Genomic DNA, 88,549 nt, shown 5'->3' with positions numbered 1-88,549 from the left:
GTGTCCAACAACTCTATCAGCTCCACAAAAACCCCCCCCTCATCGTCACACCCCCCCCCCCCCGGGGGGGGGCCGGGGCGGGGCGGAGGCGCTGGACCCCTCAGACCAGCGCGATCAGGGTCAGCCGATGTCGCGGCGCCGGAACGTCGCGAAGCCGGCAACGGTGAGCGCCGCGGCGATCGCGGTCAGCCAGATGACCGGAGCGGCGGAGAAGTCACCACCGGGCAGCCGAGGCGTGTGGCCGTACGGGCTGAGGTCGATCATCCACTGCGGCAGATTGAAGATCTCCCCGAACTGACCGATCAGCAGGAACACGCCGTAGAGGACCCAGCCCCCGGAGACGAGCTTCGGAGCCATGCCGAACAGGATCACGACCAGCGCGGTCACGAGCCAGATCGCCGGCAGCTGTACGGCGGCCGCCGCGAGCATCCGCGGTACCTGACGACCCATGTTGCCGAGTGACGCACCGCTCGAGACACCCGAACCCAGTCCGGCCACCAGGATGAGCGCAGCCGTACCTAGTAGTGCCATCAGCACGTGACTGGCGAGCCACTGCGCCCGTGAGACACCTGTCGCGAGCAGAGGCTCGGCGCGGAGCGCAGTCTCCTCCGAGCGCAGCCGCAGCGCGGCCTGGATGCCGAACGCCGACGCGAGCAGACCAACCATGCCCATCTCGGTCGCCAGGAACGCGTCGGTGATGCCCTCGACACCACCGAGCTTCTGCACCATCTCCTTGGCGCTCTGGCTGCTGACGAACCCGTCCACGTTGCTGGCGATGTTGCCGACCAGCAGACCGAGCAGCAGGAACGCGAAACCCCAGCCGTACAAGGAGCCTCGGTGCAACCGCCACGCCAGCGCCAGCGGTGACCGCAGCCCCGCCGACGCCCGCGCCGAACCGGGACGTGGACGCACCAGACCGGCACCGACGTCACGCCGACGGATCAGTGCGATCGCGGCAGCAACCATTACGCCGAGGAACGCCAGCGGCACCAGCAGTACGACGAACCGGTCGCCCGCGTACGCACGGACCTGCTGCGACCACCCGACCGGCGACAGCCACGACACCCATTGGGTGCTCCCGTCTGCGGACGAGTCGCCGATTGCCCGCAGTACGTACGCCACGCCCAGCACGACCGCTGTGAGCCCGTTGGCAGCCCGTGCGCTCTCGGTGACCTGTGCAGTCACCGCACCGACGCCTGCGAAGGCCAGACCGGTCGCGGCCCACATCAGTCCAAAGGCGAACGAGCCTGTCGTGTCCAGTCCGCTCCCGATCAGGGCCAGTGCCGTCACCAGGCCGAGCACGATGACAGTCCCCGCCGAGACGATCAGTGCGGCCGCCAGAGCGGCGTACCGACCGAGCACTCCGGCGCTCAGCAACTCCAGACGGCCGTTCTCCTCCTCCGTCCGGGTGTGGCGCACCACGAGGATCCCGGCGAGCAGGCCGACCAGTACCGCACCGAACGCAGTGAGCTTGAACAGCGAGACCTCCCCGAGCGAGGACTCGTCGAAGATCCGGCCGTACAGCGAGACCAGGGCGGGTGACGCGTTCGACGTCTTCGCCGCTTCGGCCAGCGACTTCGGATCGGAGTACAGGCTGATGGACGCCTTGGCCGATCCGGCCGCCGACATCACGAACACGAGGATCCAGACCGGGATCAGGAGCCGGTCCCGGCGCAGCGCGAGCCGCACCAGCGTCCCGGTGCCGACGAAGTCGTTCATCGCACAGCCGCCTCGGGCTCAGCCGGTACGTCGTCCTCGTAGTGCCGCAGGAACAGCTCTTCCAGCGTGGGCGGCTGCGCGACCAGACTCTTGATGCCACTCGCGGACAGCTGCCGCATCACCGCATCGAGCTGTGCGGTGTCCACCTCGCACCGCACCCGGTTGCCTTCGACATCGAGATCGTGAACTCCGGGCAGCTGCGCCAGACCGTTCACCGCACCGGACAGCTCCGCGTGGATCGACGTACGGGTCAGGTGGCGCAGGTCGGACAGTGTGCCCGTCTCGACCACCTTGCCGCGGCGGATGATGCTGACGCGGTCACACAGCGCCTCGACCTCGGAGAGGATGTGGCTGGACAGCAGCACGGTGCGGTCGCGCTGGCGCTCCTCCTCGATGCACTGCCGGAACACTTCCTCCATCAGCGGGTCCAGGCCGGAGGTCGGCTCGTCCAGGATCAGCAGCTCGACGTCCGACGCCAGCGCCGCGACCAGTGCGACCTTCTGGCGGTTGCCCTTGGAGTACGTCCGGCCCTTCTTGGTCGGGTCGAGGTCGAACCGGCGCAGCAGCTCGTCACGCTTCTTCTCGTCCAGCCCACCGCGGAGCCGGCCGAGCAGGTCGATCACCTCGCCACCGGTCAGGTTCGGCCACAGGTTCACGTCACCCGGCACGTAGGCCAGCCGCCGGTGCAGCTTGGCCGCGTCGTGCCACGGGTCACCGCCGAGCAGCGAGACATCACCGGCGTCACCGCGCAGCAGTCCGAGCAGGACGCGGATGGTGGTGGACTTCCCGGCACCGTTCGGGCCGAGAAAGCCATGCACCTCACCGGTCGCGACGTCGAGGTCGAGGCCGTCGAGGGCGTGCGTACTTCCGTACGACTTGTGCAGTCCAGAGACCACGATGGCTGATGTCATGATTCATAACGTACACTTCATTCAGAAGATTGTGAATCTTGCTAACACGTTTCTCACCTGTCAGGTAACCGAGCGACCCAGAGGGGATGATGGGGCGGTGAGTGCACATCGAGACGACGACGCCGTGAAGCGGTACACCGAGCAGTTCGGCAACCTGCTCGCCGACACCGGCTGGCCGCGGATGGCGGGCCGGACGTTCGCCGCGATCCTGTCGAGCGTGTCGGGCCGGATGACCGCCGCCGAACTCTCCGAGCAGCTGCAAGCCAGCCCCGCCGCCGTCTCCGGCGCGGTCAACTACCTGCTCCAGCTGCGCCTCGCGACCCGCGAACGCGAGCCCGGCAGCCGCCGCGATGTGTACGTCGTCCAGGACGACGCCTGGTACCAGACGATGATGACCGAGGACGCGTCCCTCGGCCGCTGGTCCGAATCCCTCCGCAAGGTCCTTGACGCCTCCGGCGAAGGCACCGACGCCCACCGCCGGATCCGCGTCTCCCTCGGCTTCATCGACTTCATCAACGAAGAGGTCAAAGGCCTCAGCGAACGCTGGATCAAACGCAAAGCCGAACTCGACGCCGAAATAGACGCAGAGCTCAACGCCGGCTGACCGAGCGCCCGGTCGCGCGCGGGACACCAGCGGCGTACTGCGGCGCACACGGGATCAGCGGCGTACCGCGGGGGCCTTGGACAGGATCTCGTGGGGGGACACAGGTTATTTCCTGTTCAACGCCACCGTAGGCAGGCGTCAGCCCCGGGTTCTGGCTGTCCACAGGTGGAAATTCATCCGTCGGCGAGCTTCGCGACGACTGCATCTTGTCGGTATGAATCCGAAGTTGAGCGTGCTCGCCGGCGCCCGCGGCGGCTGGTTCTGCCGTGCGGACGCGACCGAGTCCGGATACAGCGACAGTGAGCTTCGGCGAAGACTGCGGTCCGGGCAGTGGTCGCGGCTGTCCCGCGACGTGTACGTCGAGGACGCGCCGCGGCCCGATGGAGAGGAGCCTTGGGAGAGGGCCAGACGACTACATCTAATGAAGACCCGCGCCGTGATCGGGAGGATGGGGCCTGGGGTGATCGTCAGCCATCAGTCCGCCGTCCTGCTGCACGGGCTGCCGAGCTGGGGGCTCGATCTCGCGAAGGTGCACGTGACCAAGGCGAGCGGCCGAACGCGATCCGATGCCGTCGCCGCGGTGCACCGCTCGCACTTCTCCCCAGGCGAGATCACCGTGGTGAACGGCATCCCGGTCACCAGTGCCGCCCGCGCAATCGCCGAGACAGCCTGCGCCTCGTCGTACGAAGTCGGCGTCGTACTGGGAGACGCGGCGCTGCACCAGAAGCTGGTGACGGTCGACGCACTCACGACAACCGCCGACCGGCACGAGTGCTGGCGTGGTTCCCCGGCCGCGCGAGCTGCGGCGCGATTCGCCAACGGCCTCAGTGAATCGGTCGGCGAGTCACGGCTCCGGGTCCTGATGGCGAACCAGGGTCTACCGACGCCGGAGCTGCAGGTCGAGATCCGTGACCACCAAGGCCGATTCGTCGCCCGAGTCGACTTCCTGGTGGCACCCCGTGGTGTAGTCGAGTTCGACGGAGCAGCGAAGTACGGCGACAACTCGGACGCCATCGTCGCCGAGAAGTGGCGCGAGGACCGCCTCCGCGCCTGCGGATATCACGTCGCCCGCGTGAGCTGGGCCGACCTAGACCAACCCCACACGACCGCCAACCGCATCCGCAACTGCGGCAGGAATTGGGGCTGAGCCCAGGCAGCAGGTGGCTTGAACAGGTTATTTCGGGTGGTGTGGCACCGGTTCCTGTTCACGGCCCCGGGACCAGGCAGGGGCGGATGCTCCGGAGGGCGGAGCGCGGGCGACTGGAGCGCGGGCGCGCGGAGCGGAGGCGGTGCGGGGCCGCAGCGGCGCCGGCGCGGGGTTGCGGCAGCGCGGAAGGTCGTGCGGGGCGTAGTTGCGGCAAGAACTGGGGGTGAGCCCAACGGGCGGGGGGCTTGAACAGGTTATTTCGGGTGCTGTGGCACCGGTTCCTGTTCACGGCCCCGGGTTAGGGCTCGTAGATGGTGAAGATGGTGCAGTAGAGCGGGGGTGACTCCAGGCCGGGGTAGTACAAGCGGCCGGCTTCGTCGGTGATTTTGAAGTAGGCGGTGGAGGCGCCTACTTGGGACGGGGACTGCAGGGTCATCGCGACCGTGACGATCTCGCCGGGTTCGGCGTCGGGGACGCGTTCGCGGGCCGGAGAGCGGAGCCAGCCGGGGGTGCCGGCGGCGCCTTGGCGGGTGAGCCAGCGGTCGTGCCAGGAGGCGTCGCCGCTGTTGCGGAGTACCCAGGTCTTCTCGAAGGTCTCGTCGCGGCGTACCTGCATGCCGTCCGGGACCGTCTCGCCGACCAGCTCGGCGCGGTCGTCGGGGTGGTGGTCGATCGGTACGGATCCGCCGAGCAGGACCGGTTGGACGTGCCGGCGGAAGTCGCGCTGGGACATGTCGCGGCCGGCGCGGACGGCGGCGTCGAGTTCCATCAGCTGGTTGACCAGCGCCTGGTTCGCGCCGAACGAGTCGTCGTACCACTCGATGAGTTCGCGGCTGGGCTTGGTGTGGCCGCGTTCGACGCGGGACAGGTGGCCCTTGTCCCAGCCGGAGTCGGTGGCGGCGCGGGTCAACGGCACCCCGGCGGCCTCGCGCAGCTCGCGCATGCGAGCTCCGATCACGTACCGAGCCTGGGCTGGCCGCACGGCGCACTCTCCGCTCTCGCCGTCACTTATCTACACAAACTACCAAATATCCGTGATTCGGTTCCGTTGCCCACTGCGACAATCCAGTCACGCTCTGATTGTCTGCACAAAGTAGCTGATTCTCCAAGAGAACAGGCCCTGACCATCGCAGTTCAGAGCGAAAGGCAACCATCATGAGGTCCCTCCTTTCCCGTTCGTTCATGCGTCTGACCGCCACCGCCGCCCTGGGCGTACTGGCTCTCGGAGGCGCCGCCCTCCCCGCTACGACCGCAGCAGCCGCACCGGCAGAGACAGCGCCGGCGGCAACGAGCACCGCATCGACCTTCAGCCCACAGTCCCGCGCCGATGACGCGATCGCCTGGTTCTCCTCCCGCAACGGGTCCACGGCGTACCAGGGGTACTGCGAGAAGGCCGTCGAGAACGCGTACGGCACGACCGGCGTGTACGCGTCCGCCATCGCCAACTGGAACGACGCAGTGAACCGTGGCGCCGCGCACAAGGGTGACCTGAACCCGCCGAAGGGCGCACTGGTGTTCTGGAACATCAGCGCCTACGGACACGTCGGCGTGGCCACCGGTGACGGCAACTTCTGGGCCACCAGCGTCAACAGCGCGATCGGCAAGCAGAAGCTGCCGTACTTCAACAACTACCTCGGCTGGGCGCAGCCGAACTTCTGACCGGCCCGACGGCGGCGCCCGACCGCCCCGCGGGCGCCGCCACCAGCCGCCACCAGCCACCACCGCCACTCAGCCACCCCGGCTGCCCCACCAGTGGCTCACCACCTTGTTGCCCACTGCGACAACACCGTCACGGTTTGGTTCCCTGCGAGTACAACTTCACGAAAGGGAACACACCATGCGTACCGCCCTCATGCGCATCACCGCCCGTGTTGCCGTCACCACCCTGCTCGCCGGCGCCACCGCCTTCGGCACCGGCACCCTCACCGCCAGTGCCGCCACCGGCACCGTCGTCACCGACAGCGGAACCGGCGTCGCCATCCGCTCCGGGAACGCGACCAGCTTCGGCACGGTCGGCACCCAACCCAACGGCACCGTAGAGATCGACTGTCAGATCTACGGCGAGCCCGTCACCGGCAAGTACGGCCGCAGCCTCGTCTGGGACCACATCCCCGGCAAGGGCTTCATCACCGACTCCTACGTCAACACCGGCAGCAGCGGCCTGATCGCACCGCTCTGCACCAGCAACCCCCGCGCCGACAAGGCCATCGCCTGGTACGCCGCCCGCAACGGCTCGACCGCCTTCCAGGGGTACTGCGAGATGGCCGCGGAGAACTCGTACGGAAAGACCGCGATCTGGGCCTCCGCCAAGGCCGACTGGAACGATGCCGTGGCCCGCGGCGTGGCACACCGCGGTGATCTGAATCCGCCGAAAGGCGCGCTGGTCTTCTGGGACCTCGCCGCACCGTACGGGCACGTCGGGGTTGCCCGTGGTGACGGGTACTTCTGGGCCACCAGTGTGAACGGGAAGATCGGGCTCGCGAAGCTGCCGTACTTCAACAGCTACCTCGGCTGGGCCTGGCCGAACTTCTGACCTTCCCGAACACGAGCACCCGGACGCGCGTTCCGCCCCTCACGCGTCCGGGTGCTCGACCCTGTCCAGCCAGTCCGCGACCAGCGAGCGGTACGCCGCGACTCCGGGCCCGGGCAGGAAGTGATCCTCCTGATCCAGTACGGCGAACGTCGCGCGCGGGTAGTCGTCGAGGATCGCCCACGCGTCGGCGTACCCGGCGATCACATCCTGGCGGCCGGTCACGATCAGCGTCGGTCGCTCGAAGCGGATCGACGGATCCTCACGCAGCCCGTAGCTGGAGACGTTGCCCTGGATCCGGCCGAGGAACGCGAGGTCGGCAAGCGCTTCGGCCCTGTCGTAGAACAAATGCTGGCGATCGCGCTCCGCCGATGGATCGAGGTGTTCGTCGGTCGGGAGGGTGCGCCGGGAGCGGTCGATGACGATACCCGGTGCCCTGAGCAACAATCCGAGAACGCGCGCGGGGTCGCGCTTGACGAGGCCGCGGGCGTGCAGGGCGCCGGCCGACGTACCGGCGAGGGCGAAGGGCTCGGCACCGATCACCGACGTGATCAGGTCGGCGATCGCGGAGACCATGCCGTCCTGGTCGGTGATCGACGGGACGGCCGGCGACTTGCCGGTGCCGGGCGGGTCGACGTAGATCCGGCGCCAGCCTGAACGGTGCTCGAAGATCGGTTCGTGGACGGCGCGGCCCTCGCCGCCGTCGCCACCCCAGCTGGGCAGGAAGAAGAGCGGCCGGCCTTCGCCCACGGATTCGTAGTGCACGCCCCGACCCTAACCAGCGGCGCGCGAGCTCACCGAGCCTTTCTCTTGGCAGCAGAATCCGGCGGCCGCTCTCCCGAACCGCGCTCGATCAGCGCGCAGGGAAGCACGATCCGCTGCGGCGGCCGGGTGTCAGCACCGGACGCTCGGGCGAGAAGCAACCGCGCCGCGCTGCGTCCGAGTTCGGCGATGTCGGAGGCAACGACCGTGACCGGTGTCGGCAGCATGTCGGCGAGCCGGAAGTCGTCGAACCCGACCACCGCGGGCTCACGACCGAGCTCACCGAGGGCCCGCAGTACACCCTCGGTCAGGAAGTTCGTCGACGCGAAGATCGCGGTCGGCGGATCGGGGCGCAGCATCGCCTCACGGGTCGCCTTCTCGGCGGCTTCAGCGTTGCCCTCGGGCAGCTGGATCACCAGCGACTCGTCGACGTCGATCCCCGCGGCCCGGTGCGCCCGCCGGTACCCGCGCAGCCGGCGGCCGGTCGTGTAGTACGACGGGGCGAGCAGGATCGCGATCCGTTCGTGCCCCTGCGCCAGCAGGTGCTCGGTCGCGAGCCGGCCACCGCCCTCGTTGTCGACCATCGCGATGTCGGCGTCGATCCCGGTCGCGGGCCGGTCGAGGAACACCACCGGGATGCCGGCGCCCTCGAGGAACGAGTGGTCGCCCTGGTCCGGGACGATCATCAGCCCGGCGACCTGCCGGCTCACCAGTTCCTGGATCGCCCGCTTCTCCCCTTCGGGATCCTCGTCGACGGATCCGAGTACGACGGCGTACCCGGACTGCCCGGCGACTTCGAGCGCGGCCTTGGCGATACTCGCGTAGAACGGGTTGGTCAGGTCACCCAGAACGAGTGCGAGACTGGTCGACTTCTTGCCCGGACGGAGCGCGCGAGCGACCTCGTTGCGCTGGAAACCGAGCTCGTCGATCGCCGCCCGGACGCGTTGCGCGGTCTCGTCACGGACGCCGTGGCCACCGTTCACCACACGCGACACCGTGCCGAGGCCGACGCCGGCCCGCCGGGCAACGTCGATCATCGTCGGCCGGATGATCTCCGGCTTGCTTGGAAACGTTTCGGACACGGGGTTGACTTCCTTTTCACGACACGGCATCGTCACCCAACAGTAAAACGTTGGAAACGTTACCGTCCAGGAGGCCGGATGAGTAGTTCTCCTCTAGGCGGATCCACCACCAGAAAGCGCACCCGCGTCCGTGGTGGGATGAGCCGCAACGCCGGCTCCGACGTGAAGGCGGCGTACCTGTTCATCGCGCCCGCGATGATCGGATTCCTCGCCTTCGTGGGTTATCCGCTGATCCGATCGTTCTATCTCGCGCTGACGAAGTACAACGGGTTGACCGACCCGGTCTTCGTTGGTCTCGGCAACTTTCGCCGGCTGTTCACGACCGACCCGGCGTTCTGGCCGGCGATCCGGGCGACGGGCTACCTGGTGTTGCTGTACGTCCCGTTGTCGCTGATCATCGGGCTCGCACTGGCGATGTTCTGCAACCAGCGCTTCGCCGGGGTCCGGGTGGTCCGGACGCTGGCGTACCTGCCGGTGGTGCTGCCGGCGGTCGCGACGATCACGTTGTGGAAGTTCATCCTCGACCCCCAGGTCGGACTGATGAACACGATCCTCGACCGGCTCGGACTGCCGACCAGCCTGTGGCTGCAGAGTCCGAAGATGGCGATGCCCGCAGTGGTTCTGGTGATGCTGTGGGGCGTCGGCGGCACGATGATCATCTTCCTGGCCGCGCTGCAGTCGGTGCCGACCGAGTTGTACGAGGCCGCCAAGGTGGACGGTGCCGGTCCGTGGTCGGTGTTCTTCCGGATCACGCTGCCGATGATCAGCCCGATCATGTTGCTGCAGGTGATCCTGCAGACCACGGCCGCACTGCAGACGTTCAACCAGCCGAAGATCCTCACCGGCGGTGGCCCTGGGTTCAGCACCAACGTGCTGATGCTGGGGATCTACAACAACGGTTTCCCGACCCTGGGCAAGATCCCGCAGCTCGGGTACGCCTCGGCGCAGGTGTGGGTGCTGTTCGTGATCATCATCGCCGTGATCGCCCTGACCGCGAAGTTCTCCTCACTCTGGACGTACAGTGACAGCACTTCCGACTGAAGCTCCCCCGGTGACGCCCACGGCCACTCCGGCCGTCCCGCCACCGAAGAAGAACCCGCGAGTCGTCGGTACGACGACGTGGTACGTCGTCGCGCTGTTCATCTGCGCGGTGATGGTCGTCCCGCTGCTGTGGATGATCACGATCGGGCTGAAGAGCCGGACCGCCGTGTTCGACATCCCGCCGAAGCTGCTGCCGCACGAGTGGACGTGGAGCAACTTCATCGACGGGCCGAAGGCGATCCACTTCCCGAAGCTGTTCCTGAACTCGATGATCATCACCGCGCTCAGCGTGCTCGGCGGGGTGATGACGGCGATGATGGCCGGCTACGCGCTGGCCCGATTGCGGTTCCCCGGGCGGAAGGTGTGGTTCTACCTGTTCGTCGGCAGCATGCTGCTCCCGGGTGTGGTCGGGCTGATCCCGCTGTTCCAGATGTACAAGAGCATCGGCTGGTACGACACCTGGCTGCCGCTGATCGTGCCGGCCTTCCTCGGCGGGAACCCGCTGTTCATCTTCCTGGCCCGGCAGTACTTCCTGGCCATCCCGTACTCGATCGACGAGGCCGCCAAGATCGACGGTGCCGGGCACCTGCGGATCTTCACGCAGGTGATGCTGCCGCTGACCCGGCCGGCCTGGCTGACGATGGCGATCCTCGCGTTCCAGGCGTCCTGGAACGACTACCTGAACCCGCTGGTCTACCTGTACTCGTCCGGCAAGTGGCCGTTGTCGGTGGGTATGGCGGCGTTCGTCTCCCCGTTCGCCGGGAAGACGCCGGACTGGAGCTACTACATGGCCACCAACCTGCTGTACATGCTGCCGCCGCTGATCATCTTCTTCGCCGCGCAGCGCTACTTCATCCAGGGCCTCGGCGCTCTCGGCAGCACGAACCAGAAATAGAGGAGATTCCTTGTGAAGAGGACATTGGGTGTCACCGCGCTGGCGTGCGCGGGGTTGCTGGCGGCGACGGCGTGCGGCGGCGGCTCGGACTCCGGCGGCTCGAGCGGCGGGCCGGTCACCGTCACGGTGATGACGTGGGAGTCGGCGGAGACCAACGCCGCGATCAAGAAGGCGCTGGCGGACTTCAAGGACGACAACATCACGGTCCAGCTGCTCGACTCCCCGAGCGGTCAGTACGGCGACAAGCTCGCCTCGCTGACCCAGGCGAAGAAGCTCCCGGACCTGTTCTGGTGCGGTAACGACACCGAGCAGCAGTACACGTCGCAGGGTCTGCTCGTCGACTGGGCGGACAAGATCAAGGAGGGCGACGGCGACTTCAAGGCCGACAAGTTCGTCCCGTCCGCGATCGAGAACTGGAAGACCGCCGACGGCCAGATGGGCGGCCTCCCGTCACTGATGAACACGTACGGCGTCTGGTACAACGCCGACGCGTTCACCGCCGCGGGCATCCCGCTGCCGAAGGCCGGCTGGTCGTGGGACGACATGTACTCGGCCGCCGCGAAACTCGCCAACAAGAACGGGGCGAAATACGGCCTGGTCGCGGACCAGCTGACGTCGGCCGACGGTCCGTTCACGATGAGCCTGTACTCCACCTCGGCGGGCGGCGCACCGTTCACCGACAACGTGAACCACCCGACCAAGGCCGAGGCGGACGACAAGTACAAGGAGGGTGTGGAGAAGTTGGTCGCGGCGATCAAGAACGGCTCCGTCGCACCGCCCGGGTACGACGCCGCGAACGTGCAGTCGCTGTTCGCGGCCGGCAAGGTGCCGATGACGTTCGGCGGGCAGTGGCTGGCCGCCGGGTTCCAGACCGACAAGCCGAAGATCAAGTACGGGTTCGCGCCGTTCCCGCAGGTGCAGACGGCGACCACGCTGTACGACTCGGTCGGCATCTGCACGCCGCAGTACACCAAGGACCAGGACGCGACGTTCAAGGTGCTGTCGTACATCAACACCAAGGTGTGGGACGCCGTCCTGCCGGCATCCCCCGTCGCGCCGCCGGCGTACACCCCGGCGCAGGCGAGCTACTTCGACGCGCTCACCAAGGCTCAGCAGCCGACCGTCGTCGACACGGTGAAGGCCGACCTGGGTGCGGAGAAGACGGTCGGGGTTCGCTTCACGACTCAGTGGGCCCAGCAGGTGGGTGACCTGACCACGGCCAACTACCAGCCGATCCTGAGTGGCAAGAAGCCGGTCAGCGAACTCCCGACGTACGTCGACAAGATCAACGGATTGATCAAGCAGGGTGGGTAATTTCTAGACTGCTTCCCACAGTGACAGGGCGAAGCGGGCTTCAGTGTCGGTCCACCATGCGGCCGACGTGAAGCCCGCTTTGCTGAGTTCGGCTTCTACTCCGGGGCGGTGGAACTTGGCGGAGATCTCGGTGCTGATCTCCTCCCCCGCCTCGAATCCGACCTCCAGGTGGATCTCCGGGATCAGCACCCGCATCGCCCGGGTGGCGCGCAGGTGCATCTCGATCCACTCGTTGTCCGCGTCCCAGACCGCGACGTGCTCGAACGCGTCCACGTCGAAGTCCGCGCCGAGCTGCCGGTTGATCACCCGGAGCACGTTCTTGTCGAACTCGGCGGTCACGCCGGCCGCGTCGTCGTACGCCGCGACCAGCGTCGCGGGATCCTTCACGAGATCGGTGCCGAGCAGCAGAAACTCGCCGGACTCGAGGACGTCGCGGATCGCGGTGTAGAACGCCTCCCGCTCGGCCGGGATCAGGTTGCCGATCGTGCCGCCGAGGAACGCGACCACCCGCGGCGGATCACCCGGCAACTTGTCCAGGTGCGCGGTGAAGTCACCGACGACACCGTGGACGTCGAGCTTCGGGTAGTCGGTGTTGATGGCGTCGGCCGCCTCGCGCAGCGCGGACTCCGAGACGTCCAACGGCACGAACGACGTCAACGTGCCGTGGTCGCGCAGCCCGTCGAGCAGCAGCCGGGTCTTCTCCGACGACCCCGAACCGAGCTCGACCAGCGTGTGCGCGTTGGTGATCGCCGCGATCTCACCGGCCCGGGCCAGCAGGATCTCCCGCTCGGCCCGCGTCGGGTAGTACTCCGGCAGCCGCGTGATCTCCTCGAACAGCTCGCTCCCCCGCGCGTCGTAGAACCACTTCGGCGGCAACCACTTCGGCGTCGCCGTCAGCCCCGCCCGAACGTCCTCCCGCAGCGCCTTAGCCGCGTAGTCCGGAGTCAGATGTACGTCGATGAGGGTCACGCTGGTCCTTCCATCGGGGTGATGTGGAGGGTGGTGGCGGTGGCCACGAGCAGGGAACGATCGGGTACTTCGGTCCAGTCGCCGCTCGATGGTTCGGAGGCGGCCGTGATGGAGTCGTCGGTCCGGCGGACGTGCAGCGAGTGGGTCCAGGTGGTCGCGATCAGTTGCTCGCCGTCGGTCAGCAGGACGTTGAGGCGCGAGCCCGGTGCGGCGGCCTCGACGTCTCGCACCACCGACGCGACCGCGTCCTGTGCGGAATGGGTGGCGAAACGGGCGGTGATGAGGGCGAACAGGAGGGCCGAGTCGACCGGGGCGTCGAGTTGGAGCAGGTCGGCGACGGGGAGCTGTTCGGCGAGTTTGACGGTCGAGTCGGGCCAGCCGGTGATGCGGCCGTTGTGGCTGAACGCCCAGTTGCCACGCGTGAACGGCGCGACCGCCGCCTCGGTGTGCGGCATCCGGTCGGTCCCGTTACGCACCGCGGCGACGACCGCGCTGGAACGAATCGAGCCGGCCAAGCCGGGCAGGTTGTCATCCGTCCAGATCGGAACGTTGCGCCGGTACCTCACGAGCTGGTGGTCGACGTACCAGGCGAGGCCGTAGGCGTCGGCGTTGACTGTGCCGCCGCCGCGCATGTCGGTGGGGGCCCAGCTTTGCTCGTAGAGGGAGTGGTCCGGTTCGAGCACCAGGGCGGCGAGGGTGACCGGAGGACCTAGGTACGCCAGGTGGCGGCACATCAGGACTGCAGCTCCTCGGGGCGGGGGTCGCGGGCGCAGCGGAAGCCGGCGAAGATCTGCCGGCGGATCGGGTAGTCCCAGTTCCGGAAGGTGCCGCGGGCAACGACCTCGTCGGTGCCGAAGGAGCCGCCGCGGAGGATCTTGTAGTCCGGCCCGAAGAACACCAGTGAGTACTCGTCGTACGGCCACGCGCGGAACCCGGGGTACGGCGTGAAGTCGCTCGACGTCCACTCCCAGAGGTCGCCGATCAACTGCTCCACGCCCAGCGGCGACGCCCCCGCCGGGTACGCCCCGACCGGCGCCGGGCGCAGGTGCCGCTGCCCGAGGTTCGCGTGTTGCGGACCCGGCGACTCGTCACCCCACGGGAACCGCCGCGTCCGCCCCGAGGCCGGGTCGAACCGCGCCGCGAACTCCCACTCCGCCTCGGTCGGCAGCCGCTTGCCGGCCCACTTCGCGTACGCCTCGGCCTCGTAGAAGCAGACGTGCATCACCGGCTCGTCCAGCGGCAACCGCTCCTGGTGACCGAACCGCAACCGCCACCACTCGCCGTCGACGGTCGACCAGAACCGTGGCGCGACCAACGATGCCTTCTGAACGTGCGCCCATCCGGCCTCGGACCACCACTGCGGATCGTCGTACCCACCCGAGAGCACGAAGCTCAGGTAGTCCCCGTTCGTCACCGGCACCGTGTCGATCACGTACGCCGCGACGTGGACGGCGTGCGCCGGTCGCTCGTTGTCCAGCGCCCACGGCTCGATCGACGTACCCATCTCGAACACACCGCCCGGCACGAACACCTCGGCCGACGGCACCGCGCGACCCGGAGGCGGCGGAGGCGCGTCCAGCACGGGCGCACCGGCCCGCAACTGGTGGGTCGCCAGCATCGTCTCGTCGTGCTGCTGCTCGTGCTGCGCGATCATGCCGAACGCGAACGCGTTGTCCACCAGCTCACGCCCGGCCCCGGATTTCACAGGACCGAACTTCACATGATCGAGTACGTCGAGAACCTTGTCCCGCACCTCGGTCACATACGCGCGGGTCTCCCCCGGCCCGAGCAGCGGCAGCGACGGCCGGTCCGCGCGCGCGTGCTGGAAGGCGTCGTACAACTCGTCGATGTCTTGCCGCAGCGGCTCGCGGCCGCCGACGTCGCGGACCAGCCAGAGCTCCTCCTGGTTGCCGACGTGCGCGTAGTCCCAGACGAGTGGTGACATCAGCTTCGAGTGCTGCTTGACCAGGTCGTCGGTGTCGACCGCGTCGGTCAGCTGAACGGTCCGCGCCCGGGACCGCTCGAGCTGCTCCGCGACAAACGTACGCAAGCCCTCCGGCGAGAGTTCGGAGAGTTGGTGATTCATGAGGCTCGCCTTCCTTGGGTGTTGTCGACGATGCGCTGCAGCCGGGTCGCGACCGCAGCGACGAGTTCGGAGTCCGCACCGGTCCGGTCCAGCAGCTCGGTCCCCAGGGCCACCACGTCGCGGGCGGCCCGCAGTACCAAGGTGTCCTTCAGCCCTTCGCGGGCCGCGGGGAACCAGCGCCCGGCGGCCGGCTCGGCCGCGGCCAGCACCCGGTCGAGCGGACTGGACATCAGTGCGGTGAGCAGCAGGGTCGGGGCGATCCACCCGTCCCCCGGCTGCGCGTCGAGGTAGCGCACCTCGAGGTATCCGCGCGGTCGCACCGGCGGGAAGAGCGTGGACAGGTGGTACTCCAGGTCGTCGTACGTCGGTCTGTCGCCGGGCAGCTGTCCGTCCGCCCAGGCGCCGAAGGTCAGTCCGACGGGCGCGTTCCAGCTGTCGCCCCGGCGCAGGCACAGCACCGGCGCCTCCATCGCCATCCGGGCCCAGGCCGCGGCCGGGTCGCCGTCGAGCGGCGGCGGCTCGGTGAACGGGGCGCAGGTCCCGAAGGTCGCCTCGGTCCGCGCCGACGCCCAGCCGGTGTCCGAACCGGCGCGGCGGCGGGAGTTCGCGAACAGGCCGACCAGGGTGGGGCCGAGATCGTGCAGGGCCCGCCAGCGCAGCGCGGTCTGGTCGGCCTCGCCGGCGTCGAGGCAGACCTGCAGGCCGGCGGTGCTGCACATCATCCGTGGTCCGTGTGGTCCGACGCGCTGGAAGGCGTGTTCCATGGCCGCGTAGCGCGGGACGGTGAGGATGCGGCGGGGTGCGCGGAAGGGGTCCAGGCCGTAGGCCCCCGGGACCAGGTCCGCGTCGAGAAGAAGAGCGGTGAGCTCGGCGGCATCGGCGGCGGTGTCGTCGATCAGCCGGGGGACCGAGTCCGATGCCGGGAGAGAGATCTCGACCTGGCCACCCGGCTCAACGGTGACCAGGGCGCCCCGGCCCAGTGGCAGCTGCGGACTGCCTCTCACCAGGGTCGCCGGGGCGTGCACGCCCAGGGCTTTGCTCAGTCGGCCGGCGTCGAGGGGCCGGTGCGGATCCTCCGCGTGATGCACGGTCCATTCGAGTTCGACGCCGTACAGCCGGGGTGGACCGTGCTTGAAACAGACCATCGCGACGTACCCCTCCGCCTCGGCGCGGGAGCCGATCGGAGTCGTCGCCGGAGAACCACCGGGCGAGGTCACGTCAGCGAACCTAGCTCCGGGTCGGGGACTGGACAACCGACCAGGAAATTACCGGTCGGTGACGCCTGGGCAGCGGGTCGACTCATGCCCGCCATGTTCCCCGGCGCCACCGACAGATTCCGGCCGGATCAGGACATCTACGGTTGGTTCCGCTGTGAGCGAACTACTGGTGCCCGTACGCCTCGATCTCGTCCAGGAACATCCCGGTGTTGCGGTCGTTCGTGCGCAACTTGTCGAACGTCACGCGCACCCACCGCGCGGACACCGGCGCGAAACCGACGTCGTACCAGATGTTCGACGAACCGTTCACGGAACTCTGTTGCGCCCGCTGGGTGAAGTTCGTTCCGTCCGTACTGGTCGAGACCGTGACTTGATCTGGCCGGTAGTCCGGATACTCCTCGTAGGCGTGCACGCGGACCTTGGCGACCGGCTTGGCCCGGCCGAGGTCGACGGTGACCACCGGCTGCACGCTGTCGCCGACGTTCAGCAGTTCGTACCCGAAGCTCTTCCCGTCACCCCAGTCGTCGCCGAGCACACCGTCGGTCGCCTCGGTCTTCGCGGCGTCCGGGAACCGCGCGGACGGCTCGGTCCGCTCGTATGCCTTCCCGCCCGCGATGTTCGGCTGCACCAGATGACTCCCCGCCACCTCGAAGTCGCGGAGCTGGTACGGCGTCGCGCCGCCACCGGAGCTGGTGGCCTCGACCCGGATGTACCTCGCCTTCGCGTTCAACCCGACGAAGTCGTCCGCACCGTCACCGGTCCCCTGACCCGCCTCGGCCCACTTGGCGCCGTCGTACGAGATCAGGACGCGGTACTTGTTCGCGTAGGTGCTCCCCCAGCGCAGCCGTACGCCGTCCACCTGCGCCTGCCGACCCAGATCGACCTGCACCCAGTTGGTACCTGTACCGCTCGCCGGCTGCCACGCGGTGGAGCTGTTGTGGTCCACTGCCTTCGCAGCGTCGCCACTGGACGCCGAAGCGGTGCGCACCAGGTTGTTCGGGGCCACGGGCAGCCCAGCAGCTGCGTCCAGTGCGATCGCACGGATCCGCTGCATGTAGTTCACGTCCGGCGAGTACTTGTCGCTTCGCTGCACCAGACTGGTCGCCAGGTCGTGTGCGAGACCCGGATTGGTCTTGCCGAGGTGGTTGAGGACCTCCCAGTCCTCCATGCCGTCCCGCAGCGATTCGTACCGCGGTGATGCCTCGACGGTGTTGTGCGCAGCGTCCGGTCTGACGATGTAGCCGTCGCCCTTCACGTCCTGGTTGTCCATCTTGTACTGCCAGTTGCCGTACGCCCAGTGCAGATACCCGGTGGCGCCGCGCCCGTACGCGAGCCACATCGTCTGCCGCTGACTCCACTCCGGCTGGTCGATGAACCTGTTCAGGTGATTGCCGACCGGGATGTTGCAGTTGTAGAACCACAGCGGCTTGCCCTTGGCCCGCTCGGCGTCGAACGGCGCCGGGTTCAAGGTGTAGGTGAACAGGTTCGGGATCACGATGTCCTCGGACTGCGCCACGCGCGCGGCCAGGTCGTTCACCACCGCGTCACCGATCTTGACGTCCGGCCAGTACTGCCGCAGCTTGTTCGCGACACCGAACCAGCCCGGGTCACCACCGGCCCCCGGCTCGTCGCCGACATGCATCCAGAACATGCTCAGCCAGCCCTTGTCGGCCAGGTGCTGCCGCAGCGCCGGATAGAACTGCTTGTACCAGTTCTCCGCCTCAGGCGTGTCCCACCAGACGTAGTCCGGCACCTGCTTGCCTGTCTCCTTCGGTGTCACCTCGACCAGGTACCGCGGGTACTGGCTGTTGTGGTCCTTGTTCTGCGGACCGGCGCCGGTGAAACCCTCGAGACGGTTCACCACGCCCTTGTCGACGAACCGCTGCACGACCTCGTCGAAGCGGCTGAAGCTGAACGTATAGTTGCCGTCCGCATCGACCTTGCTGCCGCCGTCGGTGAGCAGGTTCAGCAACGGCAGCTGCAGGTTGTTCTGCCGGTACTTCTTCATGGTGTCGGCCCAGTTGTCGATCAGCTGCCACCAGCGCGGTGAGTACCGGTCGTGCCCGTAGAACAGCTTCACGGTGTCGCCGTCGCCCGGGTCGTACGACGTCAGGCCGAGGAAGTTGGTCCACATCACGTTCGTGAACTGACTCTGGTTCGCCGGCGGGATCACCACGTTGCGTGCGTTCACGGTGATCGGGACGTTCAGGTTCCCGTTCGTCGTACGGACCGTGGCGCGGCCGCGGTAGACGCCGCCCTTCGCCGTCGCCGGGACGTGCACCCGAACCCACAGCGACTGCGTCTGATTCGCCGGTACGTCGATACTCGGCTGGTTCAGCAACCGGTCCGGGAAGTCGCCCGGCGCGGTCCGCGTGGTCGGGTACACCGCCTGGTTCCCGCCGAACACCGAGTTGTGGTTCAGGTACTCGTACCCGACCGGGTTGTAGCTCAGCTCGCTCACCGGGATCGCGTCGCCCGGCCCGGTCAGCGGGCTGAAGTCGACCGTCTTCACGGTGAACGCAGCCGGCCCGCGGAGCACGATCTGCGCCGCCTCGTAGTCGTTCTTGGCGGTATCGAGCCGGATCTCGTCACGGGCGTCCGCCGACCGCCCGCTGTCCTTGAAGACCGAGCTGTACGACGTCTCGGTCCACATGCCCGGTGTCGCGCCGGCTGCTCGCGCCACAGGCGCCAGTCCGGCCGTCGTCACCATCAGTCCACTCGCCACCACTACTCGTGTCCAGCGCATGCCGACCAGCCTTCGCGGCTCGACAGGACCCGGCAATCCTTTCGGCGCAGCCCGGATAGACCAATCAGCGGAAACGCGGGCAGGTGGTGCAGGCCGTCACCTTCGGCAGCACGTAGAAGTAGCAGCACGACGTCCGGAGCTTCTGCTCCAGAGAGACACCGAACGCGGCCGCAGCCTGTTCCGCGTACGGCGCTTCCTCGGGCAATCGGATCGCCGCTCGCACTTCGTCGTCGACGGCACCGAAGCGCTGCAACGACCCGAGCTTCACACCGGGCTGGTAGCTGTCCAGGAACGCGGTGGTGTGGGCCTTCAGCTGTTGAGCCGCTGTGTCCAGCGGCACGACCGCATCGGACAGCAACGCGACGTCGGTCGGGTAGTGCGCCGTCGGGTGCCGCTTGAACGCCAACGCGGACGGGGAAACGTCGGGCGACATCCCAGTGGCCGCAGTGGTGACAGCCGCGACCAATGCGGGGACCTGGACGTACCACATGAGCGTGAACATCGCCGCGACGTGGACAGGCGCCGCAATGTCGTAGTCCCGCGCGTAATCCGCTGCCGCGGCAGTGCGCCACCCGAGAGTCGGATCGCCGCCCGCCTGCTGTTCCGCGAGCAGGTCCGCGCAGGACACCCAGTCCGGTCCGGGCACCGCAGGCGCCGTACGCACGGACATCCAGCTGACCGAGTCGGCCAGCACGTCCGCCAGACGGCTCACGGTGTACGTCACCCAGTCAGCCTACGGTCAGGTACGACGACCGGCGCCCCGCCGACTTCCACGACGGTCGCCTTCAACCCGAAGACGTCGGCCAGCAGATCAGCCGTCAGTACGTCGACCGGACGGCCCGCTGCTGCGATCTTCCCGTCCCCCATGACCACCAGGTGATCGGCGTACTGCGCCGCCAGCGTCAGGTCGTGCAGCACTGCCACCACAGTCCGCCCGGTGACCGCGGCCGCGTGGACCACGTTCATCACATCCACCGCGTGCGCCAGGTCCAGGTACGTCGTCGGCTCGTCGAGCAGCAGGTGCTGAGTCCCCTGGGCCAGCACCATCGCGATCCACACCCGCTGGCGCTGACCACCGGACAGCTGGTCGACAGGTCGCTCACGAAGCTCTGTCAGCTCAACGGCCTTCAGCGCCTCCTCGATCGCCGCGTCGTCGTCAGACGTCAGCCGCCCGAACAGACCGCGATGCGGATGGCGTCCCCGCGACACCAGCTCCGCCGCAGTGATCCCTTCCGGTGTTACCGGTCCTTGCGGCAGCACACCGAGCTTCCGGGCCAGCTCACGTGCCGGCAGCTGGTGGATGTCCTTGCCGTCCAACAGCACCTGCCCACTCCGTGGCGTCAGCAGTCTGCTCATCCCCCGGAGCAGCGTGGACTTGCCGGACCCGTTAGGACCGACGATCGCCGTCAGCTGACCGGACGGCACCTCCAGCGTCAGCCCTTCGACGACAGGTACATCGGCGTCGTACGCGAGGGTCAGGTTCTCGATGTGCACTAGCGTCCCTTCTGCTGACGACCGATGAGGTGAAGCAGGTACGGCGCTCCGCACGCGGCCGTGACGACACCAACAGGGAACTCGTACGGACCGACCTGCGCCCACTGCAACCCGTTCCGAGCCAGAAGGTCAGCCAGTACGACGAACAGCGCGCCGAGCATCGCAGTGGTCAGCAAGGGCGGCCGCTCCATCCGCGTCAACCGCTGTGCGATCTGTGGGGCCACCAACGCGACGAACGCGATCGGACCGGCGCCTGCGGTCGCCAGGGCAGCCAGCACAGTCGCGATCACCAGCAGCGCCAGCCGGATCCGAGCGACGGGGACGCCAAGGGACGACGCCACGTCGTCGCCGAGCACCAGCGCGGAAAGGTCCCGGTTGAACATCATTGCGACCGGCAACAACAGCACGACCGCTATCAGCACCGGGACCGCATCGCTCCAGGCCCGGGCGTTCAGCGAACCGGCCAGCCAGGCAGCCGCCCGGCCCGCGTCGTTCACGTCGCCGACCACCAGCAGCCAGGCGACCAGCGAGTTGGCGGCGGCCGCGATCCCGACGCCGATCAGCACCACCTTGCCCGCGTCGACCACACCACGCTGGATCGACAGCACCCCGACGATCAGCGTCGCGATCAGCCCGCCGAGCACCGCGGCCAGCGGGATCCCGACCTTCGCCGCGACTCCGGAGATGTTGCCGCCGCCGCTGCCCGCGAGCACGATCACCGCGACGGCACCCGCGGACGCACCCGAGTTCACGCCGACGATGTCCGGACTGGCGAGCGGATTGCGCGACAGTGTCTGCAACAGCGCACCAGACACTGCGAACGCGATGCCGACCAGCAGACCGGTGGCAACCCGCGGCAGGCGCAGCTCGAGGACGACCAGCCGGGTACCGCGACGGCCACCACCGAGCAGTACTTCGACCACGTCCGCGATCGGGAGTTTCGTCGTACCGACGCTCAGGGAGACGATGGCGACGACGAGCGCGAGGGCGGCGAAGACGATGCTGAGGACAACGGTCCGCGATCTCACAGGGCCACCGCCCGGCGACGTACGACGAGCACGAACAGAGGAGCACCGACGATCCCGAGGACCACACCGGCCTGGACCTCGCCAGCGCCACCGACCAGTCGGCCGACGAGGTCCGCGAGCACCAAGCTGGTGGCGCCGATAACGCCGGCGGCCGGGATCAGCCAAGTGTTGCGGGCCCCGAAGATGCGCCGCGCGACGTGACCGGACAGCAGCCCTAGAAACCCGATCGGACCGCACGCGGCGACACCGGCCGCGGTGAGCAGGCCGATCGCCCCGAGGCCGACCAGTCGCGCGCGGCGGACCGACAGACCGAGTCCGGCCGCCACGTCGTCGCCGAGGGCAAGCATGTCGAGATCCCGCGCGTTGACCGCGGCCAGCAACAGCCCGACCAGCGCGAACGGCAGCACCTGCCCGGCCACGTCGAACCCACGGCCCGCCACCGAACCGACCGCCCAGAAGCGATAGCTGTCCAACGTATCCGCGTCCAGCAGCACGATCGACGACGTCAACGCACCCAGCAACGCAGCCACCGCGGCGCCGGTCAACGCCAGCCCGACCGGCGACGCCCCACTCCCCCGCGAGGCCAACTGCTGTACGGCGAACGTCGCGATCAACGCGCCGACCAGCGCGACCCAGACCGTCGACGCAACCGACTCGACCAGCCCGAGCTGCAGCCCGAGGACGACGGCGAACGCAGCACCGGAGCTCACCCCGAAGATGCCGGGCTCGGCCAGCGCGTTCCGGGTGTGCCCCTGCATCAACGTGCCGGCGATCCCGAGACACAGACCGATGAGCAGGGCAACGACCGTCCGCGGGAAGCGCAGGTTGCGGATGATCACGTCCGGGTCGGACCCGGTGTTCGCGGTCAGCGCGTGCCACAAGGCGCCCGGGCCGAGCCAGCGCGAACCGAACGCGAGGCTGGCCGCGAACGCCAGCACGGCAACGACGACGAGGGCGAGCAGCCAGGAGGTACGTCGTACCGCACGACTCGCAGTGCGCGGTGCCGACGGGGCGGCGGAGGACATATGGTTAGGTTTGCCTTACTTCGTGAGGACCTGAGTCACCTTAACCTGTGCCTGGAGACACCTGTGCGCTTGCCCCGCATCACCGCCCTGCTCGCTGCCGCCGCGCTCGCGCTGACCGCCTGTGGATCGTCGGACTCCGGCGACTCGAAGGCCGCCGCCGACTCGACCGCGGGCTTCCCGCGCACCGTCGAGCACGCCATGGGCAAGACCGAGATCAAGACCAAACCGAAGCGGGTGGTCGCGCTCGACGCCAGCTTCGTGGACGCGACGCTGATCCTGGACACCCCGGTCGTCGGCTACACCGACTACCGCAGCATCAACGGGAAGCTGCCGGAGTACCTCGGCGAGGACGCGACCAGGTACGGCTCCGAGGCGCAGGCCGTCGGCACGCTGGCCGAACCGAACCTGGAGAAGATCGCCGAGCTGAACCCGGACCTGATCGTGACCGCGAAGGTCCGGCACGAGAAGCTCTACGACCAGCTGTCCGCGATCGCGCCGACGATCATGTCCGAGACCACCGGGGCGACCTGGAAGGACAACATCCGGATGGAGGCGAAGGCGCTCGGCGAGGAAGACCTCGCGGAGAAGGAGATCACGTCGTACGAGAAGTCGGCCAAGACCGTCGGTGACGCGATCAACGCCAAGGCCAACAACCCGACGATCTCGGTGGTCCGGTTCGTCGACGGGCCGACCCGGCTCTACCAGAACGCGAGCTTCTCCGGGATCGTGCTGAAGGACGCCGGCCTGAAGCGGCCGAAGCCCCAGGACGTGAACGACTTCGCGCTGGAGATCAGCCCGGAACGCATCAAGGACGCCGACGGCGACGCGATCTTCGTCACCCAGTACGCCGACGAGAAGGGGCTGAGCGCGAAGACGGCGGCCCAGTTCAAGGCCAACCCGCTGTGGAAGCCGCTCGCCGCCAAGGTCCACGAGGTCCCCGACCTCACCTGGATGACCGCGGTCGGGCTCCAGGGCGCGTGGGCGATCCTGACCGACCTCGCCAAGACCTTCGACGTCGCGGCACCCGTCAAGGGCGCTTAGCTAGGGTGCCGGTATGACGGCGCTCACTCGATGGCATGTCGGTCCGTGGACGACGCGCGGGACCCGCCCCGGCGAGGAGTTCGTGCCGGGGCGGAAGCGGACGCCCGACGAGCTGAACTTCGACATCGTGGGGTTGTCGCGGATCGTCGGGCGGCGGCAGTCGTTGCCCGAGGAGATGCTGATGCGGCGCTGCCAGGGCGCGTTGCGTCCGACGGATCCGCGACTGTGCGGTGTGCAGACCTTGGATGCCGAGCTGGCCGCCGAGCTCGGCGAGGTTGCCGAGCAGGCCTTCAGCTGGCTCACCACGCGAGCTCCCGCGGGGTACCGCTTCGTGCGGACGGACGCCGTCGAGTTGATCCCTTCCCTCGACCTCGAGGCTGAGGTCGTGGCCGTCGAAACGGTGCTCGAGCTCGCCGGCACGCACTTGCCCGCCGGTCGTCTGGCCACGGCTCATGTACGACGGTCCGCGGCCGGCGACTGGTACGCCGGGGACGCGGTGTGCAACTGGTCCGGTCCCCACGAGAACGCCGACGCGGCAGTCGCCGCGGTCCAACAGGCTCGCGCCGCGCTGATCGAACAGCTCCGAGCAGCCGGCCGAGGAAACCTCGCCGGAACGGCCGACCGCTGGCCGGCCGTTGCGGTGGAATCCAGCTTGGGGTGATGGGCCGGGGGGCAGGTAGGGGGGGTGTGTTGGCGCCGGGGCGGCGGCCAGGTGTTTCTGGAGGAAGCTGAGCTCGGCCTCGACGACCTGGGCGTGCGCCGCCAGGAACGGGGCGTAGTGGTTGCCGGGGACCTGAAGGACCGTGGCCTTCGGCGTGGTGGCGGCTGCCTTCAGCGTGGGTGCTGCCAACGCTGACTGATCGTCCGCGCAGACGACGTACAGGATCGGGCAGCGGGCGTCGGCGGCGTACTTGGTGGGGCGGTAGAACACGGCCGGCAGGACCGACCGCGCGGCGATCGCCTGCTGCCAGTCGGGGTACCGGTTGTCCGGGTTGAGGGTCGCGTCGCTCAGCTGGGCGTCCGGCGTGTTGAGCAGCGCGACGGTCCCGGGCGGCCCGGCGAGATCCACCAACCGCGGCGGACGACCGAACAGCCCACCGACTGTGTCGAGCAACGCGCGACCGAACAACCTGAGCGCCGACCACGGCGTCTGATAGCGGGACGCGTTGCGCGCGACCACCGGCCCGTCGACGTTCGCGGACTGTGCGATCGCCGCCGCCAGACCGAGATCCTCGGCGGCCAACTGCACGACGTACCCGCCGGCCAGCGAGAACGCCCAGATGGCGACCCGCTCCACCTCCGGAAGTGTCTTCGCGTAGGCGATCGCCGCCCGCCAGTCGGCGAGCTGATCCGTCACCCGGGCGACCTGCCGGGGCTGACCTTCACTCTCGCCGAAGTGCCGATGGTCGAACGCCAGCACACTGAACCCCGCCGCGGCGAACTGCTCCGCGAACCGGTCCGTCCCCGGCTCCTTCGTAACTCCGAAGCCGCCGGTCATCACCACGCACCCACCGTTGGTTCCCGGGTAGTGCCAGGCGGCGCACGCGACGCCCGCACTCGGGAAGCTCACCTTCTCACGCATACCTGAAGTGAACCACGTGGTTCGCAAACTGTCTACGCTTGTTCCTCACGCTCCAGCGCCCGCACCAGCGCCTCGAACCCGGCCTCGATCCCGTCCGCGTCGCCACTCGTGCGCCACTCGATCAGGAATCCGCGCAACGTCGCGAGGACCAACTCCGCCACCTCACGCTTCCGCGCCTCCGGCCAGCTCGCCGGACAGATCGACAGCAGCGCCGGCAGGTACTGGCGTGACGCGGACCGCGCGAGGTCGGCGTACCGGCCGGCGTCGTACATCGCGAGCCCGATCGCCTGGTCGAGAACCCACGACTCGGCTCCGATCAGCGTCGGCCACATCGACCGCACCCGATCCGCCAACGTTCGCTCCGCCGCCCCACCCGTCGCCGCCTCGAGCGCCCGCGTGATGCGCCGCTCGCGCAACTGCAGGACCGCCTGCGTGAGCAGGTCCTCGGTTCCCTCGAAGTGGTACAGCAGCACCTTGTGCGTCGTACCGGCCGCTTTCGCCGCGCGCCGGAGCGAGAAGTCGACGAGCCCGTTCGTCCCGAGCTCGTCCGCGACCTTGTCCAGCAGATCCTTGCGCCGCGCCTCTCCGCGCGGTGACTTCGCCGACCGTCGATACCCCGTGCGTTCCTCAGTCACCCGGCCAGTATCAGTGACGCGGTCCACGTCCGCAGGTACTTCGTCAGCTCGGCAGCGTCATCGGTGATCGCAGCGACGTACCCGTCCGGCCGGATCAGCACGTACCCCGACCGCGGGTAACTGTTGCCCTCGACATCGATCGCGACCGCGCCGTCGACTGCCGGAACCCCGATCGCCAGCAGCGTGAACCGCCGCTCGCGGAACAGGTCGAACAGCCGCACCGCCCGCCCGTCGGCCGTCCGCCCGATCCCGTCCGGCGCGGTATCACCGGGCCGCAGCCCACGCCGCCGCTTACCCGGAACGGTCAGCGGCGACTCGTGGTACCGCGGGTGATCGTTGCGGCCGCGCTTGTTCATGCCGGCCAGGAACCGCTTCACGATGTGCGGCAGGATCGGCCGCAGGAACCGCGGCGGCGTGGTCGCCGACGCGAACCGGCGGTCACTCTCCTCGAGGATCGCCCGCCCGACCGGCAGCCGTTCCTCCTCGTAGGTGTCGAGCAGTGCCTCCGGCGCGCCCCGCAGTACCAGCGCCAACTTCCACGCGAGGTTGTACGCGTCCTGTACGCCGGTGTTCAGCCCGAACGCCCCGAACGGACTGTGCACGTGCGCCGCATCACCCGCCAGAAACACTCGCCCGACCCGGTACCGCGACGCCATCCGCAGGCTGTACCGCCACACCGACAGCCAGCGCGGGTTACTCACCCGCAGCGTGTCGATCCCACTGCGCTCCACCACCGCGCGCTGCAACCACTCCAGCGACGGCTCCTCGTCCGCGCCGATCGACGCGATCGCCTGCCACGACTCCCCCTCGCGGTACGGCCGCAACGCCAGCATCTGCTGATTCCCACCCCAGATGTGAACGGCGTGATCCGGCAACCCGGTCACGTCGACGTCGGCCAGCAACGCCCGGGCATCCTCCTCGGTCCGCCCGTCGAAGGCGATCCCGAGCGCCTTCCGCACCGAACTTCGGCCCCCGTCGCACCCCACGAGGTACGCCGCTCGCTCCTGCGTACCGTCCTCGAACGTCACCACCACCGAGGAGCCCTCGTCGACGAACCCGGTGACCGTCGTACCGAACTCCACCGAAACGCCGCGGCGCTCGAGCCCGTCGCGGAGGATCTGCTCGGTGCGCCACTGCGGCAGCGACACGTAGTTCGGGAACGGTCTGGCCGGCGTCGGCGGATCGGGCTCGATCGTGAAGTCCGCGAGCAAGGCGCCGCCGAGATGCACCTTGGTCCGCCCGTTGGTCCCGGTCGCGGCGACGAACTCATCCGCGACGCCGAAGCTCTCGAAGATCTCCAGCGTGCGCGGCTTGATCCCGAACCCGCGCGATCCCGGCTGCGGGCCCGGCGACCGGTCGACGATCCGCACCGAGAGTCCCCACCGGCTCAGCTCCGTCGCCACCGTCAGCCCGGTCGGCCCGGCTCCCACCACCAGCACATCCACCATCGGTCGGCTCCCCTCAGCTCATCGTGAGGTCACCACATTAATGTCAACTTGTACATGTCAACAATGACATGTGTCATGGTACGGTCGCGGCATGTCGTTGCGTCACGGCCTGCTCGGTCTGCTCGACCAGGCGCCGGCCACCGGGTACGAGCTGACCAAGTCGTTCGAGGAGATCAGCCAGTGGGCCTGGCACGCCTCGCACAGCCACATCTATCCGGAGCTCCGCAAGATGCTGGACGCCGGACTGATCGAGGTCGTCGACGAGCAGTCCCGGAACCGGAAGCGGTACGGCATCACGCCGGCCGGCCGCGACGAACTGCGACGCTGGATGCTCGAACCGACCGACGAGGTGGTCCGCAGCGGCGCCGCCCTCCGCCTGTTCCTGGTCGGCTCACTCGAACCGGACGAGGCGCGCGCGTTCTTGCAGCAGACCATCGACCAGACCGAACGCCGCCTGGAAGCCCTGGAAGCGCAGATCGAGGAGGCCGGCCCGGAGTGGCGCGCCGACCCGCTGGCCTTCGGCCGCCTCGCCGCCGAACGCGGCCGCCACATGCTCCCCGCCCTCCGCGACTGGGCGAAATGGGGCCTGGAGCAGCTCGAATCTAAGTGAAGCTCGCGGCGAAGTAGCCCACGCCGTACGGCGCTGCGTCGTACAGCAGCTGGCCCGTCAGGCCGGTGGCTTGCAGTGCGCCGGCCAGGACCTGCCAGGGTCCGCGGCCGGCCGCTTGGAGGACGGTCGCGAGATCGGGATCCAGCGCGGCGAGCACCTCGAGATCCGTTTCCTGCAAGGCCTTGGCGACTGTTGCGTCGAAGATCTCGGCGCGTGGATGCAGGTGCACCGGCGCGTGGTCGCTGCGCCGGGCCGAGCCGTCGCCCATCACCAGCAGACCCACCCGATCGCCTGCGGCGATCTCCCTGCCGATCTCCAGACACCGCGTCGGCGTCTCGTCCGCGGCGACTGCGACGTACGTCCGCGGCACCCCGGCGGCTTTGGACTGTTCGAGCAGCCAACCGCCGACCGTCAACGACAGCGGCAGGACGGGCGCGCCGGTCCCGATCCGCACCTCCGGCGCACCGTACGGGCCGAACGAGCCGCCCGCGTCGGCGTCGTACGTTGCCGCTGCGGGCGCCGAGCCGACGACGATCAGGCTGGAGACGTCCGCGAAGGCATCGACCGCCGTCAGGCAGGCGGCGCGCAGTGGATCGAGTTCCGGCGCGGCACCGAAGGCGAGCTCGGGCACGATGATCGGCGGGTGCGGACAGACGGCCGCTGCGACGACTGGCACTAGCGCGGCTCCCGACCGTGCCGCAGGAACAGGAACCCGTCCTCCGTGGAGAGGACGTGCAGCAACGACAACGCCCGTGCCTCGGTGGCCGCCAGACCGTCGGTGATCCGGCGCGCTCCCGGGCCGGCGAGCAGCGGCGACACGGTCAGGCACAGCTCGTCGACCAGGTCGGCATCGGTGAGCGAACCCAGCAGGTGCGGACCGCCCTCACAGAGGATCTGCGTCAGGCCACGCTCGCGTAGCGCATCCACGGCCGCGGTCAGGTCGACGGCGTCGTCGCCGCACACCAGCACGTCCGCGACCTCAGCAAGGGCGTCGCGCTGATCTTCCGGAGACGCCGCGCACGTTATGACGATCGGCCGCGTCGGCGCCTCGGTGAAGACCGGACTGTCGGCCGCCAGCTCGAGGCGTGCACTGACGACCGCGAGGGTGGGGTTCTCGGGCCATCCGTGATCCGCACGCCAGGCCCGCCGCTTCGCGCCGAGGCGCAGACCGCCGTACCCCTCCGCGCGCAGCGTGCCGGCGCCGACCAGGACGACGTCGGCGAGCATCCGGAGCCGGCCGAGCATGTTCTGGTCGTCCTCGCTGGACAGACCACCGGACAGGCCTTCGAGGGTTACCGCGCCGTCGAGGCTGGTGACGAAGTTGGCCCGCAGCCGGAGAACGGAGCGGTCGGCCACGGTATAGGCGGCGATCAGCTCGTCCTCGGTGAGCTCGGTCCCGGCGGCACGGTCGTGGATCACACCAGACTCCTTCGGGTGTACGCGGGGGTCGCGGTGTTCTGCAGTACGGCGACCAGGTCGAGCGCCTGCCGGACACCGGCGACGTCGTGGACCCGGAACACCCGGGCGCCGAGCCACGCCGCGACGCTCACCGCGGCCAGCGTCGCCGGACCGCGGCGGCCGGACGGCAGGTCCAGCGTCTCGCCGAGGAAGTCCTTGTTCGACATCGCCATCAGCACCGGCCAGCCGGTCGCCGCGAGTTCGTCGGCCCGGCGGGTCACCTCGAGCGAGTGCAGGGTGTTCTTCCCGAAGTCGTGCGTCGGGTCGATGACGATGCCGTCCGCGCGGACGCCGGCCGCGATCGCCCGCTCCGCCAGCGCGGTGGTCGTCCGGATCACGTCCGCGACCACGTCGTCGTACGCCATCCGGTGCGGGTCGGTGCGCGGTTTGAGACCGCCGACGTGACTGCAGACCAGGCCCGCGCCGACCTCGCCGGCCGCTCCAGCGAGCTCGGGATCGTGACCGGACCAGGTGTCGTTGATCAGGTTCGCGCCGGCCGCGCCGACCCGACGGGCGACGCCGCTACGGTACGTGTCCACGCTGATCAGGAGTTCCGGGTGCCGCTCCCGCACCGTGGCGACGAAATCGACCGTCCGGCGCAGTTCCTCCGCCTCGTCGACGGGCTCGCCGTACCCGGCCTTGACGCCGCCGATGTCGACCAGATCCGCACCGTCGGCGACCGCCTGGTCGATCGCGCTGAGGGCCGCCTCGGTCGCGTACGTCGCGCCGCCGTCGAAGAACGAGTCCGGGGTCCGGTTCACGATCGCCATCACGGCGAACTCACCCACCCCGAACGACCGGCTGCCCAGCCGGAGTACCCCGTCACGCTCGTCCGCCACAGCCCCGACTCTATCCGGGCGGCTGTCCGCCGACCGGCCACCGCTGCCCAAATCGCCACATATCCTATAGGATTCCTCGCGACAGTCCCGCCCACCGCAGCAGATCGGGTCCTCGATGCCACGATTCACCGAGTTCGAGACGTACGACGTCCGCTTCCCCACGTCCCTGGACCTTGACGGCTCGGACGCGATGAACACGGACCCGGACTACTCCGCGGCGTACGTCATCCTGCGCACCGACGCCGGCGACGGGCTGGAGGGGCACGGGTTCGCGTTCACCATCGGGCGCGGCAACGACATCCAGACGACCGCGATCGAGGCACTCCGCGACCACGTCGTCGGGCTCGACCTGGACGCGACGCTGAACGACCTCGGCGGGTTCTGGAAGTCGCTCGTGCACGACTCGCAGCTGCGCTGGCTGGGCCCCGAGAAGGGCGTCATGCACATGGCGATCGGCGCGGTCGTCAACGCGGTGTGGGACCTCGCCGCCAAGCGGGCCGGCGTACCGCTGTGGAAGCTGCTGTCCGACCTGACGCCGGAGCAGATCGTCGACCTGGTCGACTTCCGGTACCTGACCGACGCGCTCACCCCCGACGAGGCGCTGGACATCCTCCGGTCGGCGAAGGCCGGGCGTGCGGAGCGCGAGGCGGTACTGCGCGAGCGCGGGTACCCGGCGTACACGACGACGCCCGGCTGGCTCGGGTACGACGACGCGAAGCTGGTCCGGCTCTGTCACGAGGCGGTCGCCGAGGGGTTCACCCAGATCAAGCTGAAGGTCGGCGCCGACCTGGACGACGACATCCGCCGGATGCGGCTGGCCCGCGAGGCGGTCGGCCCGGACATCCGGATCGCGATCGACGCGAACCAGCGCTGGGACGTCGCCGACGCGGTCCGCTGGGTCGAGGCGCTGGCGCCGTACGACGTGTGGTGGGTCGAGGAACCGACCAGCCCGGACGACATCCTCGGGCACGCGGCCATCGCGCGCGCCATCGCACCGATCCGCGTCGCGACCGGCGAGCACGTGCAGAACCGGGTCGTGTTCAAGCAGTTGCTGCAGGCCGAGGCGCTGTCCGTGCTGCAGCTCGACTCCGCGCGGGTCGCCGGCGTGAACGAGAACATCGCGATCCTGCTGCTGGCCGCGAAGTTCGGCGTACCGGTGTGCCCGCACGCGGGTGGGGTAGGACTGTGTGAGCTGGTCCAGCACCTGTCGATGTTCGACTACGTGGCGGTCAGCGGAACACTGGACGACCGGGTGATCGAGTACGTCGACCACCTGCACGAGCACTTCCTGGACCCGGTCGTGATCCGGGACGGGCACTACGTGGCGCCGGTGCGGCCGGGGTTCGGCGCCGAGATGGACGCTGAGACCCTGACCGACTTCCGGTATCCGACCGGCAAGATCTGGACCGATCTGAACAAGGAGCACAAGTGACCGATTTCGACGGCCTGCGCGCAGTAGTCACCGGCGGCGCTTCGGGCATCGGCCTCGCCGCCGCCTCGCTGCTCGCCGCCCGCGGCGCCCGGGTGGTCGTCTTCGACCTGAAGCCGGAGGTCGACGAGCCGCTGACCGGGATCGCCGCCGACGTCACCGACGACGGCTCGGTCCGGGACGCGGTCGCCGCCGCGGCGCTGCAGCTCGGCGGGATCGACATCGTGGTGAACAACGCCGGCATCGGCGCCCAGGGCACGGTCGCCGCGAACGACGACGACGAGTGGCACCGGGTGCTGGACGTGAACGTCGTCGGGATCGCCCGGGTGACCCGCGCCGCGCTGCCGTACCTGCGCAAGTCGGACGCCGCCGCGATCGTCAACACCTGCTCGATCGCCGCCACCGCGGGCCTGCCGAACCGGGCGCTGTACTCCGCGAGCAAGGGCGCCGTACTGGCCCTGACGATGGCGATGGCCGCCGACCACGTTCGCGAGGGGATCCGGGTGAACTGCGTGAACCCGGGGACCGCGGACACCCCGTGGGTCGGCCGGCTGCTGGACGTCGCGTCGAACCCGGAGGCCGAGCGGGCCGCGCTCGAGGCCCGGCAGCCGATGGGCCGGCTGGTGTCCGCCGACGAGGTCGCCACCGCGATCGCGTACCTGGCCAGCCCGCTGTCGGGGTCGACCACGGGGACCGCGCTGGCAGTGGACGGCGGGATGCAGAACCTGCGGCTCCCGGCGGCCGGGAAATGACGTCGCGGTTCACGCTCTTCCCGGACGGCCAACGGGTCGGACTCGGCGGCGCCCCGCTCGGCAACCTGCTCGGCGAGGTGAGTGACGCCGAGGCGACCGCGGCCGTGAACGCCGCCTGGGACGAGGGCTGGCGGTACTTCGACACCGCGCCGCACTACGGTCTCGGGCTCGCCGAGGAGCGGCTCGGGGTCGCGCTGCGGGACAAGCCGCGGGACTCCTATGTCCTGTCCAGCAAGGTCGGGCGGATCATCTACTCCTCGGACACGGCGGCCACTGATGACGAGGGCTTCGACATCAATACGACGCGGCGCCGGCGCTGGGACTTCTCCCGGGACGGTGTACTGCGGAGCATCGAGGACTCGCTGCGCCGGATCGGGACCGACCGGCTGGACGTCGTGTTCGTGCACGACCCGGACGATCACTACGAGGAGGCGGTCGCGACCGCGTTCCCGACGCTGGTCGAGCTTCGGGACCAGGGCGTGATCCGGGCGATCGGGTCGGGGATGAACCAGACGGCGATGCTGACCCGGTTCGTGCGCGAGGTCGACATCGACGTGATCATGCTGGCCGGCCGGTACACGCTGATCGATCCGGACGGTCTGGACGACGTACTGCCGGCTTGTGTCGAGAACGACGTACAGGTGGTTGCTGTCGGCGTTTTCAACTCCGGTCTGATGTCGCAGCCCCGTCCGGCGGCCGGCGCCACGTTCAACTACGAGCCTGCCGCGCAGTCCCTGCTGGACAAGGCGAACAAGCTCGCGGACCTGTGCGAGGCCCACAACACCACGCTGCCTGCTGCGGCGCTGGCGTTCCCTCTCGCACATCCGGCCGTCGCAGGAATCGCGGTCGGTTGCCGCACACCCGAAGAGGTTCACACGAACGCGACACTGGCCCGCACCGAGGTCCCGGCCGCTCTGTGGTCGGACCTGAAGTCGTCGGGCCTGCTTCGCGAAGACGCACCCACGCCGTAGGAGCTGCCTCTCCTCCTACTCCGTCCGCGTAGTGCGGGACGCCAAGTGGAGGGCGAGGCGCTCGTCGGGGTTCGTGAGGTCTACGCCGAGTAGATGCTGGATCTTGGCGATGCGGGCAGCTGCGGTGTTGCGGTGGATGCCTAGTACTGCCGCGGTCTCGGCGAGAGACGACTCGGTGTCCAGATAGACCGCCAGCGTAGTGACCAGGTCACCGGGCTGGTCCTTGATCGGGGCGAGGAGAGCCTGCGCGGCGGGCTGGAACGTGTCGGTGCGTGTCCAGGCCAGCAGCAGCTGCGCCAAGCCCAAACGATCCACATGCAGGAAGCGACCGGTCTCCGCACGACCACGGGCCAGACCGGCCGCGTCACCTGCCTCGGCGAGGGTCGTGGCGATTCCACTCGGACCAGGCTGCACCCGACCGACACCGACGTACGCGTCGACCGTCGGGACCAGACGGCGCTGCACCCGGCGGATGGCGGCCGCCTGCTCCTGTACCTCGGTCGCCGTCGGCTCACTGACCGCGGTGATCCACGCCGACCAGCCCTCCCCCTGCTCGACCACGACGGCCCGCAGCCCCTCCGCGTCGAACGCCTCCACCACATCGCCCCAGCGGCCGGCGACATCTACCGGACCGTCGGCACCGATCCGGATCCCCGTGTGCCAGCCGTCGAGCTGCCAGCCCAGATCGACCGCACGCCGCCGCGTCGCCTCCGAAGGCTCGCCGTGCAGCAGCTCACCGAGGAGCGACGTACGTTGCCGCGCGTCTCGCTCCAGTTCCAACCGCCGCAGTACCAACTGCTCCCCCACGGCCGGTGCGACGACGCTGAGCACCTCAGGTACGGCGGCAACCTCGGCAGGCACCACGCCGGGCAACCGAGCCACCAACCAACACACCGGCCCGACGCTGAGCACGGCCACCGCGATCAGCACCGCACCACTCGGCAAATCAACCCGGTACGGCGCCGCCCACGCGACGGGCACCCGTGGCAGTGCAGCGACCAACGCAGCCCGATCAATCGACTCCAACGGCTCACCGGCGAGCGTGCCACCGTCAGCTCCAGCCAACGTGATCGGCCGACTCAGTACGCCGGATGTCGTCCGCAGTACCGAGGTCAGATCAGCGTCTGCTCGTCGCAGTGCCGACACGGCCCGCAGTACCAGATCCGATCGCACCACTTCGGGCTCGCTGGTGACGCGCCGCAGATGCTCATGCGCCGCCAGCGGATCCGGACAGCCCAGCACCGGCAGCTGCAGACGTTCTGCCAGCAGCTGCGCTCCACGCCCCAACGGCTCCACTCCGGCCAGCAACAACGCGGCAGCCCGCGCTGCGGCCGCCCGACTGATCAGGGCGTCGATCCGCCAGTCGGTGTGGTCATTTGCGAGCAATACGACGAGCATCTGCCCGTCCATGCGTTCCGGGTGCTCAGACACCTCCAGCACAACCCGGGACCCGATCAGCCGCGGCCCCGGATCCGTGGGACCACCCAGCACCACCACCTCCCGCCAACCGGGTGAGGTGAGCATCGCCACCAGCGTGGGGCCGGTCATCACGACTCCCGTGAACGAGTCATGAGGCCTCCAGCAGGCGCGGGTCGCAGCCGAGTCCGAACGCCCGCGGGCCGACATGCGTGATGCGGTCCGGGCGGCGCCACCAGGTCGGTCCGGGGAGTGCGAGGACCAGCACCTCGTCGCCAGTACGCACCGCGTCCACGGCGATCGGCTGCAGGGTACGGCGGTCCAGTACGCACAGCAGGTCCGGCGTACTGACAACCGGCGTGCCGTCGACGAGTGCCAGGAGGTACTCGTTCTCGGTCTCGATCCGGATCACCGCCCGGCTGCCGGAGTCGACCACGCAGACGCTCCCCCGACCGAACGCAGCCCCACCGTCGGTGATCAGGCGCCGGGCGACCTCGTCGACCCGACCACTCGCCAGCACCCGGCCACCGAGGTCAGTGGCGATGACAGCCGGCGTCGCACCGGGATCCAGGGCGGCGTGGGCGCGACCGAGCGTCAGAGCCCGCGTCAGACTTCCCTCCACCGCATCCGCCGTCGCAGCGTCCACTGCGGTGGGCGCCAACGCCAGCACCGCCCACCCACCGGTCTCCGCGACGAAGCTGCGGACAGCGCGTTCCAGACCGGCCGCGTCGACGTTGTCGACCACGATCACCTGCCCACTCGGCTCACTGAGCGCGCACGGCGTCAGCGACCGTCCCGCCACCGCCCACGAGAACTGGTCGAGCCGCGGCAGCGCCCGACCCATCAGGTCGGCATCCACCACCGGGAGGTCCAGATCGAGCGCGGCGATCAGCGGAGTCAGCCCGTTGAGCCCACCGGCCTCCAGCGACATCAGTCCGGTCACTTCCGCACCGGTCCACCGGCTGACCGCCCGGACCGCCGTCTCGAACTCGCCACCGCTCGGCAGCTTCTCCATCAAGACGCTGGTCGCACCGACCACGCCGATGGGGCTGACCGACACACCGGGTACGTCGGCCGCGTCCCGCAGTACCAGCTCGCCCGCGCCGAGGCGGCGTCGCAGCATCCGGCCGAACGCACCGGTGTCACCGCCACCGCCGGAACCGAGCAGCGTGACGCCGACGACCAGCGCCTCCAGATCCTGCTCCCGCACGACCGTGCTCATGAGCTGATCCTGCCACCGCGGACCTGCAGCACTCATCAACCGCGCCAATTCGGCCCGGCCGACCGCTGCTCAGGCGTGGAGCGCCCGCAGCGCCCGAGGTTGATGAGTGCTGGACGTCCGGGGTGGAGCCCCGGCCCACCGCGGAGGGGTTTCAGCACGGTGGGCCGAGGGTCAGGGGGTGGCGACCAGGTTGTCGCTGCGCAGCTCCACCGGGCTGAACTCGACGTCGAGCCCGAAGCAGGACGGTCCGAACACCGCGAGCGCCTCGGGCGTGCGCATCAGGTCCGGGGTGGAGATGCCGACCACGGTCACCCGCTGGCCGTACCGCAGTCCTTCGGTGGTGATCGGTTCGGCGGTGTCGGCTTCGAGCACGCAGATCAGGTCCGGGACCGTGCAGACGATCTCACCGTCGACGACCGCGAGCAGGTTCTCGTTCTGGAACCGCAGCTCCAGCTCCGACGAGCCGTCGTACGTCGTGAACCGGGCCCGGCCGCGCGCGAACCCCTCGACGGTACGCCGCTCGACATCGATCACCTTGCCGCGGAACAGCACCCGCAACTCGTTGTACAGCGTCGGCGCCAGCGCGGCCCGCACCGCCTCGATCGGATCCTCGTGCGCCGCCCGCGCCTCGCGCACAGCCCGCCCGATCGACAGCCCGAGCGACAAAGTCCGCGGTACGGCGGTCCGCTTCACGTCGGCGCCCGTCATCGAGTACTCCGCGATGTGCGCGACCCCGCCGAGCCGGATGGTGATGCCGCGGGCCAGCCACTCCATCTGCTTGTTGTCGGTGGCGGTGTCGATCACCACGGTCTCGTCGTGCTCGCCGGCGATCGCCATCGGGGACCCGGGCACGCCGTACACCGAGAAGGTCTCCATCTGGAGCTCGGGGAACGCCCGTCCCATGCCGTCGGCGTCGACGACGGGCAGACCGGTCCGGGCCGCGACGAGCAGCGGGATCATCGAGTTGATCCCACCGCACTCGATCGGCATCGTCGCGTCGGCCGTTCGCCCGAGATGTTTCTCGAGCGCCCGGAGCGCGCCGACCGGTTCGCTGCCGCGCGGGATCTTCTCCACGATCACCGTCGGCGCGCCCATCTGCGCGGTCGGGATCACGAACGCGTCGTCGTCCAGCTCGTCGGGATCGAGGACCGTGATCGGTCCGTGTTCCCGGATCGCCTGCTCCACCAGCAGCCGCCCGATCAGCGGATCACCGCCACCACCGGTCCCGAGGATCGCCGCGCCGCGAGCGAGGTCCCTCAGGTGCTCGATGCCGAGTTGCCAGCTCATACGGTCTCCAAGGCGCGGATCGGGTCCAGGTCGTAGCCGAAGTACCGCGGGCCGACCAGCTCGATGCCGGCCGGCGAGTGCCAGCGTTCGTCGGCGGGGGCGGCGAGCACGCTGACGCGGTGGCCGTAGCGCAGCGCCTCGGTGGTGATCGGTTCACCGGACTCGGTGTCGAGCACGATGATCAGGTCCGGCGTGGTCACCACCGCCGTACCGTCGAGCTCGGCGACCAGGTGCTCGTTCTGGAACCGCAGCACCATCAGCCGGCCGTGCGACGCGTCCAGCCCGTCGACTGCCGCGTCACCCCGGGCGAAGCCGGTCGTCGTACGGCGTTGCACGTCGACGACCTTGCCTACGTGCAGCAGCCGCCCACCGAGCTCGTCGACCACGGCCGCGACCGGGTCGGAGTGCGTCCGCTGCGCCTGCTCGATCGCGCGGCCGATCGTGACGCACTTGCTGAGCGTCCCCTCGACGAACGACCCGCGCACCTCGGTGCCGGTCATCGCGTAGAGCGAGACGATCGCCGAGCAGCCCATGTCGATGGTCGCCGACCGCGCGAGCCGCTCGGCCCACTCGTTCGTGACCGTGTCGAACACGCCACGGTTGCCCTTCTCGTCGACGATCGCCATCGGCGTCGCCTCGATCCCGGCGAGCGTCGGCAGCACCATCTGCAGCTCGGGGAACGCGCGGCCCATCCCGTCACCGTCCACCAGCCGCAGCCCGAGCTGCGCCGCGGCGATCACCGGGACGGTCGAGTTCACCCCGCCGGCCTCGATACAGGCCAGGTGGGTCGGCGTCTTCCCGACGTACTTCGCCAGCGTCTGCACGGCGACCGAGATCTGGTCGGCCGACGGGAGCTTCTCGATCATTACGGTCGGCGCGCCCATCATCGCCACCGGCAGCACGCACGCGTCGTCCGGAAGGTCGCCGACGGCAACGATCTCGACCGGTCCGTGCTCCCGCAGCGCCTGCTCCGCCAGCAACCGTCCGATGTGCGGATCGCCGCCACCCCCGGTGCCCAGCACGGCGGCGCCGCGAGCGAGCGCGCCCAGGTCCTCAGCCCGCAGCTTCATCGCCACCACTCCACCCCGGACGCCCAGCCCATCACAATCGCGGACTCCGCCACGCGCCCCGCGTAGGCGATCGCCGAACAAGGGATTGTGATGGCCTGCAGATCCGCGCTCATCGGGTCTCTCCCAGTCGCAGGTCGCCGACCGCCTTGCAGCGGATCCGGGTCGCGTTGCCGGGCAGGTACGGGATCGGGACCTCGTCGAAGTCGACGATCCGCACCGCGGCGGGGTCGGCACCGGCCGCGACCGCCCGATCGACGGCCTCCTGCCGTGCCTCGTCCACGACCGCATCCCGGCGGCCCGGGTCGATCGCGTACACCCGGTCCACCTCGCCGCCGACCTGCGCGATCGCCGCGCCGATCGCGTTCGCCACCGCGAAGTTCTCCGGCCGATGTACGGCGAGACTCCCCGGCAGATCGTCCGGGAGCAGGATCGAGCCACCACCGACCGCCACCACCGGCAGCGGGTCAGGCGACGTCCGCATCCGCTCGACCGCGTCCGCGATATCCGCGGCGACCCGGGCCAACGCGGCCTTCACCAGCGTCGGATCGAGGTCCGCGACAGCGTCCGTGGAACCGACCTCGGCACGCCCGGCCGCGACCGCGATGTCCGTCGCGGTCAGCGTCTTGCCGCCGAAGACCAGCGCTTCCTCGGTCAAGCGATACCCGACCGACCGCGGACCCACCGACACGTGACCGTTGCTCTCGGCCACCAAGCTGCCACCGCCGATCCCGATGCTCAGCACGTCGGGCATCCGGAAGTTCGTCCGGACGCCGGCCACGTCGACCTCGGTGGTAGCCTCCCGCGGGAACCCGTGCGTGAGGACGCCGACGTCACTCGTCGTACCGCCGACGTCGACCACGGCGCAGGTGTCCAGGCCGGACAGCAGCGCCGCGCCGCGCATCGAGTTCGTCGGACCGGACGCGAACGTGGCGACCGGGTACCTGCGGGCGAAGTCGACGTCCATCAGCGTGCCGTCGTTCTGGCTGAGGTAGAGCGGTGCGGAGATCCCGTGACCCTCGACGGCGCTGGCCAGTCCATCGACGATCGAAGCGGCGAGTTCGCGGAGCGCGGCGTTGATGATCGTCGCGTTCTCCCGCTCCAGCAGACCGATCCGGCCGATCTCGTGGGACAGCGAGATCGCCACGTCGTCACCGAGCTCGGAGCGCAGGATCTCGGCCGCGCGGAGCTCGAACTCGTTGCTCACCGGCGAGAACACCGACGAGATCGCCACCGAGCGGACGCCGTGCGCGACCATGTCGCCCGCGTGCCGGCGCAGCTCGTCCTCGTCCAGCTCGGCGATGTGCCGGCCGTCGAACTCGTGCCCGCCGTGCGCCAGGTAGCTGCGTCCACTGATCGCCTCGACCAACCGCTCCGGCCAGTCCACCAGCGGCGGCAGCGACGCGGTCGCCGGCAGTCCGAGCCGCAGCGCCGCGGTCGGCGCCAGCCGCCGGGCCTCGATCAGCGCGTTGATGAAGTGCGTGGTGCCGATCATCACGGCCTGCACCTGCGCCGGGTCGAAGGATCGCTCCGCCTGCAACCGGTCCAGGGTGTCGATGATGCCGGCGGTCACGTCCGCACTGGTCGCCGACTTGTTCGCCGCCAGCACGGTGGTGCCGTCCAGCAGCACGGCGTCGGTGTTGGTGCCACCGACATCGATGCCGATACGCATTCCAGATCCTCCCGTTGAGTGCCTGAGCTGGGATGTGAGGTTGTCAGTTGGTCGCCGGTACGGCGTTCACGCCGGCCGGCTCGCTGTCCATCGTGCGGCTGGTCCCGACCCCGCGGACCAGGCCGAGCTTCCCGGCGACGACGTACGCGCCGAAGCCGACGATCAGCGAGTTGATGCTCGGCAGGCCCCAGCCGACGTACTTGCCGATCAGGGCGGCGCCGATCCAGATCACGATCGTGGCCGGCACCCAGGTCGGCGCGGTCGCGGGGAGCGCGCCCTCGGCGCGGGTCGCGTCCAACTCGGGGCGCCAGCGCTTCACCACGAAGTACTCCGCGACCATGATCCCGGCGATCGGCGGGAACGCGACGCCGAGGACGATCAGGAAGTCGGTGAACTTGTCCAGGATTCCACCGGCCGCGAGCACGCTGCCGGCGACGCCGACCACCAGCGTGACGACGGCCCGGTTGACGTGCCGGCCGAAGACGGTGCCGATGAAGTTCACGATGCCGAGGCCGGAGCTGTACAGGTTCCAGTCGTTGATCTTGATCGTGCCGAGGATGATCACCAGCGTGCCGACCCAGCCGACCGACGAGGTGACGATGGTGATCACGTTGGCCGAACCAACGGCATGCGCGAGCAGTACGCCGACCAGGCCGATCACGTACTCGCCGAGGGTGATGCCGAGGACGGTCTGCTTGACCACGTCGCCGACGCTGCGGTTGAAGCGGGTCATGTCCGGCGTGATCACCGCACCGACGATGAAGCCGCCGGCGACCAGCGTCGTCCCCTGCAGCAGGCTCAGGTGCGGACCGGGCGGGGCCGAGTTCACCAGCGAGCCGAGGCTGTGGTCGGACAACTCGCTGATGATCGACCAGCCGACCAGGACCAGGAAGGCCGGGACGGTCACGTACGCGACCCAGGCCATCGAGTGGAAGCCGCGGAGCACGACGAGCGTCACTGCGAGACCGAAGACGAGCGACCAGCCCCAGGTCGGGAGGATGCCGACCAGCTGGCTCAGACCGGCCGCGGACACCGCGGACTGGATCCCGAACCACCCGATCAGGCTGATCCCGATCGCGAGGCCGATCAGCGACGAGCCGGCCTGGCCGAAACCGGTCCAGCGCGCGATCACCGAGGTCTGCAGGCCCTCACGGGCACCGATGACACCGATCAGGATCGCGACCAGCTCGAGGATCACAGCGCCGAGCGTGAGGGCCCAGAACGCGGTCCAGAAACTCATCCCGAACCCGAGCGTCGCGCCGAGCAGGAACTGACTCAGCGCCGAGATCTGGCCGAACCGCTGGGTCGCGACGGACCACCACGAGTACCTCGCCTGTTCCGGGACCCGGGCAAGCGCGTAGTCGTCGGCACCAACAGATGAACCGGCCATGGGAGGACCTCCAGCCCTGGGATTTCATCGAAAGTACGACGGTTGTCCCGCAGCCTCACCGTCCACTGTGCACACTCGCCGGACGCCGACTGTGCAACCTGCCCTACTCTTGGTCGCGATGGCTCGTCGCTGGCACAGGCACGGAGCGCGACTGCTCCGCATACTCGGCGTACTCGTTGTGGTCGCCGGAGTGTTCGCCATGCACGGCCTCACCTCCCACCACGATGCGGCCATGGCCATGCCTGAGTCACCGATGGTGATGGAGCACACCGACCAGGCTGTCCTGCACGTCGACCCGGCCGACGAGATGCCGGGGATGGGCGGAGCGTGCCTCGCGATTCTCACCGGTCTGGTCCTGTTGCTCGCGTTGTCGCTGGCCCTGCGCAGCCTGCTGGTCTGGCGGGCCGTATGGGTGCCGGCCGCGGGTACGTGGCTGGCGGTGAGTGAGCGGTCGCCGCCGTGGCGGGCGCCGTCGTTGTCGTCGTTGGGTGTACTGCGGATATAGGCCGGCGTGCGCCGCACTTCGCCGTACCCAATTCTCGACACACCCAAGGAATATGATGACGCACGTCTACCGTACGACCGCGGTCTCGGCCACTCTGCTCGCTGCCGTCTTCGGCGTGGCCGGCTGTGGGGACTCCGACGCCGGGGGCAGCCCCAGTACGCCGGTTGCCACGTCGGCGGCCGCTTTCAACGACGCGGATGTGGCGTTCGCGACGCAGATGATCCCGCACCACCAGCAGGCCGTGGAGATGGCCGACCTGGCGTTGCGGAAGGCAACGACCGCTGACGTGAAGACGCTGGCGACCGCGATCAAGGCGGCCCAGGACCCGGAGATCAAGCAGATGTCCGGGTGGCTGACCACGTGGGGCAAGCCGGTGCCGACGCCCGGTGAACGCAGCGGGCACGACATGTCCGGGTCGATGGCCGGGATGATGACGCCGGAGGAGATGAGCGACCTCGACAAGGCGTCCGGCACGATGTTCGACCGGATGTGGGTCGACATGATGATCAGGCACCACCAGGGCGCGGTCACGATGGCCAAGACCGAGCAGACCGGCGGCCAGGACGCCCCGTCGATCGCGCTCGCCAAGAAGATCCAAGCGGCCCAGACCACCGAGATCGCCACCATGCAACGCCTCTTGGGCCGCCTCCCGGCCGCCTGAGAAACGCTTTACGCCGGGGACGTCAGGCCGGGTTCCAGCTGACCTGGAGTCCGTCCCGGCGGCCGATCTGTTCCACCCGGTCGGCGACGCGGGCGCTCTGCTGTTCGAGAGCACCCGCGTCGTCCGCCTCGACCCGCAGGATCAGCTGCTCCGGCGTCGCCCGAACCGACCAGGTCGCCGTACCGAGGTCGATGACCAGTTCCTCCGCCGACGTGGACACGACCCGCAACCCACCCGGCCTGTGCGACAGATGACTGGTGAGCTGCGCGAGGTACCGGTCCGCACGCGACGTTCCGAGACGAGCTTCGACAACGGGCATCATGATTTCCTTTTTCGATACATAGTGTCTCGATCATAGGCAGATCGTCCAGCTAGAATCCTGTCATGCCGAAGCTGTGGAACGACACCATCGCCACCCACCGGACCGCGGTGCGGGAGGCGGTCCTCGACGCGACCGCCGCGGTGGTGGCCGAGCGCGGGCTGACCGGCGTGACGATGGCCGAGGTCGCGCAGCGCGCGGGAGTCGGGCGGGCGACGCTCTACAAGTACTTCGCCGACGTCGACTCCATCCTCACCGCGTGGCACGAGCGTCAGGTCGCGGACCATCTGGAGCAGTTGTCCGAGACCTGGGAGCGGACCCACCGCATCGACGACGTACTGGAGGCTTATGCCTTCATCTGTCACGAGCACCCGCCATCCGAGCCGGCCGCCTCGCTGCATCGGTCCGAACACGTGACGCGAGCTCGTCAGCACCTGGTGGACTTCATCGCCGAGCGCCTCGGGGACGCGCGAGATGACGTGCCGCCGAAGGAGTTGGCGGCGTACTGCGTCAACGCCTTGCACGCCGCAAGCGCCGTACCGTCGAAAGCGGCGGTACGGCGCCTTGTGGCGGTGACGCTGACCGGATTACGCGGTCAGGCGCTTCGGTGACAGGTCGAGCCGGCGCAACAGTTGCGCGTTGAGCGCCACCACGATCGTGGAGATCGACATCAGCAGCGCACCGACAGCCGGCGAGACGACAACCCCGGCGAAGGCGAGCACACCCGCGGCCAGCGGGACCGTGATGACGTTGTACCCGGTCGCCCAGACCAGGTTCTGCCACATCTTCCGGTAGCTCGCCCGCGACAGTTCGATCACCGACAGGACCGCCCGGGGGTCGTCCGCGGCCAGCACCACCCCGGCGGACTCGATCGCGACGTCCGTGCCGGCGCCGATCGCGATCCCGACCTCGGCCCGGGCCAGCGCCGGCGCGTCGTTCACGCCGTCACCGACCATCGCGACCTTCAGCCCACGCGCCTGCAGTTCGGCGACCTTCGCGTCCTTGTCCTGCGGCAGCACCTCGGCGAACACCTCGTCGATCCCCAGCTCGGCAGCCACCGCGGCGGCCACCTGGTGCGCGTCACCGGTGATCATCGCGACCTTCACGCCGCGCTTGTGCAACGCAGCGACTGCCTGCCGGGACTCCTCCCGAACCTCGTCCTCGAGCGCGACCGCACCCAACACCTCACCATCGCGAACGACATGCAGCACGGCGGCCCCACGCGCCTTCCACTCGGCAACCGCAGTCGCCAGCGCACCCGGCTCGGCCAGCCCGTTCTCCCGCAGGTACGCCGGTCCGCCGACCGCGACCTCCGCGCCATTCACCAAAGCCTGTACGCCGCGCCCGGTGAGCGACCGGAACTCGGTCGCCACCACTCGCCCGCCACCAACCGGAACCCGCTCGGCATGCGCCCGCACGATCGCCTTAGCCAACGGATGCTCGCTGTCCGCCTCGACAGCCGCCGCCAGCCCCAGCAGTTCGTCCTCCGACAACGCGCCCACCGTGGCGACTCCGGTCACCGCCGGCTCACCCTTCGTCAGCGTGCCGGTCTTGTCGAACAGCACCGCGTCGATCGTCCGCATCCGCTCCAGCGCCAACCGGTTCTTCACCAATACGCCGGCCTTCGCCGCGCGCTCGGTGGAGATCGCGATCACCAGCGGGATGGCCAGCCCGAGGGCGTGCGGGCAGGCGATCACCAGCACCGTCACGGTCCGTGTGACGGCATCGTCGAGCTCACCCAGCAACGCCCAGACCACGAACGTGATCACGCCCGCGATCGAAGCGAAGTAGAACAGGAACGCGGCCGCCCGGTCCGCCAGCGCCTGCGCACGGGACGACGACGCCTGCGCCTCGGCCACCAGCCGCTGGATACCCGCCAGCGCGGTGTCGTCCCCGACCGCCGTGATCTGCACTCGCAGAGCGTTGTCGGTGGCAACAGTTCCGGCCACGACCCCGTCACCGACGGCCCGCGACACCGGCCGCGACTCCCCGGTGATCATCGACTCGTCGACCTCGGCCTGGCCGTCAACCACGGTGCCGTCCGCCGGCACGCGTCCACCGGATCGCACCAGTACGACATCGCCTGCCTGCAGTTCGTGCAGCGACACCTCGACAACCCCGTCGTCGGTCACCTTCTCCGCGGAATCCGGGAGCAGCGCGGCCAGTGCATCCAGCGCACCGGACGCGGCACCGAGCGCCCGCATCTCCAGCCAGTGCCCGAGCAGCATGATCACGATCAGCAGCGCGAGCTCCCACCAGAAGTCCAGGTCGAACCCGCCGATCTTCAGCGTCGTCACCCACGAGGCGACGAACGCCACGGTGATCGCCATCGAGATCAGCAGCATCATCCCGGGCCGCCGCGACTTCAGTTCCGCCCAGCCACCGGTCAGGAACGGGCGCCCGCCGTACAGGAAGATCACCGTCCCGAGCACCGGAGCGATCAGCCCCGACCCCGGAAACTCCGGCGGCATGTAGCCGAGCAGATCCGCAAACATCGCACTGAAGAACACCACCGGCACCGCCAGCCCCAAGCTGACCCAGAACCGATCCTTGAACTGCGCCGCATGATCCCCATGCCCGCCATGACCCTGATGTCCGTCATGACCCTCGTGCCCACCGTGCTCGTGGTGCTCGTGCTCGCTCATACCCGAGAACATACCCCTAGGGGGTATCAGAAATCAAGGCACAAGAAAGCCCCGCCACCGGTGCAGGTGGCGGGGCTTTGCCGATCGACTACAGCGGGTCGATGTCGGTGAGGGTTTCTGGGGTCAGTTCGAGCCAGCGGGTAATGCCTATTTCGCGGAGGAACGGTACGTCGTGGCTCGCGATGATCAGCGCGCCGTTGTAGGAGGCGAGGGCGTCCTTCAGTTGGGCGATGCTGGCCAGGTCGAGGTTGTTGGTGGGCTCGTCCAGCATGAGCAGCTGTGGTGGAGGCTCGGCCAGCAGTAGTGCCGCGAGAGTCGCCCGGAAGCGTTCACCACCGGACAACGTGTGCACCAACTGGTCCGCGGCCCGCCCACGGAACAGGAACCGCGCCAGCCGTGCACGCCGTTCCTGGTTCTCCGTGCTCGGCGCGAGCAGCGCCAGGTTGTCGACGACCGACAAGTCGTCGCGCAGCAGGTCGAGCCGCTGCGGGAGGTACCGGAACGGCACCAGCGGCGACTCCCCCGTCACGATCGACTGCAGCAGCGTCGTCTTCCCGGCACCGTTCGGCCCGGTCAGCGCGATCCGCTCGGGACCCCGGATCTCCAGGTCGACGTGTGCCCCGGTCCGCAGTACGTGATCCTCCAGCCGCAACACCACGCGACCGGCAGGTACGGCGGTCTTCGGCAGATCGACCCGGATGGCGTCGTCGTCGTGGACCTTGTCCTCCGCGTCGGCCAGCGCCTCCTGCGCAGAGTCGAGCCGCTCCGACTGCATCCCGAGATGCTTACCGGCCGACACCTGCGCCGACCGTTTCAGCCCACCCGCGATGATCTTCGGGATCCCGCCCTGCTCGAACGCCCGCTGCCCACGGGCCTGGCGCTGGTCCATCTTCCGGCGCGCCTCGATCAGGTCGCGCTTCTGCTTGCGGACGTCGGCCTCGGCCGCGCGCAGCATCCGCTCGGCCGCCTCCTGCTCGACCGCGACCGCCTCCTCGTACGCCGTCAGGTTGCCGCCGTACCAAGTGACCTCGCCCTTGCGCAGATCCCCGATCTGATCGACCCGATCGAGCAGCTCCCGGTCGTGGGACACGATCAGCAACGCACCACGGAACTGGTCCACGGCGTCGTACAGGTGCCGTCGCGCCCGCAGGTCGAGGTTGTTGGTCGGCTCGTCGAGCAGCAGTACGTCGGGACGCCGCAGCAGCTCGGCCGCGAGTCCGAGCAGGATCGTCTCGCCGCCGGACAGCTCGCCGACGTTGCGGTCGAGACCGATCGCGCCGAGACCGAGTTTGCCGAGCAGCGCCTCGGCGCGTTCGTCGACGTCCCAGTCGTCGCCGACGATGCCGAAGTTCTCCTCGGAGGCGTCACCCGATTCGATCGCGACGATGGCCCGCCGTACCGCGTCGATGCCGAGAGCCTGGTCGACCCGCAACGTGGTGTCGAGGGTCAGGTCCTGCGGCAGGTACCCGAGCTCGCCGCTGACCCGGATCGCCCCACGCTGCGGGGTGAGCCGGCCGGCGATCAGCCTGAGCAACGTCGACTTGCCGGCGCCGTTGCGACCGACCAGCCCGGAGCGCACCGGACCGGCGACGAACGTCAGCCCGTCGAACAGCACCTCGCCGTCGGGCCAGGCGAAGAAGAGGTCGGTACAGGACAGGGAAAAGCTCATGAGTTGTCACTCCAACTGAGGTCTCAGACGAGACCGCGCACCAGAACGGTGGCGATCGATCGATGAAGGCGAGAGCCTCAGTTCGACAACTCGAACCCCTGACGTCGGGAATGTGACAGCTGAAGCTTACGGATCCGGCCCGGCCCGATCAACCGTTTTCCGATCGTTTGCGCCAGGCAACGACCACGAGATCGACCAGAGCGACCACGGCGAACAGCCCGAAGACGACCACCCATCCGGTCGGCAGGTCGTACGCGACCGCGAGCGCCGTACTCACCGCGAACAACACCACCCCGAACGCGGACAGCACGATCCGCAGCGTCAGCGCACTACGTGGCGGAGGCGGTTCGTACATACCTCCTGTGTACGTCTAGGGAGCTTTGCGGAGCCAGGTTTCGACGCCGGCGATGTGGGCGGTCATCCAGGCGCGGGCCGCCTCGGCGTCGCCGGACTCGATCGCGTCCAGGATCGCGGCATGTTCTGCGAGGGTGCGCTCGACAGCGCCGCCCTGCGTGACACCGCGCCAGATGCGGGCCCGCTGGGTCGCGCCGGAGATGCCGTCGAGGAGCGAGCAGACGACCTCGTTGCCGGTCGCCTCGGCGATGCCGCGGTGGAACTGCAGGTCGTTCGCGACCAGTTCCTCGACCGAGGCGTCCGGCGCCAGGTCACTGGTCAGCAGCCGCAGTTCGGTCACCTGGTCCCGGGTGATCCGGGTTGCCGCCAGCGCCGCGACGCCGGGCTCGAGCAGGCGGCGTACCTCGAAGAACTGCAGGACCGAGTCGTCGCGGTGCAGGTCGACCATGAAGTTCAGCGCGTCCAGCAGGTGCCCCGAGTCGAGACTGGTGACGTAGGTGCCGTCGCCGTGCTTCACGTCGAGCACGTTCACCAGCGTGAGCGCCTTGACCGCTTCGCGCAGCGAGTTCCGCGACAACCCCAGCCGGGCAGCGAGGTCCGCCTCCTTCGGCAGCCGATCCCCCGGCCCCAGTTCCCCCGAGGTGATCATCCCCTTGATCTTGACGATCGCCTCATCCGTCAGTGCCATCTCGTCAGTATGCCCGCCGAGCGGACCGCGGCAGCGGTGTTCGGCGCGCGGGAACGGATGAAGGCCAATCATGCCCGAGTGGACTGATTTGTAGCGTGACGTTGGCCACACGAATGTTCGATGGTGATCGTCACAGGGGGCGAGTGCGCAGCTGCATACAGTGCACATCCAGCGCCCATCCACGCTCAGCCGAGGACCTGATGAGGACCAGCTGAGAACGCCGGAAGTCCACCACTGCAAGGACTCCCGTAGCCGCGGCCGCTGCTCTCTCGTTGATCCGGCGGTGAGAGCCGGGCGTGTGGGCTGAAACACCTTTGTGGGCAGTGTTTCAGGCGCCGATGGATCCGGCCGCCGGGGCCCGACCACTCGACACACTGGTCCGATGGTCCCGAGCTGTGGAAGTGGTCCGCGTGCTATTAGCCTTTGCTTGGGACACCACCCATAACATCAGGATTAGCACCCGCGGTACCGGACCGAAATCGGAAGAGGCGAACTGCCCAGTGGCCACCGAGCCATCAGACACAAATCCCCTAGCAGCCTTCGGTGCGAACGAATGGCTGGTCGACGAGCTGTACGAGAAGTACCTGCAGGACCCGACATCGGTGGATCCCGCGTGGTTGGACTTCTTCAAGACGTATACGCCAGGTGACGCGAAGCCGGTGAACACCACCCCGGCCGACGCTCCCCGGCCGGACGCGGTGTCCGACAACAAGACGCCCGAGGCGCCGAGCCGCGGTACGACGCCGTCCGCGCCCGCCGCGAGCGCTCCCGCCGCCGCCGCGTCCGCGCCTGCCGCGCCCGCCGCCAAGCCCGCGACCCCGGCGCCGGCGCAGGCCGCCGTACCGGCCGCGCAGGCTCCTGCCGCGAAGACGGCGACTCCGACCGGAGGAACGGTGAACCAGCCGCCCAAGGCCCAGCCCAAGCCGGCCGCCCCCGCGGTCACCGACGCCGAGCGGCAGATCCTCCGCGGCGCCCCGGCCCGGACCGCGCAGAACATGGAGACCAGCCTCACGGTCCCCACGGCGACGAGCGTCCGCGCGGTCCCGGTGAAGCTGCTGATCGACAACCGGATCGTCATCAACAACCACCTCAAGCGCGCCCGTGGCGGCAAGGTGTCCTTCACGCACCTGATCGGCTGGGCGCTGGTCAAGGCACTGAAGACGCTGCCGGACATGAACGCGTCGTACGACGAGACCGAGGGCAAGCCGACCCTGGTCCACCCGGCGCACATCAACCTCGGCCTGGCCATCGACATGCAGAAGCCGGACGGCACCCGGCAGCTGCTGGTGCCGTCCATCAAGGGCGCCGAGGAGATGTCCTTCGCCGACTTCTGGATGGCCTACGAGGACATCGTCCGCCGGGCCCGCGACAACAAGCTCGCGCTGCCGGACTTCCAGGGCACCACGATCAGCCTGACCAACCCGGGCACGATCGGTACGCAGCACTCGGTGCCGCGGCTGATGACCGGCCAGGGCTGCATCATCGGCGTCGGCGCGATGGAGTACCCGCCGGAGTACCAGGGTGCGGCCGACGAGACGATGGCCAAGCTCGCGGTCAGCAAGGTGATGACGCTGACCTCGACGTACGACCACCGGATCATCCAGGGCGCCCAGTCGGGTGAGTTCCTGCGCCGGATCCACCAGCTGCTGCTCGGCGGCGAGGGCTTCTACGACGAGATCTTCCAGAGCCTGCGGATCCCCTACGAGCCGATCCGCTGGGCCGCCGACCTCCCGCACAGCCACGAGGAGGACATCAGCAAGCAGGCCCGGATCCTGGAGCTGATCCACGCCTTCCGGGTGCGCGGCCACATCATGGCCGACACCGACCCGCTGGAGTACAAGCAGCGCAGCCACCCGGACCTCGACGTCGCCACCCACGGCCTGACGCTGTGGGACCTGGACCGCGAGTTCGCCACCGGCTCCTTCGGCGGCAGCGACCGGCGGTTCATGAAGCTCCGCGAGATCCTCGGGATCCTCCGCGACTCGTACTGCCGGACCACCGGCATCGAGTACATGCACATCCAGGACCCCGAGCAGCGCAAGTGGATCCAGGAGCGGGTCGAGCGCCCGCACACCAAGCCGCCCCGCGAGGAGCAGCTGCGGATCCTGGCCAAGCTGAACGAGGCCGAGGCCTTCGAGACCTTCCTGCAGACCAAGTACGTCGGTCAGCGCCGGTTCTCGCTGGAGGGCGCGGAGACCACCATCCCGCTGCTCGACGAGCTCTGCGAGGAGGCGGCCGGCGCCGGCCTGGACGAGGTCGCGATCGGCATGGCGCACCGCGGCCGGCTGAACGTGCTGGCGAACATCGTCGGCAAGTCCTACGGCCAGATCTTCCGCGAGTTCGAGGGCAACATCGACCCGCGGACCGTGCAGGGCTCCGGTGACGTCAAGTACCACCTGGGCGCCGAGGGCGAGTTCGTCTCCGAGTTCGGCGACAAGATCAAGGTCTCGGTGGCGGCGAACCCGTCGCACCTGGAGACCGTCGACCCGGTGCTCGAGGGCATCGTCCGGGCCAAGCAGGACATCCTGGACCGCGGCGCGGCCTTCCCGGTGCTGCCCCTGCTCGTGCACGGTGACGCGGCGTTCGCCGGCCAGGGCGTGGTGGCGGAGACGCTGAACCTGTCCCAGCTGCGCGGCTACCGCACCGGCGGCACGATCCACGTGATCGTGAACAACCAGGTCGGCTTCACCACCTCGCCGGCCTCGTCCCGCTCGTCGATGTACTCCACCGACGTCGCGCGGATGGTGCAGGCGCCGATCTTCCACGTGAACGGTGACGACCCCGAGGCCTGCATCCGGGTCGCGGACCTGGCCTTCGAGTACCGCCAGGCGTTCAACAAGGACGTCGTCATCGACCTGGTCTGCTACCGCCGCCGCGGTCACAACGAGGGCGACGACCCGTCGTTCACCCAGCCGCTGATGTACGACCTGATCGAGCAGAAGCGGTCGGTCCGCAAGCTCTACACCGAGGCCCTGATCGGTCGTGGCGACATCACGATCGAAGAGGCCGAGCAGGCCATGCAGGACTTCCAGCAGCGCCTCGAGCGGGTGTTCGCGGAGGTCCGGGAGGCAAAGAACGAGCCCGACACGCCGCCGCCGTACGTCACCGCTCCGGAGTACCCGAACAAGCCTGAGGGCCCGGACGCGACCGCGATCAGCCGTGAGGACCTGAAGAAGATCGCCGACGCGTACACCACGCTGCCGGAGGGCTTCACCGTGCACCCGAAGGTGCAGCCGCAGCTGCAGCGCCGGGCGCACGCGATCACCGAGGGCCCGCTGGACTGGGCCAGCGCGGAGATCACCGCCTTCGGCTCGCTGCTGCTCGACGGCCGACCGGTCCGCCTCGCCGGCCAGGACAGCCGCCGCGGCACGTTCGTCCAGCGGTTCGCCGCGGTCATCGACCGCGTGAACGGCCAGGACTACGTCCCGCTGCAGCACCTGGACGAGGCGAACCAGGGCAACTTCTACGTCTACGACTCGCTGCTCAGCGAGTACGCCGCACTCGGCTTCGAGTACGGGTACTCCGTGGCGCGGCCGGAGGCGCTGACCCTGTGGGAGGCGCAGTTCGGCGACTTCGTGAACGGCGCCCAGTCGATCATCGACGAGTACATCTCGTCCGGTGAGGCGAAGTGGGGCCAGAAGTCCGGCGTCGTGCTGCTGCTCCCGCACGGCTACGAGGGCCAGGGCCCGGACCACACGTCGGCCCGGATCGAGCGGTTCCTGCAGCTCTGCGCCGAGGACGCGATGACCGTCGCGCAGCCGTCGACGCCCGCGTCGTACTTCCACCTGCTGCGCCGGCACACGCTCGGCGAGGAGCACGTCCCGATGATCGTCTTCACGCCGAAGCAGCTGCTGCGGCGCAAGGAGGCGGTGTCGCAGCCGGAGGAGCTGACCCACGGCACCTTCCGGCCGGTCATCAACGACCCGGAGGCGGAGGCGAACCCGGGCGCCGTCGAGCGGGTGATCCTGGCCTCCGGCCGGATCGTGTACGACCTGCTGGCGGAGCGGAAGAAGGTCGAGCCGGACAAGATCAGCACCGCGATCCTCCGGGTCGAGCAGCTGTACCCGCTGCCCGCCGACGAGATCGTCGCCGAGCTGGCGAAGTACCCGAACGCGACCGAGATCCGCTGGGTCCAGGACGAGCCCGCGAACCAGGGCCCGTGGCCGTTCATGGCGCTGAACCTGACCGAGCACCTGGGCGGCAAGCCGTTCTACCGGGTGTCCCGGCCGGCCATGTCCGCCCCGGCGGTCGGCTCGCACGGTGTCCACGGCACCGAGCAGGCCACGCTGCTGAAGCAGGCGTTCAGCTGACGTGTACTTCACCGACCGCGGGATCGAGGAGCTCGAGAAGCGACGCGGCGAGGAAGAAGTCTCCCTCGCCTTCGTCGCCGACCGGCTGCGCGAGTTCGTCGACCTGAACCCCGAGTTCGAGACGCCCATCGAGCGCTTCGCCACCTGGCTGGCGCGCTTGGACGACGAGGACGATTAGTCTGAGTGGATGCCCTTCGCCGATCAGCCCGTACGACGGGTTGCCGCGGCGGAGGGCATTCGTCTGTCCGGACGCTGGCCACACACCATCCCAGCCGTCCACCAACTACTGACCGACGGTCTGGATCTCGACCCGGGTGTCACGTTCCTCGTCGGTGAGAACGGCGCCGGGAAGTCCACGCTCGTCGAGGCGATCGCGGTCGCCTTCGGCCTGTCCCCGGAAGGCGGCTCCACCGGCGCCCGGCTCACCACCCGCGCCACCGAGTCGTCCCTCGCCGACGACCTCCAGATCACCCGCGGCGTCGGCGGGAAGCGCGCTGGTTTCTTCCTCCGCGCCGAGACGATGCACGGCTTCTACACCTACCTCGAGCAGAACCCGAGGACCTCGGGTCCGCCGGACATGGCCTTCCACGAGCTCAGCCACGGCGAGAGCTTCCTGAACCTGATCAGCGACCGCTTCACCCGCCAGGGCTTCTACTGCCTGGACGAGCCAGAGTCCGCGCTGTCGTTCTCCAGCAGCCTCGCGGTGGTCGGCGTACTGAACCAGCTGGCCGCGACCGGCTCACAGGTGCTCTGCGCCACCCACTCCCCCGTTATCGCCGCCCTCCCCGGCGCGACGATCCTCGAGGTCGGCGACTGGGGCATCCGCCGCACCACGTGGGACGAACTGGAGCTGGTCCAGAACTGGAAGGCCTACCTGCAAGCACCGGAGCGGTACCTGCGGCACGTCCTCTAGTCCGTGTGCGGCGGTCTGGTGCGGCGGGGTGGGTCGGGGGCCAGGGAGCCGTCGGGGGCGATGTGTTCGAAGATCTGGTCGACCAGGTTGAGGACGTGCGGGTCGTCGACGGTGTAGATGTGCCGGCGACCCTCGCGGCGGGCGGTGATGATCCCGGCGAGCCGGAGCTTGCCGAGGTGCTGGCTCGCGGTCGCGATACTCACGCCGACACGGTCCGCCAGGGTGCCGACGTCGTACTCCCCCTGCGCGGCCAGCGACACCAGGTGCAGCCGGACCGGAGCGGAGAGCATGGCGAAGGTGCCCGCGGCGGATTCGAGCTGCGCCTTCGTCGGTTCAGGGTTGGTCATCGCGCAGTCATTGTGACCGCTGGACCGGTCTCCGGACAGCGCGCCGGGCCGAGGTGAGGACGGTCTCACACTTTCGCAATTGCGAAAGTATCAAAACCGAGGCAGGATGGAACCATGTTCCGAGCGCTCCGCCCCGTCTTATTGCTGCTCCTGGTGGCGATCCCCGCAGTCGCCCTCCGGCTCACCGGCACCCACCCGCCGGCACTGGCCTCGATCGCGATCTTCGGCCTCGCCGTGGTCGCCGCATCGTTCGTGCTGGCGTGGGCGGCAGAGGCCGCGGAGATGGACATCTCGGGCGGTCTGGCGATCGCGCTGCTGGCGGTCATCGCGGTCCTCCCGGAGTACGCGGTCGACCTGTACTTCGCGCACACCGCCGGCTCCAACCCGGACTACGTGCAGTACGCCGCCGCCAACATGACCGGCTCGAACCGGCTGCTCCTCGGCCTCGGCTGGTCCAGCGTCGTCCTGATCAGCCTGTACGTCGCCTCCCGGCGCAGCGGGCGCACGGTGAAGGCCCTCGTCCTCGAGTCCGGGTACCGGCGTGAGCTCGGCTTCCTCGCGGTCGCCGGCGTGGTCGCGTTCGTGATCCCTGTGACCGGCGAGATCCACCTGGTGCTCGGCATCCTGCTGCTCGCGTTCTTCGCCTTCTACCTGTACCGCGCCGCGATGTCGGAGCACGACGAGGAGCCCGACCTGATCGGGCCCGCGGCAACCATCGGCGCACTGCCGAAGGTGGCCCGCCGGATCACCGTGACCTCGATGTTCCTGGTCTCGGCCGGCGTCATCCTGGCGGCCGCGGAGCCGTTCGCGGACTCCCTGGTCGCCGGCGGCCGCTCGCTCGGGATCGACCAGTTCCTGCTGGTCCAGTGGCTCGCGCCGCTGGCGTCGGAGGCACCGGAGTTCATCGTCGCGATCCTGTTCGCCTGGCGGGGCAAAGGCGCGGCCGCGCTCGGCCTGCTGATCTCGGCCAAGGTGAACCAGTGGACCCTGCTGATCGGCAGCCTCCCGATCGCGTACGGGATCGGTGGCGGCGGCGCCGCGCTGCACCTGGACGGGCGGCAGATCGAGGAGTTCCTGCTGACGGCCACCCAGACGCTGCTGGGGATCGCGATCCTGCTGAACCTGCGCTTCCCGCGCTGGGCGGCGTGGACGCTGCTGGGGCTGTTCGCGGTGCAGTTCGCGGTGCCGGGCCAGACCGGTCGGTACGTGATCAGCGTGATCTACCTGGCGCTGGCGATCGGCGCGGCGATCCACAACCGCAAGCAGCTGATCCCGACGATCACGGCCCCGTTCCGCCGTACCGCAGCCGTCGCCGAGACGGAACGCGAGCAGGTGCTGGTCTGATCACATACCGACCGTCGGACCCTTCGTCCGGGCACGGTAGCTCCGCAGCCCGGCCGTCTGGCCGACGCTCTGTCCGTCCGGGCTGTTGGGGTACTTCCGGCTGCCGTCCTCGTTTGTCGGCAGCTGGGGTCCCCGCCTGGTCCCGGACCTCAGCTCGGCGGCCAGTTTCGCCGCGACCAGGTCCTGGACCGTGGGGGGCAGCTGGGCAGGGGTGTTCTCGCTCATGACGCTCCTTGTGCGTGCCGGCCTTCGGCGCAAGCTACCAGAGCGGCGGGGTCCCGTCAGCTGGCCTGCTGTTCGCCGATCACGTCTGGCGTCAGGACCGGGCGGGTACGGCGCTCCTGCGGGCCGGGGCGGCCACGGCGGCGGCCGGAGAGGAACTTCTCCCCCGCCGCGGTGCCGGTGAACTTCGTCCGCCGGGCCCATTCCCGGCACTCGTCGATCACCGGGCAGGAGGTCAGGCACACGGCCTGCGCCTTCCGCTGCTCCCAGTGGCTCGCGTTCTCGTCGTACGACGGTGCGTTTCCGACGCACGCGGCCTTGGTCATCCAGCGGTCAGCCGGGTCAACGATCACCGTCAAAGTAGGCCTCATGGGCTCTGCGCTCCTCATCGATCAGGCGGATCGGTAGGAACAGAGTGCCTCGGTCCCGTTGCCCCAGTGCGACACGAATGTTTCAGCCATGAAACGTCATAGCGCCCGGGTGTCACATCCGTGCCGGTGGCACTAACCCCGAACGAGCCGGATCTCCCAAAGACCGAAGTACGGGTCGTGCTTGCGTACGCCGTCGGGCGCGAACCCGTGGCGACGGTAGAACTCCAGCGCCCGCTCGTTGCCCTCGAAGACCCAGAGGAACGCCGGCTGCTTGCCGACGGCAACGTCGAACAGACGAGTCCCCAAGCCGGTCTTCCAGAACGCCTGCCGGGTGTAGATCGCCTCGAGCTCGAACGGGACCGGCGAGTCCTCGTCCCGTCCCGGTCCGGTGCCGATGAACCCGGCGACGCGCTCCTCAACGGGCACGGCCGGATCCGGGTTCAGCGCGATCCACCGCGTCCGGCCGTCGACGAGGTTCGACCGCCAGCGCTCGGTTCGGCGCTCGATGTCGGAGGTCCGCTCAAGCAGCAGGCCGGCCGGCACCAGGTCGGCGTACGCCTCCCGCCAGCAGAGCAGATGACACCACGCCCCGGCCTCGGCATCCTCGACCGTGGCCGGCCTGATCTCGGGCTGCATTCAGACAGTAAAGACGATCTTGCCGAAGACGTCGCCCGCATTCATCTTCTCGAAGCCGGTGCGGGCCTCGGCGAGGGGCAGGACCGAGTCGATGTGCGGCGAGATGCCGGCGTTGGCCATGAACTGGACGAGTTCGGCGAGTTCGTTCCGGGTGCCCATCGTGGAACCCTGGACCCGCAGCTGCAGGAAGAAGATCCGGTTCAGCTCGGCGGACTTCGGCGCCTGGCCGCTGGTCGCGCCGGAGATCACCAGCGTCCCGCCCTGCTTCAGCGACTTGAGCGAGTGCGACCAGGTCGCCTGGCCGACCGTCTCCATCACGGCGTCGACCCGCTCCGGCAGCCGCGCACCGGACTCGAACGCGTCGTGCGCCCCGATCTCCAGCGCCTTGGCCCGCTTCCCCTCGTCCCGGCTGGTCGCCCACACCCGGATCCCCGCGGCCCGCGCCAGCGTGATCAGCGCCGTCGCCACGCCACCACCCGCACCCTGCACGAGCACGGTGTCGCCCGGCTTCAGCCCCGACTGCGTGAACAACATCCGGTACGCCGTCAACCACGCCGTCGGCAGACACGCCGCCTGCTCGAACGACATCCCAGCCGGCTTCGGTACGACGTTCCGCGCCGGCACCGCGACCTTCTGCGCCAGCGTCCCCTGGTAACGCTCGCTAAGCAGCGACCGCCTCGGGTCGAGCGTCTCGTCGCCCTTCCACGCCGGATCCGAGATCACGGCATGCACGACGACCTCGTTCCCGTCCGGGTCGACGCCGGCCGCGTCACACCCGAGGATCATCGGCAGACTCTGCTCGGCCAGCCCGACGCCCTTCAACGACCACAGGTCGTGATGGTTGAGCGCAGTCGCCCGTACGTCGATCGTCACCCACCCCTCGGGCACGGTCGGATCCGGCCGCTCACCCACCTCGAGCGCGGCGATCGGATTGTCGGCGTCGAACTTGGCAGCGTAGGCAGCAAGCATGGAAGCCACCTTAGGCCCCGTCGACCGACCCATCAGTAACCGAGGTCACCGAGTCTCCGAGGTCACCGAGACGCCGCGGGCGGTCGCCCAGAGGGTGTAGAGCTCCGCCGCGTGTTGCCGGTGTGCGGCGAGGATGCCGCCGGAGGTGGGCCAGACGGTTTCGTTGCCGTTGTCGTCGAGGAGGACGCCGCCGGATTCGCGGACCACGAGCGCGGCGGCGAGGTGGTCGATCGGGCTGAAGCGTTCGATCACCGAGCCGACGCCGCGCCCGGCCGCCGGTCCGGCGAGCGTCAGCGTGCCGGATCCCATGACCCGCAGCGTGCAGTAACGGTCGCGGAGTCCGTCCATGAAGACGTCCATACCGGGCCATGCCGAGTGGTTCAGCAGCTCGGTGCTGACGATCTTCCCGTCCAGGCCGATGTCCGGACCATCGCCAAGCTGCAGCCGCCGCCCGTCCAGCTCGGCGCCCTGCCCCGCGGCGGCGAAGAAGACCTGGTTGCGCCAGACGTCACCGACGACCGCGACGAGTGGTTCACGGTCGATCGCCAGGGCGAGCGAGAAGGCCGTCCACGGCACGCCGTTGGCGAGGTTCGCGGTGCCGTCGACGGGGTCGACGTACCAGCACGGCACGCCCGGTTCCGCCGTACCGCCCAGTTCCTCGCCCACCACGCGGTGCCCTGGCAGCCGCTCGGCGATGACCTTGCGGACCTGCTCCTCGACCGCGACGTCGACAGCCGTCACATGATCCGCAGCGTTCGCCTTCGTCCTGATGTCACCGAGATCGGCGTTCCGGGTGAAATCCCCCGCCCACTCCGCGAGTTCCCGGGCGACAGCGATCGCCGTACGCAACTCGTCACCGGTCAGCCTTGCGGGCCGAGGCGCGCGTTCCCACGCTTCCGGCCCTTCCCCGACGACCTTCTGGAACACGCTCAGCCGGTTGGTCGTGACCGCGTCAACCCCGAGCGCCAGCGCCCAGCGCATCGAGTCCTCGTCGTCGACCGTCCAGCAGGCGACGGCAAGCCCGGCCTGATGGACCGCGTCGACGAGCTCCTGGCTGAGGACGACGTACTCCGAGTTCACGACAGCCGGCCGCAGACTCGCGAGAACGTCAGCAGGCGGTACGTCGCGGCGGTCCCACGGGAGCCAGATACTCGCCTCCGGGTCCAGACGCCGGACGGTCGTCATCGCATCGAGCTCGCCACACCACGCAACCTGCGCGTCAGATCCCAGCACGACCTGGACCGCGGCCTCGGCGACCGTTGCCGACCCGACGTCGATCAGCAGAGTCGACGGCGTTCCGGCCACGACGGCGAGGACGTGCGCGAGCAGCGGGATGCGCTCCTCCCCCTCACCAAGCGCCGCGACCTCGGGCCAGTCGACCACGGAGATTGGCTGATCGAGGCCCCACAGGCGCTCGAGAGTCGCATCGTGCAGCAGTACGACGCGACCGTCCCGAGTCACCCGTACGTCGATCTCGACGAAGTCAGCGCCCGCTTCGACGGCGGAGCGCACCGCCGCGACAGTGTTCTCGCGGTACCGCTCGACGTCGCCGCGGTGTGCGGTCGCCTGCGTGGTCCGGACCGGTGCAGTGCTCACGCCTGTCCTCCCTGACGGACGAGCCGCCCGTCCTCGAATTCGAGCCACTTCTCGATCCGTGCCGAACCCTGCGCACCCACAGCGGGCGGCGCACCGGTCACATAGGCCCGGAGTGCCGCGTCCTCACGCCGCAGGTGGAGCTCGGCGAAGTGCCCGCGCGGTACGACGCGTTCGACGCTCGCAGCGAGGCCACCGGGCTGCTGGTCCTGCGCGAAGACGACGTCCTCCGGCCGGACTCCGATCACGCCCTCGCCGGCCACCAGGCGGCCGTCCTCGATCCGGCCCTCGAGCCGGTTCAGGCTGCCGATGAACGTCGCCACGAACTCGGTGGCCGGGGCGCTGTAGAGCTCGGCCGGCGTACTGAACTGCTCGATCTTGCCGTTGTTCATGACCGCGATCCGGTCCGAGACCGACATCGCCTCTTCCTGGTCGTGCGTCACGATCACCGTGGTGATGCCGAGGCGCTGCTGGATCTCGCGGATGTCCTCGCGGACCTTGACCCGCAGCTTCGCGTCGAGGTTGCTGAGCGGCTCGTCGAGCAGCAGCAGTTCCGGTTCCTGGACGAGTGCCCGCGCGAGCGCCGTACGCTGCTGCTCGCCGCCGGAGATGCGCGCCGGGCGGGAGTCCTTGTGGTGCATCAGGTTGACCAGCGCGAGCGCGGCGTCGACGCGTTCGGCGATCTCCGCCTTCGGCCGCTTGCGCAGCTTCAGCGGGAAGCCGACGTTCTTCGCCACCGTCATGTGCGGCCAGAGCGCGTAGTTCTGGAACACCATCGCGCTCGGACGCTGCTCGGGACCGAGGTGCACGACCTCACGGCCGCCGACCTTGATCGAGCCCGCGTCCGGGGTCAGGAAGCCCGCGATCATCCGCAGCGTGGTCGTCTTGCCGCAGCCGGACGGGCCGAGCAGGGACACCAGTTCGCCCGACTGGACGGTCATGTCGAGGCTCTCGATGATGGTCCGCCCGCCGAGCACCTTGTGCAGGCCCTGGATGTCGAGGCCGCCGCCGTTCGGGACGGCGCCGGCGGCAACGGTGGTGGACTCGGTCGTATCGGTCGTCATGGTGCCCTTACTTGATCTGGAAGCCCTCGGCGAGGTGGCCGCCGACGATGTGCTTGTGCGCGGCCAGCAGCAGCGCGACGGACGGGATGGCGAGCAGGATGGAGAACACCGCCGCCACCTGGGTCGGGTAGTTGAGCACCAGGCTGTACATCTGCGTCGGCATCGTCATGTAGTCCGGTGCGCCGACCAGGTACGTGCCCTGCGCCTCGTCGAAGGACGCGAGGAAGCTCATGATCGCGGCCACCAGGATGCCCGGCAGCGCCATCGGCAGCGTCACGCTGAAGAACGTCCGCAGCTTGGAAGCCCCGGCGTCCCGAGCCGCCTCCTCGAGACTGCGCGGTACGGCGGCGAACGCGGCCGCCGGGATCCACGTCATGAACACCACCGTGCCGAGGACGTGGACGACGAGGATGCCGAGGATCGAGTTCATCAGGTTGAGCGCGTAGAACAACGCCGCGAGCGAGACGAACAGCCCCATCTTCGGGAACGCGTTGGCCGCGAACACCGAGATCAGGAAGAACCGCCGCCCCGGGAACTCGAAGCGCGCGAACGCGTAGGCCGCCGGCAGGCAGATCACCGCCGAGACCAGCACGGTGATCGGCGCGAAGAACAACGAGTTCTGTACGGCGACCCCGAGCGCGTGCTCGCTGAACACGACGCTCCACCACCGCAGCGTCCAGCCGTCCGGCAGCAGGTTCGGGTAGGTCCAGCTCGACGCGAACGCCCGGACGGCCAGCCACGCGAGCGGCCCGATGATGAACAGCGCCAGTACGCCGGCGAACACGACCGTCAGCGCCCGGGAGACACCCTTGGTCATCAGACCGCCCCGCTTTCCTTGGCGGAGCGGAAGTTCGCCCACACGTATACGGCCGCGATCCCGGATGCGATCGCGAACACGATGAACGCGATCACGACGGCCTGCTGCGGCTGGTTGAACGACGAGAAGTAGTTCGACATGTCGACCCCGAGCATGTTCGGCGAGTTCGGGCCGGTGAAGTACGGCACCGTGAACGAGCCGAGCACCCCGATCGCGGTGAACGTGGTCGCGATGATGATCGGCACCCCGGCCATCGGGACCACGATGCTCACCACCACCCGCCAGAAGGACGCACCGGCGTCGCGTGCGGCGTCGATCATTGCCTGCGGCACCGCTTGCAGACCCGATGCGACCAGCAGCGTCGCGAACGGCAGCGACGTCCACACCGAGCCGATGACGACCGTCACCAGCGTGTACGACCACACCGGGAAGCCGAGCCCGAACTGCGCGGCCACGCTGCGCAGGAAGCCGTTCGCGGAGTAGAAGCCGAGGATGGCCCACGACGCGATCACCACGGGGATGAAGAGCGGCACCACCGCGAGCGTGGAGAGCACCTTGCCGAGCAGCCCGGGCGAGAACTTGAGGTACAGCCCGATGCCGATCGCGAGCACCACGACGAGCGTGGTGCTGATGAACGTGATGAGCACCGTGACGAACAGGTCACCGAGGAACCGTGCGTTGGTGAACATCTCGGCGTACGCCGCGAACGTCGGGACGATGCCGCGCGCGCTGTGCACGTTCTGGCCGATCAGCGCGACGGTCCGGTTCAGGCCGCCGGTGAAGCCGAGACTGAAGCCGAAGGCGAGGACCACCGGGAAGCCGATGAACAGCGCGATCAGCACGATCGGCGGCAGCGCCATCAGAAAGCCGCGGGTCCGGCCGGCCGTCGCACGAACAGCGGCGGCGGGCCGGACGACGGCCGGCCGGGTTTCGGCCTCTACCGTCACTTGCCCGGAACCTTTTGGTCCCAGAGGTTGTTGAGGTCCTTCACCATCGAGTCGAAGTAGCCCTTACGCAGGTTGTTCGTGTCGGCGTTCGCGAACTTGGTCTGCAGTTCCTGCGGCAGCTTGTCCAATGAGATCGCCGGGTAGCCCGAGATGCCCTTGACGATCAGGGCCTGCTGCTCGGGCTGGAGCACGAAGTTCGCGACCTTGAGGGCCGCCTCCTTGCTCGGGCTGCTGGCCGGTACGCCGAGGTACGCGGCACCGCCGGTGAACGACGGGCCGGAGATCTGCGTGGCCTTCACCGTCGAAGGCACCGCGCCGTTCGCGACCGCGGTCGTGAACATGTCGGACCACACCGGCGCCATCTGGATCTGCCCGTTCGCGAGCAGGTCGAGCACCTGCTGGTTGCCGTTCGGGTAGACGCCCTTCTGGTACACGTACGGGTTCAGGCCGTGCAGCGTCGCGAAGCCCTGGTCCCAGGTGGACTCGAGGCTCTTGTCGTAGCCGACCGTCATCTTCTGCCGCGCGTCGGCGGGGACGTACTTGTCGAGCACGGTCGCGACGAACGATCCGCCGGAACCACCCGACTTCGGCGAGTTGTACGTGAACTTGCCCGGGTTCGCCTTGATCCACGCGAGCAGTTCGTCGAGCGTCTTCGGCGGGGCCGCGACGGTCTTCGTGTCGTAGGCGAGCAGTACCGAGGAGCCGCGGTACGGAAGGCCGCCGGTCCCGCCGGCCTTCACGACATCGGCCGGAATGTCGGCCAGCGTGCCGATCTTCGACTCATCGACCGGCTCGAGGAAGTTCGCGGCCGACGCCTTCGGGACGAATCCGCCGTCGACCAGGTCGAATCCCGGGTCCTTCTTCTGGGCGACCGACGCCGACAGTTTCGCCATCGTCTGGGCGTCGTGCTCGCCGTGCAGGTCGAGCGTGATCTGCACCTTGTAGCCGGGGTTGGCCTTCTCGAACGCCGGACCGAGGTCGTCGGTCCAGAGCTTCTGGATGTTCGTGTCGCCACTGATGAAGACCCTGACCGTCTTCACATCGCCCGCGCCGCCGCCTTTCGCGGCCGTACTGCTCTGCGGCGCGCACCCACTCAGAGCGAGGGCCGCGGCAGTGACTGCCGCGGCCGCTCCGAATGCGGTCCTGAGCTTCATAGAAGTCTCCCACCATCGGTACGTGTGTGGAATGCCCGGCGGGCGAAACCACGCCAATGGTGGCTGTGGCAGTTTGTTAAGTCAATAGCTTTCCAAGAAGCGTTTGATAACGGGCGGAAAACAACCAAAGATGCCGAGAAGTTGCTCTCAGCAACACTCTGGTTCAGACCGGGCGGGCCACCCCGTCCGCCTCGGCGGCCGTGGCGACGGCGGTCGCGACGGCCGGGGCGACGCGCGCGTCGAACGGGGACGGGATCACGTAGTCGGGGCGCAGGTCAGACGGGGCGATCAGGCCGGCCAGCGCGTCGGCGGCAGCGAGCTTCATACCCTCGGTGATCCGCGAGGCGTTCGCGTCGAAGGCGCCGCGGAAGATCCCCGGGAACGCGAGCACGTTGTTGATCTGGTTCGGGAAGTCCGAGCGGCCGGTCGCGACCACCGCGGCGTGCCGATGCGCGATGTCCGGGTGTACTTCGGGGTTCGGGTTCGCCAGCGCGAAGATCATCGCGTCGTCGGCCATCTGCGCGACGGCCTCCTCGGGCACCGTGCCGCCGGAGACGCCGAGGAACAGGTCCGCGCCCCCGAGCGCGTCGACCAGCCGGCCGGAGATCCCGCCGGTGTTGGTGTCCCGGGCAAGCGACAGCTTCACCGGGTTCAGGTCCGTGCGGTCCTCGTGCAGCACACCCTTGCTGTCGACAACCGCCAGGTCGCCGACGCCGGCCTGCAGGAGGATCCGGGCACACGCGACCCCGGCCGCGCCGGCGCCGGAGATCACCACGCGGATGTTCTCGATCGACTTCCCGGTCACCCGGAGCGCGTTCCGCAGCGCGGCCAGTACGACGACTGCCGTACCGTGCTGGTCGTCGTGGAAGACCGGGATGTCGAGCCGCTCCTTGAGCCGGCGCTCGATCTCGAAGCAGCGCGGCGCGGAGATGTCCTCCAGGTTGATGCCGCCGAATGTCGGCGCCATCCGCGCGACGGTCTCGACGAACTCGTCCACGTCGGTGCAGTCCAGCGCGATCGGCACCGAGTCGACGCCACCGAACTCCTTGAACAGCAGCGCCTTGCCCTCCATCACCGGCAACGATGCGGCCGGGCCGATGTCGCCGAGACCGAGGACGGCGGTGCCGTCGGTGACGACGGCCACGACGTTCGACTTCCAGGTGTAGCGCCGGACCAGCGTGGGATCCTCGGCGATCGCGGTGCAGACCCGGGCGACGCCGGGCGTGTACGCCTTGGACAGATCGTCGGCGTCGTTGACATGGATCGAGGACGTGACCTCGATCTTGCCGCCGCGATGCAGTTCGAAAACGGCATCACCGGCGTACTGATCGGTGGCGGGAACAGCGGGCGAGAACGGCTCGGCGACCATGCGGGGACCCTTCGGGAAAGCGTGCGGAATCGAGGCGGAATGGTGAGGTGGGCGTTCGATGAGGGTGCGTCGAACGGCGCCGTTGCCAGGGGGTCACCCGTCGCCCACGAGTAAACCACAGCGTCGACTGGTCTGCTGTGAGGGGCCCCACAGGAACCCGGGTGTGCCAGGATTCTCGGACTCACAACCCCTGTCGAGGAGAACTAGCGATGAACATCGTCCCCACTCTCCGCACCACGCGCGTACGGGCGGCCTTCGCAGCGGCCGCCGTACTCGCTCTGACGCTGTCCGCCTGTGGTGGTGGTTCGGACGGCGGTGGTTCCGACGACAAGGCCAAGGCGGCCGGCATCACGCTGGTCAAGCCCGGCAAACTGACCATCTGCACCCACCTGCCGTACAAGCCCTTCCAGTACAAGGACGGCACCAAGGTCGTCGGCTTCGACGTCGACCTGCTCGACCTGGTCGCCAAGGACCTCGGCCTCGAGCAGGAGGTGGTGAACATCGAGTGGTCCCAGGTCACCTCCGGCGCCGCGTTCCAGGCGAAGAAGTGCGACATGGGGATGGGCGCGATGACCATCACCCCCGAGCGCCAGGCCGCGATCAGCATCACCGCGCCGTACATGGACGCCACCCAGGTGCTGATGACCAAGAAGGACTCCGGCATCAAGACGCTGGCGGACCTGAAGGGCAAGAAGATCGGCGCGCAGGCCGACACCACCGGCAAGAAGTACGCCGACGAGAAGTCCGCGGCGAACGGGTACACGGTGATCCCGTTCAACGACCTCGCGCTGCAGGAGAACAATGTGAAGTCCGGCCGGGTCGACGCCGCGATCAACGACAACGGCGTGCTGTACGACTTCGTCAAGGAGAACCCGGACATGGCCGTGGTCGCCGAGTTCGACACCGGCGAGCAGTACGGCTTCGGCGCGCTCAAGGACGGCAGCGGCCCGAAACTGGTGGCCAAGTTCAACGACCTGCTGACCGCGGCGAAGTCGGACGGCAAGTACAACGAGATCTACAAGAAGTGGTTCGGGGTTGAGCCGGCGAAGTGAGTACCTCGACGGAGACCGACACAGTTGAGCGGAAGGGGCTGAGCCCGCGGCAGCGGGCCCGGCGCTCCCGCTGGATCCAGTACGCGATCCTCGTCGTCCTGATCCTGGCCGCGGCGTTCAGTGCGAACTGGCACCAGATCGCCGACGTGTTCTTCCGGCCGGAGTTCATCAAGTCGACGTTCGAGAACGGCGTCCTGAAGGCCCTGGTGAAGACGCTCGAGTACACGGCCGGTGCGTTCGTCATCGGTCTGGCCGGCGGCACCCTGCTGGCGTTGATGAAACTCAGCCAGGTCGGCCCGTACCGGTGGATCGCGACGGCGTACATCGAGTTCTTCCGTGGACTGCCGGCGATCGTGGTGTTCATCGCGTTCAGCCTGCTGCCGCTGGCGTTCCCCGGGATGACGATTCCCTGGGACCCGTACGGCGTTGTGTGGCTGGCGCTCGGGATCGTCGCGTCGGCGTACATGGCCGAGGTGATCCGGGCCGGCATCCAGGCGGTCCCGCGGGGGCAGGTCGAGGCGGCCCGCTCGCTCGGGATGCCGGCCGGGCTGGCGATGCGCAAGATCGTGCTGCCGCAGGCGTTCCGGATCGTGCTGCCGCCGCTGACCAACGACCTGATCCTGCTGGTGAAGGACTCCTCGCTGGTGTTCATGATCGGTGTGGCCGCGGACGGTTACGAGCTCACCGGGTTCGGCCGTGACCTGGCGAACACGGACTCGAACCTGACCCCGATCGTGGTCTGTGGCTTCTGCTACCTGGTGATCACCCTGCCGCTGGGCCTCCTGGCCCGTCGGCTCGAGGCCAGAACTGCGAGGACGCGCTGACATGGCACTGGTAGAGATCAAGAACCTGCACAAGTCGTTCGGCAGCAACCACGTCCTGCGCGGTATCGACTTCACCGTCGAGCAGGGCGAGGTCGTCTGCGTGATCGGCCCGTCCGGATCGGGCAAGTCCACGCTGCTCCGGTGCGTCAACCTGCTCGAGCAACCGCAGGAGGGCCAGGTGATCGTCCGGGGTGAGGACCTCACCGATCCGGACTGTCACCTGGACGCGGCCCGGCAGCAGATCGGGATGGTGTTCCAGCAGTTCAACCTGTTCCCGCACCTGTCGGCGGTGGACAACTGCACCGTTGCCCAGCGCACCGTCCTGAAGCGCAGTGCGGAGGAGGCGAACCGGATCGCCCGCGCGAACCTGGAGCGGGTCGGGTTGAGCGACAAGATCGACGCCTACCCGGCGCAGCTGTCCGGTGGCCAGCAGCAACGGGTCGCGATCGCCCGGGCGCTGTCGATGGACCCGGCGCTGATGCTGTTCGACGAGCCGACATCGGCGCTCGACCCGGAGCTGGTCGGCGACGTCCTCACGGTGATGCGCAAGCTCGCCCTGGACGGGATGACGATGCTCGTGGTCACCCACGAGATGGCCTTCGCCCGCGAGGTCGCCGACCGGGTGGTCTTCATGGACGGCGGCGTGATCGTCGAACAGGGCGCCCCCGCCGACGTGATCGGCAACCCGGCCGAGGAACGCACCCGGACCTTCCTGCGCCGGGTCCTCGACCCGACCCACGTCGAGCCGGACTGATCGTTCTACTGGTCGTTCTCTTAGCAGATCGTCACGCTGCGTGTCCGGGTACTCGACGGCCCGCAGCGTGACGGCCGTCAGACTACGAATAGGTCTCCATTCCCCGTTGGTCCGTGCGTTGCCCGCAGGTCGCTGTGTCAAGATGCGGACACATGGCACCGGGCCGACCGGTGCCCGGGTTTGGAGGACCTAGATGTCTGTCCTGCGTAGGACGCTGGTGCTGACCGGCGCCCTGGTTCTCGCCGCCACCGGCTGCGGTTCGAACTCCCTCGAAAGTGGTTCGTCCACCTCGCCGACGAGCGCCCCCTCCAGCGCCAAGGTGAGTGCCGATCCCGCTCTGGTGGCCGCGCTGCCGCCGAAGATCAAGTCCGCCGGCAAGATCGTCGTCGGCGTCGACGCGACCTACCGGCCGAACGAGTTCCTGCAGGGCGGCAAGACTGTCGCCGGCATGGACGTCGACCTGTTCAACGCGGTGGCGCAGAAGTTCGGCGTCACGGTGGACTGGCAGCCGGCCGGCTTCGACACCATCATCACCGGCGTCCAGAGCGGCAAGTACGACGTCGGCGTCTCGTCGTTCACGATCAACGACAAGCGCAAGCAGCAGGTCAACATGGTCAGCTACTTCAACGCCGGCACGCTGTGGGCGACCGCCAAGGGCAACCCCAAGGGCGTGAACGCCGACGACGCGTGCGGCAAGACCGTCGCGGTGCAGAAGGGTACGACGCAGCTCGACGACGACATCCCGAAGCGGCAGGCCAAGTGCAAGGCGGCCGGCAAGCCGCAGATCAACCTGGTGGTCCGGGAGAAGCAGGACCAGGCGACCGCGGACCTGGTCAGCGGCAAGGCCGACGCGATGCTGGCCGACTCCCCCGTCGTGCTGGACGCGATCAAGCAGACCAACGGCCAGCTCGAGCAGCTCGGTGACATCTACGACGCGGCGCCGTACGGCTACGTCATCCCGAAGTCGGAGACCCAGTTCGCCGACGCGGTCGTGAAGGCCCTGCAGTCGCTGAACACCGACGGTACCTACAAGACCACGCTGCAGAAGTGGAACAACGAATCCGGCGCGATCACCAACTTCGCCGTCAACCCGTGAGCTGAATCATGAGTACCGATGCGAAGACCCGGCCGGCGGACGAACTGTCCGAGCGGCCGGGCGCGATCAACGCCGTACCTGTCCGGCATCCCGGTCGCTGGGTCGCGATCGCGGTCATTCTGATCCTGGTCGCGATGCTGGTGCACCTGCTGGTCACCAACAAGGCGTTCGACTGGAGCTTCGTCTTCAAGGCGATGAACCAGTCGCCGGTGATCAACGGCTTCCTCAAGGGCACGCTGCTGGTCACCGCGCTCTCGATGATCGTCGGTGTCGCGGGCGGCGTCCTGCTGGCCGTGATGCGGCTGTCGGACAACCCGATCCTGTCCGCGGTGTCGTGGGTGTTCACCTGGTTCTTCCGGAGCATCCCGCGATACATCCTGCTGTTCACGATGGGCACGCTGGGCATCCTGTTCCCGCAGGGCATCGACTTCGGGATTCCGTTCGACTGGAAGATCATCGACTGGCTGGGGCTGTCCGGTGACTGGCGGTTCTTCAACCTGAACGCGAACCAGGTGTTCACCGGGATCGCCGCCGGTGTCATCGGCCTGGGGCTGTCCGAGGCGGCCTACATGGCCGAGATCGCCCGGGCCGGGATCATGAGCGTCGACACGGGCCAGGCCGAGGCAGCCGAGGCCCTCGGCATGAGCAGCGGCAAGGTGATGCGCCGGGTCGTGCTGCCGCAGGCGATGCGCGTGATCGTGCCGCCGACCGGCAACGAGACGATCGCGATGCTGAAGGACACCTCGTTGCTGCTGGCCGTCCCGGTGATCGGCGAGCTGTTCTACCAGTTGCAGTCGATCGGCAGCAACTTCTACAAGACCTTCCCGATCGCGGTCGCGGCGACGCTGTACTACCTGGCGGCGACGAGTGTGCTGATGGTCGGGCAGTTCTTCCTCGAGCGGCGCTTCGGTCGCGGCTTCGGGACCAAGGCCCCGCGGGCCGCCCGGCCGGCCGGTGCAGGAGGTGCGTGATGCCCCTTGTCCACGCGGTGAACGTGAGCAAGTCCTTCCACCACAACGAGGTACTGAAGGGCATCGACCTGGACGTCGAGCGCGGTCAGGTGGTGTGTCTGCTCGGGCCCTCCGGTTCCGGCAAGACGACCTTCCTGCGCTGCATCAACCAGCTCGAGACGATCGACGGCGGCCGGATCTGGGTCGACGACCAGCTGATGGGGTACGACGACCGCGACGGGAGGCTGTACCGCCTGAAGAACAAGGAGATCGCGGCCCAGCGCCGCGAGATCGGGATGGTCTTCCAGCGGTTCAACCTGTTCCCGCACATGACCGCGATCGAGAACGTCGCGGAGGCGCCGGCCCAGGTCAAGCGAGAGGGGAAGAAGCAGGCCCGGGCCCGGGCGCGGGACCTGCTCGAGCGCGTCGGCCTCGGCGACCGCTGCGCGGCGTACCCGGCGCAGCTGTCCGGTGGGCAGCAACAGCGGGTGGCGATCGCGCGGGCGCTGGCGATGCAGCCGAAGCTGATGCTGTTCGACGAGCCGACCTCGGCCCTCGACCCGGAGCTCGTCGGTGAGGTGCTCGCGGTGATGCGGGAGCTGGCCGCCGACGGGATGACGATGATCGTGGTCACCCACGAGATGGCCTTCGCCCGCGACGTCGCGGACACCGTCGTTTTCATGGACGGCGGCGTGGTCGTCGAGTCCGGCCCGCCGAAGAGCGTCATCGGCAATCCGCAGCACCAGCGCACCAAGACCTTCCTCGCCAGGCTCCGCTCCGAACACGAGCACGCCTGAGTAAGGTCATGGGGCCTCCCGGTCTGGACTGAGGAGCGAAGGGAGCGCAGCGACCGGAGCGACGAGGGAAGGGAGCGCAGCGACCGGAGCGACGAGGGAAGACCGGGAGTCACAGCCCCATGACCACGCCGTGCCGAAGGCGCGGCCAAAAGTACTGTTGGATGATGGTCGGCGTGGTGGGCCGATACGAGGGAGATGACGTGAGCAGTACCGGACGAGCCGCTGAGGTCCGCCTGAGTATTCCGGCGGACAGTGCGTACATCGCCGTACCCCGATCCGTGGTCGGCAATCTCGCGGCTCGCAACGACTTCACCCTGGACGCGATCGACGATCTGCGGATCGCCGTCGACGAGGCGTGCGCGCTGCTGCTGCCGGAGGCCTCGGACGGCGTGCTGGACTGCGTCTTCGAGATCGCTCCCCCGCAGCTGACCGTGCGGGCCAGCGCGGTGGTACCGAACGGCTGGACGCCCGACACCGACTCGTTCGGCTGGACGGTGCTGACCGCCCTCGTGGAGTCGGCCGCCGCCGAAACCATCGACGGCCGACTGACCATCACCGTGACCGCAACCGCCACGGCGACGGAAACCGCGTGACCGACGAGGCCACCCTGGGCGAGGCCCAGGAGTCCAATCAGCTGCGGACGCGTACGGCCGAGCTGTTTCGCGGGATGGCGGCGGCGTCCGGTCCGGGCGATCCGGCTTACGCCGCGGCGCGGGACGGCCTGGTGGCGCTGCACATGCCGCTGGTGGAGCACCTGGCCCGCCGGTTCCGCAACCGCGGCGAGCCGTACGACGACCTGGTGCAGGTCGCGACGATCGGGCTGATCAAGGCGGTCGACCGGTTCGACTCCGACCGCGGGGTCGAGTTCTCGACGTACGCGACGCCGACGATCCTCGGCGAGATCAAGCGCTACTTCCGGGACAAGGGCTGGGCGATCCGGGTGCCGCGGCGGCTGCAGGAGCTGCGGTTGTCACTGACCGCGGCGACCGCCGAGCTGACCCAGGAGCTCGGCCGGGCACCGACCGTGGCCGAGCTGTCCGAGCGACTCGGTCTCTCGCCGGACCTGGTGATCGAGGGTCTGGAGTCCGCGAACGCGTACAACACCTTGTCCCTGGACGCTCCCGACCAGAACGAGACCGACGCCACCACGGTCCTGGACGGGCTCGGCGGCGAGGACGAGGCGCTGGAGAGCGTCGAGTACCGGGAGTCGCTCAAACCCTTGCTCGCACAGCTCGACACCCGCGAGAAGCGGATCCTGACGCTGCGGTTCTTCCGCGGGATGACGCAGTCCCAGATCGCCGAGGAGATCGGGATCTCGCAGATGCACGTCTCCCGGCTGCTGGCCCGGACGCTCACCGAGCTCCGGACGGGCCTGCTGAAGGAGTAAACCGGCCTAGAGCACCGGGTGATCGTTGGTCGCACCATCGGCCAGGGCCTCGGTGGAGGCCTTCTGGAACACGCAGATCAGCACCGCGACGGCCAGCACCGCGAGCGCGACGGCGACGATCGTGGTCGATCCGCCCCAGAAACTGTACGAGACCAGTAACTGGATCAGCTGCGCGAAGACCGTCGGCCCACGGCTCCACCGCGCCGCCTTCGACAGGCCGCGGGCAACGAAACCGAGGCCGGCGCCGTACACGACGAAGAAGCCGGTCGTGGTCAGGCCGAGCACCAGCCGGGAGCCGTGAATGGTGAAGGCTTCGGCAATTCCCAGAACGATGAGCGCGAGCCCTTCCACAGCGACCACTGCCGCGGCTAGCTTGAGCGGTCTCGGGACTGCGGCAACTGGGGAGTCGGTCGGCACTTCGCCAGCTTAGTGCCACATGGTCCCGGGGCCTTTCGGGTACGTCGGACCTGTGCGCACCCGATGCGGTGCGCGGTAGCCCCGGCCCCACAGGGTTTTGAGGTTGTGCGTAACCAAAGGGCAGTTGGAACGGTTACCTGCAGTGAACGGGTGCTCGCAGATGGATCTCCTCGTCCGATAACCGGATAAAGAGAACCGCTGAGTGCCGGTTCGGAGTGTTAAGGAAGTGTTGTGATCTGATCGACAACTCCAGAACCCTTGTTTCACAAGACTGAGATTGGGAACATGGAGTCGTTCGTGAACGCGTTCACAACACTGGCCACAGAAGACCACAGAAGTGTTGAGATCCGCAGTTCGCACGCCAGCACCCCCGCCGTGCGAAACGAACCACGAGTACAACACCGCTGATCGGGCACAGACCTACCCGGCAGCATACGTCAACTACTGAGAGAGATGGGATCCGCCATGGATTGGCGCCACCGGGCCGTATGCCTCGACGAGGACCCGGAACTGTTCTTCCCCATCGGCAACACCGGGCCCGCGATCATGCAGATCGAGGAGGCCAAGCAGGTGTGCCGTCGCTGCGACGTGCGTGAGCAGTGCCTCGCCTGGGCACTGGAAGCCGGCCAGGACCACGGTGTCTGGGGCGGCCTGAGCGAGGACGAGCGCCGCGCTCTCAAGCGCCGCAACGCCCGCCAGCGCATTCGTACCGCCTGAGCAAGTCCTCTCGAGGCCCCGCGGACTGTCCGCGGGGCCTTTGTGTTTCCCCGCTGCGCTTGCCCGCTCAGCGCGCGGGAGCCGACGGCAGCGGCGCGTCGACCGCCGGAACGGCGAAGGAGCGCGGAGCAGCGCCCATGGTCCTGAGGATGCCGGCCAGGAAGTCACGGGTCTTGTTCGGCTTCGGCGCCGCGACACAGAGGGTTTCCATCGTCTCCGTGTACTGATCGAGGTCCTCGACCTTGTCCAGGTAGAGCGCGCTGGTCAGATGCTCGATGTACACGATGTCCCGCAGATCCTGCTCCGCGAACCGAAGGATGCTGTACGCACCCGCGGACCCGGAATTGCTGCTGATCGTGAACGGCATCACCTGCAGCGTGACATGAGGCAGCTGCGTCATGTCGATCAGATGCTCGATCTGCCGCACGAGCGCTTTCTCGCCACCGATCGGCCGGCGCAGCGCCGACTCGTCGAGCACGGCCCAGAGCCGCGCCGGGTCGGGGTTGGTCAGAACGGCCTGCCGACCGACGCGGAGCGCGACCCGCCGGTCGACCTCGTTGGCGGGAACCACGCCCCGACCGAGCTGGACGGTGGCGCGGATGTACTCCTCCGTCTGCAGCAGCCCTGGGACGAACTGCAGCTCGTAGGTACGGATCATGGAGGCAGCGGACTCGAGATCCAGGTACGAGTGGAACCAGCTCGGCAGCACGTCGCCGTACCGGTGCCACCAGCCGGGGTTGTTCGCCTCGCGAGCGAGGGCGAGCAAGCGCTCCCGTTCTTCGGCGTCGTCCAGGCCGTAGAACGAGAGCAGGTCGTTGACGTCACGTTCCTTGAAGCCGACCCGGCCGAGCTCCATCCGGCTGACCTTGGACTCCGAGGAGCGGATCTCCCAGCCTGCCTCCGACCGGCTGAAACCGGCGGCCTCCCGCATCCGGCGGAGATGCGCTCCGAGGATGATGCGCAGCGCGGTCGGCCCGCTCTGCGCGCCCGACTCGGTCACACCTACCTCCCACCGGCTTGGAGCATCTCACCACACCGTGCGCGCGCGTTGTGCCGTAGCGGTACGCGCACGCACGGCGCAGCGAGTCGTTCACGCCTTCTTGGCGATCCCAGCCATCAGGATCCGCTGCCAGGGCTGCAGCTCCTCCGCGTCCGGAACGTCGGCGTCAGGCTCCTCCGGGAACCAGCGGGCGAGGAAGTCCTGGCCCGGAGGTACCAGCGGCAGTCCGAGGAAGTGCTGCTCGATCCGCTCCGGGGTCCGGATCCAGCCGTTGCCGAGGCTCTCCAGGCCGGCGCGCTCCATGTTCTTCTGGAGCGGCTCACCGGTGTCGACGAAGTCGGTGATGAACAGGTAGCTGCCGGCGGGCAGCGCATCCATCAGGGTGCGGACCCACTCGTCCGGCTTCTCGTCGTCGTGGAAGTGCATGTGGATGCCGACGATCATCAGCGCGATCGGACGGCTGAAGTCCAGGTGCTGCTTGATCTCCTCGTTGTCGAGGATCGACTGCGGTTCGCGCAGGTCGGCGGTGACCACGATGGTGCTGTCGTTGGTGGCCAGCAGCGCCTGGCCGTGCGCGAGCACGATCGGGTCGATGTCGACGTACACCACCCGCGCGTTCGGATTGACCTCCTGCGCCGCCTCGTGGGTGTTCTTCTGCGTCGGCAGACCGCTGCCGATGTCGAGGAACTGGTCGATCCCCGCCGCGCGGGCGAGGTAGTGCACGCCCTTCACCAGGGCCTCACGGTTCTCGATCGCGCAGCGGCCGGCATCCGGCACGTACTGCAGGTACATCGCCGCCCCTTCGCGGTCGGCGGCAAAGTTGTCCTTACCGCCGAGCAGAGCGTCGTAGACGCGAGCGATGGTCGGTTGGGAAGTGTCGAAGCTCGGAGTGGGATCCGGAGCGTCTGAGGTCGCCATCGGCAAAGCCTTCTTGGTCGGGGAACTGTGAGGTCATCGTAGGGGAGGTACGGACCGGGTGGACACAGTGTGTAGCAAGTCGCTGACATTCATTCGGGCGTTCCCGAGGTGACTGATTCGTCAGTCTTTGACCGGGATGTCGAGCGTGACCTGGGTGCCGGGGCGGCCGTCGTGACGATTGCCGAAGGCCAGGGTGCCGTCCAGTTCCCCGATCACGAGGGTGCGGACGATCGACAGGCCCAGGTTCCCGGACAGTTCGGTGTCGAAGTTCGTCGGCAGTCCCTTGCCGTCGTCGAGGACGTCGATGTGCAGCCGACCGACCGACCGCTCGGCGATCAGTTCGATCGTGCCGCTGGCCTCCCCGCCGTCGCGGGTGCTGAACGCGTGCTCCACCGAGTTCTGCATCAGCTCGGTCAGCACCATCGCGAGCGGAGTGGCGACTTCGGAGTCCAGTACGCCGAACGTCCCGCTGCGCCGCGTCTCCACCGACGTCGCGACCGTCGACACGTCCGCGACCATCGCGCTCACCCGGTCCGCCACGTCGTCGAAGTCCACGTGCTCGTCGAACGACTCCGACAGCGTCTCGTGCACGATCGCGATCGACCCGACCCGCCGGACCGCTTCGGCCAGCGCGGCCTGTCCTTCGCCGACCGTGATCCTTCGGGCCTGCATCCGGAGTAACGCGGCGACCGTCTGCAAGTTGTTCTTGACGCGATGATGAATCTCCCGGATGGTCGCCTCTTTGGTGACCAGCTCCCGCTCCCGGCTGCGCAGCTCCGTGACGTCGCGGAGCAGGATCAGTGCGCCGACGTGGGCGCCGTCCGCGCGCAGCGGGATCGCCCGCAGGAACAGCGTGGCGTCGGAGTTCTCGATCTCGATCTCCTGGGCGGCCCGCCCGGTCACCACCGACGCGAGCACGTCGTCGACCTTGTGTCCGGAATGCAGCAGGTCGGCGGTGATGTCCTTCAGCCGGCTGCCGACCAGATCGGTCACCAGTCCCATTCGCCGGTACGCCGACAACGCATTGGGGCTCGCGAACGTCACCATTCCGTGCCGATCGACCCGGATGCAGCCGTCACCGACCCGTGGAGTGGTGGACAGCAGGCGCTCCCCGCCGTACGGGAAGATGCCGTCGGTGATCATCCGGGCCAGGTCGGTCGCACTCTGCAGGTACGCGATCTCCAGCCGGGACGGGGTCCGGACCCCGAGCAGGTTGGTGTTCCGCGCGATCACCGCGATCACGCGGGAACCCCGGCGTACCGGGATCGTCTCGACCCGGACGGGGACGTCGTCGCGCCACTCCGGGTCGCCCTCGCGGCAGATCCGGCCGCCGTCGTAGGCCTGGTCCAGCAGGTGCCGGCGGCCGCGCGGGATGAAGCTGCCGACGATATCGTCCATGTACGCCGTCGGTCCGGTCGTCGGCCGCATCTGCGCACCGGCCCAGAACCCCAGTCCCTCGGTGTCGGGGAGCCAGAGGACGAGGTCGGCGAACGACAGATCGGCCAGCATCTGCCAGTCCGAGACGAGCAGTTGCAAGCGGTCCAGGTCGGCCTGGTCGAGCGTGGTGTGGTTGCGCGCCACATCGGTCAAAGACGGCACCCCCTGATGCTACCGACGAGCTTGTACCACCCACCCCGGTGGTCCGCTCGACAAGTGGGTGCCTGAAGGTGTTGATTGAGCAGGGACCACCTGCTGGTCCGCTGCAGTCGCGAGCAGGTGCCAGGCGGTGTAGCTCGGTGTGCCGGGGCGAAGGGCTCGATGCGGAGCATCGTGACCTTTGCACCGGTGCAGCGAGATGCGCCGCCTGGTGCCGCGCAGCACGCAGGGGACCAGCAGGTGGTCCCGGACGACGTGAAAGGATGCCTCGGGTGGAGTCGACGTACTGGCAGGACGTGATGGCCGCGGACTACGCGGTACCGCACGACCGTACGCTGACCGAACTCACCGAGGAGCTCGTCCGTGGGCTCGCCAGCACCAACCCGCAGGTCCGGGACGCGCTCGCCTACCCGACGCTCGCCACCTGGCTGGAGCGCGGGGTGTACGACGACCTGCTGCCGGGCTTCGGCGACGGTCTGTGCGCCGGGCTGAACTACGGTCTCGGTGAGGACGGTACGGACACGGTCTTCCGTCGCTCGTTCACCGCGCTGACGCTGGCGGAGGTGATCCACCGCGACAACGCCGAGTTCCTGGTGCACGACGAGGTCGTGATGCGGTGGGGCGACCGGCTGGCGACCTGGCTGCTGCGCGAACGCGACCTGCGCGGATACGTCGGCGAATGCGGATGGGCGCACGCGGTGGCGCACGGAGCGGACGCGATCGGAGCACTGGCCAGATCCCGGCACTGCGACGCCGGGGTGCTGCGCGCACTGCTCGACGTCCTCGCGGACCGGATCGTCAAGGACACGCCGTACCGCTGGGTGCACGAGGAACACGACCGCGTCGCCCACGCCGTGATGACGATCCTGCACCGGAACATGCTCAGCAGCGACGAGCTCGAGCGCTGGCTGAAGCCGATCGCGGCGACCGCCGGCCAGCAGCCGTTGATGCACGAGACGCTGCCGGAGTGGCCGTCGCCCTCGGTGTTCAACGCCCGCGGCGTACTGCACGTCCTGCTCAGCCAGCTCGCGATCGGCGTGAAGGGTTTCCCGATCCCCGGCGACGACGAGCTCTTCGGCCGCCCGATCGAGGCCCGCGCAGACCTGCTGCTGATGCTCACCGAAGCGGTCCAGGCCTCACAGCCGTACATCTACCGCCCGGCCACCACGACCTCCTAAGCAAGCAGCGCGACCGTCGCCACGACGGCCCGATGGTCGGTCCCCTGGATCGGGTACGTCGTGAACCGCCCAGGCTCGAACCGGCGCGAGACGACCACGTGGTCGATCTGCGTCCGCAGGATCACCGGCTGGTCGGCCGGCCAGGTGCCTTGCAGTCCATCGCCGACGGACGGGCCGACGCTGCGGCAGTAACCGCCGAGCGCGTGCCGGAAGTCCGCGTGGTCGACGGTCGCGTTGAAGTCGCCCGCGATCACCGTCGGCGGGTCCTGCGTGCACCACTGCCGTACCTTCTGCAGGTCGTGCTTCCAGGTGGTGACCGCGTCCGGCAGCGGCGGGTAGCCGTGGTACGCGATCAGCCGGATCGCGCCGAGGTTCCCACCGGTCACGACGATGTTCCCGAACGTCGTCCCGGGCTCGGACGCGAACGACACGTCGCCGAGTGCCGCCGACACCAGCACACTCGTCGCACTCGGCGCCGCCTCGCTCGACTGCACCGTGAACCCCTTGTACTGCTGGTCCTGCAGCTGCGCCCGGATCTCCTCCCGTACGTCGACCTGTGCCTCAGGCAACGAAACCAGGTCCGGCCTGCGGTCCCGGATCACCTGCGCGACGTCCGCGGCGCGCGCCCCGCCGCCGAGCACGTTGGCGACCATGATGGTCAGCACCCTCGACCCGGCCGGCGCGGGCCGCGCGTGCGAGAACTGGCGCGGCATGGTGAGCGCCGTACCGACCAGTGCGAGGACGGCGACCATCGTCGCGGCGATCCGCCAGCCGCGCCGGATCAGCATCAGCAGCGCCAGCACCAGGACCACGACGAGGCCCTGGGGACGGAAGGCGGCGAGCTGCGTGAACGGCGTCACCTCATCCAGACCGAACAGTTCCGGATACAGCGGCACGGCAACGATGACGAGGAACAACACGGACAGCACGACGCGCCGTACGAACCATGCGCGTTCGTTATCCATGATCAATCCTGAAGGTCTGGTCGCTTGTCCGGACGAACGGTAGCGTGCTCCGTTGCGCCTGCTGTGTCCCGAGGAGGTTTGCAGTGTCCCGATTGTCCGCGGTGAAACCCGCGTACTGGATCTCCGGTGTGCTCCTGATCGCTGCGGTCGTCGTACCGCTGCTGGTTCCGACGTACGCCAAGAAAGACCCGCATCTGTGGGGCTTCCCGTTCTTCTACTGGTACCAGCTGCTCTGGGTGTTCCTGTCCGCGGTCCTGGTCAGTATCAGTTACCGCCTGGTGCGCGCCGAGGAGCGCAAGCGCCGCGCGGCCCAGGGACTGGGTGACCCCGAGAAGGAGGACGGCCAGTGAACACCAAGGTCGACTGGGTGCAGTTGATCATCGTCGTGGTGATCTTCGCCGGTGTCACCGCGATGGGCTTCATGGCGGCCCGCTGGCGGAGCAACGGCAGTCTCGACAACCTCGACGAGTGGGGTCTGGGCGGTCGTGGGTTCGGCACGTTCATCACCTGGTTCCTGCTCGGTGGCGACCTCTACACGGCGTACACCTTCATCGCGGTGCCCGCCGCGATGTACGCGACCGGTGCCATCAGCGGCTTCTTCGCGGTCCCTTACACGATCGTCGCCTATCCGATCGTGTTCATCTTCATGGCCCGGTTGTGGTCGGTCTCGCACCGGCACGGGTACGTGACGCCGGCCGACTTCGTGCACGGGCGGTACGGCAGCAAGCTGCTCTCGTTGGCGGTGGCGCTGACCGGCATCCTGGCCCTGATGCCGTACATCGCGCTGCAGCTGGTCGGTATGCAGGCGGTCTTCGAGACCATGGGCCTCGGCGGCAACAACACGCTGGCCAAGGACCTGCCGCTGCTGATCGCGTTCGCGGTGCTCGCGGCGTACACCTACTCGTCGGGTCTGCGGGCTCCGGCGATGATCGCGTTCGTCAAGGACTTCCTGATCTACGTCGTGATCCTGGTCGCGATCTTCTACCTGCCGCACGTGCTCGGCGGCTGGGACGGGATCTTCAACGCGGCGCAGGAGAAGATGGCCAAGCCGAACCCGGTGACCGGCAAGCCGACCGGGTCGTTCATCCCGGGCGACGCCGGCTACGTGTCGTACTGGACGCTGGGGCTGGGCTCCGCGATGGCACTGTTCATGTACCCGCACTCGGTGACCGCCGTCCTGTCGACGAAGACCCGCAACGTCGTACGGCGGAACGCGGCGATCCTCCCGGCCTACTCACTGCTGCTCGGTCTGCTCGCCCTGCTCGGCTTCATGGCGATCAAGGCGAACGTCAACGTGAAGGGCCTGGACGGCCTGGCGAACCCGCAGCTGGCGATCCCGCGGCTGTTCGACCAGGAGTTCCCGTCCTGGTTCGCCGGGATCGCGTTCGCGGCGATCGCGGTCGGCGCGCTGGTGCCGGCGGCGATCATGTCGATCGCGGCCGCCAACCTGTTCACCCGCAACATCTACCGCGCGTTCATCAAGCCGTCCGCGACGCCGGCCGAAGAAGCCAAGGTGTCCAAGCTCGCGTCCCTCCTGGTGAAGGTCGGCGCGCTGGTGTTCGTGCTCGGGATGGACAAGACGATCGCGCTGAACCTGCAGCTGCTCGGTGGTATCTGGATCCTGCAGACGTTCCCGGCGATCGTGGTCGGTCTGTACACGCGCTGGTTCCACCGGTACGCGCTGCTGATCGGTTGGGCCGTCGCGATGGTGTTCGGCACCGTCTCGGCGTACAACGTGGTGAACCCGGCGACCAAGAAGCACTTCGGTGGATCGCTGGCGAACATCCCGGGCACCAACACACCGGCGTACATCGCCCTGACGGCGTTCGTGCTGAACGTGCTGGTCGTGGTCGTGTGCACGGTCGTGCTGCGGGCGCTCAAGGTGCCGGACGGTCAGGACACCACGCACCCGACGGACTACACCGCGGACCGTGGTGACCCCGGGGTCGAGGACCTGCCGGAGATCCTCGACGAGGGCGGGGCGGCGACCGCCAAGTCCTGAGTCGTGGGTGGCAGCTTTAGGGTGGCGGCGGTCCGGAACATCCGGGCCGCCGTCACTTTTTGCGGTTAAGTCGACACGCTACGGGATGAGCTTGCCCGGTTTCGGGCTCCTGATTCGGCAGAATCTCACCCGTGCTGCTGGTCCTCCTCGTCATGGTGCTCGCCGCCGGGACGGCACTCGCGACCGGCGGCCGCTTCGGGCACCTCGCCGACAACACGCTGAGCGGCGTGCACTGGCTGGCCGCGGCCGCGATCGGGCAACTGCTCGGATCGCTCTTCGGAGGTACGGCGTACCCGGTCGGACTGATCGGCTCGGCGGTCTGCATCGGTGTGTTCCTACGGATGAACCTCCGGCATCCCGGCGTCGGTCTGCTCGCGCTGGGGTTCTTCAGCAACGCGATCGTCGTGGCGCTGAACGGCGCGATGCCGGTCTCCCTGCAGGCGTTGACGCGCGCCGGGGTCGGCGACGCGACGGTCACCGACCCTCGCCACGAGATCGCCGACGCTGCGACCAGGCTCCGGTGGCTCGGGGACGTCGTACCCGTCGCTCTGCCCGGTCTGGGTCAGGCGGTCAGCCCTGGCGACGTCCTGATCGCAGCGGGCGCCGGCCTCCTGCTGTACGCCGGCATGGGCGCCTCCGGCCGGGTCCCGAGCCCCACAGCTCCCGTCTGGGACGCCTTAGAGCCCTGCGCGGGCACACCGGCCCTCCTGTCCCTCTCCCCCAGAGCCAGTCGCGAGCTCTCCGACCAGGAACCGTCAGAAGCGGAAGCCGCGGCCGACGATCCGGCGGAGTGACTCCACCACGACCGGGTCGTACTCCGCGCCGATCCCCAGCCCGATCGACTCCATCGCCTTGTCCGGCGACTGCCCCGACCCTTCACCCACCAGCTGTTCGTAGGCCAGGGCAACGTTCACGATCCCACTCTCCACCGGGATATCGGAGTTGTTCGCCCGCCCCTGCCGATACGGATCATTGGAGTGCCGAACGATCTCCGCGACATGGTCCAGCACCCCCGACCGCTCGATCACCGAAGCCCCGATCTCCGCCGCCCGCTGCCGCTCCTCCCGAGTCCGCAACAACGAGGCCCCACCCGGACTGGGATCCGCCAACGCCAACTGCCCCACCCCCGACAACAAAGCGGCATACTCCAACGCCTCCATCCGATTAGGCGTCAGCCCGAGATCATGCCCGATCGCCACCGCGAGAGTCGCCGTACGCACGTTCTGCCCGGGACTGCTGAAGCCGGCGATCTCGGTACTCCGAGCCATCGAGCGGACGGTGGCCCGATACGTTCGCTGCGCAGACGCGAAGCGACGGAACGCGAACTGCGTCAGCAACAGCGGCACCACCACGAGCGGCACGGCCCACAGTCCGATCAACGATGCCCCGGCGGACAGCAGAACGCCTCCGAGAGCCATGGCCATACCGATCTGCCCCATGATCACCAGTTCATCGCGGAGCGCGGCCGGGAACGGCACGCTGAGGCGTTCCGTGGCCTGTCCCGCGCCGACCAGGGCGTCGATCACACCGGCGCTCAGCACCGCGAGGATCATCGCCAGGAGCAACAGGATGGCGTGTGTCCAGGAGTGATCCCAGTTGAGATCGTCAGGAACGACAGCCGCGAACACCACGGCGGCACAGGCCACCGAGATGAACCGCCGGTTGGCGACCACCAGGTCGGCCGACATGCCCGCGATCGCGCGCGGCACCAGCCCGGTCAAGGTCGCTATCCAGGTCACCGCCATCACCTGTGTGACGTCCGGGGCCAGGTCGAGACCGTTCCCCCGAAGCGTCGCGTAGGCGAGAGCCGCGCTGGTCGCGATCGGCGCCCGGTTACGGCTTCGATCGACCTTGAACTGCACCATCTCGCCAACCGCGATCAGCAACCCGAAGGCAGCCACGAACGGCCAGTTCGTGACACCGCTCCGAAGGGTCAGAAGCAGAGCGACAAGGCCCAGGACCGTACCGGCCCCGATGATCACGACACCGCTTCCGAGCCCGCGTGAGTCGCTGCCCGACCCGATGGCTGTGCTCATGTCGGCCCCGCCGCCGAACCGGACGCGCCGCCGCCACTGCCGAGGCTCAGGTCGTCATGGTCGATCGTCGCGTCGACGTTGCTGTCCGGCGCCGGCTGCCGCTCGGCAGCGGCCACCCAGCCACGAGTTCGGATGACGTGCACGAAGGCGTCGACGAGCTCCGGATCGAAATGCGTCAGGCGATCCTGCTCGAGGATCGCGAGGGTCTCCTCCACACTCCGCGCCGGCCGGTACGACCGCGTCGAGGTCAAGGAGTCGAAGGCGTCCACGATCCCGATCATCCTGGCGAAGTACGGGATGTTGGTGCCGCTCAGACCGGCCGGGTAGCCGGTTCCGTCGTACTTCTCGTGGTGGTGCAGGACCGCGGACTTGACCTCCTCCAGGAACGGGATGTTCCCGATGAGTTCGACGCCGCGCGCCGGGTGCAGCCGGATGGCGTCCATCTCCGAGTCGTCGAGGCGGCCCGGCTTGCGGATGATGCTCGTCGGCACTCCGACCTTCCCCACATCATGGAGCAGGCCCGCGTGTTCCAGGGCCTGCTGTCGATCGGCAGCCAGTTGCAGGTAGCGCCCCAACAGACCGACGCCCTGGCTGACTCGCTCCGAGTGGCCGCGGGTGTAGAGATCCTTCGTCTCGATGACTTCGATGAACGCCCGCATCGCGGCCGCCTGGGCCGCGCGTTCGGCTTCGTCCTGGGTCAGCGCCCACCGCGCCACCACCAGCGGCACCATCACCAGCAGGCCGGCAAGGATCCCGAGACCGCCCAGCCAGACCACGGCCATCAGGACGCCGAGCAATCCGTAGCCGAGCATCGGCAAGGCAGTTGGCGCGACGACCTCCCGGAAGAAGGAGATCACCACCGTGATTCCGCGTTCGAGGCTGAGCACCAGGCACATCAGCACGGCGTTGACGAACTGATGCACGACACCGGCCACGGTCACACCGAGGATGGCGTGAAACGGATGAGCGAAGACAGCCTCGCCAACCGGGCCGTCGAGGAGGAAGTACGCTAGGGCGCCGCCGCCGGCGGACAGGATGCGTTGCGATGTGTTGTGGACGCGCTTCATCAACGGAACGTCGCGCGGTTGCATCAGGCCACCCACACCGGCGACCACGACCGCAGCCGCCGGGCCGCTGATGACATAGACCGACATGGTCACGATCGACGCCAACGTTGCGCCGCGCGCCGGACCATGGGGAAAACGAAGGGTACTTGCTGCCAGCACGACCACGCACAGTTGAACGACCGTTGAATAGTCGGTCTGTTGACGCAGAGCGTAGATCCAGACGGCGAGAGCAACGACGGCAACCATCGTCACCAGGAGGCGTAGCGCCGATCGGTGCAACGTCTTGGTCATCTCACGCCTTCAGGTCAGAGTTCACCACTCCCAGTTGGCTGCAGTCATGATAAGTCACCTCCGATCAGCGGCGTAGTGTCTTGGGCTCCCGATTCCGGTGAGTCCAGGGGGGCAGACAGCGCACTGCTGACTCGTCTGAATTTTGCTCAAGCGTGTCGCGCCGAAACACTGTAAGCCCAACCGTGACCCGCCAGCGGACATGAGCAATCGGGCATGGTATGAGAGACTGTGACTCTTTGCAGTTGTTTCAAGGAGGCTTAGAAATGGGCAAGACCGGCCGCAAGCGCCGCGCACGCAAGAAGAAGGGCGCAAACCACGGCAAGCGCCCGAACGCCTGAACCCAGGCGGCTACTGACAGCGAGGACCCCGGAGAAATCCGGGGTCTTTGCGATTTGGTCACAGCTTTACAGCGGACCAGTTTTATCAGAGGTCTGTATTCGGAGAGTCTTCAACCGCGCACCGAATGCTATCTTTCAAACAGTCGTTGGAGAGGCATCACTGTGGGCCTCGACACCTTCTTTCGCAGCACTTCCCCTGCCCTGCTGTGGATAACGACGACCAGCAGTCGGCGGATCGCTCTAGAGTTGGGCCCGGAAGTTTTCCGGTACTGACCGAATCCAGCGTGGGATCCGAAGAGCGAGGAGGGTGACCGAGTTGTCCAGGGCAACGCTGGGTGATCTTCTCCGTACCTTCCGCACCCGGGCCGGGCTCACCCAGGCCGCTCTGGCCGAGAAGGCCGGGCTCAGCGAGCAGGCGATCAGCGTGCTCGAACGCGGCACGCGCAGCCGGCCACGAATGGACACCATTCGTTCACTCACAAAAGCGCTTGATCTCACAATGCAGGAAGCAGAACAGTTCCTCACTGTTGCCCGCGGCAAGGGCCAACCTTCCAACGCTACCGGGCGAACGAGGGATGCACAGCCCTCTGCGGAGAGGTATCCGATGCCATGGCAGCTTCCGCCCGCTGCGCCGGACTTCACCGGCCGCAGTGCCCAGATGGACGCGATACTTACTGTTCTGAGGATCCTGCCGGGGATCGACAGCACCACGGTGGGCCTGGTCGCCATCACCGGAATGGGCGGCATCGGCAAGACCACCCTGGCTGTCCAGGCCGCGCACAGCCTCGCCGCCAGCTATCCCGACGGGCATCTCTACCTGAACCTGCGCGGGTACGGTCCGGGCGACCCGATGAGCACGGCCGACGCGCAGCGGCACCTGCTCCGGTCCCTCGGTGTCGACGTCCAACTGATCCCCGAGGATGTCGCGGAATCCACTGCCCTGCTGCGATCCCAGCTGGCCGGCCGCCGGGTCCTGCTGGTCCTCGACAATGCCGCCGACACCGCGCAGGTGCTGCCGCTGCTCCCCGGCAAGGCCGGTTCCGCGGCGATCGTCACCAGCCGCGGATCGCTGGTCGATCTGGCGGGTGCCCGCCAGATCCGCCTCGACGCGTTGTCGGCGAACGAGTCGCTCGAACTCCTCACCGAAGTCATCGGCTCGACGCGGGTAGCTGCTGAGCCCGCCGCAGCCGAGGTACTGGCAACCTTCTCGGGTCGGCTGCCGCTCGCGGTCCGCCTGATCGGTGGGCGGCTCGCGACCCGGCCGACCTGGCCGATCCAGCACTTCGTGGATCTGTTGCAGGACGAGGAACGGCGGCTCGACAGCCTCGGTTCCGACGAGACCGGCGTCCGTGCGAGCATCGCCAGTTCGGTGCGTTTCCTGGAAGCGAGCGACCGCGAGCTCGACCGCCGGGCCGCACGAGCCCTGCCGTTGCTGAGCATTCCCGACGGATCGGACCTGCTGACCGCGGTCACTGCTGCGCTGCTCGACGTTCCGCTGCGGCAGGCGGATGCGATCCTGGAGCGGCTCGTCGACCTGAACCTGCTGGATTCCGTCGCCCCGGCGCGCTATCGGCTGCACGACCTGATCCGCGCCTACGGGCGGGAGATCGCCGACCAGACGATGACCGCTGCCGAGCGCGATCAAGTGCTTGCCCGAGGCCTCCAGTTCTACATCGCCGCGGGTTGGGCCGGCCAGCGGCTCACGCACTCGTCCAGCGCAAGGCTGCCGTTGGCAACCGTTCACGACGCGCGTGTCCCGGCGTTCCGCAACCGTGACGCGGCGTTGCGCTGGCTGGACGCGGAGCAGCGCAACCTGATGGATCGCTTCCGCCAGGCGCAGCGCTCGAATCTGGCCAGGTCGACATTGTTTCCCGAGCTCGCACTCGCCTATTTCGGGTACCACGAATCGCGGCGCCGCTGGCAGGAAATGCGGGAGCTGAGCGAAGGCGCGATCGAACTCGCGGAGTTTCACGGCCTGAATCAAGAAGCAGCCTGGCTCCAACACGACAAAGCGATTCCCCTGGCAGAGAACGGTGACGCTGTCACTGCGACCGACTGGATCGTCGAGGCGCTCGCAAGCTTCCGCGCGATCGGTGACCTCGGTGGCCAGGCGCGGTGCTGCTCGTCTCTCGCGTACTTGCTCGGCCTGCTCGGAAGGATCGACGACGCCTTGGTGTACGGAGAGGAGGCGCTCCGCCTGAGCCGAGCGATCGGCGACCCGACGTTGGAGGGAGTGGCCCTCACAGCCCTCGGCGGCCTCTACGACCGGGCGGGTGACTTCAAGCGAGCGGACGAGGTCTTCAGCCAGGGCATTGCGCTGGCCACGCGCTCGGGCGACACGTACTCCGCCTTCAAGCGGTACCTGAACGCGGGCTTCGCGCATCTGCAAGCCGGGCGGTTTCACGATGCCGTGCGGATGGGACAGGACGGCCTGCGGGTCGCAGAGCCGACAGGTGACGCGACCTTCCAGAGCGAGAGCCACCACCTACTGGTGATGGCGCACGCCGCCCAGGGCGATTACGAGACGGCGATCCGTCACATCGAGGCCGGGCTCCCGATGGCGCGATCGTCACGCGACAACGGCCGCGAAGGACGTTTCTACGAGGAGCTCGCAATGATCGAGGCTGTGCGCGGCGAGCACGACGCCGCGGCCGCACACCTCGAGACCGCTATTGCACTTCTCCACAAAGCGTCAGTAGTTCATGAGGCCCGCGCCCTGGAACTCCTGGAGAAACTCCGGCGCGGTGAACTCCACAGCTACACCTTCACCACACACTCCATCTGATCGGATGTGAATTCAATCCGTGGTGGTGATGGTTGTTTCTCCCTGGATTTGGGTGAGGCGGAGGAGGATTTTCTGGCGGAGGGCGTCGGGGGCGTGGTCGGAGCCACAGGAGCGGTGGACCAGCTTTTTGACGCAGCGTTCCAGGTCGTATTCGTCCAGGCAGGGGGCGCACTCCTCGAGGTGCTGCCGGATCTCGTCGGTACTCGCGTCCTCGAGTTCGTTGTCGATGAAGACGTACACCCGCTGCAGGATCTCTCCGCAGTCGACGTCGTGGGGCTCGCCGCAGCTCACGACTCCTCCTTCTGCGCGGTCGCGTCGGCGTCCGACGTCGCCGCGTCCGTACTCTCGTCCGAGGCGGGGATCAGGCCACGGTCCCGGGCGTAGTCGCCGAGCAGGTCACGGAGCTGGCGCCGGCCGCGGTGCAACCGTGACATCACGGTCCCGACCGGAGTGCCCATGATCTCGGCGATCTCCTTGTATGCGAAACCCTCGACATCCGCCAGGTACACGGCCAGCCGGAAGTCCTCCGGGATGGCCTGCAGGGCGGACTTGATGTCGGAGTCCGGCAGGTGCTCCAGCGCGACCGCTTCGGCCGACTTCAGCCCGCCGGGAGTGTGCGACTCGGCGGCGGTGAGCTGCCAGTCCTCGATCTCCTCGGTCGGTGACTGCGTCGGCTGACGCTGCCGCTTGCGGTATCCGTTGATGAACGTGTTCGTCAGGATCCGGTACAGCCACGCCTTCAGGTTGGTGCCCGGCGTGAACTGGTGGAAGGAGCTGTACGCCTTCGCGAACGTGTCCTGCACCAGGTCTTCGGCGTCTGACGGATTACGGGTCATCCGCATCGCCGCGGCGTACATCTGGTCCAGGAACGGCAGGGCTTCGCGCTCGAACCGCGCGGTGCGCTGCTCGGGTGTCTCGGTCGTGGTGGGAGTCGGCATCGTGATCGAGAATACCGGTGACTTCCCAGTACTCCGCTCCGGAGCCACTCTCGTCGCCATCATGTTCGTCACAACACGCCCGGTCGCGGGGGCATTCCCGCCGTTCGGCCGGTCGTTATCCGGACACCTCGCGGATCACCCATTCGAACACCGCTTCGATCAGCAGGTCGTAGGTCTCCTGCTGATCGAGCTCGGCCCGCTTCGGAACCTTGAAGGAATGGTCGGCATCCGGCACCACCGCCATCTCGGTGAGCGGCGGGAACTCCTCGGGCGTCCCGAACGGGTCCCGCTCCCCCTGCACCACCAGCGTCGGCAGCCCCGCAGCCTGCAGTTCGTCGACCCGCGACTTCTCCGGTTTCCCCGGAGCGTGCAGCGGAAAAGCCATCGCCAGTACGCCGGAAGCTCCCAGGCCGCCCGCGGTTCGGCAGGCCACCCGGGCGCCGGCGCTGCGGCCACCGATCACCAGCGGCGTACGCACCCGGAGCTGCCCGATGATCGAGATCCAGGCCTCGTCGAGCACCTTCGGCGCAGGCGCGAGCTTGCGGCCGGCGCGCCGCCAGGGCTGCTCGATCAGGAACACGTTGATGTCCTGCTTCGGCAACCGCGCCGCCAGCGCGGCCAGGTCACCCGACTCGATCCCGGCACCGGCCCCATGACCGAGAGCCAGCGTCGCCACCGGCCGGCGGGCCCGGTGCGCCACGATCCGGGCCTCCCCGTGCGGCGTCCCCACAATCCGTTCGTCGGTCACCCGCCCCATCCTGTCATCACCGATCCCCCGATCCGCACCAAACCACGCTGCGCCACCCACCTCTCCTCCCCACCCATGTAAGGCGCCGGCGCTCAACCCTCCCCCTGTTTGAGGGGCCGGCCCCTTACACGATGGGGTGCGGAGCCGAATTTTGCGTCCGCATCCCACCACCTGAGGGGCCGCCCCCTCAAACGTTCCCGCCGTGACAGGGACGAGGCTGCGCGAACGTGGAGGCGGCGCGGGCCGGGGGCCGCGCGGGGAAGGGCGGCGCGGAGCGGGGCCCGCGGGGCGGACTGGGCTAATCGTTTGAGGGGCCGGCCCCTCCATTCGTGGGGTGCGGGACCGCGTTTCAACTCCGCACCCCCCCCGCGCAGGGGCCGGGCCCACACACGGCGGGGGGTGCGCGG

86 protein-coding genes are annotated in these 88,549 nt (G+C 68.5%); 34 read left to right on the top strand and 52 right to left on the bottom strand.

Translation table 11 applies throughout. From position 1 onward, the window contains the following. Positions 1-120: 120 nt before the first annotated feature. Positions 121-1,719, bottom strand: coding sequence for an ABC transporter permease (locus ACWGID_RS24230; protein WP_452200078.1), 1,599 nt, complete (start codon positions 1,717-1,719; stop codon positions 121-123). Continuing rightward, positions 1,716-2,630, bottom strand: coding sequence for an ABC transporter ATP-binding protein (locus ACWGID_RS24225; protein WP_452200076.1), 915 nt, complete (start codon positions 2,628-2,630; stop codon positions 1,716-1,718). Before ACWGID_RS24225 ends, ACWGID_RS24230 begins: the two co-directional genes overlap by 4 nt. A gap of 97 nt (positions 2,631-2,727) precedes the next feature. Between ACWGID_RS24225 and ACWGID_RS24220 the strand changes: the two genes are divergently transcribed. Together ACWGID_RS24220 and ACWGID_RS24215 are read left to right on the top strand one after the other, a co-directional pair. Then, positions 2,728-3,234, top strand: coding sequence for a GbsR/MarR family transcriptional regulator (locus ACWGID_RS24220; protein WP_452200075.1), 507 nt, complete (start codon positions 2,728-2,730; stop codon positions 3,232-3,234). A 214-nt stretch (positions 3,235-3,448) separates the two neighbouring features. Continuing rightward, positions 3,449-4,381 carry a type IV toxin-antitoxin system AbiEi family antitoxin domain-containing protein gene (locus ACWGID_RS24215; protein ID WP_452200073.1) on the top strand — a complete coding sequence of 311 codons (933 nt, stop codon included), beginning with the start codon at positions 3,449-3,451 and terminating at the stop codon, positions 4,379-4,381. Between the two features lie 298 nt (positions 4,382-4,679). On the opposite strand, the gene ACWGID_RS24210 is transcribed toward ACWGID_RS24215, so the two are convergent. Then, positions 4,680-5,339 (bottom strand): NBR1-Ig-like domain-containing protein, encoded by a 660-nt coding sequence (locus tag ACWGID_RS24210; RefSeq protein ID WP_452200071.1) that lies wholly within the window; start codon positions 5,337-5,339, stop codon positions 4,680-4,682. A gap of 224 nt (positions 5,340-5,563) precedes the next feature. Here ACWGID_RS24210 and ACWGID_RS24205 point away from each other — a divergent pair, with 224 nt between their 5' ends. Together ACWGID_RS24205 and ACWGID_RS24200 are read left to right on the top strand one after the other, a co-directional pair. Then, entirely contained in the window at positions 5,564-6,040 is a 477-nt protein-coding gene (locus ACWGID_RS24205; protein ID WP_452200070.1) for a CHAP domain-containing protein, read from the top strand. 178 nt (positions 6,041-6,218) lie between these two features. Then, entirely contained in the window at positions 6,219-6,914 is a 696-nt protein-coding gene (locus ACWGID_RS24200; RefSeq protein WP_452200068.1) for a CHAP domain-containing protein, read from the top strand. A gap of 39 nt (positions 6,915-6,953) precedes the next feature. Here the strand turns inward: ACWGID_RS24200 and ACWGID_RS24195 are convergent, their stop codons facing one another. After that, a complete protein-coding gene (locus ACWGID_RS24195; RefSeq protein WP_452200066.1) occupies positions 6,954-7,676 on the bottom strand; it encodes an alpha/beta fold hydrolase in 723 nt (240 codons plus the stop codon). Between the two features lie 29 nt (positions 7,677-7,705). Continuing rightward, complete coding sequence (locus ACWGID_RS24190; protein WP_452200064.1) at positions 7,706-8,755, bottom strand: LacI family DNA-binding transcriptional regulator; 1,050 nt, start codon at positions 8,753-8,755, stop codon at positions 7,706-7,708. 138 nt (positions 8,756-8,893) lie between these two features. Between ACWGID_RS24190 and ACWGID_RS24185 the strand changes: the two genes are divergently transcribed. Genes ACWGID_RS24185 through ACWGID_RS24175 form a run of 3 tightly spaced genes read left to right on the top strand, consistent with a single transcriptional unit; the run spans position 8,894 to position 12,005 of the window. After that, a complete protein-coding gene (locus tag ACWGID_RS24185) occupies positions 8,894-9,796 on the top strand; it encodes a carbohydrate ABC transporter permease (protein ID WP_452200062.1) in 903 nt (300 codons plus the stop codon). A 10-nt stretch (positions 9,797-9,806) separates the two neighbouring features. Then, positions 9,807-10,691: a carbohydrate ABC transporter permease gene (locus tag ACWGID_RS24180; protein WP_452200060.1), complete on the top strand. Its 885-nt coding sequence runs from the start codon at positions 9,807-9,809 to the stop codon at positions 10,689-10,691. A gap of 12 nt (positions 10,692-10,703) precedes the next feature. Further along, positions 10,704-12,005 carry an ABC transporter substrate-binding protein gene (locus ACWGID_RS24175; protein ID WP_452200059.1) on the top strand — a complete coding sequence of 434 codons (1,302 nt, stop codon included), beginning with the start codon at positions 10,704-10,706 and terminating at the stop codon, positions 12,003-12,005. A gap of 3 nt (positions 12,006-12,008) precedes the next feature. Here the strand turns inward: ACWGID_RS24175 and egtD are convergent, their stop codons facing one another. The 9 genes from egtD to ACWGID_RS24130 all read right to left on the bottom strand — a co-directional run bounded on the left by egtD (position 12,009) and on the right by ACWGID_RS24130 (position 22,570). Then, on the bottom strand, positions 12,009-12,974 hold the full coding sequence (gene egtD / locus ACWGID_RS24170; RefSeq protein WP_452200057.1) for an L-histidine N(alpha)-methyltransferase: 966 nt from the start codon (positions 12,972-12,974) through the stop codon (positions 12,009-12,011). Beyond that, complete coding sequence (gene egtC, locus ACWGID_RS24165; protein ID WP_452200055.1) at positions 12,971-13,708, bottom strand: ergothioneine biosynthesis protein EgtC; 738 nt, start codon at positions 13,706-13,708, stop codon at positions 12,971-12,973. Before egtC ends, egtD begins: the two co-directional genes overlap by 4 nt. Further along, on the bottom strand, positions 13,708-15,060 hold the full coding sequence (gene egtB / locus ACWGID_RS24160; RefSeq protein ID WP_452200053.1) for an ergothioneine biosynthesis protein EgtB: 1,353 nt from the start codon (positions 15,058-15,060) through the stop codon (positions 13,708-13,710). The genes egtC and egtB overlap by 1 nt, the downstream gene beginning before the upstream one ends. After that, a complete protein-coding gene (locus ACWGID_RS24155; protein ID WP_452200052.1) occupies positions 15,057-16,277 on the bottom strand; it encodes a glutamate-cysteine ligase family protein in 1,221 nt (406 codons plus the stop codon). Before ACWGID_RS24155 ends, egtB begins: the two co-directional genes overlap by 4 nt. 163 nt (positions 16,278-16,440) lie before the next feature. Beyond that, positions 16,441-19,023 (bottom strand): glycoside hydrolase domain-containing protein, encoded by a 2,583-nt coding sequence (locus ACWGID_RS24150; protein WP_452200050.1) that lies wholly within the window; start codon positions 19,021-19,023, stop codon positions 16,441-16,443. A gap of 64 nt (positions 19,024-19,087) precedes the next feature. Beyond that, positions 19,088-19,747 (bottom strand): (2Fe-2S)-binding protein, encoded by a 660-nt coding sequence (locus ACWGID_RS24145; protein ID WP_452200049.1) that lies wholly within the window; start codon positions 19,745-19,747, stop codon positions 19,088-19,090. Beyond that, entirely contained in the window at positions 19,744-20,517 is a 774-nt protein-coding gene (locus ACWGID_RS24140) for an ABC transporter ATP-binding protein (RefSeq protein WP_452200047.1), read from the bottom strand. The genes ACWGID_RS24145 and ACWGID_RS24140 overlap by 4 nt, the downstream gene beginning before the upstream one ends. Further along, positions 20,517-21,545, bottom strand: coding sequence for a FecCD family ABC transporter permease (locus tag ACWGID_RS24135; RefSeq protein WP_452200045.1), 1,029 nt, complete (start codon positions 21,543-21,545; stop codon positions 20,517-20,519). The genes ACWGID_RS24140 and ACWGID_RS24135 overlap by 1 nt, the downstream gene beginning before the upstream one ends. After that, a complete protein-coding gene (locus ACWGID_RS24130) occupies positions 21,542-22,570 on the bottom strand; it encodes a FecCD family ABC transporter permease (RefSeq protein WP_452200043.1) in 1,029 nt (342 codons plus the stop codon). The genes ACWGID_RS24135 and ACWGID_RS24130 overlap by 4 nt, the downstream gene beginning before the upstream one ends. A 63-nt stretch (positions 22,571-22,633) precedes the next feature. On the opposite strand from ACWGID_RS24130, the gene ACWGID_RS24125 reads away from it, so the two are divergent. Beyond that, the gene (locus tag ACWGID_RS24125) at positions 22,634-23,611 is read left to right on the top strand and encodes an ABC transporter substrate-binding protein (RefSeq protein WP_452200041.1); all 978 of its coding nucleotides are present in this window, start codon (positions 22,634-22,636) and stop codon (positions 23,609-23,611) included. Here the strand turns inward: ACWGID_RS24125 and ACWGID_RS24120 are convergent. The 3 genes from ACWGID_RS24120 to ACWGID_RS24110 are packed head-to-tail and all read right to left on the bottom strand — an operon-like array spanning position 23,598 to position 27,276. After that, a complete protein-coding gene (locus ACWGID_RS24120) occupies positions 23,598-25,193 on the bottom strand; it encodes an alpha/beta hydrolase (protein WP_452200039.1) in 1,596 nt (531 codons plus the stop codon). The genes ACWGID_RS24125 and ACWGID_RS24120 overlap by 14 nt on opposite strands. A 32-nt stretch (positions 25,194-25,225) precedes the next feature. After that, positions 25,226-25,828 carry a hypothetical protein gene (locus ACWGID_RS24115; RefSeq protein ID WP_452200037.1) on the bottom strand — a complete coding sequence of 201 codons (603 nt, stop codon included), beginning with the start codon at positions 25,826-25,828 and terminating at the stop codon, positions 25,226-25,228. After that, entirely contained in the window at positions 25,825-27,276 is a 1,452-nt protein-coding gene (locus ACWGID_RS24110; protein WP_452200035.1) for an FAD-dependent monooxygenase, read from the bottom strand. The genes ACWGID_RS24115 and ACWGID_RS24110 overlap by 4 nt, the downstream gene beginning before the upstream one ends. 91 nt (positions 27,277-27,367) lie before the next feature. Between ACWGID_RS24110 and ACWGID_RS24105 the strand changes: the two genes are divergently transcribed. After that, complete coding sequence (locus tag ACWGID_RS24105) at positions 27,368-27,886, top strand: PadR family transcriptional regulator (RefSeq protein ID WP_452200033.1); 519 nt, start codon at positions 27,368-27,370, stop codon at positions 27,884-27,886. Here the strand turns inward: ACWGID_RS24105 and ACWGID_RS24100 are convergent. From ACWGID_RS24100 to folP, 3 genes are read right to left on the bottom strand one after another with little or no spacing between them, the layout of a single operon-like run. Then, entirely contained in the window at positions 27,879-28,562 is a 684-nt protein-coding gene (locus ACWGID_RS24100) for a class III extradiol dioxygenase subunit B-like domain-containing protein (protein WP_452200031.1), read from the bottom strand. The genes ACWGID_RS24105 and ACWGID_RS24100 overlap by 8 nt on opposite strands. Further along, positions 28,562-29,305, bottom strand: a complete 744-nt coding sequence (locus ACWGID_RS24095) for a pyrimidine reductase family protein (protein ID WP_452200030.1) — start codon at positions 29,303-29,305, stop codon at positions 28,562-28,564. Before ACWGID_RS24095 ends, ACWGID_RS24100 begins: the two co-directional genes overlap by 1 nt. Continuing rightward, positions 29,302-30,183 carry a dihydropteroate synthase gene (gene folP / locus ACWGID_RS24090; protein WP_452200028.1) on the bottom strand — a complete coding sequence of 294 codons (882 nt, stop codon included), beginning with the start codon at positions 30,181-30,183 and terminating at the stop codon, positions 29,302-29,304. The genes ACWGID_RS24095 and folP overlap by 4 nt, the downstream gene beginning before the upstream one ends. 115 nt (positions 30,184-30,298) lie before the next feature. Between folP and ACWGID_RS24085 the strand changes: the two genes are divergently transcribed. From ACWGID_RS24085 to ACWGID_RS24075, 3 genes are read left to right on the top strand one after another with little or no spacing between them, the layout of a single operon-like run. Beyond that, positions 30,299-31,615: an L-fuconate dehydratase gene (locus ACWGID_RS24085; RefSeq protein WP_452200026.1), complete on the top strand. Its 1,317-nt coding sequence runs from the start codon at positions 30,299-30,301 to the stop codon at positions 31,613-31,615. Next, positions 31,612-32,364, top strand: a complete 753-nt coding sequence (locus tag ACWGID_RS24080) for an SDR family NAD(P)-dependent oxidoreductase (RefSeq protein ID WP_452200024.1) — start codon at positions 31,612-31,614, stop codon at positions 32,362-32,364. The genes ACWGID_RS24085 and ACWGID_RS24080 overlap by 4 nt, the downstream gene beginning before the upstream one ends. After that, positions 32,361-33,335 (top strand): aldo/keto reductase, encoded by a 975-nt coding sequence (locus tag ACWGID_RS24075; RefSeq protein ID WP_452200022.1) that lies wholly within the window; start codon positions 32,361-32,363, stop codon positions 33,333-33,335. The genes ACWGID_RS24080 and ACWGID_RS24075 overlap by 4 nt, the downstream gene beginning before the upstream one ends. 15 nt (positions 33,336-33,350) lie before the next feature. On the opposite strand, the gene ACWGID_RS24070 is transcribed toward ACWGID_RS24075, so the two are convergent. The 6 genes from ACWGID_RS24070 to ACWGID_RS24045 form a co-directional block, all read right to left on the bottom strand. Continuing rightward, entirely contained in the window at positions 33,351-34,883 is a 1,533-nt protein-coding gene (locus ACWGID_RS24070; RefSeq protein WP_452200020.1) for a PucR family transcriptional regulator, read from the bottom strand. A gap of 19 nt (positions 34,884-34,902) precedes the next feature. After that, positions 34,903-35,973 (bottom strand): DUF917 domain-containing protein, encoded by a 1,071-nt coding sequence (locus ACWGID_RS24065; protein ID WP_452200018.1) that lies wholly within the window; start codon positions 35,971-35,973, stop codon positions 34,903-34,905. 171 nt (positions 35,974-36,144) lie between these two features. After that, complete coding sequence (locus ACWGID_RS24060) at positions 36,145-37,260, bottom strand: DUF917 domain-containing protein (protein ID WP_452200016.1); 1,116 nt, start codon at positions 37,258-37,260, stop codon at positions 36,145-36,147. Next, positions 37,257-38,330 (bottom strand): DUF917 domain-containing protein, encoded by a 1,074-nt coding sequence (locus tag ACWGID_RS24055; RefSeq protein WP_452200015.1) that lies wholly within the window; start codon positions 38,328-38,330, stop codon positions 37,257-37,259. Before ACWGID_RS24055 ends, ACWGID_RS24060 begins: the two co-directional genes overlap by 4 nt. Before the next feature lie 109 nt (positions 38,331-38,439). Then, positions 38,440-39,999: a hydantoinase/oxoprolinase N-terminal domain-containing protein gene (locus ACWGID_RS24050; protein ID WP_452200013.1), complete on the bottom strand. Its 1,560-nt coding sequence runs from the start codon at positions 39,997-39,999 to the stop codon at positions 38,440-38,442. 43 nt (positions 40,000-40,042) lie between these two features. After that, positions 40,043-41,389 (bottom strand): purine-cytosine permease family protein, encoded by a 1,347-nt coding sequence (locus ACWGID_RS24045; protein ID WP_452200011.1) that lies wholly within the window; start codon positions 41,387-41,389, stop codon positions 40,043-40,045. 118 nt (positions 41,390-41,507) lie between these two features. On the opposite strand from ACWGID_RS24045, the gene ACWGID_RS24040 reads away from it, so the two are divergent. Both ACWGID_RS24040 and ACWGID_RS24035 read left to right on the top strand, forming a co-directional pair. After that, entirely contained in the window at positions 41,508-41,894 is a 387-nt protein-coding gene (locus tag ACWGID_RS24040; protein ID WP_452200009.1) for a DUF6153 family protein, read from the top strand. A 55-nt stretch (positions 41,895-41,949) separates the two neighbouring features. Continuing rightward, positions 41,950-42,555 carry a DUF305 domain-containing protein gene (locus tag ACWGID_RS24035; protein WP_452200008.1) on the top strand — a complete coding sequence of 202 codons (606 nt, stop codon included), beginning with the start codon at positions 41,950-41,952 and terminating at the stop codon, positions 42,553-42,555. A 22-nt stretch (positions 42,556-42,577) separates the two neighbouring features. Here ACWGID_RS24035 and ACWGID_RS24030 read toward each other — a convergent pair whose 3' ends face one another. Further along, entirely contained in the window at positions 42,578-42,874 is a 297-nt protein-coding gene (locus ACWGID_RS24030; RefSeq protein WP_452200006.1) for a DUF2218 domain-containing protein, read from the bottom strand. Positions 42,875-42,939: 65 nt separating this feature from the next. Between ACWGID_RS24030 and ACWGID_RS24025 the strand changes: the two genes are divergently transcribed. Beyond that, complete coding sequence (locus ACWGID_RS24025) at positions 42,940-43,485, top strand: TetR/AcrR family transcriptional regulator (RefSeq protein ID WP_452200004.1); 546 nt, start codon at positions 42,940-42,942, stop codon at positions 43,483-43,485. Here the strand turns inward: ACWGID_RS24025 and ACWGID_RS24020 are convergent. The 4 genes from ACWGID_RS24020 to ACWGID_RS24005 form a co-directional block, all read right to left on the bottom strand. Next, on the bottom strand, positions 43,462-45,519 hold the full coding sequence (locus ACWGID_RS24020) for a copper-translocating P-type ATPase (RefSeq protein ID WP_452200002.1): 2,058 nt from the start codon (positions 45,517-45,519) through the stop codon (positions 43,462-43,464). The genes ACWGID_RS24025 and ACWGID_RS24020 overlap by 24 nt on opposite strands. Before the next feature lie 88 nt (positions 45,520-45,607). Continuing rightward, entirely contained in the window at positions 45,608-47,188 is a 1,581-nt protein-coding gene (locus tag ACWGID_RS24015; RefSeq protein ID WP_452200000.1) for an ABC-F family ATP-binding cassette domain-containing protein, read from the bottom strand. 148 nt (positions 47,189-47,336) lie between these two features. Beyond that, positions 47,337-47,543 (bottom strand): DUF6343 family protein, encoded by a 207-nt coding sequence (locus ACWGID_RS24010; RefSeq protein ID WP_452199998.1) that lies wholly within the window; start codon positions 47,541-47,543, stop codon positions 47,337-47,339. Between the two features lie 15 nt (positions 47,544-47,558). Further along, a complete protein-coding gene (locus ACWGID_RS24005) occupies positions 47,559-48,230 on the bottom strand; it encodes a FadR/GntR family transcriptional regulator (RefSeq protein ID WP_452199996.1) in 672 nt (223 codons plus the stop codon). 500 nt (positions 48,231-48,730) lie between these two features. Here ACWGID_RS24005 and ACWGID_RS24000 point away from each other — a divergent pair, with 500 nt between their 5' ends. From ACWGID_RS24000 to ACWGID_RS23990, 3 genes are read left to right on the top strand one after another with little or no spacing between them, the layout of a single operon-like run. Further along, the gene (locus ACWGID_RS24000; RefSeq protein WP_452199994.1) at positions 48,731-52,540 is read left to right on the top strand and encodes a multifunctional oxoglutarate decarboxylase/oxoglutarate dehydrogenase thiamine pyrophosphate-binding subunit/dihydrolipoyllysine-residue succinyltransferase subunit; all 3,810 of its coding nucleotides are present in this window, start codon (positions 48,731-48,733) and stop codon (positions 52,538-52,540) included. Position 52,541: 1 nt separating this feature from the next. After that, positions 52,542-52,718 carry a DUF6104 family protein gene (locus ACWGID_RS23995; RefSeq protein ID WP_350274116.1) on the top strand — a complete coding sequence of 59 codons (177 nt, stop codon included), beginning with the start codon at positions 52,542-52,544 and terminating at the stop codon, positions 52,716-52,718. A gap of 9 nt (positions 52,719-52,727) precedes the next feature. After that, positions 52,728-53,453 carry an AAA family ATPase gene (locus ACWGID_RS23990; protein ID WP_452199992.1) on the top strand — a complete coding sequence of 242 codons (726 nt, stop codon included), beginning with the start codon at positions 52,728-52,730 and terminating at the stop codon, positions 53,451-53,453. Here ACWGID_RS23990 and ACWGID_RS23985 read toward each other — a convergent pair. Then, positions 53,450-53,800: an ArsR/SmtB family transcription factor gene (locus ACWGID_RS23985; protein ID WP_387782290.1), complete on the bottom strand. Its 351-nt coding sequence runs from the start codon at positions 53,798-53,800 to the stop codon at positions 53,450-53,452. The two genes, ACWGID_RS23990 and ACWGID_RS23985, sit on opposite strands and share 4 nt — an antisense overlap. 153 nt (positions 53,801-53,953) lie before the next feature. On the opposite strand from ACWGID_RS23985, the gene ACWGID_RS23980 reads away from it, so the two are divergent. Then, positions 53,954-55,144 (top strand): sodium:proton exchanger, encoded by a 1,191-nt coding sequence (locus tag ACWGID_RS23980; RefSeq protein ID WP_452199989.1) that lies wholly within the window; start codon positions 53,954-53,956, stop codon positions 55,142-55,144. Here ACWGID_RS23980 and ACWGID_RS23975 read toward each other — a convergent pair whose 3' ends face one another. The 10 genes from ACWGID_RS23975 to ACWGID_RS23930 form a co-directional block, all read right to left on the bottom strand. Next, a complete protein-coding gene (locus tag ACWGID_RS23975) occupies positions 55,145-55,369 on the bottom strand; it encodes a hypothetical protein (protein WP_452199988.1) in 225 nt (74 codons plus the stop codon). A gap of 56 nt (positions 55,370-55,425) precedes the next feature. After that, positions 55,426-55,737 carry a WhiB family transcriptional regulator gene (locus ACWGID_RS23970; RefSeq protein ID WP_452199986.1) on the bottom strand — a complete coding sequence of 104 codons (312 nt, stop codon included), beginning with the start codon at positions 55,735-55,737 and terminating at the stop codon, positions 55,426-55,428. Between the two features lie 132 nt (positions 55,738-55,869). Then, positions 55,870-56,373, bottom strand: a complete 504-nt coding sequence (locus tag ACWGID_RS23965; protein ID WP_452199984.1) for an N-acetyltransferase family protein — start codon at positions 56,371-56,373, stop codon at positions 55,870-55,872. After that, positions 56,374-57,342 carry a zinc-binding dehydrogenase gene (locus ACWGID_RS23960; RefSeq protein ID WP_452199982.1) on the bottom strand — a complete coding sequence of 323 codons (969 nt, stop codon included), beginning with the start codon at positions 57,340-57,342 and terminating at the stop codon, positions 56,374-56,376. Positions 57,343-57,387: 45 nt separating this feature from the next. Then, the gene (locus ACWGID_RS23955) at positions 57,388-58,938 is read right to left on the bottom strand and encodes an inositol monophosphatase family protein (protein ID WP_452199980.1); all 1,551 of its coding nucleotides are present in this window, start codon (positions 58,936-58,938) and stop codon (positions 57,388-57,390) included. Further along, entirely contained in the window at positions 58,935-59,999 is a 1,065-nt protein-coding gene (locus tag ACWGID_RS23950) for an ABC transporter ATP-binding protein (protein WP_452199978.1), read from the bottom strand. Before ACWGID_RS23950 ends, ACWGID_RS23955 begins: the two co-directional genes overlap by 4 nt. Before the next feature lie 7 nt (positions 60,000-60,006). Further along, entirely contained in the window at positions 60,007-60,816 is an 810-nt protein-coding gene (locus tag ACWGID_RS23945; RefSeq protein WP_452199976.1) for an ABC transporter permease, read from the bottom strand. After that, positions 60,816-61,763, bottom strand: coding sequence for an ABC transporter permease (locus ACWGID_RS23940; RefSeq protein ID WP_452199974.1), 948 nt, complete (start codon positions 61,761-61,763; stop codon positions 60,816-60,818). Before ACWGID_RS23940 ends, ACWGID_RS23945 begins: the two co-directional genes overlap by 1 nt. Further along, entirely contained in the window at positions 61,760-62,917 is a 1,158-nt protein-coding gene (locus tag ACWGID_RS23935) for an extracellular solute-binding protein (RefSeq protein ID WP_452199973.1), read from the bottom strand. Before ACWGID_RS23935 ends, ACWGID_RS23940 begins: the two co-directional genes overlap by 4 nt. Before the next feature lie 163 nt (positions 62,918-63,080). Next, complete coding sequence (locus ACWGID_RS23930) at positions 63,081-64,286, bottom strand: NAD(P)-dependent malic enzyme (protein ID WP_452199971.1); 1,206 nt, start codon at positions 64,284-64,286, stop codon at positions 63,081-63,083. A gap of 209 nt (positions 64,287-64,495) precedes the next feature. Between ACWGID_RS23930 and ACWGID_RS23925 the strand changes: the two genes are divergently transcribed. From ACWGID_RS23925 to ACWGID_RS23890, 8 genes are all read left to right on the top strand, one after another. Further along, complete coding sequence (locus tag ACWGID_RS23925; protein WP_452199969.1) at positions 64,496-65,338, top strand: ABC transporter substrate-binding protein; 843 nt, start codon at positions 64,496-64,498, stop codon at positions 65,336-65,338. Continuing rightward, positions 65,335-66,162: an amino acid ABC transporter permease gene (locus ACWGID_RS23920; RefSeq protein WP_452199967.1), complete on the top strand. Its 828-nt coding sequence runs from the start codon at positions 65,335-65,337 to the stop codon at positions 66,160-66,162. Before ACWGID_RS23925 ends, ACWGID_RS23920 begins: the two co-directional genes overlap by 4 nt. A gap of 1 nt (position 66,163) precedes the next feature. Then, positions 66,164-66,916 (top strand): amino acid ABC transporter ATP-binding protein, encoded by a 753-nt coding sequence (locus ACWGID_RS23915; protein WP_452199965.1) that lies wholly within the window; start codon positions 66,164-66,166, stop codon positions 66,914-66,916. Between the two features lie 193 nt (positions 66,917-67,109). Beyond that, on the top strand, positions 67,110-68,012 hold the full coding sequence (locus ACWGID_RS23910) for an ABC transporter substrate-binding protein (RefSeq protein WP_452199962.1): 903 nt from the start codon (positions 67,110-67,112) through the stop codon (positions 68,010-68,012). 8 nt (positions 68,013-68,020) lie between these two features. Continuing rightward, positions 68,021-68,983 (top strand): amino acid ABC transporter permease, encoded by a 963-nt coding sequence (locus ACWGID_RS23905; protein ID WP_452199960.1) that lies wholly within the window; start codon positions 68,021-68,023, stop codon positions 68,981-68,983. After that, on the top strand, positions 68,983-69,759 hold the full coding sequence (locus ACWGID_RS23900; RefSeq protein ID WP_452199958.1) for an amino acid ABC transporter ATP-binding protein: 777 nt from the start codon (positions 68,983-68,985) through the stop codon (positions 69,757-69,759). Before ACWGID_RS23905 ends, ACWGID_RS23900 begins: the two co-directional genes overlap by 1 nt. Positions 69,760-69,959: 200 nt before the next feature. Next, positions 69,960-70,352: an ATP-binding protein gene (locus ACWGID_RS23895; protein ID WP_452199956.1), complete on the top strand. Its 393-nt coding sequence runs from the start codon at positions 69,960-69,962 to the stop codon at positions 70,350-70,352. Then, on the top strand, positions 70,349-71,146 hold the full coding sequence (locus ACWGID_RS23890; RefSeq protein WP_452199954.1) for an RNA polymerase sigma factor SigF: 798 nt from the start codon (positions 70,349-70,351) through the stop codon (positions 71,144-71,146). Before ACWGID_RS23895 ends, ACWGID_RS23890 begins: the two co-directional genes overlap by 4 nt. 6 nt (positions 71,147-71,152) lie before the next feature. Here the strand turns inward: ACWGID_RS23890 and ACWGID_RS23885 are convergent, their stop codons facing one another. Next, the gene (locus ACWGID_RS23885; RefSeq protein ID WP_452199952.1) at positions 71,153-71,563 is read right to left on the bottom strand and encodes a hypothetical protein; all 411 of its coding nucleotides are present in this window, start codon (positions 71,561-71,563) and stop codon (positions 71,153-71,155) included. Between the two features lie 465 nt (positions 71,564-72,028). Between ACWGID_RS23885 and ACWGID_RS23880 the strand changes: the two genes are divergently transcribed. Continuing rightward, a complete protein-coding gene (locus tag ACWGID_RS23880) occupies positions 72,029-72,280 on the top strand; it encodes a WhiB family transcriptional regulator (protein WP_130383822.1) in 252 nt (83 codons plus the stop codon). A 67-nt stretch (positions 72,281-72,347) separates the two neighbouring features. On the opposite strand, the gene ACWGID_RS23875 is transcribed toward ACWGID_RS23880, so the two are convergent. From ACWGID_RS23875 to ACWGID_RS23865, 3 genes are all read right to left on the bottom strand, one after another. Next, complete coding sequence (locus ACWGID_RS23875) at positions 72,348-73,280, bottom strand: helix-turn-helix domain-containing protein (RefSeq protein ID WP_452199950.1); 933 nt, start codon at positions 73,278-73,280, stop codon at positions 72,348-72,350. Positions 73,281-73,370: 90 nt separating this feature from the next. Continuing rightward, complete coding sequence (locus ACWGID_RS23870; protein ID WP_452199948.1) at positions 73,371-74,198, bottom strand: SAM-dependent methyltransferase; 828 nt, start codon at positions 74,196-74,198, stop codon at positions 73,371-73,373. A 120-nt stretch (positions 74,199-74,318) separates the two neighbouring features. Continuing rightward, the gene (locus ACWGID_RS23865) at positions 74,319-75,797 is read right to left on the bottom strand and encodes a sensor histidine kinase (protein ID WP_452199946.1); all 1,479 of its coding nucleotides are present in this window, start codon (positions 75,795-75,797) and stop codon (positions 74,319-74,321) included. A gap of 269 nt (positions 75,798-76,066) precedes the next feature. Here ACWGID_RS23865 and ACWGID_RS23860 point away from each other — a divergent pair, with 269 nt between their 5' ends. Next, entirely contained in the window at positions 76,067-76,972 is a 906-nt protein-coding gene (locus tag ACWGID_RS23860) for a DUF2785 domain-containing protein (protein ID WP_452199944.1), read from the top strand. Here ACWGID_RS23860 and ACWGID_RS23855 read toward each other — a convergent pair. After that, positions 76,969-77,937 carry an endonuclease/exonuclease/phosphatase family protein gene (locus ACWGID_RS23855; protein ID WP_452199942.1) on the bottom strand — a complete coding sequence of 323 codons (969 nt, stop codon included), beginning with the start codon at positions 77,935-77,937 and terminating at the stop codon, positions 76,969-76,971. The genes ACWGID_RS23860 and ACWGID_RS23855 overlap by 4 nt on opposite strands. Before the next feature lie 83 nt (positions 77,938-78,020). Here ACWGID_RS23855 and ACWGID_RS23850 point away from each other — a divergent pair, with 83 nt between their 5' ends. From ACWGID_RS23850 to ACWGID_RS23840, 3 genes are all read left to right on the top strand, one after another. Then, positions 78,021-78,287, top strand: coding sequence for a DUF3311 domain-containing protein (locus ACWGID_RS23850; RefSeq protein ID WP_452199940.1), 267 nt, complete (start codon positions 78,021-78,023; stop codon positions 78,285-78,287). Further along, the gene (gene mctP / locus ACWGID_RS23845) at positions 78,284-79,939 is read left to right on the top strand and encodes a monocarboxylate uptake permease MctP (protein WP_452199938.1); all 1,656 of its coding nucleotides are present in this window, start codon (positions 78,284-78,286) and stop codon (positions 79,937-79,939) included. The genes ACWGID_RS23850 and mctP overlap by 4 nt, the downstream gene beginning before the upstream one ends. A 131-nt stretch (positions 79,940-80,070) precedes the next feature. Beyond that, positions 80,071-80,733, top strand: a complete 663-nt coding sequence (locus ACWGID_RS23840; RefSeq protein ID WP_452199936.1) for a DUF5317 domain-containing protein — start codon at positions 80,071-80,073, stop codon at positions 80,731-80,733. Here the strand turns inward: ACWGID_RS23840 and ACWGID_RS23835 are convergent. After that, positions 80,695-81,975: an HD-GYP domain-containing protein gene (locus ACWGID_RS23835; protein ID WP_452199934.1), complete on the bottom strand. Its 1,281-nt coding sequence runs from the start codon at positions 81,973-81,975 to the stop codon at positions 80,695-80,697. The two genes, ACWGID_RS23840 and ACWGID_RS23835, sit on opposite strands and share 39 nt — an antisense overlap. Further along, positions 81,972-83,333 (bottom strand): HD-GYP domain-containing protein, encoded by a 1,362-nt coding sequence (locus ACWGID_RS23830; RefSeq protein ID WP_452199933.1) that lies wholly within the window; start codon positions 83,331-83,333, stop codon positions 81,972-81,974. Before ACWGID_RS23830 ends, ACWGID_RS23835 begins: the two co-directional genes overlap by 4 nt. A 263-nt stretch (positions 83,334-83,596) precedes the next feature. Between ACWGID_RS23830 and ACWGID_RS23825 the strand changes: the two genes are divergently transcribed. After that, on the top strand, positions 83,597-83,671 hold the full coding sequence (locus tag ACWGID_RS23825; RefSeq protein ID WP_369759046.1) for a 50S ribosomal protein bL37: 75 nt from the start codon (positions 83,597-83,599) through the stop codon (positions 83,669-83,671). Positions 83,672-83,978: 307 nt separating this feature from the next. Continuing rightward, the gene (locus ACWGID_RS23820; protein ID WP_452199931.1) at positions 83,979-86,456 is read left to right on the top strand and encodes an NB-ARC domain-containing protein; all 2,478 of its coding nucleotides are present in this window, start codon (positions 83,979-83,981) and stop codon (positions 86,454-86,456) included. A 12-nt stretch (positions 86,457-86,468) separates the two neighbouring features. Here ACWGID_RS23820 and rsrA read toward each other — a convergent pair whose 3' ends face one another. The 3 genes from rsrA to ACWGID_RS23805 all read right to left on the bottom strand — a co-directional run bounded on the left by rsrA (position 86,469) and on the right by ACWGID_RS23805 (position 88,151). Then, complete coding sequence (gene rsrA, locus ACWGID_RS23815) at positions 86,469-86,747, bottom strand: mycothiol system anti-sigma-R factor (RefSeq protein ID WP_452199929.1); 279 nt, start codon at positions 86,745-86,747, stop codon at positions 86,469-86,471. Beyond that, the gene (locus ACWGID_RS23810; protein WP_452199927.1) at positions 86,744-87,394 is read right to left on the bottom strand and encodes a sigma-70 family RNA polymerase sigma factor; all 651 of its coding nucleotides are present in this window, start codon (positions 87,392-87,394) and stop codon (positions 86,744-86,746) included. Before ACWGID_RS23810 ends, rsrA begins: the two co-directional genes overlap by 4 nt. A 115-nt stretch (positions 87,395-87,509) precedes the next feature. Next, positions 87,510-88,151 (bottom strand): alpha/beta hydrolase family protein, encoded by a 642-nt coding sequence (locus ACWGID_RS23805; RefSeq protein WP_452199925.1) that lies wholly within the window; start codon positions 88,149-88,151, stop codon positions 87,510-87,512. Positions 88,152-88,549: the final 398 nt, after the last annotated feature.

It is taken from the genome of Kribbella sp. NPDC054772, assembly GCF_053611945.1.
This window is presented reverse-complemented; position numbering and strand designations above follow the sequence as displayed.

What these genes read in the sequence shown, in the direction of transcription:
- ACWGID_RS24230 (WP_452200078.1), bottom strand. Translation starts at nt 1,719, where the DNA reads ATGAACGACTTCGTCGGCACCGGGACGCTGGTGCGGCTCGCGCTGCGC.
- ACWGID_RS24225 (WP_452200076.1), bottom strand. Translation starts at nt 2,630, where the DNA reads ATGACATCAGCCATCGTGGTCTCTGGACTGCACAAGTCGTACGGAAGT.
- ACWGID_RS24215 (WP_452200073.1), top strand. Translation starts at nt 3,449, where the DNA reads ATGAATCCGAAGTTGAGCGTGCTCGCCGGCGCCCGCGGCGGCTGGTTC.
- ACWGID_RS24205 (WP_452200070.1), top strand. Translation starts at nt 5,564, where the DNA reads ATGCGTCTGACCGCCACCGCCGCCCTGGGCGTACTGGCTCTCGGAGGC.
- ACWGID_RS24200 (WP_452200068.1), top strand. Translation starts at nt 6,219, where the DNA reads ATGCGTACCGCCCTCATGCGCATCACCGCCCGTGTTGCCGTCACCACC.
- ACWGID_RS24185 (WP_452200062.1), top strand. Translation starts at nt 8,894, where the DNA reads ATGAGCCGCAACGCCGGCTCCGACGTGAAGGCGGCGTACCTGTTCATC.
- egtC (WP_452200055.1), bottom strand. Translation starts at nt 13,708, where the DNA reads ATGTGCCGCCACCTGGCGTACCTAGGTCCTCCGGTCACCCTCGCCGCC.
- egtB (WP_452200053.1), bottom strand. Translation starts at nt 15,060, where the DNA reads ATGAATCACCAACTCTCCGAACTCTCGCCGGAGGGCTTGCGTACGTTT.
- ACWGID_RS24150 (WP_452200050.1), bottom strand. Translation starts at nt 19,023, where the DNA reads ATGCGCTGGACACGAGTAGTGGTGGCGAGTGGACTGATGGTGACGACG.
- ACWGID_RS24130 (WP_452200043.1), bottom strand. Translation starts at nt 22,570, where the DNA reads ATGTCCTCCGCCGCCCCGTCGGCACCGCGCACTGCGAGTCGTGCGGTA.
- ACWGID_RS24120 (WP_452200039.1), bottom strand. Translation starts at nt 25,193, where the DNA reads ATGCGTGAGAAGGTGAGCTTCCCGAGTGCGGGCGTCGCGTGCGCCGCC.
- ACWGID_RS24110 (WP_452200035.1), bottom strand. Translation starts at nt 27,276, where the DNA reads ATGGTGGATGTGCTGGTGGTGGGAGCCGGGCCGACCGGGCTGACGGTG.
- ACWGID_RS24105 (WP_452200033.1), top strand. Translation starts at nt 27,368, where the DNA reads ATGTCGTTGCGTCACGGCCTGCTCGGTCTGCTCGACCAGGCGCCGGCC.
- ACWGID_RS24085 (WP_452200026.1), top strand. Translation starts at nt 30,299, where the DNA reads ATGCCACGATTCACCGAGTTCGAGACGTACGACGTCCGCTTCCCCACG.
- ACWGID_RS24075 (WP_452200022.1), top strand. Translation starts at nt 32,361, where the DNA reads ATGACGTCGCGGTTCACGCTCTTCCCGGACGGCCAACGGGTCGGACTC.
- ACWGID_RS24070 (WP_452200020.1), bottom strand. Translation starts at nt 34,883, where the DNA reads ATGACCGGCCCCACGCTGGTGGCGATGCTCACCTCACCCGGTTGGCGG.
- ACWGID_RS24065 (WP_452200018.1), bottom strand. Translation starts at nt 35,973, where the DNA reads ATGAGCACGGTCGTGCGGGAGCAGGATCTGGAGGCGCTGGTCGTCGGC.
- ACWGID_RS24060 (WP_452200016.1), bottom strand. Translation starts at nt 37,260, where the DNA reads ATGAGCTGGCAACTCGGCATCGAGCACCTGAGGGACCTCGCTCGCGGC.
- ACWGID_RS24055 (WP_452200015.1), bottom strand. Translation starts at nt 38,330, where the DNA reads ATGAAGCTGCGGGCTGAGGACCTGGGCGCGCTCGCTCGCGGCGCCGCC.
- ACWGID_RS24050 (WP_452200013.1), bottom strand. Translation starts at nt 39,999, where the DNA reads ATGCGTATCGGCATCGATGTCGGTGGCACCAACACCGACGCCGTGCTG.
- ACWGID_RS24045 (WP_452200011.1), bottom strand. Translation starts at nt 41,389, where the DNA reads ATGGCCGGTTCATCTGTTGGTGCCGACGACTACGCGCTTGCCCGGGTC.
- ACWGID_RS24040 (WP_452200009.1), top strand. Translation starts at nt 41,508, where the DNA reads ATGGCTCGTCGCTGGCACAGGCACGGAGCGCGACTGCTCCGCATACTC.
- ACWGID_RS24035 (WP_452200008.1), top strand. Translation starts at nt 41,950, where the DNA reads ATGACGCACGTCTACCGTACGACCGCGGTCTCGGCCACTCTGCTCGCT.
- ACWGID_RS24030 (WP_452200006.1), bottom strand. Translation starts at nt 42,874, where the DNA reads ATGCCCGTTGTCGAAGCTCGTCTCGGAACGTCGCGTGCGGACCGGTAC.
- ACWGID_RS24025 (WP_452200004.1), top strand. Translation starts at nt 42,940, where the DNA reads ATGCCGAAGCTGTGGAACGACACCATCGCCACCCACCGGACCGCGGTG.
- ACWGID_RS24020 (WP_452200002.1), bottom strand. Translation starts at nt 45,519, where the DNA reads ATGAGCGAGCACGAGCACCACGAGCACGGTGGGCACGAGGGTCATGAC.
- ACWGID_RS24015 (WP_452200000.1), bottom strand. Translation starts at nt 47,188, where the DNA reads ATGAGCTTTTCCCTGTCCTGTACCGACCTCTTCTTCGCCTGGCCCGAC.
- ACWGID_RS24010 (WP_452199998.1), bottom strand. Translation starts at nt 47,543, where the DNA reads ATGTACGAACCGCCTCCGCCACGTAGTGCGCTGACGCTGCGGATCGTG.
- ACWGID_RS24005 (WP_452199996.1), bottom strand. Translation starts at nt 48,230, where the DNA reads ATGGCACTGACGGATGAGGCGATCGTCAAGATCAAGGGGATGATCACC.
- ACWGID_RS23990 (WP_452199992.1), top strand. Translation starts at nt 52,728, where the DNA reads ATGCCCTTCGCCGATCAGCCCGTACGACGGGTTGCCGCGGCGGAGGGC.
- ACWGID_RS23985 (WP_387782290.1), bottom strand. Translation starts at nt 53,800, where the DNA reads ATGACCAACCCTGAACCGACGAAGGCGCAGCTCGAATCCGCCGCGGGC.
- ACWGID_RS23975 (WP_452199988.1), bottom strand. Translation starts at nt 55,369, where the DNA reads ATGAGCGAGAACACCCCTGCCCAGCTGCCCCCCACGGTCCAGGACCTG.
- ACWGID_RS23970 (WP_452199986.1), bottom strand. Translation starts at nt 55,737, where the DNA reads ATGAGGCCTACTTTGACGGTGATCGTTGACCCGGCTGACCGCTGGATG.
- ACWGID_RS23965 (WP_452199984.1), bottom strand. Translation starts at nt 56,373, where the DNA reads ATGCAGCCCGAGATCAGGCCGGCCACGGTCGAGGATGCCGAGGCCGGG.
- ACWGID_RS23960 (WP_452199982.1), bottom strand. Translation starts at nt 57,342, where the DNA reads ATGCTTGCTGCCTACGCTGCCAAGTTCGACGCCGACAATCCGATCGCC.
- ACWGID_RS23950 (WP_452199978.1), bottom strand. Translation starts at nt 59,999, where the DNA reads ATGACGACCGATACGACCGAGTCCACCACCGTTGCCGCCGGCGCCGTC.
- ACWGID_RS23945 (WP_452199976.1), bottom strand. Translation starts at nt 60,816, where the DNA reads ATGACCAAGGGTGTCTCCCGGGCGCTGACGGTCGTGTTCGCCGGCGTA.
- ACWGID_RS23935 (WP_452199973.1), bottom strand. Translation starts at nt 62,917, where the DNA reads ATGAAGCTCAGGACCGCATTCGGAGCGGCCGCGGCAGTCACTGCCGCG.
- ACWGID_RS23930 (WP_452199971.1), bottom strand. Translation starts at nt 64,286, where the DNA reads ATGGTCGCCGAGCCGTTCTCGCCCGCTGTTCCCGCCACCGATCAGTAC.
- ACWGID_RS23925 (WP_452199969.1), top strand. Translation starts at nt 64,496, where the DNA reads ATGAACATCGTCCCCACTCTCCGCACCACGCGCGTACGGGCGGCCTTC.
- ACWGID_RS23915 (WP_452199965.1), top strand. Translation starts at nt 66,164, where the DNA reads ATGGCACTGGTAGAGATCAAGAACCTGCACAAGTCGTTCGGCAGCAAC.
- ACWGID_RS23910 (WP_452199962.1), top strand. Translation starts at nt 67,110, where the DNA reads ATGTCTGTCCTGCGTAGGACGCTGGTGCTGACCGGCGCCCTGGTTCTC.
- ACWGID_RS23905 (WP_452199960.1), top strand. Translation starts at nt 68,021, where the DNA reads ATGAGTACCGATGCGAAGACCCGGCCGGCGGACGAACTGTCCGAGCGG.
- ACWGID_RS23900 (WP_452199958.1), top strand. Translation starts at nt 68,983, where the DNA reads ATGCCCCTTGTCCACGCGGTGAACGTGAGCAAGTCCTTCCACCACAAC.
- ACWGID_RS23880 (WP_130383822.1), top strand. Translation starts at nt 72,029, where the DNA reads ATGGATTGGCGCCACCGGGCCGTATGCCTCGACGAGGACCCGGAACTG.
- ACWGID_RS23870 (WP_452199948.1), bottom strand. Translation starts at nt 74,198, where the DNA reads ATGGCGACCTCAGACGCTCCGGATCCCACTCCGAGCTTCGACACTTCC.
- ACWGID_RS23855 (WP_452199942.1), bottom strand. Translation starts at nt 77,937, where the DNA reads ATGGATAACGAACGCGCATGGTTCGTACGGCGCGTCGTGCTGTCCGTG.
- ACWGID_RS23835 (WP_452199934.1), bottom strand. Translation starts at nt 81,975, where the DNA reads ATGAGCACAGCCATCGGGTCGGGCAGCGACTCACGCGGGCTCGGAAGC.
- ACWGID_RS23830 (WP_452199933.1), bottom strand. Translation starts at nt 83,333, where the DNA reads ATGACCAAGACGTTGCACCGATCGGCGCTACGCCTCCTGGTGACGATG.
- ACWGID_RS23810 (WP_452199927.1), bottom strand. Translation starts at nt 87,394, where the DNA reads ATGCCGACTCCCACCACGACCGAGACACCCGAGCAGCGCACCGCGCGG.
- ACWGID_RS23805 (WP_452199925.1), bottom strand. Translation starts at nt 88,151, where the DNA reads ATGGGGCGGGTGACCGACGAACGGATTGTGGGGACGCCGCACGGGGAG.